We start from the raw sequence: 115343 nt of genomic DNA, 5'->3' as shown, positions 1-115343 counted from the left end.
GGGTGGCCTCGCTAATGATCTGTTTACGGCGGCGGCGCAGGGTGGCGGCGCGCCAGTGCAATTGACTCTCTTTCTGCAGTTGATGCAATTGGAGCAGCGTGGATGGCTCACGCTCATGCTGATGGGCCCTAAGGGAGCAGCGCTGGTGCTGGAGCCGATGGGTCGTCAACTGCAACGCCGCACTCCATTGAAGGAGCCCTTCAAGATTCGGTTCTCACGGTTTATCTGTATCCGCCCCGAACATGGAGAGCTGCAACTGGAGGTTCCGTTCGCAGCTGGACGGGTACAGCTAGTAGAGGCGCGCCTATCGTCTCTGTTGCCTGTCTTGGCAGTTCCATGTTCGACGGAGCAACTACGCGAACAGCTGCCGGACGATCTCCGCGACCAGTGGCAGGATCTGCTCACTCTGCTGCGGACCGCTGGGCTGGTCGGCGTCTGTGATGCGGAAGGTGGAGTGGATGTGGATCAGGAAGCGGAGCGACACCGCTGGAGCTATGAGGACTTAGCCCTGCATCACCGTTCTCGGCTCGGCTGGCATCGCCACGTCGTGGGTGCCAGCTTCCGGGGTGCGGGTGTCTGCATCTCTCCGCCACTGCTACTGGCAGCCGAGCACCTCCCGGCTGTGGTGCTGCCACGACCTGTAAAAGCCGGGTTGGATCCGAGCTTCTTTGACGTGGTGGAACAGCGTCAATCGATCCGCAGTTATGCGGACACTCCGCTGAATTTGGATCAACTGAGTCGTCTGCTTTGGTATACGGCACGTATTCGTCGACGTTTCGGAAGCAATGTCGAATCAGAGCAGGACTATGAGGCTTGCTCACGTCCGGTAGCGGGTGGTGGAGGGCTCCATGAAATCGATCTGTATCTCACGGTGCGTCGCTGCAGTGGCCTTGAGGCCGGTCTATATCGCTACGACCCTCAGGCTCATCAGCTGCTACGCCTAAGTGAACTGAGTGAGGTTTGCAAACAACTTCTACTCGAAGCCGGTCAAGGGGCAGCTCTGACGCAGGAACCAGATATTCTGATCACCCTGGCTGCGCGTTACGGCCGGGTGACCTGGAAATACGAAGGAATGCCCTATGCCCTAATCCTCAAGCACGTTGGTGTGATCTACCAACATCTCTATCTAGTCGCCACCGCTCTCGGCCTGGCCCCCTGCGGGCTGGGTGCCGGCAACTCAGAGACCTTCGCCCAGGCGACAGGGCTCGATCGCTTCGCGCACATTCCCGTGGGTGAATTCATCTTGGGCCGACCAGCCGACATCAAACAAGAAAGCTGTTAATAGCGCAGAAGCTGAAGTTTCTTTTGAAATGGTGCATTACAAGCAACAGTGAACAGAAAAGATGTCGAGAACACCTCGCTGCTTGCCACAGGGGCATGCCTTTCATCTCACGCTGCGCTGCAATAGCCGGCAGTTCTTGATTGCTAAAGCCCTTAGGCGGGATGTGTTGTTGGCAGTACTTAAAAAGGCCCAGCAGAAATTTGCCGTGAAAGTTTATGGGCTCTGCCTGATGGCCAACCACCTCCACTTGCTGCTGCGCCCTGATGATGCAAGTGAGCTGCCCAGGGTGATGAACTGGTTCGCTTGGTATTCAGCCATGGCCTTGAACCGCTTGAGCGGTCGTTATGGGCACTTCTGGGAGGCAAGGTATTTCTCAACGCCGATCCACCCAAAAGATCAGCGGCGAATGCTGAATACCTTGAGGACTATCCATGCCAATCCCAAAGCGGCTGAGGCAAGCAAAGGCTTTTATGACCCCTATAGCAACTATGGCCACTACAGCAGGTTGCAATCAGATGGCATCAGCGAATGGAGCCCTACCTTTTTAAAGCTCTCGACAACGCTTGATGGATGTGCCAAGCGCTATCGCCACAAGGGCAAAGGCGCTCCTAAGTGCCACTGGGCTAGTCGCATGCTCAAACGGTTGGTGAGCAGTGCAAGAACTAGAAGCAAGAAGAAAAGGGTTTCTCCAGGTCAACAACGACTGCCATGCGATTGGGATGTTCGCCTTAATCAAATTCCAGACGAGTGGTATCAAGTTGCTGTGAGATTTAGAACAACAAATGGAATCAGAGATAGCGATCAAAGCCTCAATCTGTGGTGATTAAGTTAGAGAATATAAATAGTTTTAGGGTAAAAGAAGTTGAAGGTGAATTTGTGATGAATACGAAAAACTATTGGTGGTTGGTGCCTGCTGAATAAGACATCAAGGCAACTTTCTGCAAGTCAATGGTGCCAGGTATCGGATGCCGTTTTAAGCGAATATGGAAGTCGTTGAAGAAAGAAAGCCCCCTGAGGGCGTTGAGTATCTAGTCTGCCCCTAGCCTTGACGAGGATTGCCATCAAAAAATTCTAAAGCAAACACACGACGGCAAATCTCCATCTGGCCACGGCCCAGCAGTTACCCCACCAGCAGCTCCGAGATTCTTTTCAGCATCTGACAGCTGAGCTTGAGCTTCCTTTACCTCTTCAGCAGTAATCTCAAAACCTGCCTCTTTAGCAATACTAACGATTGAATCAGCGTCTGTTGCAGCCCTTAGCTTTCTTCAGAGAAGTATCCGCCTGGACTGCTTCCCAAAAGGCTTTGAGTTGTTCTTCTGACATTAAGAGAAGCCTGGCTAATGATTCTTTAGTTCATAATCGCGCTGATATCTGTTTTTACAGGCAAACTGAAACATGAGGTGGAATTAAAAACAGTTCTTTCCTGGTCATCCCATTGAGCCTCATCATCCTCAATCGATGACCAACTAAAGATTGCTGATTGCAATCGAGCTGAACGTTTTGACCAACAATCAATTGAACCCGCCAATCGGCAGGATTTGAAGACACGGCAGGGTCAGAACTGCGAGGCAGCAATCCAGGAAGCTGAATCAGCCAACGTTGCTGATCTTGCGCAGGCAATGGATAAGCCGTCAAATCAAGGCGTGGGATGGCCCCTACCGGTGCTGCTCCTGAAGTCGCTAGAAGGGCTAAAAGCCAAAACAAAGACCTGGTCTGAATGAATACCGCCACGTCAACGTGCACAACAGAATGTCCAGCATGAGCGACTCCAAAACGATTGCCCTGCTCTCAGGCGGACTTGATTCGGCGACTGCCGCAGCCCTGGCCATAGAGGCTGGGCAAAAAGTGATCGGACTTTCCTTTGATTACGGGCAACGACATCGCAAAGAACTGCAAGCCGCTGAAGAGCTCGCGGCCCACATGGGCCTCACTGAACACCATGTAATCAATGTCAACCTAGGAAGTTGGGGAGGCTCTTCCCTCACCGATCTAACGCAAACAGTACCCAGTGAAGGAGTCGTTGACGGAGTGATCCCCAACACTTACGTACCTGGACGCAACACGGTCTTCATTGCAATTGGCCTCAGTCTTGCCGAAGCCCGCAATGCCAATCAGCTGGTATTAGGGGTCAATGCAATGGACTACTCCGGCTACCCAGACTGCAGACCTGACTATCTCAAGGCCTATCAGGCCTTGGCTGATCTGGCCAATAAAGCTGGCCGTGAAGGACATGGGATCAAGCTCTGGGCTCCACTCATGCATTGGCACAAGAAACGGATTGTGCAAGAGGCGCTACGGCTAGGGGTGCCAATCGAAAAAACTTGGAGTTGCTATAGCGGAGGCGATCATGCCTGCGGCATATGCGACAGCTGCCGCATCCGCGATGCAGCTTTGAGCGAGGCTGGCAGATCAGATCTCTGCAGCAAGCCGACACCATGACTGCTCTGGAGCGACGACTTTGCCGCTGGCAAGAACCAGCGAAGTTGGCAAAACAACTCACCAAAACTTGGGGAGAAGCTGGTCTGGTGTGGCTAGATGGAGACGGCAGTGGTCTAGGTCGTTGGGCGACTCTGGCAGTCGATCCCATTAATCAGATTTGTTGCCGAGGCATACCTGGCGAAAAAGACGCCAGCAACCCCTTCGAAGCCCTCCGTGATCTAGAACCAGGGCACTGGACAGGCTGGCTCAGCTATGAGGCAGGAGCCTGGATAGAACCCAAAAATCCATGGAAAGCAGATTCCATGGCAACTCTGTGGATGGCGCAACATGATCCTGTACTGCGATTCGACCTTCAAAAGCATCAGCTCTGGATCGAAGGGTGTCATCCCAAACGACTGCAAGAACTAGCTAACTGGCTAGAAGCCCAGCAATCTGAGAATGCATCTGAAAACAGCAAAGATGAGTCGTTACTTGCAACAACAGACCTCACAATTCCCGTCAATGCATGGGAATGGCTCACCACTAGAGATGACTATGCACGTGATGTGCAACAGATCAGACATTGGATTGCCAGCGGCGATATTTTCCAGGCCAATCTCAGCGCTTGCTGTACCACCACGATCCCTTCAGGAAGCTTCGCCGTTGACCTTTTCCTAAAACTTCGCCACCACAACCCAGCTCCCTTTGCCGGCCTGGTGATAGCTGCAGGCCTTGCAAAAGGTGAAGCCGTGATCTCCGCCTCTCCAGAGCGTTTCCTAAAAGCTCGCCCAACAGGAGCAGTTGAAACGCGACCAATCAAAGGGACCCGACCTCGCCACCACAACCAAAGCCAAGACGCTGATCTGGCAGCTGATCTTGTTTGCAGCAGCAAAGACCGAGCTGAAAACGTGATGATCGTCGATCTATTGCGCAACGATCTTGGGCGAGTCTGTCAACCCGGCTCCATCACAGTGCCTCAATTGGTAGGCCTGGAGAGCTATCCCCATGTGCATCACCTCACCTCAGTCGTGCAAGGACAGCTTCGATCAACCCAATCTTGGGTAGACCTACTACAAGCCTGTTGGCCGGGAGGCTCCATCAGCGGTGCCCCCAAGCTGCGCGCCTGTCAGCGGCTGAACGAACTGGAACCAACAGCACGCGGGCCCTATTGCGGCTCGTTGTTGCATCTCAACTGGGATGGGCAGCTCGACAGCAGCATTCTGATTCGCTCGATGTTGCTCGAGGGCAACACCTTACGAGCCCATGCCGGCTGCGGCATCGTGACCGGTTCCGACCCCTATTGCGAAGCTGATGAGCTGAACTGGAAACTGCTGCCACTACTGGAGGCACTGCAATGAAAAACCAGATTGCCTGGATCGATGGCAACTGGGGTAGCACTGCGGAGCTCGCTCTTCCTCTAAGAGATCGAGGCCTGCAGCTTGCCGATGGCATCTTTGAGACAATTCTGATCCTTGATGGACATCCACAACTCCTCAATGCTCATCTCAGCCGCTGGCAGACCAGCGCATGCCTGCTAGGGATGGCCCCCCCGCCTACAGCGAAATGGTTGACACCTCTGATCAAAGAGGGCCTGAAACAATGCAACTTGGACAATGGCAATGGGGCCCTACGCCTCAACTGGAGCCGTGGCGATAGGTCAAGCCGAGGCATCAGCCTGCCCCAGAGCAACCCGCGTTCAACAACCCATCGCTTCTGGCTAGAGCTGAATGCAGTGGAGCCCTGCTTTACTCCACTTAAGACGATCATCAGTTGCCATGAGCGTCGCAACGCCAATAGTCGCTTGAGTCGTTGCAAAACCTTCGCCTACGGTCAAGCGATACAGGCCCGCCACGAAGCACAGAAAGCGAATTGCGATGAGGCCATACTGCTCAGCACAAGCGGTGAACTTTGTTGTGGCAGTACCGCAAACCTCATCGTGCGACGAAACAATCATTGGCTCACACCACGACTTGCTAGTGGCTGTCTACCAGGTGTCATGCGACAACAGGGCCTCGAACATGGATGGTTGCAAGAAACTCAACTAGAAGCCACACCAGAAAAAGATGATCAATGGCTACTGATTAATAGCCTCAGCTGCCAACCCATCGTGAAGCTCGATGATCATCTGCTCAGAGCATGGTCGGATCCTGAAGGCCTTTGGTACTCCCTCTTAAAAGCCAACAACACTGACACTTCTCCCAGGCATACAGATTAATGCCCCAGCCCTAAACATCTCCATACGCACTCATACACTTAGGAATTGATCCACCACTGCCTGGCTAAGGTCGCTAGTCGGACCACTGGCCACAATGCCACCTCGTTGCATGGCGTAGTAACGATCAGCTTGACGAACAAAGTGCAGATGCTGCTCTACCAAAAGAACGCCAATCCCTGTCTCGGCAATGATGCGTCGAACAGCTCTTTCAATGTCTTGAACAATATTAGGCTGAATACCCTCCGTCGGTTCATCTAGCAGGAGCAATTTCGGCTTACCAAGCAGAGCCCGAGCAATCGCAAGCTGTTGCTGTTGCCCACCGCTGAGATCTCCGCCTTTACGCGGCAAAAACTCCTGCAGAATCGGGAACAACTCATAGACAAGCTTGTCAATGCTGTGGTTACGAGCCAAGCCGCCGGGCAATGCCTCCATCCCCAGCATCAGGTTCTCCTCCACCGTCAGATGGGGAATAATTTCTCGCCCCTGAGGCACATAACCAATGCCCGCACGAGCCCGCTGATGCGGAGGATGGCGATCCAAAACTTCGCCGCTAAACAGAATCTCTCCACTACGAGGACGCAACAGACCGATTAACGATTTCAACAACGTGGTCTTACCTACACCGTTGCGGCCGATCAAGCAGACCATCTCACCAGCTTTCACAGTGAGGTCGACATCCCTAAGGATATGACTCTCTCCATAGTAGGTATTTAAGCCCCGAATCTCGAGTATGGTCATCGGCTTAACCAAATCATGAACGGCATAGGTAGAAATCTCTGCATCAAGCAGCCTCCTCATTGCGACCTAGATACACCTCGATCACGCGTGGATCACACTGAATCTGATCCATCGAGCCCTCGCAGAGAACGTGGCCCTGATGAAGAACAGAAACCTGACTCTCCAGGCGTCGGATGAACTCCATGTCATGGTCAATCACCAAAACAGTGTGATCACCAACGAGAGACTTAAGCAGATCCGCGGTGAGATCAGTTTCCTCATCCGTCAAACCAGCAACTGGTTCATCAACCAATAACAGGTCAGGAGACTGACCCACAAGCATGGCGATCTCCAACCACTGCTTCTGTCCATGAGACAACGATCCAGCAACTTGATGCGCACGCTGCTGTAGAGAAACGATACCCATCAAATGGGCAATGCGATCGCGCTCAACAGCACTAAGACCTGCGCTTAAGAGTGGCCAAGGACGCTTTGGATGACTGACCGCCAAGGCGAGGTTTTCCTCAACAGTGAGGTTTTCGAAGACTCTCGGGCTCTGAAACTTCCTGCCGATCCCAAGCCGCGCAATCCTGTGTTCCGGCTTATTTAAAAGAGATTGGCCCTTAAACAAAACATCACCTGCCGTTGGTCGAAGCTTGCCAGTGATCACGTCAAGGAAGGTGGTCTTGCCTGCACCGTTGGGACCAATCACGGCACGCAATTCTCCTGGCTGCAGGCTGAGATTGAGATCACGCAGTGCCATAAAGCCATCAAAGCTGACACTGATTTGACGCAGCTCAAGCAAAGCAGTTGTCATGACTGCACCTCCTCCTTGCCATCCATTTCCAATCGTGGATAGGTACCGATCCTGCGCGCGACACCCAAGCGAGTAAGCAGGTTTCGTGGCCCACCCGCCTGCCACCAGCCCACAACACCTTCTGGTAGTGCCGTAACGACGAGAATAAACAAGCCTCCCAGGATGAATAGCCAGCCTTCTGGCCAAAACGTGCTGATTTGGCTCCTCGCCAAATTAATGACTAGGGCTCCAAGAATGGCACCAATCAAAGTTCCGCGTCCGCCCACTGCCACCCAAATCACCATGTCGATTGAAAAGGGAACAGTCATGTATTGCGGCGAGACGATACCGGACTGAACGGTGTAAAGAGCACCGCCGATGCCGGCCAAGCCACCAGCCATCGCAAACACGATGGTTTTAAACAAGGTGGGATTGTAACCAGCAAAACGCAAACGCGGCTCATCATCGCGAATGGCGATCAACACTTCACCAAAACGGCCACGCACCACCCAGCGCACAGCCAACCAGGCCAGGATCACCATCACGGCCGTTAACCAGAAGAAGCCTCGCTGCATGAATGCAGAGCCCACCTGCTGGCCAAAGAGCTCTGTGACATCGGTCTTAAGACCGTTGGTGCCATTGATCAGTTTCTGCTGTCCGTTGAAGAAATTAAAGAAAACCAGCAAGGCGGCCTGGGTAAGAATCGAAAAATAAACTCCCTTGATCCGGTTGCGGAACACCAAGTTGCCTAACAGCGCGGCAAGCAGTGCAGGGATCAGCCAGATAGCAATCAGCGTGAACCAAGGCGAATGAAACGGCTGCCAAAATCCAGGCAGTTGATCCACCCCATAAAGGCCGAAGAACTCTGGAATCCCGTTGGGTTGTTCGCTCGAGCTATTGAGCTGAAGGTACATTGCGGCTGCGTAACCACCGAGCGCAAAGAAGATGCCCTGACCCAGGCTCAATAAGCCTGTAAAACCCCAAATCAAATCGATGCCGAGGGCCACGATCGAGAGAGAGAGAAAACGACCGAGCAGGTTGAGCCCAAATACCGACACCACTGCAGGCGCCGCCACAATCGCAGCAATGATCAAGACCCAGACAATCACCAGGGGCCAACGGCGTTGTTGAAACGCTTTCAACATCGATTTAAGCCTCCACCATGCGTCCCCTCTGGGGAAACAGACCAGCAGGTCGGAACTGCAGGAACACCACAATCAGCGCAAACACCATCACCTGGGCCATGCTCGTGGTAGCAAAAAAATCAACCACACTCGCCAAAGGCGCAGGCATCGAAGGCCAGATACTGAGCAAACGTCCAGCACCGATCAGGTCTGTTAGCACCCCAATAGCAAAGGAGGCCAACACAGTGCCGAACAGATTTCCCACACCTCCAAGCACCACCACCATGAAGCAACCAACGATATAAGAAGTGCCGACGTTGGGTCCCACGGATCCCAACAAAGACACCGCTACCCCAGCGATGCCAGCCAAACCGGAGCCGATGCCAAAGGTAAGCACATCCACAGTATCGGTTGAGATGCCAAGGCAATCACTCATGGAACGATTCTGAGTCACTGCCCTGATGCGCATCCCCCACACACTGCGATTCAAGAACCAGGTGATACCGAGTACAGCGAGGATCGTGATCACAATGATCACCAAACGTGGTACAGGGAAGGTCATGCCCGACAGTTCAATCCCCCCACGCATCCACTTAGGTGCCGTGACATCGACATTACGAGAGGTCGCACGAGCGATGCGACTGATCTGAGAGGCCAAACCACCCGCCAGTAACACCCCAGCCAGAGCCGACACAAGCCAGCTTCCAGCACGCACCAGGCGGGCCCGCGGCCCCTGCAAAAGCTTGTCAGGAAGAATGATCGGCAGACTGAAGCCAAGCACTAACGCCAGCACCAAGCCAGCCGCATAAGCCAATGGAAAACTGCGCACAAACTGCTGCAGAATCAGGCTAACGCCCCATGTCGCCAACAATGTCTCCAACGGGTTGCCGTAGAGACGACGAATCACGGTGCGTTCTAGCAAGATACCAACCACACCACTAACGATGAATGCCAGAGGAATCGCCACCAACACATAAGCGTTGTAGAAAGGCTGCAGAGCAGGCAGCTTGAAGATCAGCTGTACCACATAAGTGGTGTAGGCCCCGAGCATGATCAACTCGCCATGGGCGAGGTTAATGACACCCATCAGGCCGAAGACTATCGCCAGTCCGAGGGCAGCAACCAGCAGCACCGAGCCGATGGCCACACCATTGAAAAGACTTTCAAGAAGCAGTTGCACGGGCGAAGATCAGAGACCAGAAAAACGACGAAAGGAGGAGCCCGTTTCCGGACTCCTCCCAAACAATGCCAAAGCGGAAAAACGCCTTGGCGAGGCAATCAAAGCTTGTACTTCTCGCCTTTGTTGGCATCAGTCCAGTCGCAAGCATAGCCCTTAGAACTGGGCTCGAACTGGTTCCAAGCCTGTGGAGCCACAGGGCCATCGGTCTCTTCGAGAATCTCGAACTGACCATCTTTGGTGATCTTGCCGATACGTACGGTCTGGGACAGGTGATGGTTTGGCATCACTTTCACAGGACCCTGAGGCGCATCAAACTCAATTCCGATCAAAGCTTCACGAACCTTGTCGTCATCAAAGCTATTGGCCTTCTCGACCGCAGCTTTCCACAGATACACCATGTTGTAAGCCGACTCCTGAGGGTCAGCAACCTGACGATCATTGCCATATTTGGCCTTGAAGTCAGATGCAAACTTCTTCGAAGCAGGCGTATCAATCGACATCATGTAATTCCAAGCCCCATAGTGTCCCTCAAGAAACTCAGGCCCGATCGTGCTGATCTCTTCTTCCGCGATGGAATAGCTCATCACGTAGTAGCCATTTTCAGGAGTAAGTCCGGCATCCTGAATCTGCTTAAAGAAAGCAACGTTCTGGTCACCATTAAGGGTGTTGATGATCACACCACCATCAGGTAATGCCTTCTTGATCTTGGCAATGATCGGCGCCACTTCAGTGTTGCCGAGGGGCAAATAATCCTCTCCAACCACTTTGCCACCTAGAGCTTTGACCTGCTCCTTAGTGATGGTATTGGAGGTGCGAGGGAAAACGTAATCAGAACCTACAAGGAAGAAGGGCTTGCCAGCAGCGGGCGACTTCTCGAACATGAACTTGGTTGCAGGCTCCGACTGCTGATTCGGAGTCGCACCTGTGTAGAAGATGTTATTGGAACACTCCTGGCCTTCGTACTGAATCGGGTAATAGAGGAATGCATTCTTCGATTCGTAAACCGGCAGCATCGCCTTACGGCTTGCGGAAGTCCAACCACCAAAGACAACAGGAACACTATCTTGATCGATCAACTTCTTGGACTTCTCAGCGAAGGTTGGCCAATCAGAAGCGCCATCTTCAACGATGTAGTCGATCTTGTATTTCTTGCCATCAACTTCAACACCACCGGCAGCGTTGATCTCTTCAATCGCCATTTTCTCTGTGTCCACAAGGGTGGACTCCGAGATGGCCATGGTGCCACTTAAGGAATGGAGGATACCAACCGTGACCGTGTCGTCGAAATCGGTATTAGCGGTTTTATCACTACCACCACCGCAAGCCGTAATGCTGACACCAACGGCGGTTGCGGCGAAGCCAGCCACAAGGCGCTTTGAGAATGAAACGTTCATTGAAACCGTAGATAGGCAGAATATGGAGCACGCCTATTCGGGCGGCCTGGGGAACGTAAAGATCAGCCAGGCATGATTCTGTAGTGAATGATACAAAGCCCTTTGCGCTGATCATTGCTAAGGGCGATTTGGTAGCTGTTGCAACAAAAATTGCAGCACGCTCTCCAAGCCATCGCCGCTCCGCAAGTTGGTGAAGCACCAAGGGCGCTCTCCCCGCATCCGCGTCGTATCGCGCTTCATCACTTCCAAATCGGCCCCGACATGGACAGCGAGATCAATCTTGTTGATCACCAATAAATCCGAGCGTGTAATCCCAGGGCCACCCTTGCGAGGGATCTTGTCGCCAGCCGCCACATCAATCACATAGATGCAAAGGTCCACCAATTCTGGACTAAAGCTGGCGGCAAGATTATCGCCACCACTCTCAACAAGCACAACATCAAGATCTGGAAAATTTCGCTCCAGATCTTCTACGGCCGCGCGATTAATCGAACAATCCTCACGAATAGCAGTATGAGGACAACCGCCTGTTTCCACTCCGCGAATACGCTCTGGCTCAAGAGCTCCAACACGCGTCAAGAACTCTGCATCTTCCTGGGTATAGATGTCATTGGTGACAACTGCCAATTGCAACTGATCTCGTAGACGGCGACACATTGCCTCCACTAGTGCTGTCTTACCCGAACCCACCGGGCCAGCCACACCTAAACGCAGTTTGCTACTCATCAGCTCCGGAATAATCGGGAATACAGCTCAGCATGGGAGAGCTGTGCAATAGCAGAACCCACTCCTCCGCACCAAAGCTGCTTTGGATCCACATCAAGCAAGCTACGGGCCTGCATTTCAATCAGCGGCTGAAGCTGACGCTGCAACCGTTGTGCCTCAGTTGGCCCAAGCGGAACAAGACGCACGGCCGCACTGAGCTGATTAGCCACCCAGCCAAACAAGTAACCCTGCACAACCTCCAAAGGCGTTATCTCCCAAGACAAACCAGCCCAAGCCCACGCCACTGGCCAACCAAAATCCACTCCTCCATCAGGGAGAGGATGACCCAGGTCAGCTAATAACTGCAAAAGAGAGCGGCCCATCTGCTGTTGCTGCGCTCTTACTTCAGCCGCATCTCGCAGTGCAATCAACCATTGAGCCCAATCGCGCACGTCAGTGCCATGGTCAACTTTGCCCTGCTCAGCACTCACCTGCCATTGGCTGAGGGAATGACGCAGCGGGCGCAAAGCAGCAGCTTCGATCATGACCTGCCCGCGACTTAGCTCCGCCTCCAACCAACTTGCCAAAGTTGCTCGATCCTGAAGCTGATCTCGCTGCACCAGCAGTTCCAAACCCTCCGAATAACTGAACGCACCCACCGGCAAAGCCGGGCTAACAAGCTGAAGCAAAGCGAGACTGCTCATCACTGATGACGTTGTTGCTGCCCATCAATGGGCTGGTGATCATGGCTATGGACGCCTTGATAGGCCCCAGGCTCCGGATAAAATGGCTCCATCAGAGACTCCAAAGCCAAGCCACGCACCCGCAGCAGATCGGCTAAGACAGGATCATCTAGCAAACGCAGCTGCTGCGTGCGTAGCTCTAGTGCCACGTGACGATTACCCAAGTGATAAGCCGCCTCAAGCAGAGCCAGTTCTGAAGGAGCCCTAACCACCAACAGTTTCTCAGGAGCAGCGACCACCCTCACCAAAACAGGCCCTTCCGCCGCAGCCAAACTTTCTCCAGGCTGCAATGGGCCCTGCCGCGGCAATTGCAATAAGACGGACTGACCACAAGCCGTGCATCGCAGCCCTCGCAAACGTGTGCGTTCTTCAGCAGTGAGAGGCAATTCCATACAAGCCTCAACCCCAACAGCATCAAGCCTGCGGGTGAGCACCGGAACAGTATCGAGAGAAGGAAAATCGACCAAGCTCATGACCATAAGCCTGCCAAACGGCAACTGCTCCATCCGTGAGTGTTGCTAAAGAGTTAAACCGTGCTCGATCACAGCGTGCTCCGATGACTGGCGATAGACCCTGGCACGGCCAATGTTCCTTGCAACTGATCAGCAAAACTGCGACAGACGATCTTCAATCCCAGCTCACCGTGCATCAGAGCCAATGCACGGCTCCATTCAAGATTCAGCGTGCCAATCTTGATCACGACGGCCGCTGTCAACTGCCCTTACTTCACACCGCAGGGGGTTTGGTCGGAGGAGATCAGCTCAGTGTGAATGTCAAAGCTGGAGCAGACAGCCGCGGCCTGGTCACGAGTGTGGCTGCCCAGAAGGTCTATGGCTCCGTAGGCCGCTCCAAACAACACCCCAAAGGCCGATGGGCAAGTCAAGAGTGTCACTTCGAACTAGAAACCAATGCTGATCTGGAATGGTTACCCCAAGAGCTCGTGGTTTTTCAAGGAGGCCTCTACAAGCAACGGATGCAAGTCGAACTGCAACCAAAAGCCAGTTTTCTCTGCGCCGAAGTGGTGCGCCTAGGTCGCACAGCTGCTGGAGAAACACTGAACGAAGGCGCCTGGAGGTCAAGCCTGGAGATCTGCCGACAAACCCCGATTGGTCGTCAATGGGAACTAGTCGATCAACTCGAGCTCAACAGCGAAGTGCTGCAGAGTTTGCACGGCATGGGGACAGAGCCCGTGTTCGGATCTTTTGTTTGGGCCGCACCGCATCCTCTGACTGCCGACGTGATGGAGATACTTCTGCGGAACTGTCGAACAGATCGCGCAAACCTAGAAGGGTCCATGGCTTGTGGTGGTCTCGATCAAGGCTTAGTGGCCCGATATATAGGGCCATCAAGCCAAGCCGCGCGCCAATGGTTTTCCCGCCTCTGGGCCCGCACACGCCAGCTACGGCGGCTAAGCACTCCTCAACCTCCACGAGAATGGCCCCTGCAAGAAGAGGGAACGTTCTCAAACGAAAGGTTCACAAAGAACCATCAATCGCCTTCTGCCTCGCCACACTGAAATGAAATCCTGGCTTCCATGCACCTCAGCCCCCAGGAAAAAGACAAACTCCTGATCGTCACCGCTGCCCTGCTTGCAGAACGACGCCTCAACCGCGGCCTGCGGCTCAACCACCCCGAAGCCGTGGCCTGGCTCAGCTTCCTTGTCATCGAAGGCGCTCGTGACGGCCAATCCGTCGCGGAGCTGATGGCCGAAGGCAGCACCTGGCTGCGTCGCGATCAGGTAATGGATGGTGTTCCCGAACTGATCCCGGAGGTGCAAATCGAAGCCGTCTTTAAGGACGGCACCAAATTGGTCACCCTCCACGACCCCATCCGCTAAAAAATCCCCATGCCTCCGCTAATCCCCGGTGAACTGATTCCTGAACCGGGCACGCTTGAACTCAACAGCAACCGGCCAACCCTCACCCTGCGCGTGGCCAATAGTGGCGATCGACCGATCCAAGTTGGCTCCCACTTTCACTTTTTCGAGACCAATACAGCTCTGCACTTCGATCGTGATGCTGCACGGGGGCACCGATTGGACATCCCTGCTGGAACAGCGATCCGCTTCGAACCCGGCGACGAACGTGACGTGCGCCTGGTTGCCCTTGCTGGTCACCGCAAGGTTTTTGGTTTCAACGGTCTGGTCAACGGACCACTCGACTGAACTGCTTCTACACCTCGTCCCTTTCGCTGCATTGCTATGGCCTACCGAATGGATCGCCAGGCCTACGCCGAAACCTACGGCCCCACCACAGGTGACCGTATACGCCTAGCAGACACCGAGTTGATCCTGGAGGTGGAACGCGATTTCACCACCTACGGCGAAGAAGTCAAATTCGGTGGAGGAAAAGTGATCCGCGACGGCATGGGGCAATCCCAGCAATCCCGCGCCAATGGTGCTGTTGACACCGTGATCACCAATGCCCTGATCCTCGACTGGTGGGGGATCGTCAAAGCAGATATCGGCCTACGAGACGGACGGATCGTTGCCATCGGCAAGGCTGGCAATCCCGACATCACTGACGGGATTGACATTGTGATCGGCCCAGGCACTGAAGCCATTGCTGGAGAGGGTCACATCGTGACCGCCGGCGCCATCGATAGCCACATCCATTTCATCTGCCCACAGCAAATCGAGACTGCCCTGGCTAGCGGCGTTACCACCATGCTCGGTGGTGGTACAGGTCCGGCAACAGGCACCAATGCCACTACCTGTACACCTGGCGCCTTTCACATCAGCCGCATGCTGCAAGCAGCTGAAGGATTGCCGATAAATCTTGGCTTCTTTGGTAAAGGCAATGCCAGTACAGCTGAAGCTCTCGAGGAGCAAGTGCTAGCTGGAGCCTGCGGCCTCAAACTCCACGAAGACTGGGGTACCACTCCAGCAGCTATTGACTGCTGTCTTTCGGTAGCCGATCGCTTTGATGTCCAGGTCTGCATCCACACAGACACGCTCAATGAAGCAGGTTTTGTAGAAGACACAATCCGAGCCATCGGCGGACGCACCATCCACACCTTCCATACCGAAGGGGCCGGTGGAGGCCATGCACCAGACATCATCCGTATCTGTGGTGAAAGCAACGTGCTGCCCAGCTCCACAAATCCAACCCGGCCTTACACCCGCAACACCCTGGAAGAGCACCTCGACATGCTCATGGTTTGCCACCACCTAGATCCAGCGATTCCTGAAGATGTGGCCTTTGCCGAATCGCGCATCCGTCGTGAAACGATCGCCGCGGAAGATATTCTCCACGACCTCGGTGCCTTCAGCATCATTGCCAGTGATTCCCAAGCGATGGGACGAGTCGGAGAGGTGATTACCAGAACATTCCAGACCGCTCACAAGATGAAAGTTCAGAGAGGCTCTCTGCCAGAAGATGCTGCCAATCCACGTGGCACTCGTAACGACAACAACCGCCTAAAGCGCTACATCGCCAAGGTAACGATCAACCCCGCCATTGCCCACGGCATTGACAACCATGTTGGCTCAGTAGAGGTAGGCAAACTGGCAGACTTGGTGCTCTGGAAGCCAGGTTTCTTCGGCGTGCGGCCAGAACTTGTCATCAAGGGCGGGTCAATCATCTGGGCGCAAATGGGCGATGCTAATGCCTCGATTCCAACACCTGGACCAGTCCATGGCAGACCAATGTTTGCAGCATTCGGCAAAGCCCTTGCCCCCAGCTGCCTCACCTTCCTGAGCCAAGCGGCCATCGAAACAGATCTTCCCAACAAGCTGGGGCTGCAACGTGCCTGCATTCCCGTTCTGAACACCCGCACGATCGGCAAAGCAGAAATGCACAACAACAATTCACTACCAAAAGTAGAGGTAGATCCACAAACTTACGAGGTGTTCGCCGACGGCGATTTACTCACATGCGACCCCGCAGAAGAACTACCAATGGCCCAGCGATATCTTCTACTTTAAACGCTAAATTCAACATCTACCTTTAGGTTGCTAAGTAATAGATCAAGACTTGATCGGCATCACAACCTCAGCCGGCTGAGGAGCACACTCTGCAACCTGTTCATCAACTACTGCACCCACAATCACAATCGACGGCGCTGCAAACCCTTCGCTCTGCACCCTTTGAACCAACTGTTCCAAGGGAGCTTTGAGGTAGCGCTGACCTACGACAGTGCCCTGTTGAATGATTGCTGCGGACGTAGCTGGATCGAGTCCACCGGCAATCAACTCTTCGACGATATAAGCAAGGTTATGCAAACCCATATAAATCACCAGGCTGTCACTTGCGCTAGCAAGATCCTTCCAATTCACAGAAGGGCGCTGTTTGTCGATCTTCTCGTGACCTGTCACAAAGGTGACAGAACTACCACCACAACGATGGGTCAGAGGAATACCCACATAGGCCGGCGCAGCCATCCCCGCTGTAATCCCAGGGACCACCTCCACCGATACCCCATGACTCTGCAAATAGGCGGCCTCCTCACCACCCCGCCCAAACAAAAAAGGATCACCACCTTTTAGGCGTACTACACAGGAATGACTCTGAGCCAATTCAACAAGCAACTCATTTGTCTTGGACTGTGGAACCCAATGACGTTCTCGACGTTTACCAACAAAATGCCGTTCACAAGACTCGGGCACTAACTCGAGTACTTCCTTAGGCACCAGAGCATCGTGAACCAAGGCTCCGCACTGGCGAAGCAGACGATAAGCCTTCAGTGTGAGCAAATCAGGATCACCAGGGCCTGCACCCACCAAATACACAGTGCCAAAGTCCAAAGAGCTCATGGCAATGCAGCCAGCAAATCAATCAAACCCAATCGAAATAACTCAATCTCAAGTAGGGAAGTCATCACCCCAGAATCGCGCAGCGTCTGCGTAATCTGGATTGGCGCCAAGGCAAGAAAAAGAGGCGTGGATGCCTCCTTCGCTGAAGCGACATCAGCATGCCAATCGTCCCAGGAAAGCATGGGCAACGCCAGCCGCTGCTGCAGCAAACTTAAATAGCGATGAGCAACACCCTGGCGAAGGGGATGGTGAACCAAAACAAGAGAGCCATCACGACAATCCTGACGCTGCACCCACTCCTGTAACAATCGCCACCAAGAGGGCCAGGCACCCAAGAAAGGCACCAACCTGGTGTTCACACCCTGTTGCTGAAGTCGCTGACGAATCAACGGCACATCCTCTCGAACATGAGAACCAGGCAGCAACAACAAAGGAACCAGCCAAATAGGATCTGCACTCTGCTCATGGCGATCAGTAGCCGTTAAGGCCTCTACCAGCACAGGTGTGCCTCGACGTTGCGCGACCTGCAGAGCAAAAGAACGCACACAAGAAGGAACATACCCACCAGCACGGCCATGCACGATCAAACGCAAAGCACGCTTACAACCATCCTCCTCATGCTTTCGTAACAACGGCCACGGATCTAAGACATCCGAAACTGGTGAAGTCATGCCAGTCTTAATAGTCGACTGCAACCATGGCATCCCGTCGCTATCGAACACAGTCGCAAACTCGGTTGAGGACGAGTGGTCGCCAAGGCAGACAGGGTGCAACCCGCTCAAAACGCTTTAACAGTGACTTCGAAAGGGATTTAGCTGCCATGAACCGTGTGTGGAAAATGCTCAGACAAGGCACAATCCGCTGGTTGGGAGAGATAGGCCGCCAATACTGAAATCACTTAAAATTTATACACAGCAACCATAAAGAAAGAAACTTGTGCACCTAGATGTATCGATAAACACCAAATTTTGAATTTCACACAAATGCTCAGTTTTGTTCAATCTGATACCACCAATACCCTCTTCCATCAGGCTTAATGACTCCATTGGCAGCGTGACCTGAATCCTCAACACCCCTGGCTCGGTCAAATCAGCCGGGTTCAGAATGTATACAAAGACACCAAATCTTGAATTTCACACAAATGCTCAGTTTTGTTCAATCTGATACCGCCAATACCCTCTTCCATCAGGCTTAATGACTCCATTCGCAGCGTGGCCTGACTCCTTAACACCCCTAGCTCAGCCAACATCAGCCGGGCTCAGAATGTATACAAAGACACCAAATCTTGAATTTCACACAAATGCTCAGTTTTGTTCAATCTGATACCGCCAATGCCCTCTTCCATCAGGCTTAATGACTCCATTCGCAACTTACCCTTACTTCAATAATGGCAGAGTCTAAAAACCATGGGCATCGAATAAGCGAATAAAGTTTAAAAAAACATGATCACTTCTTTTCAAGTTTAATTTCAACAAAATGTCATGGTTATTAGCTCTCCTGCTAAACAATTTCTCCAAGGAAAGAAGCTCAACAAAATTGAGCAAAACAAAGCTTTTAAAGATGGCTTAGATGTTGGTGATGAACTTGAAACCTTTGCTCAGGTTGGTTGGGAACAGGTCGATAAAACAGACCTCGAACTGCGCCTGAAATGGTATGGAATGTTCTGGCGACCCAAAACTCCTGGCAAGTTCATGCTACGGCTAAGGATACCAAATGGTGTTCTCAATAGCCACCAAATAAAAGTAGTGGCCTCAATTGTGGGTCGCTACGGAGAAGACGGCAGTTGCGACATCACAACACGCCAAAACCTACAACTTCGTGGTGTTTTACTGAGTGATCTTCCCGAAATCCTCAGACGTCTTGAAGAGGCAGGTCTCAACACAATCCAATCAGGTTTTGATAACCCACGCAATGTCACAGGAAATCCACTGGCTGGGATTGACCCTCTTGAAATTGTTGATACTCGCCCTTACACAACTGAACTACAAAATTTCCTCACGAATCAAGGAAAAGGAAATCATGAATTCTCCAACCTGCCCCGCAAATGGAATACGGCAGTTGCAGGGGCCCGCGATAATTTCCTGCTCCATAACGACATCATCTTCCATCCAGTGGAACACGATGGGGTGATGGGTTTCGGCGTCTGGCTCGGAGGGATCCTCTCCTCGCAGATGAATGACTATGCGCTGCCTTTAAATGCCTGGGTTAAACCCAATGAAATCTGTCGGCTCACCGGCACTATTCTAACGCTATGGCGAGATAACGGTGAGCGTAACAATCGCCCTAAGGGCAGGTTTCGCATGTACCTCGACAGCGTGGGCATCGAAGCGTTTCGCACCATGGTGGCGGAAAAATTTGGACCGCTAACTCCTGATCCCGGTTCTGTATTTGACGACAAGCCTCGCTCTTTTTACGGAATCCACCCTCAGAAACAAACAGGGCTTCACTACGCCGGCATGCATGTACCCGTTGGACGATTACGCGCAGAAGATCTTCAGGATCTTGCTAGCGCCAGTCTTAACTATGGCAGTGGTGAAATTCGTCTTACTGAAGACCAGAACATCATTTTGGTGGGGCTATCAAATACCAACCTCGACAAATTTCAAGCTGATCCACTGCTACAGCGTTTTCCACTTGAACCCGGTTCCTTTGCCGCCGGCACTGTCTCCTGCACAGGAAATACGTACTGCAGCTTCGCCCTTACAAACACCAAAGATCAGGCCATGGCAATGGCCCATCAACTGGATGCAGAACTCATCCTCCCTGAAGAAATAAAAGTCCATTGGACTGGCTGTCCCAACAGCTGTGGCCAGGCCTACATGGGCGCAATCGGCCTCACAGGAACCAAAGCCCGTGCACCGAACGGGGGCCAAGGCATGGTTGAGGCCTATGACCTCAGCCTTGAAGGCCGGCAAGGGCCGGATGCCCGAATCGGGACACTGCATCGCAAAGGCATTCCTGGCAGCGAACTGAAAGACGTGCTGCGGGAATTACTGATCGAACGCTTCGGTGCTCAACCTCGTAGCCAACCGAAGCAGAACAGCGACCCTTTCTCCAACTTCATGAACTGGTTCAGCAATTTAGGCGAAAACAGCAGCCCATCCCCTTGAGCTGCGATCGCTAAACCACCGTTCTTAAATCAATCACCTATCAAGCCCCACCATGCAATCGACTTCCCAAGCACGTGATCTTTTCTCTCGCTTTGTCAACTGGTTAAGCAACAGCGGTAGCGACAAGCCTGCAATCAATCAAAAAGAAGGTGGCCGAGATGTCTTCTCACGCCTGATGAACACCATCAGTGGCTAAAAATCCTCCTCTCGTTAAACCTACGCATCTACCAACATGAGCGCCACGGCGTCACAAATGGACTACGTCCTACCTAACGAACTTGTCGACGGCATGATTACCGCCGGCGGCAAAAAAGCCACTGTCAGCGTCAAGAACTTGCTGGTGCGTGGCTTCTATTCCGGGGCCATTCTCGGCCTTGCTGTGATCCTTGCACTCACAGTTGGTCTCAAGAGTGGTCAGCCATGGTTGGGATCCCTGCTCTTCCCCTTCGGCTTTGCCAGCATCGTGCTGTTCGGCATGGAACTGGTCACCGGTAACTTCGCTCTGCTGCCTATGGCCACATGGGCCGGCAAGAGCACCTGGGGAGCCACCTTCCGCAACTGGGGTTGGGTCTGGCTCGGCAACTGGATCGGCACTGCTGTGGTTGCCCTACTGATGGCAATCAGCCTGACCAGCGGTGGCACCGTGGATCCCGCCTCCGCTGCCGATGGTGGCGGCATGTGGCAACAGGTAGCAGCGAAGATCATTGCCCTCAACAAAACCAACGTTGTTACCAAATACGAGAACCTTCAATCCCTTGGCTTCTTCTTGGCCTTCCTGCGCGGATTGATCGCGAACTGGTTGGTTTGTCTGGGTGTGACCATGGCCCTAGTTAGTAAGAGCGTACCTGGCAAAATTTTGGCCTGCTGGCTGCCGATCACAGCATTCCAAACCATGGGAATGGAGCACATCGTGGTGAACATGTTCCTGCACACCGCCGGACCCATGCTTGGTTCAGGCGTTTCTTTTGGCCAGGTAATCGTTTGGAACTTCATTCCAGTCACCCTCGGCAACATCATTGGCGGGATGGTGTTTATCGGCATGCTCTTCTACAGCACCCATCGCACCCAAATGAGCAACGTACTGCCTACGGTTCACGATGAGAAGCTGGAACGTGAACTCGCCGCCGAACTAGGGGCACGCTGATCTAGAACATTCATGAGCTTCGATGAAGCCGTTCTCTGGGAACGTCTCAATAAAGTAGGTAAGACTCCTCTAGAACCAGACTGGCTGGGGAATGTTTACTGCCCCAGCCTTTCTGCTGATCTACGTAAAGCCTTAGCCGAAAGACTGGGCTTACTTGGTGATGATGGCTGGGGAATATTAAAAACCCTGCTTAAGCAACATGGTAAGCAGTCAGAACTCATCCATGCAGCTGGCCTCTGCCATCAACCTGAGGCTCGAGACTGGCTCATCCAACAACTTGGTGATCAAGAAGAACTGGAGCTCGAGGTCCTTCAAGCAATGGCCTGCTGGGGAGCAATCGTGCCAACTTTGCTGATAAAAAGGATTTTCAGAGAACCTTCCCAAGCAATGCGCATGGCTGGTCTGGAGTTGTTGAACTTCAAGGCATACCAACTCAGCGATGACGAGCTGCTGAACCTCCTTGACGACCTCCTCAACGACATACGCGATCCGGTGGTGTTAAGCACCATTCGAATTCTGCAACGACGCGATGGTGTCGACATCAGCAACCGCATTGCCGAAGTGGCAAGAAAAGGTTCCGAAGCTACAACACGTGCAGCATTACTAGCCCTGGGCTGCATCGGCACATCCAGCAGTCAATCAAACCTGTTCAAGCTCAGCCAAAGTCTGCCGACTGATCTCCATCGAGACCTAGCCAAAAAACAACTTGCTCAGCAATACAGATCATGGCAATGAATCCATAGCCAACGGATACGCAAATATGGGTTATTGAATCAAAAAGAGGATGATGGCAATAAAGGAAAACTGCAATCCAAGCAAAAGCAATCGTATCTGATGATTCATTTCATTGACACCAATCAACTACTGAAAAGCAGAACTACGGTGCCAAAAAAACTCTTACTCTTAGATGAATCTTCTATGCAAGACGCATGCCGAACCCTTGCAATCAAAAGCCCGCTAATCAAATAAAAAATAGCATAAAACCAGTCTCGACGTTGATCAATACCCCAGCGCAAAAACTTTGAAGATTCGAACATTGCACTTAGAAAATATAACTACGCTGAAATGCAAACAGCCTCGCTTTATCGTTGCAGTGATTCCTAAAGCCCAACGGAGCCAATTAGGCCTGTGCCAAGCAGGCATGTCACAAGGATGTCTTAATCGCTACTCCACGCAGCTACATGACTACAGAAAGATCCAATGAGTTCCGGCAATCAATCGTGACCACATGCCCAGAATCATCCGGCCGTGAACGCTTCAAAGCCCACCTCAGGAAGGTGGGAAGTGGAGAGCAAACCAGTCGTGGCATGAGCCGTGAAGAATCAGCTGATGCCTTGCATCTCATCCTTACAGCCCAAGCCAGCCCTGCTCAAATTGGCGCCTTCCTCATCGCCCATCGCATTCGTCGACCCGAGCCCCAGGAACTCGCCGGCATGCTCGATACATACAGAGTGCTTGGACCCAAACTGAAATCAGCCAATGGCCAGAAACGACCCATTTGCTTTGGGATGCCATTCGACGGCCGCAAGCGAACAGCCCCGATTTATCCGCTCACAGCACTGGTCCTACTCAACGCTGGTCAACCCGTCGTCTTGCAAGGGGGGCAACGTATGCCAATCAAATATGGCGTCACCACAGAAGAGTTATTCAAAGCCTTAGGGCTACAACTCCAAGGCCTATCAATAGCAAACCTAGAAGCTGGCTTTCAACAACATGGTCTGGCACTGATTTACCAGCCAGATCACTTCCCGCTAGCCGAAAGCTTGATCAGTTATCGCGACGACATCGGCAAGCGACCGCCTTTGGCCAGTTTGGAGCTGCTTTGGACAGCACATCAAGGAAAGCATTTACTCGTCAGCGGCTTCGTGCATCCCCCCACCGAAGAGCGTGCCTGGAAAGCCCTTGCGCTAGCAGGTGAAACAAATCTCGTGACTGTGAAAGGGCTCGAAGGAAGCACAGACCTTCCCATCAGTCGAGCTTGCATCACATCACGAGTTCAAAATGGCAAGCCAGAACGACTCATCCTCCACCCCCGTAACCATGGCTGCTTTAGCAAAGACGTTGAGTGGAGCAACCTGACAGAGTGGAGCGAGCAGGCAATGGAAGCTCTGCACAATCGCGGGCCATTAAGTCAGCCCCTCCTCTGGAATGCTGGGACCTACCTATGGTTATCGGGCCTGGTCGACAACCTCGATGAAGGTATCGCTCATGCTGAAAAGTGTCTGCAATCAGGCTTAGCCCAAACCACGCTTGAGCAGCTCATTGCTTGGAGAGAGGCCATCATTTGAAGCGAGCCTGTAGGTTTTTCGCCATGCGATAACGATCGAAACTCACTCCTCCGATCTGAATCACTTCCTTAGCCATTTCAATCCAGCCCCACTTCAACAGCAAAGGGTGACTACACAAACTGGCTTCCGTCACCAAGATTAGCTCTCCTTCCTGCAAGGCTTCAGCTTCCACCTGTTCAAGCAACGCAGTAGCATGACCACAACGAGCAGACCGGCCCCGGCAATACAGCAACGCCAAACGATCAGAAGGATAACGAAGAGCGAAAGCCTCAACCTCGTCGTTCTCAAGACTCAACCACCCTCGTCCTTCAATCAATGGCCGATCAAGAACTCCTGGTAACCAGGCCAAGGCTGCCCATGCACTGATCTGAACAGGGGAATACAAGCCTCCCCCTTGAGATTCAATCGCATCGGCATAAATCTCCCTGACAACAAAATGATCAGTTTTTGTAAGGGGTCTTAAGCGTCGACCAGTCACAAGAGCCTGCCATTTAGATCAATGGCGTCAAGTCTCTATGGGATCGTGACATTCATCCTGACTCATTCCCAATTGCGCCGACCACAGATTCCCATCTTTCTCTGTGCCTTTGTCACTCTGTTGAACGATCGCCTAGGTGAAACCCTCTTACTGCCATTACTTCCATACCTCCCAGGACGCTTCACAGACAGCGGCACAATCCTGGGGCTACTTGGAGGTACTTATGCATTGGCTCAATTCGTCGTGGCTCCCCTAATTGGAGCTCTCAGTGATCGTTTTGGCCGCAAACCAATTTTAACCGCTTGCGTTGCTGGCTCAGTAGTAGGCCTTGGCTTATTCGCTATCACAGTATGGATTGACTGGAACATACTTCCAGCCGCTTGGATCAGCATTGTTCCCCTGATCCTTCTCTTCTCAGCAAGAATCATCGATGGCGTTAGCGGTGGAACAGCAAGTAGCGCCACAGCAGTGCTTGCCGACATCTCAACACCTGAGAGCCGAGCTAAGGCATTCGGCCTGATTGGCGTTGCATTCGGCCTCGGGTTCATCTTGGGCCCTTATATCGGTGGCCGCTTAGCAGAGATCAATATCGCTCTACCCGGGATAGCCGCCACAGCCTTCGCAGTCGCGAACCTGCTTCTTGTGATCTATATCCTTCCCGAAACACACCCGCCAGCAGCTCGCAATTCCCTACCAAGCAAAAGACAACTCAACCCGATCACCCAGCTAGCACAGATCTTTGCCAATCCATTAGTAAGCCGCCTTTGTTTCGCCTTCTTCCTGTTCTTCATGGCATTCAACGGTTTCACAGCTGTGCTGGTGCTTTACCTGAAGCAAGCCTTTTCATGGACAGTCGGTTTAGCAGGCCTGACCTTTGCAGTTGTAGGCGTGATCGCAATGGTGGTTCAAGGGCTGCTCATCGGTCCACTGGTCAAATCCTTCGGCGAATGGCGGCTCACCATTGCTGGCGTTGGCTTCGTCATTGCAGGCTGTCTGCTATTACCCATGGCCAGTCAGCAGAATTCGATTTCTGTTGTATTCACTGCCGTATCGGTACTTGCCCTTGGCACAGGTCTCGTAGTGCCATGCTTGAGAGCCCTCGTCTCCAGACGCCTCGACAACGCAGGCCAAGGGGCAGTACTCGGTAGCCTTCAAGGCCTGCAGAGTCTAGGGACCTTCCTTGGGGCAGCGGCTGCAGGATTCGCCTACGACCAAATAGGCCCTCGCAGTCCCTTCTGGCTGGCCATCCTCGTACTAGCGGGAGTTGTTGCCCTTGTTGCAGGAGGCCTACCTGCAAGCACAAGTAACACAACAATCAAACAATCATGATTGCTACTTTGCCTGGATAGTGGATCAACAAACTGGCATTCAATGAGTAATCCAGCGGTAGCTTCGGAGCACTACATCAACCGAGAGCTCAGCTGGATCTCCTTCAACGAAAGGGTCCTTGCTCAGGCACTTGATACGCGCACCCCGCTGCTGGAACAAGCCAAGTTCAGTGCCATCTTCAGCAACAACCTCGACGAATTCTTCATGGTTCGCGTGGCCTCCCTCAAAGCACAAGTGGAAGCCGGCATTACCAAAACCAGCGCAGACGGTCTAACCCCTCTTCAGCAGCTCCTCACGATCCGAGATCACCTTGTTCCTCTCATCGAGCAACAACAAGATCACTACCGTAAACACCTCAAAAACCAGCTAGTCGAGCATGGTGTTCACCTACTCGACTACGAGCAACTCAATCCAAAAGAACGCCTCTGGATTGACAATTATTTCCAGACAGCCATTTTCCCGGTGCTGACACCACTAGCCGTGGATCAAGCCCATCCCTTCCCTTTCGTTAGCAATCTCAGCCTCAACATTGCGACCCTGATCCTCGATCCGGAAACAGGCCAACAACAATTCGCCCGGGTCAAGATTCCACAAAAAACGATCCCTCGGTTTGTAGAGATACCTCCTGATCTAAGTGGCATCAATCCCAAACCGGTTCACACAGCAGTTCCATTGGAGCAAGTGGTGGCCTTCAACCTCAAATTGCTCTTCCCCGGGATGAAGATTGAAGAGCACTACTTCTTCCGAGTCACCCGCGATGCCGACCTTGAACTCAGGGACCTAGAAGCCGACGATCTCATGAGCGCCATGGAACAAGGCCTGCATAAGCGGCGGATGGGCGGAGAAGTGGTGAGACTCGAAGTAACAAACGAAATGCCCCAGAGAGTCGTTGAGATGCTGATTGAAGGTATGGCTGTTGAAGAAAAAGACCTTTATCGCATCGAGGGACTACTAGGCCTCGATGATCTATTCGGTCTCATGCGTTTACCTCTGGAACAACTCAAAGACCAACCCCACATTGGCCTGACCGCCATAGTTCTCTCCCGCAGCCAGCGCAGAATGCTTGAAGACGAATCAATCAAAGAAGAAGAATTCAAAAGCATCTTCTCGGTGATTCGCCGCAAAGACATTCTCCTTCACCACCCATACGAACTGTTCGCGACCTCTGTAGAGGAATTCATCAATCAGGCAGCAGACGATCCCCTAGTCATGGGAATCAAGATCACGCTCTATCGGACATCTAAGGATTCCCCAATCATTGCGGCCCTGATCCGTGCAGCCGAACACGGAAAGCAGGTCATGGCTCTGGTTGAACTCAAGGCACGCTTCGATGAAGGCAACAATATTCAATGGGCCCGTCAGCTAGAACGATCTGGCGTTCACGTTGTCTATGGCGTTTTAGGACTAAAAACCCACACAAAAACCATCTTGGTCGTTCGCAAAGAAAAAGAGCGCCTACGCAGCTACGTACACATCGGCACAGGGAACTACAACTCGAAGACATCACGTCTCTATACCGATCTTGGCCTGCTCTCTGCAAGACCGGAACTCAGCCAAGATCTAGTCGAGCTATTCAATTATCTCACTGGCTTTTCAAAGCAACAAAGCTTCCGTCGACTGCTGGTGGCACCTGTCACCCTACGCAAGGGAATGGAATCACTAATCCTCCGCGAAATCGAACACGCCCGCGAAGGTAGAGGCGGACACATCCGCGCCAAGATGAATGCTCTGGTGGATCCAGCCATCATTAGCCTGCTCTACGAAGCTTCCCAAGTTGGAGTTCGCATCGAACTGATCATCCGCGGTATGTGCTGTCTCTACCCAGGGCGAAAAGGATTCAGCGAAAACATCAGCGTGATCAGCATCATCGGCCGGTTCCTGGAACACTCCCGTATCTTCTGGTTTGCCAATGACAACAACCCAGAGGTTTATATCGGCAGCGCAGACTTGATGCCTCGAAACCTAGACAGACGCGTGGAAGCCATTACTCCAATTGAAGAACCAGAGCAAAAGGAACACCTAGAGCGACTGCTGAACCTCTACCTAAACGACAACCGCGAAGCATGGGATATGCAGAGCGATGGCAGCTTTTTACAGCGCCAACCCAATCCCAATAGTGAAGAACATCGTGCACAGCAACAGCTGATCAACCTTTGGCAACAAGGCATCCCAGCAGCGTGAAACTCGATGCCTCACGAGACCATAACTGTGAGAAAGTGCTCTTTGCTACCTAAAAAGGAATAATCAGCATGCAAAACAGTTTTTTTACTTAGAAGCAGAAGCGACCAATCAACTGATCACTCGCATGGGCTAACAAAAACTTTTTGCTTCAACCAAGTTTCTAAGCTCTATGAGTGCTACATTCCGCGCAAATCTAAATTAGGAGGCCAGGGTGATGGGGATCCCTCTGGAATCTGCGAAGGGTGCTTCACTCACGCCTTCGTCAGAAGTTGTATTACCGTCTACATCTAAGCAACGTTCAGAATCAGCGAATCGAGCTGGCCGTAACGGGCAGGCATCCCGTAATCAAAATCGCCAAAGTGGTCGTTTGGGTACTGATGCGATCGGGTTCTACCTGAGCAGCATTGGACGCGTGCCTTTGCTGACCGCAGCTGAGGAAATTGAGCTGGCCCACCATGTGCAAGCGATGAAGGAATTGCTGGAGTTACCAGAGCAAGACCAAACGCCACGACAACGCCACAAAATTCGCATGGGCAAACGCGCCCGTGACCGCATGATGTCAGCCAACCTCCGGCTCGTGGTTAGCGTTGCCAAAAAATATCAGAATCAGGGCCTTGAACTCCTTGACCTAGTCCAAGAAGGAGCCATTGGTCTCGAACGTGCTGTCGACAAGTTCGATCCAGCCATGGGTTATAAGTTCTCCACCTACGCCTATTGGTGGATTCGTCAAGGGATGACCAGGGCCATCGACAACAGTGCCCGCACCATCCGTCTACCCATCCACATCAGCGAAAAACTCTCCAAGATGCGACGCATCTCAAGAGAGCTTTCACATCGCTTCGGCCGTCAACCAAATCGATTAGAGTTAGCCCATGCCATGGGCATTCAACCCCAAGACCTTGAGGATCTCATCGCTCAAAGCGCTCCTTGCGCATCCCTCGATGCCCATGCCCGCGGAGAAGAAGACCGCAGCACCCTAGGTGAACTGATCCCCGACCCCGATGGGGCCGAGCCAATGGAAGGCCTAGATCGCAGCATCCAAAAGGAACACCTAGGAGGTTGGCTATCTCAGCTCAATGAACGTGAACAGAAAATCCTGCGCTTGCGCTTCGGTCTAGATGGTGAAGAACCACTGACCCTCGCTGAAATCGGACGGCAAATCAGCGTCTCACGAGAACGCGTACGACAGTTGGAGGCCAAAGCCATTCTCAAGCTACGGATGATGACCAACCATCAACAAGCTGCATGAGATAAGTCTTGGGGTATATCAACTCTCTGGTTGCCATTGCATGCTGGATAGCTTTTGTGCTTTCAGCTGCTGTGGTTTGCAGGGTCCGCTGGCCTAACCAACGAGAACTAAGTCGCAAGATCGTTCACATCGGTACTGGCCCAGTAATCCCTTTGGCCTGGTGGCTCGGGATCCCATCGGATTGGGCGATTCCAATGGCAATTCTCATTACCATTGTGATCCTCATCAACCACCGCTGGCGCTTACTACCAGCTATTGAAGACGTCAATCGACACAGCTACGGCACAGTGGCATACGCTCTAACAATCACCCTGTTGCTGATTTTCTTCTGGCCAGAAAATGCTGCAGCGGTCTGCTCCGGAGTGCTTGTGATGGCTTTCGGCGATGGGTTAGCTGGCCTCATCGGTCGCAAAGTACGCTCACCCAATTGGTTGATATGGGGTCAACGCAAATCAATCGCAGGCACTCTTACCATGGCTGTGATAACCCTAATCATTCTGTTCACTCTAAGCCTGCTCATTGACGCTAGCTTCCATCCCCTACGCATCTTCGCCGTCACAGGCCTTGCCGTTGGACTAGAGCAACTAAGTCGCTGGGGTATCGACAACCTCACTGTGCCGATGGGAGTTGCAGTCGCCTGGTCATGGATGACAGCGATCTAAAGGCTGATCAAGTTATTGGTGACAACGTCACTGAAGCCACTGCAGCCGCCAAATCCTCAAGGAGAGTTGCCGTTGTCTCTATATCGATACAAGCATCCGTAATGCTTTGACCATAGACAAGAGTAGAGAGGTCTTCAGGCAACTTCTGATTGCCCTCGACAAGATGACTTTCCAACATCACACCCATGAGATGGGTTGATCCTTGGCGTACCTGAGTAGCAACAGCCTGAAGCACCTCTGACTGTCGCCGAAAATCTTTCTTCGAATTGTCGTGGCTGCAATCCACCATCAACCGATCAACCAAGCCAGCCTTCACTAATTCTTTTGCAACCCCTTCCACCGCTTCGGGATGGTAATTGGTACAGCCATTACCTCCCCGCAACACGAGATGGCCATCAGGGTTTCCAGTGGTATGCACAATCGAAGCCTGACCCTGCCGATTGATCCCAAGAAAATGATGCGGTCTAGATGCTGCCTGCATCGCATGGATCGCAATCTTGGCACTGCCATCGGTACCGTTTTTGTAACCGACGGGCATTGACAATCCAGAAGCCATCTCCCGATGGGTCTGACTCTCAGTGGTTCTGGCTCCAATCGCCGTCCAACTGATCAAATCAGCGATGTATTGAGGCACAACCGGATCCAGCAATTCAGTGGCCGTCGGCATACCATCGCGAGCAAGGTCGAGCAACAACGACCGCGCACGCCTCAAGCCAGTGTTGATGTCATAGGAACCATCCAGATGGGGATCATTGATGAGACCTTTCCAGCCAACTGTGGTGCGAGGTTTTTCGAAATAGACCCGCAAAACCACCTCCAACTGGGCGGCATATCGCTGTCGCAATGGCTCCAACTGACGGGCATAGTCCCTTGCAGAGGCAATGTCATGAACCGAGCAGGGACCAACAATCACCAGCAAGCGGGGATCCCCACCACGCAGAATTGCCTGGATGCGCTTACGAGTATCTGCAACGGTTTTGAGAGCCACTAGATCGAGGGGCAGCTCCTGATGAAGCAAGAGAGGCGACACCAAGGGCCGCGTATCCACCACATGCAAGTCGGAGGTGGTGGTCATTTCGCCAGAATGCATGACAACCCAGGCTAGGAAACCAGCAAGGTGGCAGCATCCGGTAATTGCATTTCAATATCGATCTCCTGCCAGGAGGGATCGACGGCAAATAACAATAGAAGGGCCATAACCGCTGCCGAGGAATCACCCCAATGCTGAGTGCTTATCGCCAGCTCGCCGCCGAACGTGACGCCCAGGGCATCCCCCCCCTGCCCCTCACTGCCGAGCAAACCCAAGCACTCACCTTACTTTTACAGAATCCACCAGCAGGAGACAGCTCTGAACTGCTTTACCTGCTGCGTGAGCGCATCCCCCCAGGAGTAGATGAAGCTGCCTACGTGAAAGCAACCTGGCTGAGTGCTATCGCCCAGGGAAACAGCAAGAGCCCACTCATTACTCCCTTAGAAGCCACAAAACTGCTAGGCACGATGATTGGGGGGTACAACGTTGCAGCTCTGATTGAGCTGCTTCAACACAATGACCACGAGCTAGCTGAATGCGCCGCTACAGGTCTGAGTCGCACCCTGCTCGTCTACGACGCTGTCCATGACGTTATCGAGTTAGCTGAAACCAATCGCTTCGCCAAACAAGTTGTAGAAAGCTGGGCCGCCGCTGAATGGTTCACCTCAAAACCAGTCTTAGCCAAAGAGATCACAGTCACAGTCTTCAAAGTTGAAGGTGAAACCAATACCGACGATCTATCCCCCGCGACCCATGCCACCACCCGACCAGACATCCCCCTGCATGCTCTGGCCATGCTGGAAACACGGGATCCCAATGCCCTTGCCACGATCATCAGCCTGAAGGCAAAAGGCCATCCCATTGCCTACGTGGGCGATGTAGTGGGTACGGGCAGTTCTCGTAAATCAGCAATCAATTCGGTGCTTTGGCACATAGGAGCCGATATCCCTTACGTACCCAACAAGCGATCCGGCGGCGTCATCCTTGGCGGCAAAATCGCTCCAATTTTCTTCAACACAGCGGAAGACTCCGGCGCCCTACCAATCGAATGTGATGTCAGTCAGCTGCAAAGTGGCGATGTGATCACCATCCGTCCACATGCCGGCACCATCGAACGGGCCTTCGGAGAAGACAAAGCAGGCGAAATCGTGGCTCACTTCAAGCTCAAACCAATCACCATCAGCGACGAAGTGCGCGCGGGTGGGCGTATCTCCCTACTGATCGGCAGAGCACTAACCGACAAAGTGCGTTCTCAATTTGGACTGTCAACATCCGATCTATTCGTCCGCCCAGGAGACACTCCTGAAACGGGCAAGGGGTATACCCAGGCCCAAAAAATCGTTGGTCTTGCTTGTGGTCTCGAAGGAATACGACCTGGGACCAGTTGCGAACCGCTGATGACAACTGTAGGCAGCCAAGACACAACTGGACCAATGACTCGGGACGAAATGAAGGAGCTCGCCTGCCTGGGATTTGCAGCAGATCTGGTCATGCAAAGCTTCTGCCACACCGCTGCCTACCCGAAGCCTGTAGATCTACAAACCCAGAAAGAACTTCCCGATTTCTTCGCACAACGTGGTGGAGTAGCACTTCATCCAGGCGATGGGATCATCCACAGCTGGCTGAACCGCATGCTTCTGCCAGACACAGTGGGAACAGGCGGCGATAGCCACACTCGTTTCCCCTTAGGCATTTCTTTCCCCGGAGGTTCTGGCGTGGTGGCTTTTGCTGCAGCCATCGGTGCCATGCCCCTAGACATGCCGGAATCTGTACTGGTTCATTTCAGCGGCTCACTACAGAGCGGCATCACACTGCGTGACGTCGTCAATGCCATCCCCTTGATCGCGATTCAAGAAGGTCTACTCAGCGTGGAAAAAGCGAAAAAGCTCAATATCTTTAGCGGCAAAATCATGGAAATCGAAGGATTACCTGATCTGAAGCTGGAGCAAGCCTTTGAACTAACCGATGCCACTGCTGAACGTTCCTGCGCTGGCTGCACGATCAAACTGTCTGAATCAACGGTTGCTGAATACCTTCGCAGCAATATTGCATTGCTAAAAAACATGATTGCCCGCGGTTATCAGGATGCTCGCACCCTGGCAAGACGTATCAAAGCCATGGAAGCTTGGCTGGCAAAGCCAGAATTGATTAGCGCTGATCAAAACGCAGAGTATGCCGAAATCATCAATATCAATCTCGACGAACTCAAAGAACCCGTACTGGCCTGTCCCAACGATCCCGACAATGTAAAACTACTCAGTGAGGTTGCAAACAATCCAGTGCAGGAAGTCTTTATCGGCTCCTGTATGACCAACATCGGCCACTACAGAGCTGCGGCAAAAATTCTTGAAGGATCTGGAACCAGCAAAGCTCGCCTATGGGTTTGCCCACCAACAAGAATGGATGAAGCCATGCTTCAAGAAGAGGGTTACTACAAAATCTTCGAAGCGGCAGGGAGCCGAATGGAAATGCCTGGTTGTTCATTATGTATGGGCAATCAAGCACGCGTGGAAGACAACACAACCGTTTTCTCTACAAGCACTCGAAACTTCAACAATCGACTAGGCCAAGGAGCCCAGGTCTATTTAGGCAGTGCTGAGTTGGCAGCAGTATGTGCATTATTAGGCAGAATCCCTACACCAAAAGAATATCTTTCGATCGCAACAGAAAAAATCGATCCCCTCTCATCTGAGCTTTATCGCTATCTAAATTTTAACCAGATTGATGGCTTTGCAGATCAAGGGCGCGTGGTAAATAAAGACATACAAGCAGAAGTTCTTGCAGAGTTTTCACCCACCAATGGCCATGCCGAATGATCTAAACCGGCAACAAAATCTGATCCAGTCCAGTCGCAGCATCCGCAAACTCTTAGAGCAGCGCTGGTTTGTGGTTGTGCTGGCTCTGATGCTTACGGGCCTTGGAGCTGCCCTCACAGGAGTGCTTTTCAAAGCTGGTATCTATAGCCTCGCCAAGTGGCGATTCCAGCTTCTTGAACTTCTTCCGCCATGGATCGTTCTACCAGCCCTTGGTGCCACAGGAGGCTTGGTTTCTGGGTTGCTTGTTTCCCGTCTAGCCCCCTCTGCGAGCGGTTCAGGGGTGAGCCACATCATGGCGTTTTTACGCCATCGATCCGTACCAATGGGCTTGAGGGTTGGGATGGTCAAGCTAGTCGCAGGAGTTATCGCCATCGGCAGTGGTTTTCCACTTGGTCCAGAAGGACCAGCAGTGCAAATGGGAGGCTCTGTCGCTTGGAAATTTGCTCAATGGTTAAAGGCACCAATCGCCTTTCGCCGAGTCATTGTCGCTGCTGGAGGTGGGGCAGGTCTAGCCGCTATTTTCAGTGCGCCAATTGGAGGCTTTGTTTATGTAATTGAAGAGCTACTTCATTCTGCAAAACCTGCAGTCTTGCTGCTGGTGGTTGTCACCACCTTCTGGGCTGATACTTGGGCAGATGTGTTCGGATTTCTAGGACTAAGTCCATCAGCTGGAAGTCTTAGCAAAGGCGTGGGCTTTCAACTGGAACGTGAATACACACCCCTAGTGCACTTTCTACCAATCGACCTGGGCTACCTAATCGCCCTTGGTTTGGTCACTGGAGTCTTGGCGGAGTTTTACTGCCGCTACGTCCTAGCGATGCAACGCAAAGGTAAAACCTGGTTCGGCAATCGACTCGTTTTAAGGATGGTGCTCAGTGGTGGTGTACTCGGAGGGGTTTATGCAGCTCTTCCTGAGAGCTTTAGGAATTTGGACAACCTCCAAGATCTGGTCGGTGGAGGAGAAGCTGGTCCTCTGATGGCTCTCAGCACCTTCGTCGTGCTGTTTTTCACTACCGGGCTAGCAGCTGCCTCAGGAGCACCAGGAGGCTTATTTGTTCCGATGCTGACCCTAGGAGGAGCAATCGGCCTGGCCTGTGGAGACTGGGCACAAATGCTGACTGGCCATGCACCCAGTACCTTCATTTTTGCAGGCATGGGAGCGTTCGTAGCCAGCTGCTCACGCACACCGATCACGGCCATGTTTTTGGCCTTCGCACTAACAAAAGATTTGCTAATCCTCAAACCAATACTAGTGACATGCCTAGCGAGCTTTCTCGTCGCTCGCCTCTTTAATGAACACTCAATTTATGAAAGACAAATCACAATGGAATGCAAAGAGTAACCAATCGAAAGAAGTAATCTACTACTTATAATATCTAAATAAACTGGACAATTTGCAGACAGCCCATATTATTTGAATTCTCATAATCTCCATCATAAGACTCGCAAATATCCGCTCCTGAACTTAGGAGGTCAGTCAATATTGTCATCAAATATCACAATAACCTAGATCCCTAAAAGGCAGGTAGTCATCGAAATTATTATTCCATCAATATAAAGTGAAGCAAGAAATTTGCCAAAGACAGCTGACAGATCAAAACATATAATCAAGCAAGATCAATCAACCCAATGATGAAGCGCTGATTCCTTAACCATTGATTTATTGACGTACATGAAATAATTTCGCACCCGATGCCAATAGGCTCTTCAGGATGAACTGATGTTGCCAAGGTTGACCTCCTGAACAAGGAAACGCTCCTATTCACCCCCACCGTTCCCGAACCTGGAGCGCTCCGAGCCGTGCTGGCGTTCCCAAGCACATACAGCATTGGGATTACCAGCCTGGGATATCAAGTCATCTGGGCCACCCTCGCTAAACGTGAAGACATCGATGTAAGGCGGTTATTTACCGATCAAGGGGACATCCCCCATCGCACATGCGACCTGTTCGGACTCTCCCTGAGCTGGGAACTGGATAGTCCGGTATTACTGGATCTACTTGAGCAACAACGCATCCCGCTATGGAGTCATCAACGCGGAGAAAACAACCCGATTGTTTTTGGTGGTGGTCCTGTACTCACAGCTAACCCCGAACCCCTAGCTCCATTTTTCGATGTGGTTTTGTTGGGAGACGGGGAAGAACTTTTACCAGCCTTCATCGATAGGCTCCAACAAGTGAAACAGTTGCCACGAACTGATCGCCTGCGAGCTCTGGCAAAGATTCCAGGTGTCTATGTACCAAGGTTCTATGAACCCATCTACGACGCTGACGACAGCCTGCTGACAGTAAAGCCCGTCGAATCCGACTTACCCCACTCAATCGCGAAGCAAACCTGGCGCGGCAACACCCTCACTCATTCCACAGTGATCACGCCAGATGCTGCCTGGCCAAACATCCATATGGTTGAGGTGGTCCGCAGCTGCCCAGAACTTTGCCGATTCTGTCTTGCCAGCTATCTCACACTGCCCTTCCGCAGTCCATCCTTAGACGATGGACTCATCCCTGCCATTGAGAAAGGACTCACCGCCACCAAGAGACTTGGACTACTAGGCGCCTCTGTTACCCAACACCCTCAATTTGGTGAGCTACTGCAATGGTTAGACAAAGATCGCTTCAACGACATCCGCCTCAGCGTTAGCTCTGTACGGGCAGCCACAGTAAACTCAGAATTGACCAGGATCCTGAACCGCCGCGGCAGTAAATCACTCACAATTGCCATCGAAAGCGGCAGCGAGCGCATTCGCGCAATGATCAATAAAAAGCTTGCTCAAGAAGAAATTTTTGCGGCTGCCAAATATGCGTTTGAAGGCGGCCTCCGTGGCCTGAAGCTCTACGGCATGGTTGGACTGCCTACCGAAGAAGACTCCGATATAGACGACACGAGCAATCTGTTACTGAACCTCAAAAAAACAACCCCAGGCTTACGCCTCACTCTGGGAGTCAGCACCTTTGTCCCTAAGGCTCATACTCCCTTTCAATGGCACGGGATCAACCGTAAAGCGGAGAAACGACTCAAACAACTAGCAAAACAACTGAAACCAAAAGGCATTGAGGTGCGACCAGAAAGCTTCGGATGGAGCACGATCCAGGCTCTGCTGTCACGCAGTGACCGACGCCTCGCCCCTGTGATTGCATCTGTCCGGGGCTCACACAACAAACTAGGCAGCTGGAAAAAGGCTTACAAAGCAGCACGCGAAGGGGGTCTCAGTACAACGACTGAACAAGCCAGACCACTACCCCGCCCACCAGCCTGGGAAGAAGTGGTGCATGAATCATGGGAGCCATCACGAACACTGCCCTGGACCCATCTAGAAGGGCCCCTCAACCAAAAGCAACTCATTCAACATCATCATCAAGCCCTAAACGAGCATGTTGGAGTGCCTGCTGGGGAAGAATGATGCAACGTAATCCAGCCAAAAGAATCCAGCCGGCAATGTTGAGCCGACTGTCAAAGAAAGGCATATCAGTAGCGTGCATCACCACCAGGATCAAACTTGCCGTCCACCAAGCACGGTCAAAGACCGTGCTACTCAAACCTCGGCTTATCAAGACTCCACCAGTCAACACACCACGTCGCAAGACTGTGATCAAGAGGGCTAAAACAGTCCCCACCACTAGCAGAGCCACGGGTATCCCATGGCTCACAGCAAGTTCAAGAGGAAGGTTATGGGCATGGCCATGCCACTGACCAGTCCGCAGCGGATAGAGCACTGAAAAAGCAGCAGCCCCCCAACCCAGCCAAGGACGAGAATCAATAAACTGAAAAGCCAGCCCCCACTGGCTCATGCGAGTTGACATCAACTCACGATCCTGGATATAGCGCATGTCATTAAGACGCGCCCAAATACCCTCAGGCACAAACGTGCGTGCCCACTGCTGCAAACCTGAAGGACTGCCTGGTAATGCTGCAAGAGTCACTGGTAACAGCGCTAACACCATCAACGGCAACAACCAGGGCCACCTGGCGGGCCCAAAAACAAAGGGAATCGACAACATCAACCCTCCCCAAGCATTTCGTGAGTCGGTAAGAACCAATGCAGCTACAACAGCAATAGCGACCCCCAAAGCCATACTGCGTTGAAAACGACTGAGGGCAGGCTGAAGCAGAGCTGCCAAACAGAATGGCCAAACCAACGCCAACCAGGCTCCGGCAATATTTGCGTAATCAAACAGACCAGATAAACGGCCAGTAGGCTCCCCGCCGGGAGCCATGAACCAGACGATTAAGCCACCGAACAATTGCCATGGCCCCTGCCATCCCCACCAGAGCTGCCCGAGACCTGTAATCACCACAGGCAAAGTGCCAGCGACAAGCCAAAGGGCACAACGTCGTCGGGCTTCATCACTAACTAAATAAGGCTGAAAACCCCAAAAAGCCCAAAAGAAAGGCAACCAATTCCCCAGACCAACCCAAGCACGTCCACCCGAATAGGCCTGAACGCAACCAACCAGCATCAATAGGGCGGCAATCAGCAAAGGCCAATTCCAGGGATCGCGCCAAAACGGTTGCTGTCGCTGACAACTACCAAGCACCAGGGCCGTAAGCAGCAACAGGCCTGCCAACAATGCACTGGAAGGCAATAAAAAAAGCCCCCACTGGAAAACCAACCAACCCATGGAGGTCGCAGCAGCAGGGCGACATCGAGCCATCCAAGCCAACACCGTCATGCAAAAACAGCGGTTCTACCGCGATAGACCATCACCTGGCGACAAAGATGCAATCTCAAGGCCCTTGCCAAAGCGAGACGTTCTGTATCACGTCCTTTACGAATCAAATCTTCCACCTCATCACGATGGTTTACATGCTCGATGGTCTGCTCAATAATCGGCCCGTCATCCAGATCTTCAGTGACGTAATGGGCTGTAGCACCAATCACTTTCACCCCTCGATCCCAGGCCCTGTGATAGGGCTGTGCCCCCTTAAAAGCCGGCAAGAAAGAATGGTGAATATTAATCACGGTGGGGAAACGCTCTAGAAAAGCACCACTAAGGACCTGCATGTACTTGGCCAACACAACCAGCTCAATCCGATGCTCAGCCAACAAATCCAGCATGGTTTGTTCCGCCTCAGGCTTGCTGGCAGGCGTCATAGGAACACACTCAAAACAAACACCAAACTCCCTACATAAAGGCTCCAATTGAGAGTGGTTAGCAATCACAAGCGGCACCTGCATCGGCAACTCCCCACTTCGAGTACGCCAAAGCAGATCCAACAGACAATGACTCTGCTTGCTGGCGAAGATCGCCACCCGAGGGATCTCATCCGAAAAATGCAATTGCGCCTGACCCCCTAGGCGATCTGCCAGAGCATTCACAGCCGGTGCTATCGCCTCTCGAGGCAATCCGAAGCCCTCAATTCCAAATTCGATCCTGCTCAGAAACAGTCCAGCCCCAACATCCGTATGGTGATCAGCATGAAGAATATTGCCTCCATTAACAGCCACCCATCCCGACAACTCACTCACCAAAGCAGGCCGATCTGGACAGATGAGCTGCAGAATCACACGAAGCTTGTAACCGTAAGGATTCCATACAGCACCAAGAGGGGAGCTCACTCAACCTGATTGCAAAAACTCATTCTGTCTTGACGAACGTCAGCACCAAGAACACCTCAAAGTGAGATGCATTGCTCGTCAATATCAAGAATGACTGCTTCCACGGTTGCAATCATTGGCGCCGGTGCGGTTGGCGCTGGCACAGCCTGGTATTTAGCCAAGCATGGCCACCAAGTGATGCTGATTGATCCAAAACTGGATCAACCGATTAACCGATCAGGCGCCCTGCCGGGAACAACTGCTTCGCTAGGGGTACTCATGGGGAATGTTTTCAGGCGCAGCAGTGGACGAGCCTGGCGACTCCGACAACACAGCATGACCCTCTGGCCAGAGTGGGTTGCAGAACTGAGCAGTCAAGAGCATCCGCTCAAGCTCAACACCCCTCTGATTCAACTTGCGAGTAGCGAAGCAGAAGCCACCCTGATGAAGCAACTCGCAGAACAACGGCAACATCTCGGCCTTGAGCTGATCTCACCAAACTCGAATCCATACATCGGCCGATCATGGCCAAACACACAACATGGGGGGCTGATCTCTCATCAAGACGGTTATCTAGACCCGATACTCCTACAAAAATGCCTACGGGCCGCCCTACAAGACCAAGGCGTACAACAAATCCAAGAGCCAGTCATCTCGCTGGAACGAAATTCATCTGTCGAAGAAAAACAGTGGCGCCTTCAACTTGCGGGAGGAACAAATTTGAACCAAGACGCTGTCGTGATCTGTGCAGCACTGGGCAGCAAAGCCCTGCTGGAATCTCTAGGCCACAGTCTTCCCATGGCCCCTGTGCTTGGACAAGTGCTGGATCTAGAGGTGATCTCAGATCAGCACAATTGGAGCGGCTGGCCTGCAGTACTCGTGAGCCATGGCATCAACTTGATCCCCCACGGAACCAATCAGATCTGGATAGGTGCCACTCTCGAGCCAGGCGTTCAACCAATGTCTAGCCACCTCAAGGCCATGCAACACCTCGCGGGAGATGCCCCGGATTGGCTAGAGAGCGCGACTGTGAAAAACCAATGGCATGGATTGCGCGCTCGACCTATCGAACGTCCAGCGCCTCTTTTAGAAAAACTAGAGCCCGGGCTAATCGTGGCTACGGGCCATTACCGAAATGGCGTCTTGCTGGCCCCAGCCAGCGCTGCATGGGTAAAAGAGCAACTCGCTAACGAGACAAGATCATGACTTGACTCTTGATCAATTTTCAATCATCCAACAGCAAGGCATCCGAAGATCACCAGTTTGCTGCGTCAAAGAAATCTCGATGAGCCGGTAGACGCACACTTGGATTGTCTTAATTCCTCGAAAAGCCAGTACCCATCTAAATTGATCAAGCCCCTAAAACGCTATTAAAATTACTCAATGCGTAAGAAGCTGCTGCTTGTATAGATGGTGAGACTCGATGATGTTGAAGAAATAAAGCAAGAAGCGTTAGTTCAGAGTTATCTCTTTGTCTCGGTGCCTGGCATAAAAATGTAACAACAGGCCAACAGGAACTACTGCCAGCAGACAAGCGAAAATGGTTCCAAGGGTTTCCATAAACTTTAGCGAATGGGATTTTCTATCCTGCAAGCTATAACACAGATCACTGCCTATAGACAGTGGATGCAACATTAACACGTTAAAAAGTTCATTAGAAGTTGCCATACAACAGGCTTTACCCAAAAGTCTTTGACTCAGAGCATTCAGATTTACAGCGCTAACTACTCTAAGAGAAAAACATAAGCAATTTAATCTCATCCTAATTTTTAAGACATTGCTGCCTACATCGATAAGAACTCATTATTTAACGAATGAGCCCTAAATCCAATCGTGATGAGGTTGCAAATACTAGAATTTAAGTTTCTAATTTCTGCAATTATATTCTCATAATACTTTGAAAGATTCACAACCTCCTCACGATCTAATGCCAAACATAAAATGATGACTTATTTAAGATTCTCTGATAATCCTCGCACATCAAACGATTCGGAATTCGATTAAAAATAACATTTACCAAAAAGACCTGAGCCTCCTTTGCATCATTAATTCCTAGATCAATAAGCTTTATTTATTGATCGTTATGAGACAAAAGATGAAATCCCAAAGGTTTTAAAGGAATTTAAAATCCTACGGGATCAAGCATGGTCACCTTGCAAAAATTGTGAGTCGTTAGGTGCAAGATAAGAGTAAAGAGTTACTCCACTCTTCAAGCACTGATCACAAGATTCAAATGCTACCAGGCAATCATGGATATGCCAAAGAACAAGCAGCAAAAAAGATTAAATCAATCAAATCTAGCGGCACATGAGTAGAAATATCCTCAGCATTTCATAGAATTATCCTCTTCCTGCCATCAGGCATGTATTTGTCAGAGTATGCATATCTATCATTTTCGTCAAAATAATCGGGTGTCTCAATGTTGATACAGTTAGGCATATTAAGTCAATCAAACAAAAGATCGGTGGGCAGCAGACCTCCAACCTCCAACAAGCTCTTTACGCATAGATCAACTCTTGGATGAAAGCAAAGCAGCTCTCTCAATTGATCATTCAATCCATATGGTCCGTTAAAAAGGCCCTCAATCAAATCGTCTTTTTTACGACTATTGGATTTTCAGTCTCTCCAGAGAATATTTTGTCATGCCAGCCCATCCATAATTAGCATCTGTTGACCAGTGCCAGTCAAGCTACAACCTAAACGAGATCTCCCTATTGTCAAAGGAAGGCTAATGGCTATAAGCAAGACTGCCAAGCATTCGGATTAATTTCAGCAAAGCAGAATCTCTGATCAAAAAAATCCAAGAAATCCCTTATTTCTTCACGCAAACTTGACCAATTAAAGAATAAAAACAATTAAAAATATATGGCATTCAGATGACCATAGAAAATAAATGTTGGCAAGAAGAACTTAAAGCTTCTTGCTAACTATAGGGACACATGTATATCAGTCTTGATGACATCAGCAATCAAACTATCCCATCACTTCGACTCAGTAAATTCAGCGTCAATCACATCATCGCCACTACTGGAATCACCAGCACCAGCCGAGCCAGCATCAGCGCCGGATTCTGCGGCGGCGGCACCCGCCTGTTGATAAACAGAAGCGCCCACGGTATAAAGCTCCTGCTGCAGTTCCTCCAATAGTGACTTCATCGCATCAAAGTCATCTTTCTCAATAGCAGCCTTAAGCTTGACGCGCTTATCTTCCACCTTTGCCTTTGAATCAGCATCAACCTTGTCAGCCAACTCTCCAAGCTGCTTTTCCGCCTGATAAACAAGAGTCTCAGCCTGGTTCTTAATGTCAATGCGCTCACGCTTTTCTTTATCAGCTGAGGCATTGGTCTCAGCATCCTTAACCATCTTCTCAACCTCATTTTCAGAGAGGGTTGAAGCACCAGTAATTGAAATACTTTGCTCCTTACCGCTACCCTTATCCTTGGCATTAACACTAAGAATACCGTTAGCATCGATATCAAAGGTCACCTCAATCTGAGGAACACCACGAGGGGCAGGAGGAATTCCATCAAGACGGAATGTTCCCAAGCTCTTATTATCAGAGGCCATCTCACGTTCACCCTGAAGCACGTGAATCTCCACATTGGTTTGTCCATCAACCGCTGTGGAATAGGTTTCCGACTTCTTAGTAGGAACAGTCGTATTACGCGTAATCATCTTAGTCATCACACCACCAAGAGTCTCCACACCCAAGGAGAGAGGTGTGACGTCAAGCAGCAAGATGTCCTTAACTTCACCAGCCAATACCCCGCCCTGTATGGCAGCGCCTACGGCAACAACCTCATCAGGATTGACAGTCTGATTGGGATCTTTACCCGTAACCCTCTTCACAAGTTCCTGAACTGCTGGCATACGGCTGGAGCCGCCCACCATCACGATTTCGTCAAGTTCACCAGAAGAGAGTTTGGCGTCCTTAAGAGCCTGCTCCACAGGTACACGACAACGATCAATCAGCTTTGAAGCCAATTCCTCAAATTTGGCACGTGTCAGGGTTAGATCGAGATGCTTAGGCCCCTCAGAGGTAGCAGTAATAAATGGCAGGTTGATCTCACTTTGCGTAGCACTGGAAAGCTCGATCTTGGCTTTCTCTGCCGCCTCAGTGAGGCGCTGAAGAGCCTGCTTATCCTGACGCAGATCAATACCTTCATTGGCCTTAAAAGTTGCAGCCAGATGATCAACAATCACTTTATCGAAATCATCTCCGCCTAGATGAGTGTCACCAGAGGTAGATAGAACCTCAAAAACACCATCACCTACCTCGAGCACAGAAACATCAAAGGTTCCACCACCCAGGTCAAACACCAGAATGCGCTCATTGCTCTTCTTATCGAGGCCATACGCCAACGCAGCCGCAGTTGGCTCGTTAATGATGCGTAGCACCTCTAAGCCAGCTATCTTGCCGGCGTCTTTGGTGGCCTGTCTCTGTGAGTCATTAAAATACGCAGGCACTGTGATCACGGCCTGGGTTACGTTCTCACCGAGATACTTACCAGCGTCCTCAGCTAACTTGCGCAACACCTGAGCACTCACTTCCTCAGGAGAAAACTGCTTATCAAGAACCGGGCACTTCAACCTCACATTAGAGCCAGACTTCTCAACCTCATAGCTCACTTCCTTCGACTCTTCGTTCACCTCATCAACCCGACGACCAACGAAGCGCTTGGCAGAATAAAAGGTGTTATCAGTGTTCATCACCGCTTGGCGCTTGGCGATCTGGCCAACCAACTGATCCTGATTTTTGGTATAAGCGACCACAGAGGGAGTTGTTCTAAACCCTTCAGCGTTAGCAATCACGACGGGCTTGCCACCCTCCATTACAGCGACACAACTGTTCGTGGTTCCAAGGTCAATGCCAACAACCTTTCCCATTCGTGCCGACCTCCTAAAGATCTCTGTCTTGAACAGGTGCATCCTCGGCAGTGAGGCCACTTAGAGGCGAGGTGTGGTTCCCGAACAGCTCGCCCGGCAGGCTGGGCATAGAACCGATCAAGCAATGGGAATGATTAGCGGCACAACCTCCCTAATAGGCCTGCTCGGCCAACCAGTGCACCATTCCCTCTCACCGGTGATGCAAAACGCAGCCCTCGCTGCAATGAATCTCGACTGGTGCTACATGGCCATGCCATGCGAAACCAACGATCTGGCCAATGTGCTCTGCGCTCTGCGTTCGATCAACTGCCTTGGCCTGAACATCACCATCCCCCACAAACAAGACGTGGCCCAAACCTGTCGAGAGCTCAGCCCATTAGCAAAACGACTTAAAGCCGTCAACACTCTGATCCCTCATGCAGACGGCGGCTGGACAGGCACCAACACAGACGTGGCCGGTTTTATTGCACCCCTTCAAGAAAGCAAGTGCGAGTGGCATGGGCGTCGTGCAGTCGTGCTCGGTTGCGGTGGTAGCGCCCGAGCAGTCGTTGCAGGTCTGCAAGATTTAAAATTGGCTCAAATCATGGTGGTTGGCCGCCGATCTGATGCGCTGAAGAGATTTCTCGATGATCTCCAGCCCAACCCAGCCAGCTCCGAATCTGATTGCCAAGTGCTCTTGCAAGGAATTCTCCAACAGGACCCTGCTCTGATTGAACAGCTAACCAAAGCCGATCTGGTGGTCAACACCACACCAGTAGGCATGTCCCAAAACCGTGCGGAAACATCAACTCCTAGAGCGCCAATGCCCCTGGGGAAGAAGATTTGGCAAAACCTAAGCCCAAAGACAACTCTCTATGACCTGATTTACACACCAAAACCAACCGCCTGGCTGACCTTAGGCACTGAACATGGCTGCCATTGCATAGATGGTCTCGAAATGCTTGTTCAACAAGGCGCTGCCTCTCTAAGGCTCTGGAGCGGCAACAACCAGGTGCCTGTCGAAGAGATGAGAAAAGCTGCTCTGAGCTGGCTCACGGTTTAGCTTCATAGCAGTAATCTGACCCCCATGCTGATCCCTATCTGGCAACGGTTGCTGGGAGTGCTGATTTACATGCTCCCTTGGAGCGACACCATTCCATTTGGGCGAAGTTTATTTGTGCAATTTCCATTGCTTGAATTGCTTGCACTTCCAGCCCTACCTTTAATAATCCTGGAACAAGGGATCCCGTTCGGAAGTCTTCTAATATTTTTCTTGCTATTTCTTGCCGTTGTAAGGAACCCTAAAGTTCCCTATTTTCTTCGCTTCAACACACTGCAAGCACTACTCATAGACATTGTTGTCGTACTGCTGGGCTATGCCTTCCAAATCCTTCTACAACCTCTTAGTGGTGCTTTCATGCTGCGAACACTAACCAGCACTGTGCTGGTGGCAATGCTTGCCATCGTGATTTTCGCCCTCATCGAATGCCTAAGAGGACGTGAACCAGACCTGCCAGGTATCAGCCAAGCCGTTCGCATGCAGCTCTCCTAAACACTGACCACAAAGAGATAGGCTGGTCGCTCCGTCGCTCACTGCCGTGAGCCTTTAAGTCCCTGTCGGAACACCTGATGAGTCAACAACCTTATTACGAAACCATGTACATCCTCCGGCCGGACATCCCGGAAGAGGAAGTAGAAAACCATGTCACCAAGTACCGCGAGATGGTGACTGAAGCTGGGGCAGAGGTCCTCGACAATCAAATGCGTGGCAAGCGTCGCCTGGCCTATCCAATCTCAAATCACAAGGAAGGCATCTATGTGCAGCTAAGCCACAACGGCAATGGACAACAAGTGGCCGTGCTGGAAAAAGCTATGCGTCTCAGTGAAGACGTAATTCGCTACCTAACTGTGAAGCAGGAAGGTCCTCTACCCGCTCCAAGAATCGTCCCCGGGAGTGAGCCTGAACCAGTACAACAGCAGGAAGCCGCAGCCGTAGAAGCCTGATCAACACCATTGTTGAAAAAGCTGCTTGGCGTTAGCTTTCTGCCATGCGCGCTGCCCATCAGGACCATCAAAGCCCTCTTCCAATTTGGAAGCAACAGGAAACACAACAAGAAAATAAAACAATAACCAGACGTGATGCCATCCAACAATGGCGAAAATCAACAGGCAAGTTGCTGCTAACCAAGGCTGAGATCAGATCCAACTGCAAAGAAAATCCTTATGACCAACAAGATCTACTTAAAAGTCAAATCAAAGACCTTAAGGAGCAAGTCCAGGAATACGAAGCACTCCTAAAGGAACTCCCTGATATTTTCGAACGAAAATTTCAACAACGACTCATCCCCCTACTAGAGCGCTATCGCCTAATCACGCATACTCAAAACTCTGCTATTCAAACAGAGTCAATCATGCTTGAGGAGCCTCACACATTAAGAGTGCCTTCCCTGCTTCGCTCAAGATGGCTTGGAGGCAGAGGACAATCTCCACAAGAAAACTAATCAAAAGATCACAACTTAGCCTCGCCGAGCTGCTGCCCAAAGGCGACTTGGAAGTCCCCAGATGTAGATAAATCCTTCAGCAGCCCTGTGGTCAAAGTTGTCCTCGCTGCCATAGGTAGCCATCTCAGATATATACAAGCTGTTGGTGTCAGAGCTCCGGCCAATCACCATGGCATTGCCTTTATGGAGACGAATCCGCACCAAGCCATTCACATAAATCTGAGTGCGATCCATGAATCCATCCAGAGCATCCTTCAAAGGGGAAAACCAAAGACCCTGATAGACCAGCTCAGCCCATTGCATCTCCAATTGACGCTTCATGCGCAACACATCCGCAGCAAGTGTCAAACTCTCCAATTCCTGATGAGCACGAATCAATAAAAGTAACCCTGGAGTTTCATAAATCTCCCGACTCTTGATACCAACCACCCGATTCTCAATGATGTCAAGGCGACCGAAACCATGCCGTCCAGCAAGACGATTCGCCTCCTTGATCAAACCAACCGAATCAAGTCGCACCCCATCAATAGCCACAGGATTACCAGCTTCAAAACTGATCTCAATGTCCTGAGCCTGAGAGGGTGCAGCGTCAATCGAGGAGGTCATGGCAAAGACCTCCTCGGGCGGAGCCACCATCGGATCTTCAAGAGGACCCGCTTCAATACTTCGACCCAAAAGATTCAGATCAATCGAATAAGGCGATTTCTTACTCACGGGGGCAGGGATCCCACAGCGTTCGCCATAGGCGATCGCCTCCTCTCTGCTCATGCTCCATTCCCGAGCGGGAGTTAGCACCTTGAGATCAGGTGCTAGTGCTGCAATGGCCAAATCAAAACGCACCTGATCGTTGCCTTTACCCGTACAGCCATGAGCAACCGCATCGGCCCCGACCTCCCTGGCAACTTCTACCAACCGACGAGCAATCAGGGGGCGAGCTAAAGCCGTAGACAGTGGATAACGACCTTCATAAAGAGCATTGGCACGAATCGCCAGCAAAGCAAACTCTTCTACAAAAGGCTCTATCAAATCTCCCACCAGAGACTGACTAGCACCAGCATCAAGAGCCTTAAGGCGGATGGGATCAAGCTCATCGCCCTGACCTAAATCGGCAGCAAAGGTGATCACCTCGTCTACCCCCCATTCATGCTTGAGATATGGGATGCAAACGCTGGTATCAACACCACCGGAATAAGCAAGCACCACCTTCTTCGCACGCCCCATCAACTGGACTCCGAATCACAATTCAAAGATTCTCCCTTCCCGTTGACCAAAGACCCGGAATCAGCCGTAGGAAATCCCTCCCGCATGACCCAAATACCGAGGCCAACCGCAGGAGCAAAGAGCAACAACGCCACCAGGAGGGGCCGAATTACAAAAGGCTCAGGATGCAACAGACCCCAAAACCGCAAGCCAAAGCTGAGTAGTAAGGCCAAGCCCCAGGCAAGAACCATCAAGATCAGCTTGGAAGAAAAAAACACCTGATCAAAGGAAGTCAATGAACTATGTTGGCTGATTGGTCTATGTCCTCACAAATGAGCGCCCTCGATACGATCAACCTGAGCGCACTCGACGGCATCAACCCTGCTCTTACGCGCTATAGAAGAACAGAACCTGCCCCAGTTTTGCCCCTACGCGAAGAACCAGATCTGCTGAGTTGGCTCGAAGCAAGTGGAAGGCTAGTCGCCGATGAAGAATCCACCTCACCAGAGGTCAGCACAGTAGAGGAAGAGGAGCTTTCGGCCTTGATGGGAGAGAAAGAAGATTACAAAGCAGACGACGAACAAACAGAAGAAAACTGGGAAGAATAGCCATTTTCTCAAACCGAAGAAGCCTGCTCACTTCATTAAGCACCGCCAATCAAGCCCTGACGTGAGCAACTCTCCGAAGCCATTGGCTGATACGGATACACAAAGGTGGTGGACTAAAGGGACAACGTCCGCAAGCTTGCTCGGGATAGTTATCTTTGCTGCAAGCTTCACATCGGACCGCTTAATAGCCAACAGTCTGCTGAGCTTGCCGTTGATGATTTCAACACTGATTTCAGTGCTGATCGCAAGCTGGGGCATCCCAAAGTTAAGGGCCCTAAAAATGGGGCAAGTGATTCGAGAAGACGGACCACAGACTCATCAGCGCAAATCTGGTACACCAACCATGGGTGGGCTGCTAGTCGTGCCAGTGGGGCTCATCATCGGAAGTTGCGTCAGTGTGAATGGCGAAAGCAGCGAGCAACTACTAGCTCTGTCATGCATCACCCTGGCTTACATGGTGATCGGTGGCTTCGACGACTGGCGCAGTCTCACGCGCGGAACCAACACTGGTCTTACCCCTCGGGGAAAACTTCTACTTCAAACCGCAGCCGCCCTGATCTTTCTCGCTTGGGCGGGCTGGCAACACTGGATCGGCTCCAGCATCGCCCTGCCCCTTGGCATGTCCATCCAGATGGGATTCATGATCTGGCCACTAGCACTGTTCGTCTTCTTAGCGGAAAGCAACGCCACCAATCTCACCGACGGACTCGATGGGCTAGCCAGTGGCTGCGGGGCGCTTGTCTTCACTGGACTAGCCGTGCAACTGATGCTCAGAGGTAATGATGGCAATCCTGTACTTGCAGGCTTCTGCATGGCAATGGCAGGGGCCTGGCTCGGTTTCCTGATGCACAACCGCAACCCAGCCCAGGTGTTCATGGGCGACACAGGCTCACTAGCAATGGGAGCCGCCTTGAGTGGAGTCGCAATCCTCTCCAACAGCCTCTGGCCGCTTTTGATCATGGGTGGTGTGTTCTTGGCTGAATCCCTTTCTGTGATTATTCAGGTATGGGTTTTCAAAGCCACCAAAGGACCTGACGGCGTTGGACGACGAGTATTCCGCATGGCCCCGCTTCACCACCACTATGAAATCGGAGGTGCCGACGAGCAAATGGTGGTGCGAAGATTTTGGTTAAGCACTGGAGGCTTAGTGCTGTTGGGTCTGCTATTACGCCCCACTGCATAAGTGCTGGCATGAGTTACTTCTATAAGAAATAAAGATGCACTTTTAAACTCACTTCTTGCAAGCAACTCGTATCAGTTCCAGAATATCAATACCGAAATGAAGGTCATGAAACTACAGGGCTGGAATATCACTACTTGGGTCGCTGGCATGATCCTTCTGATGCTTACCATCTTTTTCGTTTTGAGCGGATGGAATGCCGAAACGATCATTTCATGCATTGATTACACCGGTAGAAGCTCTCTATTTCTCTTCTCCATTGCCTTTACCGCATCGAGTGTCTATTCACTCTGGAAAACACCTTTTACAACCTAGACTCTTCACAACAGGCGCTACATCGGACTGAGCTTTGCAGCCTCGCACTTCATTCACCTCATCCTAATTGTATTGATCTCTTTGAACTTCCCAAAACCTTTCCTCGAAGATCAGCCGATGGGAAAGTGGATTTTCGGTGGTATTGGTTATCTGTTTATTTTCCTGATGGCCTTGACTTCCACTGATCGAGCTCAGCAATGGATGGGTATGAAAAATTGGAAGAGACTTCATTTGATTGGCAGCAACTGGCTTTGGACCGTCTTTCTGCTCACCTCCGTTGGACACACACGTGAAGATCCAAAGTTCTACATCCCGTTCTTTGTTTACACATTGGCCTTGCTTCCTTTGAGACTTATCAAGCACACCCCCCCGAAGGCACCTCACGGAGCAGCATCCTTAACTCACTAAATCCAAGTCTTATCAAGCAAAATGAGCGTTTTGCTGGTGCAAACAAAGCCAATGGGAGCAAAAGCCAGAAATTCTCAATTGTGCCGTACTTATTGAGGACAGCCTCTCTCCGTCGGGCAGTTTTGTCCGACGAAAATGGTTGAACTTTTCACACAGAGCAACTGCCAACGAGAAAAATCCATACCAGCCCAATAGCAAATGTGGTCTACGTAATCTCGAAGCTTCAAACACCCAGTCCTCATCACCATCAATCTGTTGTATTAAAAAATGAGTTACTTCACTTGGAAAGAGGCTGGTCTCACAAGCGACTGCGCAAGCCTTGAAGCCATGGCTTACCGTTTCGAAGAGGCTGCAAGTCTGATGCGACGCATGGCCCGAGAAGGCTTTCGGCTTGAACAGAACATGAAAAAACAACGCATCACTCATCCTGATCCCGGTGTATTCGAAGCCTGGGGGTTCATCAGCGAAGAACCAGCCTTTCGACAGCTCACGCTGATCCCTGATCTCAAAGTGTAAAGGGATCTCAAATACCACTTTTAAGGCAATTCCCCTAACCAGCCGAGCGCGAAGATCAACTCATCATCAACACCTTCATGATGACTGTCTTACCAAAAACCTTGCTGTTACTTGGCAGCGGAGAACTCGGCAAAGAAATAACAATCGCCGCTCAACGGTTGGGCTGCCATGTCATCGCCTGTGATCGATACTCCGGGGCCCCGGCCATGCAAGTAGCAGACCAAGCAGAGGTTCTGGACATGAACAATTCAGAAGCCCTCACAGCCATCATCAGGCATCACCAACCGGATGTAGTCATTCCAGAGATCGAAGCATTGGCAGTCCATGCACTGGCAGAGCTTGAAAACGAAGGAATCACAGTGATCCCTACGGCCCGAGCCACAGCCGTAACAATGAATCGCGATCGAATCAGAGATCTCGCCAGCGAAGAATTGGCTCTACTGACCCCAAAATTTGCTTACGCCGGCAGTGCCGAAGAACTCAAACATGCAGCTGAGCCCCTGGGCTGGCCAGTGGTGGTCAAACCAGTCATGAGCTCCTCCGGCAAAGGCCAAAGTGTGGTTAGCAATCCTGAAGGCCTTCGGCAAGCCTGGCAAGCGGCTATGGCAGGGTCCCGGGGCAACTCACCGCGAGTCATCGTGGAAGAGTTCCTTCACTTTGATCTAGAAATTACCTTGCTCACAATTCGCCAAGAGGATGGCTCCACCCTCTTCTGCGAACCAATCGGGCATGAACAAATTGGAGGAGATTATCAATGCAGCTGGCAACCAGCAGAACTCTCTACTGAACAACTCAAGCAAGCCCAATCAATGGCTCTGACTATTACCAAAAATCTTGGTGGTGTGGGATTGTTCGGGGTGGAGTTCTTTCTATGTGGCAATGAAGTGATTTTCTCGGAACTATCACCAAGGCCACATGACACCGGACTTGTCACCCTTATCAGCCAAAACCTTAGTGAATTCGAACTACACCTGCGCGCAGTGCTGAAATTACCTATTCCTACTATTCAAACTGCAGATGCAGCAGCAAGCAGGGTAATCCTGGCAAAAGACAATCTCTCATCCATTTCCTACAAAGGAGTGGAGAAAGCCCTCTCAGAAATTGACACCCAGATATTGCTGTTCGGCAAACCCAATGCTCGACCAGGGCGTCGCATGGGGGTTGCTTTAGCCAAAGGCAAGTCTATGGAAGCAGTTCGCTCTAAAGCTGATCGAGCCGCCGCATCCATCCAGGTAATAAAGGGCAAGGGTGTCAGTTAAGACTTTAAGAAAAACCGATAGTGATTTAAGCCATCTAAAAGTCCAAACAAATGCGGGTTGTTAGCAAAAAACACTCGTTGCTGATGTCGCAAACCCTCCAGACAAGGATCATGCTCTGCAAGAACTACTGAAGCAGTCAATCCCCTTACCAATTCAGCATCGCCTTGTTGACTGGCAACAACCAAAATCTGCTCAAGAGGTAGTCCCCAACGAAGAGAGAGATAGCGAATGGCTTCGCTTCGGGAGGCCCGCAAAGGCACCACATCCAAAAACCAATGACAACGCAAATGAGGACGTGCCGCCTGACCCCTTTGCCTTAAACGCTGACGGACGAGTGGCAAAATCGCCTCACCATGCTCTTTCAATAGATAACTCACCTTGTGAGGACCCTGCTCCTGATCGTCCTGAAGGGTCAAATGGTCCTTGAGATCAGCTAAAGCAGACACCACTGCCTGTCGCCGCCAATGAATGTCGATATGGGCCTGCCAAAAGCGATCCGACTGATCCTCCAATCCGTAATGGATTTCAGTACCCGCGCGACTAATCCAAACCCGAGGAGAAGGAAGATGCAGCTCTGCATAACGCTTTTTTGCAGCCTGCACAGAACGACCCGTTAATACTCCCAGACCATGCGCATCGCCAGAGCCAATGGATTCCAATCCCTCCCGCAGCGAAGCCAAACCCTCTTCCTCGGGTTCTTCGAGAGAACTATCAAGATCAAGCAACAACAAACTCCGCCCCAGCGGACTGCCCAGACACTCTTTATCTGTGGCCCAGATTCGTGGCTGAGACAATTCAAGACGTTGCTTCATCAATGCCAAGTAATGGCAAACATGAGCATCCCAACTGAAATGCCGACTGACCGCCTCAATCCCGTTATCACTCCAAAGACGCCACTGATCTGCGTCTGAACCAGCCTGCTCCATTACATCCTGAAGTGCCTCCAGATCAGTAACGTCAACCAACAAGCCGTTGTCACAACGAGCAAGGATGTCGCGTGGACCACCGTCATCAGTGGCCACCATCGGCAAACCACAGGCCGCCGCTTCAAGCAAAGTGAGCCCAAAGGGTTCGGTAAGCGCTGGATTCACAAACAAACCACGATGCAAGGCTGCCCATCGGTAAATCGCTGGGATCTGATCACGACGGTGCTGTTTGGGATAAGCCACCCGGCCATAGAGGTCGTAACGATCCACAAGATCAAAAACCTGCTGGAACACCTCCCGCTGTTGCTTTTCCAACTGACGAGGATCATCCCGACAGCCGAGTACAAGCACAAGATTATGCCGTTGACGCAACACAGGCGAGCGGCCGTAAGCCTCCACCAAAAAAGGAATATTCTTACGACGCACAGCTCTGGAAATGGCCAAAAGAGGAGGTAAAGAAGGTTTCCTCAAAAAGGGCGCGAGCAATCCATCAACAACATCCGTTTCACTAGAAGATTGGAGTGGATGGAAGCGAATGGAATCAACGCCGGGAGGCACCACCTCCGCTTTCTTCGGAACAAAACGCCCATAGCGAGCGTATTGATGATCAATTTCCTGGCGAGTACTCGTAATCACCAAACTGCAATGAGCAAGAGTCAACTCTTCAGCATCAATGCGTTGACCAATGGCATATGTTTGCTCGATCTGTTCATGGTCTCCACCAACTCCCAACAGACGCCGCAACTTTTCCCTGCCCAAGGAATGACCTGTAAACACCAAGGGAACACCCAGCCTGCGACTCACAAGGGCTCCCACATAGCCTGCATCGGCGTAATGAGCATGAATCCAATCAGGAAGATGTTCTTGCTGCTGGAGATGGCTAACGGTCTGATCCGCTAAATCATCCAAATAGGGCCAAAACAACTCCTTGCGCAAATATCGTCTTGGTCCAAAAGGCAGCCTGATGATCTTGGCCCCAGGAGCAATATCCTCAATGGGATTGGCATAGTCAGTAGAAACACGACGATCATGAATTAAGCGGGTAACCACCTCAACCTGCTCAATTTCCGAACGCGCAGCCAGGCCCCTGACAAGCTCGAGCACATAAAGAGCCTGGCCTCCTGTATCAGCATCGCGACCCAATTCCAAGTCGTGAGATCGAAACAGTCCATGAAGATGCAGATGAAGCAATCTCAAACCCATCTGATGCCTCCAAGGCAATCAACGAACCCATCCAAAGGCGGATGGCCATCAAGAAATAATCAAGGAACTTCCATCCTCATAAGCCTAAAGAAAGGATGAGAACCAAACCTCCCAGCTCACTAGAAACGACAACAATATATTCCCTCTATGTGTTTTCTCTTTTAAACACAAAAAATCCTAGACCGAATCGTTGAGACATACAAACCTCAAAGACAGAATAATGAAGCCTCTTGCTCGCAACAAGCCAGGCCAAAAAGCATCAGCGATACAGGTTCAGAGCCGCATCAGTCACATCCACTAAAGGATGCACGGCATCACCCCAACCGCCGCTACTAAAGGTGACAACACCAGGATTTGCAAGCTGTTCATTAATCCAAGCAAGAATGAGAGGCGCCAAAGTGGCCGGCTGAAGCTGATTTGCAGGTGCCATCAAGTTGAAGTGACCACCATCTTGAGCAAGCACCAAGCGATGGCCAAACTCCAAAGCACCACTATCACGCATGGGCATCAGAGCCTCAGGCACCGGAGGCACGACCCAATCACGAGTGCCACTAACCAACAAAACCTTGGCTGTCAAAACTGAAGTTCTACTTGGATCAAATAGAAGACGTAACGGCGGACTCACCGCCACAACTGCCTTGACCCGTGAGTCTTCAACAGAAGACTCATTCATTTTGGAAAGCCAACTGCACTGCAGTATCCAGCTGATATTGCGCTCAGGGTCATCCTGGTTATGACAACGAGCAGAGAGCTTCACATCCGTTGAGCGTGCCCCAGCCAATTGAATCGCCGTAGTCGCCCCCCATGAATGACCAACAACAGCGACCTCATCTGTATTGAGGGAAAGTCTTGACAACAAACCACCTGACTCCACAGCAGAGAGCATCGCAGTCACATCCATCGCACGAAGACGCAACTCTTGAGGTCCCGGCGGAGGTTGATCACCAGCCAACATCGCCTTCTGCTGATCAGCATCACTGCCCTGATGCTCCGGGAGCAAAACCGTATAACCGTTAGCAGAAAGATATTCAGCCCAACCCTGAAGATCTCTCGGAGACTCCCAAAGCCCATGTGAAATGACCACCAAGCGACCATTTGCACGAGACTTCGGTTGTATCACCACCACCCGTATCGGTTTCGAGCGATGGGAAGCCTGAAAATCAACTTGCTGACTTAACCACAACCCGGTAAGCGGCATGCGTAATCCAGTTTTAATCTGAACAGGAGCCTCTTTCTCCACAAGCAGATTTGCTCCTAGCTGATTACGTTGAAGCCGTGAGACATAGCTGGCCAATTTCGACAAGTTGATGGATGCAGCTTGACCAGGGATTTGTCGCAACAAACCAAGCACAGTTGGCTGACCACTCTTGTAAGCACGCGAAAGCGCCTCAAGCAACATCCTTCCACTGGTGTCTTGAGGCAACCCCTCAAGTTGAACCAACTTGGTTACTACGATCAAAGCCTGCTCCAAAAGAGGCTGCCCGACAGACTTCTCAATCACCTTCTCAATCTGCGCTGGCAGGGGAGCATTAAAGACCTGATTGAGAAGTCGCACAAAAGCACCATCCGTAGCCCGATCCAACTCCACAAAATCGGGATTGGCATCAATTAGATCGCCTGCGCTCTGAGCAGCTCCAATCTCAAAATCAATCTGACTTTCCAATACAGGCAGATCAAACACCAAGCGTTCAAGAGCAGGAGCAGAGCTTGGAACAAGTCCAAGCCCCGCTCCAAAACTGATTGCAAACAGCCAAAGACGAGAACGAAAAAACATCATCAAGCTGCAACAGACACAGTCTCAGGAGGATGCTTCGCTAACACCTTCTTGAGATAATGCCCCGTATGGCTAGTGGGATGGGATGCAACCTGTTCTGGAGTCCCCGTGACCAGAAGATCGCCACCACAATCTCCTCCTTCAGGGCCAAGGTCAATAATCCAATCAGAACAACGAATTACATCCAAGTTGTGTTCTATCACGATAATTGAATTGCCTTTATCAACAAGACGCTGCATAACATCCATCAACTTATGCACGTCGTAAAAACTGAGGCCAGTGGTTGGTTCATCAATCAAATAAAGGGTTTTACCAGTAGCGCGCTTTGAGAGCTCGGTAGCAAGCTTCACACGTTGAGCTTCACCACCCGAAAGCGTGGGCGCAGGCTGACCTAACTTCACATATCCCAGTCCCACATCAACCAACGTGCGCAATCGATCAGCGGCCTGGGGAATAGCAGAAAAAACCTCAGCAGCCTGCTCAACTGTCATCTGCAAAACATCTGCAATGGTGTGGCCCTTGTAAGTGACCTGTAAGGTCTCCCGATTAAATCGAGCACCTTTGCAGACATCGCACTGAACATAAACATCTGGCAAAAAGTTCATTTCAATCACATTCACCCCTTGACCACGACAAGCCTCACAGCGACCACCTTTCACATTGAAACTAAACTGACCCACCTGATAACCACGAGCCTTTGCCTCAACGGAAGCAGCAAATACCTGACGAATCGGATCAAACGCACCGGTGTAGGTGGCTGGATTAGAACGCGGTGTACGGCCGATTGGAGACTGGTCAATCACGATCACCTTGTCGATCGCATTGACACCTCGCAACTCGCCCAAGCCTTGAGGGAAAGGCACCTTCAAACCCAAACTGTGATCTAAGGCAGGATGAAGCAACTCATTCACCAAAGTGCTCTTACCACTACCACTGACTCCTGTGACCGCAACAAGGCGCCCTAAAGGAAAATCTACGGTGAGATTTTTAAGATTATTGCGATCACAATCAATCAAACGAAGCCTGCGACTACTTCCTTCTCTCCTCTCTCTAGGTGTAGGAATAGAGCGGCGGCCACTGAGATATGCACCTGTCAAAGATTCTTCAGCCATCAACAGATGATCCAAAGATCCTTCAACAACAATATGACCCCCATGAACCCCTGCCCCTGGACCAATATCGACAAGATGGTCAGCGGCGCGAATGGTGTCCTCATCGTGTTCTACCACCAATAAAGTGTTACCCAGATCCCTTAAACGTCTGAGCGTGGCTAACAGACGATCATTGTCCCGCTGATGCAAACCAATGCTTGGTTCATCAAGCACATAAAGCACACCCGTAAGACCAGCGCCGATCTGTGTCGCCAAACGAATCCTCTGAGCCTCACCGCCAGATAAGGTCATCGCGGGTCGATCCAAACTGAGATATTCGAGCCCAACATCAAGAAGAAAGCGAAGACGCATATGAATCTCACGCAAGACCAAATCACCGATCTGGATCTGACGTGAATTGAGCAAAGGCTCAGATCCATTAGCTGCTCCAACGCCCATCAGCTTTTCGATGCGTTCAAGAGTCAGCGCCACGCTGATAGAAGTGAGTTCAGTAATCCGATAAGGACCCACCTTCACCGCCAGGGCTTCGGGTCGGAGCCGCTGACCGCCACAGGCTTCACAAGGAACCAGCTCGAGGTACTTCTCCAACTTCTGGCGCTGGGCTTCTCCGCTGGCATCACGGAGCTGCCGCTCAAGGATTGGAAGAATGCCCTCAAACGGGCGGGTGTACCCCCCTTTGCCCTTGCGATACCGGCTGTCGACCTGAATCAGAATCGGTTCGCGGCTTCCATTAAGCAGCACATCCCGCTGTTCGTCCGTGAGCTCATTCCATGGGGTCTTGATCTCAAAGCCAAAGGCTTCACCCACTGAATAGAGCAGTGAGAAGTAATAGCTGTTGTCTTTTTCCGCCCAGGGAGCAACAGCGGCATACACCGGCTGGGATGGATCCGGAATCACCCGGTCCACGGTGAATTTGCGCAGATGGCCAATGCCATGGCAAGCCTCACAGGCGCCATAGGGGCTATTGAAGGAAAACAGCCGTGGCGACAGTTCCTCCATCACAGCGCCGTGCACCGGGCAGGCGAAGTTCTCGGAATAGAGACGCTCCCGCTCAACGCCGTCGGGAAGTTCCTCACCCTTCTTGGGCACCACCTCCACCAGCGCCAAACCATCGCCGCGTTTGAGGGCCGTGCGGAGGGAATCAGTCAGCCGTTCCTGGATCCCCTCACGGGCAACAAGACGATCGACCACCACTTCGATGTTGTGGCTGTGGTTCTTGTCCAGCTCAATGTTGTCGGCCAGCTCGCGCACCTCACCGTTGATGCGCACCCGGGCGAAACCCTCTGCTGCCAGGCCACTGATCAGCTTGGTGTGGGTGCCCTTCTTGCCGCGCACCACCGGCGCCAACAACTGATAGCGGGTCCCCTCCGGCAAAAGAAGGATCTGATCGACCATCTCGTCGATGCTCTGCGGCTTAATCGAGCGGCCACATTTGGGGCAGTGGGGTTCGCCAGCGCGACCGAACAGCAAACGGAGGTAATCCTGAATCTCCGTGACGGTGCCCACCGTCGACCGCGGGTTGTGACTGGTGGATTTCTGGTCAATCGAGATCGCCGGCGAGAGACCCTCGATCGCATCGACATCGGGCTTGTCCACCTGCCCCAAGAACTGCCGGGCATAGGCCGACAGACTTTCGACATAGCGGCGTTGTCCCTCCGCAAAGATCGTGTCGAAGGCCAGCGAACTCTTGCCACTGCCACTGACTCCGGTGAACACCACCAGCTTGTTGCGAGGGATGGTCACGTCGACGTTCTTGAGGTTGTGCTGCCTGGCACCCCTCACGCGAATCACGTCATCCTGAGTCGCCAGCCGGCCAGCTGAGTCAGCGATCTTGGCAGCAGCTCGCGCCATCAGGACCCGTTGGAAAGCTCAAGAGCTTAGGAAGAACCGAAGCCTTCAAGCTGTGCGCTGGTCCAGCAGACTCGCTGCATAGGCATCAGCCTGATTGCCACCAGCGAGGTCAGCTAGCTCCTGGCGACGTTCCTGAGTGTCCCGCAGTCGGGACACTCGCGAGTGGGTCACGCCGTCCTGCACATGCTTACTTACCCGGAAATGGTGATCGGCCACGGCCGCCACGAGCGGTTGGTGGGTGACGCAAAACACCTGGCGTTGACGCGCCAGGGTCTGAAGAAGATCCGCCATCGCTCCACTAACGCGTCCACTAACGCCGGCATCAATCTCGTCAAACAACAGCGTGCTGGACCCATCCACTGCGGCAAGAGTGGTCTTGAGCGCCAGCAGAAAACGGGACATCTCACCGCCGGACGCCACCTCCGTCAAAGGTGCCATCGGTTGGCCAGGATTGGCGGAAAACAGAAATTGCACAGCATCCGCACCATGGTCAGCGGGATCACATGGGGTGAGATCCACCTTGAAACGCACGTTGGCCAGGCCCATTGGGGGCAACAGCTCAAGCAACGACGCCTCCAGAGCCTCCGCTGCATTGGAACGCTCGCGATGCAACGCCGCATTGGCTTGATCACGGCTCTGGCATCGGTCGTTCTCGTCCTGATGCAGGCGGGCGAGATCAGCCGCGAATCCTTCAGCACCCAGACGGTGAAGCAGGTCATCGCGACGCAGAATCAAACCGGCCAGATCAAGGCCATAGCGGCGCTGCAGGCGTTTTAGAATAGACAGGCGGTCTTGGATCCGCTCCAGATGATCTGGATGGCTCTCGAGCGCCAGACCGTATTGATCGAGGGAGCGCAGCAAGGCGTCAACACCGGCCCCGAGATCCAGAGCCTGATCCCGCAGCGGCTCCAGGGAACCATCCAGCTGGGCCATGGCCTGAAGCTCCTGGATGGACGCCGAGAAGTGATCCTGCAGAGAGGGCCCCTGATCCGCACCATCGCGGAGACGCCCAAACAACAAGGCCAGACCCTCGAGAAGCCTCACGCCATGAACGAGGCGATCCTGATCCTGCTCCAGCCGCTGCTGCTCGTCTGGATCCTCGAGATCAGCAGCTTGAAGCTGCTCCAACTGCTGCTCCTGTTCAGCCCGCTCCTGTTCGAAACGCTGCTTTTCCTGCTCGAGAGCCATCAGGGCATCTGCAGCAACGCGCCAGTCCGTCCAGGCATCAGCAACCTGTGCCTTGACCTCTGCCAACGAAGAACCACCGAGACGGTCCAGCCATAACCGTTGCTGCCCCGCACGCGACAACAGCTGGATCTGGCCCTGAACAGTGAGATCAATCAGCAGCGGTCTGAGCTCAAGCAACTGCTGACGATTCACCGTGCTGCCGTTCAGCCGGCAGCGACTAGAAAAGCGATCACCCTCCTGCCGTTTCCATTCACGGCTGATCAAGAGCTCCTCTTCAGGGTCAAACTCCGCCTCGATCAACCACTGTTCAAGCACAGGGCTGAGTTGAAACGCAGCTTCGATCCTGGCTCGATCAGAACCAGCGCGTAGCAAACGAACGCCGCTGGCCCCCTGCGCTCCACCCAGCACCGCATCGAGGGCATCGAGAAGGATCGACTTGCCTGCGCCGGTCTCGCCGGTGAGCACCGTAAAGCCGGAACTGAACTCCAGTTCAAGACTCTCGATCAGAGCTATGTTCTGCAGCAGCAGACCGGTGAGCACGTCCAGCCCTGTGATGATTCCGACCGTAGCGGCAGCACGGTTCGTTTAGAAGGGGTGAATGATCACGACCCCACTCAGGATGGAAACAGAACTCGGGGATTTCATCGAGGCGGCAGGCCTACTTGAATACGACCCTGCTGCAATTACCAGAATTTATGCCGGCCATCCACAGCGCCTTTTGCGCCGACTCTGGCAAACACTTCTACCAATTGGTCTCTTCCTGATTGGCTTAGCAGGGGACAAAGTTTTTGGCTTACTGAACGATGCAAATCGTGCTCGTTCCCGAGCACGAGAATTCGCTGAACTCTTAGTAGAGCTTGGCCCTGCTTTCATTAAGGCCGGACAAGCTCTTTCCAGTCGACCAGACCTAGTACCACCAGTTCTACTGGAAGAACTTTCACAACTACAAGACCAATTGCCAGGCTTCGACAGTGTTTTGGCTATGGCCTGCATAGAAGAAGACCTTGAAACACCAATCGAAGAGATCTACGAACAACTCGACAAAGAACCTATCTCTGCCGCCTCTCTAGGACAGGTCCACCGGGGCGTACTCAAAGGAGGTCAACAGGTGGCCGTCAAGGTACAACGACCAGGACTTCGTGAACAAATCACCCTTGATCTTTACATCGTACGGAACATTGCCGCATGGCTAAAAAGCAATGTGAGGTTGATACGTAGTGATCTTGTGGCGCTGATTGATGAGCTAGGCCGAAGAGTATTTGAAGAGATGGATTACCTTAATGAAGCTGCCAATGCAGAGCGTTTCCGCACGCTTCACAGCCATAATCAACGCATCGCTGTACCAATAATCTATCGACAAGCTACTAGCCGTAGAGTACTTACAATGGAATGGATTGATGGAGTAAAACTCACTAATCTAAAGGCAGTGAGAGAGCTAGGAATCGATCCCAATAATATGGTTGAAGTCGGAGTTAACTGCAGCTTGCAACAGTTGTTGGAACACGGTTTTTTCCACGCTGATCCACATCCTGGCAACCTTCTGGCTATGGCCGATGGGCGGCTCTGCTACCTCGATTTCGGAATGATGAGTGAGGTGAGCCGAGAATCACGTACAGGCTTAATTGAAGCAGTAGTACATCTGGTAAACCGTAATTTCAACAACCTTTCACGAGACTTTGTAAAACTCGGTTTTCTAGCAGAAGATGTCAATCTAGAACCAATTGTACCTGCGTTTGAAAGTGTCTTCAGCCAAGCTCTAGAGATGGGTGTAAGTCGCCTTGATTTCAAAAGCGTAACTGATGACCTCTCTGGCGTAATGTACAAGTTCCCTTTCAAGGTACCTCCATACTACGCATTAATTATTCGTTCACTGATAACCCTTGAAGGCATCGCATTAAGCGTAGATTCAGAATTCAAAATTCTTGGTGCCGCTTATCCTTACTTCGCTCGGCGACTCATGGAAGATCCCGACCCTCAATTACGCCAAAGCCTCAAAGAAATGCTATTTGACGGAGAAATCTTCCGCTGGACTCGACTAGAAAACCTGGTAGCAAGTGCTGCAAGCCAAGCCCAGCTCGACTTGGACAGCTTAATTGATCAGGTCATCGATTTCCTCTTCTCAATCAACGGTGGTCTCTTGAGAGAACAACTTGTTGAAGCACTAATCAACCGCCTTGACGCCTTTGGCTGGCAAACATTTCAACGTCTGGGTCGTAACCTACCGCGATCCTTGCAACCTCCACTTATAGCCATTGGTTCGGAGTCTGAAAATTCTGACGATGGCTCACTGCTTGATTTAGAACCAATTCGGCAACTGATCGTTATCTTGCAAAACCTGCCAGGCTTCACTCCTGAACTAGTCCTCAGCCGCCTGCCAAGACTGATCCGCGAACCTGATACCCACAAAATGGGTATAAAAGTTGCGCAGGGTCTCGCCGAACGTGGTGTTGTCCGTCTTGTCAAGGTAGCAGCAGGAGTTTCACCCTAAATTCTGTGACTAAAGGGTTCACTAATGAATCAATCCAAAAAACATTCTTATCGATCTCTGATGGCTCTCTGCCTAGGTTTGGGATTAAGTCTGTTTTCAACGATGCCGAAAGCAGAAGCAGCCAAAGAAGTGGCCTTAGTGAGTGGTGCCTTCCGCCGCTCAATCTCAGTGTCAGATTTGGAATATCTAGCAAAAACAGGAAAAGCCAGAGGCCTGTTAAAAGATGCCCTGAAATTCAGTCGACAAAACCCAGAAACTGTTTCCAAGCTCCTCAATAAAAAACTAGAACTTCCTATAGGGCTTACCAGTCGATTAATGACCACACGCATTGGCAACGTAATCATCAACCGCATATCCAAAATCATCTACCCTCTCAACGTGCCAAACCCTTCGGTAAGCGTTCCAGCATTCAGAGCTGGAGTCATCAATGGCATGCAAATAGGGACGGGCGGTCTTAATGCCATCCACTTTCTAAAAGCTTATCCCAACGAAACAATGACAGTAAACCTACCGGCTCTGTTTGGAATCATGCAAAAAGCTGAGTCAATCGCTGGTCTAGTGAAATTCTTTTCCGATTCGCCACTAGACGGCCTTAAGGAATCTAAGCCGTAAGGCTTAGATTCCTACTAAACACTGCTCTCTTGCTCTCTATTGGTGTCCCTCAGCCAGAACCTCCCTCAAGCTATCTCAACAACCCCTGTAATGCAGGATTGGCCTGGCCTAATAGAAGCGTATAGATCCTGGTTACCGGTAAGCGATACCACACCTGTCGTGACCCTCAAAGAAGGAGCAACGCCATTGATCCCTGTCAGCTCAATAGCTGAACAGATTGGCAGGGGAGTCAAGGTCTACGTGAAATACGACGGCCTCAACCCCACAGGGTCCTTTAAGGACAGAGGCATGACGATGGCGATCAGCAAGGCCAAAGAAGCTAATTGTGAAGGAGTCATATGTGCCAGTACAGGCAACACATCTGCTGCTGCTGCTGCATATGCAAGACGCGCTGGTATGCGAGCTTTTGTATTAATTCCAGACGGTTATGTAGCGCAGGGAAAGTTAGCTCAAGCTTTAGTTTATGGCGCTGAAGTGCTAGCAATTCGAGGCAATTTTGATCGTGCTCTCGACATCGTTCAAGAAATGGCCTTGAAATACCCAGTAACTCTGGTGAATTCCGTTAACCCTTACCGGCTTCAAGGTCAAAAAACTGCAGCCTTTGAAATTGTTGATGCTCTCGGAGAAGCGCCAGAATGGCTATGCATCCCAATGGGTAATGCAGGTAATATCACTGCTTATTGGATGGGTTTTCAAGAATACAAACAAGCCGGAAAATGTCAACTTCTACCACAAATGATGGGATTCCAAGCAAGTGGGTCTGCTCCATTAGTTTTCAACAAGACCGTAAACAATCCAAATACAATTGCAACGGCAATTAGAATAGGCAACCCAGTCAACAAAGAAAAGGCCATTGCCGCAAAGTCAAGCAGCAATGGAGCCTTTCTTGATGTTTCAGATGAAAAAATTCTAGAAGCTTACAAATTGCTTGGTCGCGAGGAAGGCATTTTCTGTGAACCTGCAAGTGCTGCTTCTGTAGCAGGATTATTAAAACGTGCGTCTGAAGTCCCTTCAGGGGCAACAGTTGTATGTGTCCTGACTGGCAACGGTTTAAAAGATCCAGATTGTGCCATCAATAACAACGATGCAACATTTCATGCAGATCTAAATCCAGATCTAACCACTGTGGCTCATGTCATGGGTTTTTAAGGATCAAGCAAACACCAGCATCTCGAATAGACCATCTAGAATCTGACTGTGGAAATCATGCTCAAATTATTATTGAAATTGGGGAAAAGGCCGCAAAACCCAACCATTTAAAAACCTCAGCCTTTTCCCCAATTGATTAAAATGTGGAAAGAACGCCATCTCTCCACATGTCCAACTATCCTTTCCACAAGTCTATAACCATTAGAGTCCAGTCGCCATAAAGGATTTGTACAATTTTCCACGATTTCCTCAAGCCCTACTACTACGGTTCTTTTAATTTCTTTTAATAATTTAATCAGTAAAGCCGAAAGGTTATGAATGAGAATGATCTGCCATTGCACTTCTTGCTGGCTTGTGAAATTCTGGGAGACCTCTTCAGCGTTCTTGTTCTAGTCGTGACATTGATTCAATGAAACTGGTTTGTTCACAGGCTGAACTCAATACAGCACTACAGCTCGTTAGCAGAGCCGTGGCTTCACGACCCACTCATCCAGTGCTAGCCAACGTTCTTCTCACTGCTGATGCTGGCACTGATCGTCTGAGCCTCACGGGTTTTGACCTGAGCCTTGGTATTCAAACGGCATTGACTGCCTCGGTGGAATCGAGTGGTGCGATTACTTTGCCTGCGCGCCTATTAGGGGAAATTGTTTCAAGGCTTTCAAGTGATTCACCTATCACTTTGGCCACTGATGAGGCTGGTGAACAGGTTGAACTCAAAAGTTCAAGCGGGAGTTATCAGATGCGTGGGATGTCTGCTGATGATTTTCCTGAATTACCTCTTGTTGAAAGTGGTAAGGCTGTCAAGGTTAATGCGATGGCTCTTTTAAAAGCTCTTAGAGGAACTCTTTTTGCTAGCAGTTCAGATGAAGCCAAACAGTTACTAACAGGAGTTCATCTGCATTTTGATGGTAAAGCAATGGAAGCAGCGGCAACTGATGGTCACCGCCTTGCCGTTTTAAGCTTGGCAGATGCCTTAGCTGTTGAGACTACGGTCTCATCTGAGATGGATGATGAAGGTGAGAATTTTTCCGTAACGCTTCCTTCTCGCTCTCTGCGGGAAGTAGAGCGTTTGATCGCTGGATGGCGTGGTGATGATCAAGTGAGTTTGTTTTGTGATAAAGGTCAGGTGGTGTTTTTAGCTGCTGATCAAGTCGTAACTAGTCGAACATTAGACGGTACCTATCCTAACTATCGTCAGTTAATTCCTGATGGTTTTGCTCGGAGTTTCGATGTTGATCGACGTGCTTTTATTGCAGCTTTAGAACGAATAGCTGTATTAGCTGATCAACATAACAATGTTGTAAAGGTTAGTGGTGACAATACTTCTGAGCTTCTACAAATTAGTGCTGATGCTCAGGATGTAGGCAGTGGTTCTGAATCGCTATCGGCTGAATTTACTGGGGATGCTGTTCAGATTGCTTTTAATGTTCGTTATGTACTAGATGGTTTGAAGGTGATGGATAGTGACCGTATTGTACTGCGCTGTAATGCTCCAACTACACCTGCAATTATTTCGCCAAAGGATGATGATATTGGTTTTACATATTTGGTGATGCCAGTACAAATTCGTTCTTGAACTTTGAATCTTCCTGATCAGATTTTATTGAGTGATTTGTTGCATCATCGTGTACGTTGTGATCAGGGGTTAGATCACGGCCCTGGTGTAATGCCTTGGATGCATCCTCCTGTTCATCGTTTACTTGGTTGGGTTAGTCGTCCATCAGCACTTCGAGTGTCGAGGGATGTTTGGCGTTTGGATCAGTCGCGTGGGATTAATGAGCAAGAGGTTTTTGTTAAAGGGCAACCGGCTGTTTCTGATCAGATCACGCTTGAGCGTCTTCCGACTTTGTTAGATGCTGATTTGTTGGATCGCGATGGGCACCGCCTCGGTTTGGTGGCTGATTTTGTTTTTATTCCCACAACAGGGAAAATCCTTCATTATTTGGTCTCTCGCAGTGATCCTCGGCTTCCAGGCAGTAGTCGATGGCGATTAACAACTGATCGCATTGTTGATCAGCAACCAGGAATGGTTGCTACTGCTTTGCGTGGTTTAGATGATCTTCCCTTGGTTCATTCCAGTGTTCGTCAGGGTTTAATCAACCGTTCCCGTCATTGGCGCGATCAACTTCACAAGATGGGTGACCGGGCCAGTGGTCGTTTGGAAGGCTGGTTGGAGGATCCTCCCTGGGATGAACCAGTTGAGCGTTCTTGGAAGTCTTCTGATATGGCTGAAATGGATCCCTTAGAAGGTTGGGATGATCAACAGACTGACAATTTTTCCCAATCAACTGAAGAATTACGTCGCCGCGGCCGTCCGGACGGTAGAGGCGATGGTCAGGATGATCCTTGGGTTTGAGCTTTATAAGCAAAACTGGGAAGAGATGAGTTAGATCTCGTGTGTCAGGGCCCCGATTTGAGAGTTGACTATGACGTGGCTGCAGCTTTACGTCATGAAGGTCTTAAACCACATGATTACGACGAGATTTGTCGTCGTCTTCAACGTGCACCTAACCGAGTTGAGCTGGGAATGTTTGGTGTGATGTGGTCTGAACACTGTTGTTATCGCAATTCAAGGCCTTTGCTCAGCAGTTTTCCTACAAGTGGTCATCGGATTTTGGTTGGTCCTGGAGAAAATGCTGGTGTCGTGGATTTAGGAGATGGTCAGAGCTTGGCTTTCAAAATCGAAAGCCATAATCATCCTTCTGCATTGGAACCTTTTCAAGGAGCTGCTACAGGTGTTGGCGGAATCTTGAGAGATATTTTTACTATGGGTGCAAGGCCTATTGCGCTCCTTAATGCTTTACGTTTTGGACCTCTTGAAGATGAACGTAATGTTGGTCTTATGGAGGGGGTCGTTGAAGGTATTGCTCATTACGGCAATTGCGTGGGAGTTCCTACCGTTGGTGGTGAGGTGGCGTTTGATTCCAGTTATTCCGGCAACCCGTTAGTTAATGCAATGGCTCTTGGGCTGATGGAAACAGACGAGATTGTTTGTTCTGGGGCTCATGGTGTTGGTTATCCGGTGATTTATGTCGGTAGTACAACTGGTCGTGATGGTATGGGTGGTGCTAGTTTTGCTAGTGCAGAGCTCACAAAAGCTTCTCTGGATGATCGTCCTGCGGTTCAGGTTGGTGATCCATTTTTGGAAAAAGGTTTAATTGAAGCTTGTCTTGAAGCTTTTAAGAGTGGCGATGTTGTTGCTGCTCAGGACATGGGTGCGGCTGGTCTTACTTGTAGCTGTTCGGAGATGGCTGCTAAGGGTGGTCTTGGTATTGAACTCGATCTTGATCGAGTTCCTGCTCGTGAGCTTGGGATGACTCCATATGAGTTTTTACTTTCGGAATCTCAAGAGAGAATGCTTTTTGTGGTGAAGCCTGGACAAGAGCAATCTTTGATGGAGAGATTTATTCGTTGGGGGTTGCAAGCAGCAATTGTTGGTTGCGTTCTTGAAGAGAAGGTGGTTCGTGTTTTGCAAAAAGGAGAAGTTGTTGCTGAGGTGCCTGCTAATGCATTAGCTGATGACACTCCAATTGATCGACATGAATTAGTGAGTGATCCTCCGCTAGAGATTCAGGCCAAATGGGACTGGCAGGAGAATCTATTACCAGTTGTTGGTTTAAAAGGGATCAATTTAAATTCACAATCTCATTTTGGTAGTAATCTTTCATGGGATGAAATTCTTCTAAAGTTACTTGATGACCCTACGATTGCTTCAAAACGTTGGGTTTATCGTCAATATGACCATCAGGTTCAAGCCAATACAGTTTCAGCCCCAGGAGTTTCTGATGCTGCTGTTGTGAGATTACGTCCACAGCAAGGTAAAGGTTCTGTAGATGAGGTAAATCGGGGAGTTGCGGCAGTTGTTGATTGTCCTAATCGATGGGTTTTTCTTGATCCAGAACGTGGTGCTATGGCCGCTGTAGCAGAAGCGGCCAGAAATCTTAGTTGTGTTGGTGCGGAGCCTTTGGCTGTCACAGATAATCTCAATTTTCCTTCTCCGGAAACGCCTACTGGGTATTGGCAATTGGCTTTAGCTTGTCGTGGTCTTTCTAAGGCTTGCAAGACTTTTTCAACACCAGTAACTGGAGGAAATGTTTCTCTATATAATGAGACTCGCTTAGTTGATGGAAAAATACAACCTATTCACCCAACACCAGTTGTTGGAATGGTTGGTTTAGTTCATAATCTTGTAAATGTGTGTGGTCAGGCTTGGCTTGAGCCTGGTGATTTGATTTGGCTTTTAGGCGTGCCTATCGATACAACAGTTGCGGTTGATCCTCGCGTTAGCCTTGCGGGTAGTAGTTATCTTGAATGTATTCATGGTTTAGTTACGGGTAGGCCTCCGGAGATTGATCTGAAACTTGAGTGCTTAGTTCAATCTTTCCTACGCAATTCTATTACTGAGGGATTTGTTCGCTCTGCTCATGATCTAAGTGATGGAGGTCTTGCAGTTGCAGTTGCTGAGTGTTGTATCGCTGCAAATTTGGGTGCACATATTGATTTACCATACAGCGAAGCTCGATTGGATCGCTTGTTATTTGCTGAAGGTGGTTCACGCATCTTGGTGAGTGTTCCATCCACGCAGGCTGTTGCCTGGCAAAAGGTTTTAAATCAGGCAAAGACCAGATCCCCTGGCTCAGTGTTTGATCAGTACCTTGGTGTTGTTACGGCTGATGAGGAGTTGTTGATCACTCAGGCTGGCAATCGCTTGGTTCAGCTTCCTTTGAATCAGCTGAGGGAGTGCTTTGAGCAGGCAATCCCTCGTCGTATGGGCTTGGATCTCTCTTCAAGCGTCTGAGTTGAGCTTTGGTGCAAAATGTCTTTCTTGGCTTATGCATTTGAGGAGTTGAGCTTCACATGTGTGGCATTGTTGGCATTGTTTCTACTGCGCTGGTCAATCAGCAGATCTATGACAGCTTGCTGCTTCTACAGCACCGGGGTCAGGACTCTACTGGCATAGCCACCATGGATGGCAGTGTTTTTCACTTGCATAAGGCAAGGGGGCAAGTGCGGGAGGCCTATCGCACACGTGATATGCGTTCTTTAATCGGTAATATTGGTCTTGGTCATGTTAGATATGCAACAAAGGGTGCAGCTGAGCGGGAAGAAGAAGCACAACCATTTTATGTGAATGCTCCTTACGGAATCATTCTTATTCATAACGGTAACCTTACTAATACTCGAGAGCTTGATCGCGACTTGTTCAATATTGATCGTCGCCACACAAATTCAAAGAGTGATACGGAGATGTTGCTTAATGTTCTAGCTACTGAATTGCAATTGAAAATTTATGGCAGTGATCTTACTCCAGATCAGGTATTTGATGCTGTTACATCTGTACATCAACGAGTAGAAGGTTCTTATACATCTATTGCTTTGATTGCAGGGCACGGTCTTCTTGCCTTTCGTGATCCGTTTGGGATTAGGCCACTGGTACTTGGTAAACGTAAGTCTTTAGAAGGTGCTGATGAGTGGATTGTCGCTAGCGAGTCATTGGTATTAGAGAATGGTGATTATGAGATTGTTAGGGATGTTGATCCTGGTGAGGCGATTTTCATTACTCAAAATGGCGAGCTTTATTCACGTCAGTGTGCGAAGAATCCGCGTCTTGTGCCATGTTCATTTGAGTATGTTTATCTTGCTCGACCTGATTCAGTGATGAGTGGAATCTCGGTTTACGAAGCTCGATTAAGGATGGGGGATCGACTTGCAGAAACTATTGCAAAGTACACGCCATCTGGAGATATAGATGTTGTGATGCCAATTCCTGACTCTTCACGGCCTGCTGCTATGCAAGTGGCTAGACAGCTGGGGATTGAATATCGTGAGGGCTTTTTTAAAAATCGTTATGTAGGCCGTACATTTATCATGCCTGGACAAGCTCAACGTAAGAAATCTGTTAGACAAAAGTTAAATGCTATGGGAACAGAATTTAAAGGTAAGAATGTTTTAATTGTGGATGATTCAATTGTACGTGGTACGACTTCGAAGGAGATAGTACAAATGGCTCGAGTTGCTGGTGCGAATAAAGTCACGTTTACCTCTGCAGCACCACCAGTGCGGTATTCACATGTTTATGGTATAAATATGCCAAATCGTCATGAGCTGATTGCTTATAATCGCACTATTCCTCAAATCTCTTCTGAACTTTCAACGGATCACATGGTCTATCAAGAGGTTGCTGATCTAGAAGCAGCAATTGTTGAAGGTTCAGGTGTTTCTGAACTTGAGCTTTCTTGTTTTACCGGAGAGTATATTACAGGGACAGTTACTTCTGAATATCTCGATTGGATAGAACGCACACAATTGTCTTAATAAAGGTGATCATTAAGGACTTAAGTGTTAAATGTTTAATCTAAAATATTATTAGTCGTAATTAGTGGCACCAGTTTTTGAATTTCTTCGTTGTCTTTTAATTCCACGATATTTAGACTCGGTTTGATCGGTATGGTCAGTTCCAGCTTTCCAGCTTCAATACGGGCATGGCGACCTTGGCTACTGACTAGGCCGACCAACCTATTGCCATTACAGATGTCAACGACTCGATCTTGATCTTGATCTTGGCTTGAATCTTTTATTGTTAATCCAATTTCCCCTAAATCTCCTCTCTGGCAGACTCTTATCGAAGAGACCAATATTTTGGCGAATTTACCTAGGCGTGTGGCAAGTAATACAGTGCTTTCACAGTTTGGTGGACAAGAAACTGCTCCAACGATCATTTCTTCTGGTAATAGTCGCATTGTCATAGGCCCCTGAGCTAATTTTCCCATCAATGGCATGCTGTCGTTATTAACATTAATTCTGATTACTCTTCCTATGTTACTTGCTAAAATGATATCATCATTTGCTTGGCAAATTAATGCTGATTTTAATACAACACCATCTTTTAATTTAACAATGGTTGCTGCTCTTCCGGAAAGTTCCATCACTTCTTCTAAGGGTAATCGTTTGAAGCGTCCATCGCTGCTCAGTAGACCTAGGCTTAGGTTTTGATCTACGGGCAAGGGGAATATGTTGATCAATGTTTCTTTTTCTAATCCTCCTGGTAGGAAGCGTTGCAGCGACCCGGGTTGTTGCCCTGCAAATTCCCAGCGGACTAGAGCTACTCGACCATTGTTTGTCACCGCAAGTAGACGTGGGGCTGGTTCAATTGGCAAGATCAATCTGGCTGGCGAAGGTCCATCGCTGAGTTTGCAGGCTTCGTTGAGGTGAAGTCGACCGAGGATTTGAGGGCTCATTACCTTGACCTGGCTGTCTTGCTGGATGAGTATTCGGCCATCACTTGGCAGGGCGGATAGTGCTTGTTGTCGCTGAACTTCCGCATTCGGTCTTTGGTTTGCCGCTCGCTCAGCGACCAGATCATCGCCACCCTCCACAAGGCGAGTTCGGCGGGGGTTGTTAAAGCGTTTTTTGAGCTGTCGAAGTTCTTGAATGAGTACTTCCAGCATGCTTTCTCGATTTTCGAGAAGGAATTGAAGTTGTTCTTGTTTTCCTTGTAGTTCTTTGGCTTCTTGCCTCAAACTGCTTTGTTCCAGACTCGTAAGTCGTCTTAGTGGCATTGCCAGAACAGCGTCGGCTTGTTTTTCATTTAGATCTAATTGCACCATCAGACGGGCTCTTGCAGCAGCAGCATCGGCAGCCTCTTGGATCATTGCAATGACAGCTTGTAGTGCGTTCAATGCTGTGATTAATCCTTCCACCACTTCCAGGCGAGCTTTTGTTTTTCCTAGGGCATGGTTGGTTCTTCGGATAACTGTGAGTTCTCGGTATTCGAGAAAAGTTTGTAACAATTTTCTCAGTGAAAGTTGTTGGGGCTGGCCGTTAACAAGAGCCAGAAGAATTGCACCGAAATTGCTTTGTAAGGAGGTGCGTCGATGCAGATCGCCGAGAACATTCTCTGGGTTGGCATCTCGGCGCAGTTCCACCACTATCCTCATTCCTTCTCTGTCGCTTTCGTCGCGAATATCGGCAATGCCACCGATTTTTCCATTGTTAACAAGATCTGCCAGTTTTTCGATCCAACCAGCTTTGCTGAGTTGATAGGGCAATTCAGTGACGACAACAGCACTTCGGCGGTGCCGACCCTTACCAGGTTGTATTTCTTCGACATGGGCCACGCCACGCATTGGGATGCTGCCGCGTCCTTTGAGGTAGGTTTCATGGATGCCAGTGCCCAGCAGGATCTCTCCACCAGTTGGAAAGTCTGGGCCAGGAATTAGACCAAGTAATTTGTCGTCACTGAGATCGGGTTTGCGTATCAGTGCAATCAATCCATCGACCACTTCGCCAAGGTTGTGAGGTGGAATGCTGGTAGCCATACCTACGGCGATTCCCGAACAACCATTTAGTAGCAGGAAGGGAAGTTGGGCTGGCAGTACTGAAGGTTCTTGTTGGGAGCCATCAAAATTCGCAGTAAAATCAACTGTTTCCTCTCCGATTTCATCCAACAACGCCATATGGGCGATTGAAGCCAGACGCGTTTCTGTGTAACGCATGGCCGCAGGCGGATCGTCATCAACGGAGCCGAAGTTGCCGTGTCCATCCAATACTGGGAAACGGCTTGAAAAGTTCTGAACGAGTCGAACGAGTGCGTCGTAAACGGCTTGATCGCCATGAGGGTGATATTTCCCTAGGACATCTCCAACAACACGGGCGCATTTTCTATAGGGACGATCCGGTGTCAGGCCTAGCTCGTGCATTGCAAATAGGATGCGCCGCTGAACTGGCTTGAGGCCATCTCGGGCATCGGGCAATGCTCTTCCTACGATTACGCTCATCGCGTATTCGAGATAGGAGCGTTGCATCTCTTGATGCAATGCGATTGGTTGAAGGCGCTCCTCGGCCATCCAGATTTGGGATTAGAGGGCTTAAAGCGTTCAGCCTACAGATCTACTTAGCGGATACCCGCATTGTTGATCAGTGCCTATTGGTTTGTATCAGCGTTGGCTTCAGCTCGTTCCACAGCTGATCGTAGATTTGGGTTTGTCAGTAAATGACTAGTGGCTTGGCGAAGGCGCTCTCCCCAGAGCTGCTCTTTCTGGTGTCTTAGTAAGACGTAATTTGGATTTTCTGCAAGGGCTTGGTTGGCAAGTGCGAGTGCTTCTGTGCTGCCAGGGTTGATTTGATTCAATGCAGCTGCAAGGGCAAGCATTGGTTCAGCATTGCGTTTGATTTGTAGTACACGCCGCCAGCGGTTGATGGCAGCTTTGATTTTGCCCATTTCAAACAACACGATTCCTTGGTTGTTAACGGCTTCCCAGAATGTTGGCTGCAAGCCGGATGCCTTTTCAAAAGCTTCGAGAGCGATTTGAAGATTGGCTTGCATCACTCTTGCGTTGCCTAGATCAAAGTAAGCACCAGCATTATTTGGGTCGAGTTCTAGACCTTGGATGAGGAGGCTCACGGCGTCTGCAGGCCGGTTATCGCGCAGGGCAAGGGAAGCTTCAGCGAACCAAAGGCCTGCTTTCTTGGGGTTGAGTTGTTTTGCTCGCGCTAGAGAATGGCTTGCAGCATCAAGTTGATTGCTGCGTAGTTGGGCTTCTGCAAAAACTGACCAGAGACGCTCATCTTCTGGTTGCAGTCGGACAGCAAGTGCTGCCAAGAGCGCGGCCTCTTTTGGTTGACCCAGTTGCAGCAATTGGGCGGCTGTGCGTCCAATGCCAATGCTGGCTCCTTTTAATTCAAGAGGACTTGGCTCGTAGACGTAGGGAATGAGGGCATGAGTCGGAGGTGTTGCCACAATTGTGGTGATGAGCCCTAGAACAGCTCCTCTGAGCCAGCCGTTAAGCGGTTTATATCGCAGCTGGTTCAGTTTCATTCCATGGATTTAGTTGTTTTGCAGCGTAGGAGGTTTGTTGGTTTGCGTTGAGGCTGCATTTCGACGCCACATCCATGGTTTGATTCTTTTCAGAGCAGATCCGCGTAATTGTTCACTCCAAGTTGTATCACTCCATGAGAGGGCTTGATTGCGCGTCAGCTTGAGTAACCAATCACGAGGCTGTACATCAGGATCATTGCTATGGGGAAGAGATTGTTGATTCCATGGGCAGACATCTTGACAGATGTCACATCCGGCGACCCAATTCCCCAAGGACCTCACAATGTTTTCTGGTAAGTCAGGGTTGCGGTTTTCGATTGTGTGGTAGGCCAGGCATCGACGTGAATCGATCACAAAAGGTTCGGTGATGGCTTCGGTGGGACACATCTCCAGACAGGATTGGCATTTGCCGCACAGGGACTTGGCGGGTTGGTCTGGGGTGAGTGGTTCGGTGCAAAGAAGATGACCCAGCACCATCCATGAACCTCGCTGGGTATTGATCAGGTTGCTGTGCTTGCCGATCCAACCGAGACCGGCCTCTTCTGCCCAGGCTTTGTCGAGTAATGGAGCGGTATCTACGCAGATTTTCCAGCGGCAGTTAGGTCGCTGTTGTTCAAGCCAGTGACCTACTCTTCGGAGCCTTTGCTTGATCACTCGGTGATAGTCCCGTCCCCATGCATAGCGAGCAACTAATAATTTGCCTGGAGCTCTTTGTACATTTACGAAGTAGTTCAGACCTACCGCCAGCAGGCTTGTCATCCCTTCGAGTAGTTGGTCCGCCTGTTGCCTTTGTGATGAGGCCATCCATGCCATGTCGGCCTGATGACCAGCTTTTAGCCAGCGCTGTAGAGCAGCGGAGCGAAGTTGGAGTCGGTCACTACCAGGGAACCTGGCAATTCCTACAGGATCAAAACCTTGTTTTTTTGCTTGCTCTTTGAGCTCATGGCTGAGTTGATCTTGGTTGGCGCAGATTTTCACAACCATCAACCGTACACTTGATTACCTTTTGGCATCGTGCCTTGCCTGCTTCTGAGTTGGGATCACGTTCAGCCGGTCGTTTAACTCCTTTGATGCGCTGGCTCGGACTCACCCTCGTGATTTTGCTGCTGTTGCAGATGGTTGTCTTGCTTGGTGCAAGCGATTGGGCTTCGGCGGAGTTTCAGCAAGTGATGGTTCAGCGTTTGGTTACGCTTTCTCCGATGGGATTTATAGGTCTGTTGCTGATGTTGATCAGTTCCAGGCTGGATCATCCAGGCAAAGCAAAACTGCCGATTCGCTGGCTGATTTGTGCTTTTTCTAGTCTTTTTGCTATTGCCATAATCGCAGTGATTCCAATGGCGATCTCCGGTAATCAGACCCTCGCTGGTCAGGCAAATCAAACTTTGAAGCAAAGGCGAGATCAGCTTGAGGAAGCCCGTAGACAGGCTCAGAACCCTGAAGCTCTTAAGGTCCTTGGTGATCAGCTTGCACAAGCTGGTCAGTTGCCTGCTACTGCAACCGATGAAGATCAGCAAAAGGCAGCCAATGATTTCGTCACTGGTCAATTGGCTCAGATGGATCAGCAGATCCAGCAAATGGAGCGGCAGCGCAATCTTGCAGTGAATCAGCGTCGTTTTGGTGGCACTCTTAGTGCTGTTGTGCTTGCAGTGGCTTTTGTGTTGCTGGCGCTCACAGCGGTGCTCTAAAAACTCGGCAGAAGTCAGACAGCTGGTTAGGTTGGTTCAATCAAGTCCGCTTTTGGCCTCAGACTTTCCTTGGTGCAGTCCAATCCCAGAACAGATCTGCCGCTGACCTCAAGGCTTCAGCAGGATCTCAAGAACGATCTCATTGCAGGGTTGTTGGTAGTCATACCTTTGGCGACAACGATCTGGCTGGCTACCACTGTCAGCAGATTTGTACTGGCATTTCTTACGTCGATCCCCAAACAGGTCAATCCGTTCATCACCCTTAATCCACTTCTTCAGGATCTGATTAATTTGAGCCTGGGCCTTACGGTGCCGTTGCTTGGCATCCTTTTGATTGGCTTGATGGCTCGCAATATTGTTGGACGTTGGCTGCTTGAGTTTGGAGAGGGAACTCTTTCTCGGATACCTCTTGCTGGTTCGGTTTATAAGACCCTTAAGCAGCTTTTGGAAACTTTCCTAAGAGATAATTCTAAGCGTTTTCGTCGAGTGGTGTTGGTGGAATATCCCCGTGAGGGCCTTTTTAGTGTTGGGTTTGTGACCGGTTTGGTAGGTCCCTCACTACAAGCTGAGCTTGATCAGCCCTTGCTTAGTGTGTTTATTCCCACGGCTCCTAACCCCACCACGGGTTGGTATACCTTGGTGCCGGAGTCTTCTGTTCGCAATTTAAATATTTCCGTGGAGGATGCTTTCCGCACAATTATTTCAGCAGGAATTGTGAACCCTGATGAACAAGAGCCCCCTATGAATCGCAGTTTCTCAAGCTTGATGACTCAATTGCGTTCTAATACTGCCCCGTCTTCTACGACTACGACCCAGGTTTGAGTTCGTCTCCTCCCGTTCTTGTGTCGATCATGCAGTCCAGATCACTTGCTCGAGAACTGGCTCTTTTGGTGCTTGGTCAGATTCCTGAACGTGAAAGTTCTAGGTTGAAAACAATATCTTTGGAGAGTCTTCTTCAGAAGGCTTTTGATACCCTGAGTCAGCATTGGAGAGAGGGTCTTGATACTTGTGCTGTTGAGCTTGAGAATGCTCAACAGCATTTACTCGATAGTGAGTTTCAAGATCTTGATTCGAGCTCTACGAGTCAGGTTCGTGAGCATTTACAGGCTTGTCTGATTGGTGCAGAACAGGTGATTAATGGTGTTTCAACGAGCTTGGAAATTTCCCGTTTGCTGGCGTTAGGAAACCAGGAGCAGATTCGGCTTGGGGCTTTAGAGCGTGTGAGGTTGGTGATAGAAAAACGCAACAGCATTGATGCAAGTATTGATGCTGTTATGGAGGGCTGGCGCTTGAGTCGTTTGCCTCGTATTGATCGGGATATCTTGAGGTTGGCCGTGGTGGACTTAACTGCTCTTCAGACTCCATCTGCTGTGGCTTGCAATGAAGCTGTTGAATTGGCCCATCGCTACAGCGATGAACAAGGTCGTCGCATGATTAATGGTGTCTTGAGACGGTTGCATGATGCCTCCACTATGACGTTGGCCTAATGGTTTACGACTGGTTTAATCGTCAAGCCAGTGACGATGTTTCTACTGAGAAGGTTTTAGAGGAGAAGCCAGAAGGCTCTGAGGTGGTCAGCTCCGATTCGTCTAATAATCAAGAGGAATCTTCTCCAATGAACCAGGAGGAATCCTCTTTGGAGTGGGCGCGCAGTGCTTACGCCCGCTTAAAAGCACAGCAGGCGCAGCAGAAAACGTCACAGCCTTCAGTTGAGATTGACTCTGCTAGCGAAACAGCCCTTGCTGCGAATGTTCAACCTGAATTTAGTGCTCAGTCTTCAAGTTTTGAGGCTGGGGGTTCTTTATTGGAGCAAGCTGCACTCCAGAGGCAGGTTCGTCAACAAGAGCTTGAAGAAAAGGTTGAGGAGGTGTCGCCTCAACTAGCTCAGCAATCTCAGTTTTCGGAAACGTCGCCTGAACCCAGGCTTGGTGAGTTTGACGAAACCTTTGCTTGGTCTGCAGAAGTGCTTGCAGCACAGGGGCGCAAGCCGGAAAAAATTTCTTTAGAGGAGATTGATTGGTTGGGTCGACTCAGGCGTGGTCTTGAAAAGACCCGTCAAGGTTTTGTCAAAGGCCTGTTGGAAAACCTCGGAGATGATCCCCTTACTCCTGAGGTGCTTGATGACCTTGAAACATTACTTTTGAGAGCTGATGCGGGAGTTGAAGCTACGGATCAAGTTCTCGATGCACTTCGTCGTCGAATGAACGAAGAAGTTGTGGATCCTGCTGAAGGACTTCGCTTTCTTAAACAACAACTTTGCAATCTTTTGGAGGCTCCGATTCAGGACACTGGCACTGATCTTTTGGCGCCAGAACGGGGTCGTCTCAATATCTGGTTATTTGTGGGAGTCAATGGGGTTGGCAAGACCACCACTCTTGGCAAGTTGGCAAACTTGGCAGTACGCAGTGGTTATACCGCTTTGATTGCTGCTGCTGACACCTTCCGGGCCGCTGCTGTTGAACAGGTCAAGGTGTGGGGTGCTCGCAGTGGTGTTCCGGTCATAGCCAATTCCACTGCCAATGCTGATCCTGCTGCTGTTGTGTTTGATGCAATTGGTGCGGCCCGATCTAAATCAACGGACCTTGTGCTTGTTGACACAGCTGGTCGTTTGCAGACAAAGCACAATTTGATGGAGGAGCTACAGAAGGTTCGACGCATTATTGATCGTTTAGCACCTGAAGCCAGGGTTGAATCTCTTTTGATACTTGATGCCAGTCAAGGTCAGAACGGATTGCGACAAGCCATGGCTTTTGCCCAGGCGGCCGCTCTTACAGGGGTAGTGATTACCAAGTTGGATGGCACATCTCGTGGTGGCGTGGCCTTAGCGGTGGCTTCAGAAGCGAGGTTGCCGATTCGTTTCATCGGCGCTGGTGAAGGGATCCGTGATTTACGACCGTTCAACAGTTTTGAATTTGTTGAGGCACTTTTGGCTAACTATTGATGTTCTGGCGGCTGACTGAGCAGTTGATCTTGCTAACTTTCTAACCCTGCTGTGCCGTTGCTGTGAGCAGTAAGTCGCCACGGCGACATTCGACGCCTTCTTTTCTTAGCGCTTCTCAGCAGGTGTCAGCCTCTACGTCGTTGCGGCAATTGCTTGATAGCTTGTCGAGGGAGCAGCGCCGCAATCAGGACTTGTTGGTTTCGTTGGGTTTTGCCCTGCGCAGTTTCACCAATCTGCATCGTTTTCTCGAATTGGTCCCTGTGGTGGCCTCCCGTCTGGTGGGCGTACAAGGAGCATTGCTCGTGCCTTTTCAGGTTGATGGTCGTTTGTGGAGGGAGCAGCTTCAGGCAGTTCCATTTGATCAGAGTCAGGAATTAGTGAGGCAGTTGGCTTCATTTGAAGCAGGTTTTGCCACAGGTTTCGGTACTGATGAGGCACAGGTTCTTGCTATGGATCAGCTGGTTCAGCGCCATTTGGCTAGGGCCGGGATGTTTGCCACCTCATTAGTTGCTCGCGGGCAGCAGCGTGGCAGGCTTTATGTTTTTGATCCTCAAGCAGCTCTGATTTGGAGTGATGTTCACCGTCGCCATGTGCAGTTGGTGGCAGACCTGACTGGGGTGGCTATTGAGAATGATCTGATGCTTCAGGAGGCCCGTCTTCACGAGCGGGTGGACCGTCAACTCAGTATCGGGGCAGAGATTCAGGCTCAGCTTTTGCCGGATCGTTGTCCTGTGATTGAAGGTGTCGAGCTTGCGGCTCGTTGCCGTCCCGCCTTTCAGGTTGGCGGCGATTATTACGATTTCATTCCTACCCGTCCAGAACTGATCGGTCGACGCAAGGAACGAGGTCGTTGGGGTCTTGTGATGGGAGATGTGATGGGTAAGGGTGTACCTGCTGGTTTATTAATGACCATGCTCAGGGGCATGTTGCGTGCAGAGGTATTAAGCGGTCTGCCGCCCAATCGGATTCTCCATGATCTCAATCAGCTAGCTCAAGAGGACTTGGCTCAGTCCCATAGGTTTGTGACTCTTTTTTATTCTGACTACGATCCGCGCACGCGTCGTCTTCGCTATGCAAATGCTGCTCATAATCCTCCTCTGATCTGGCGAGCTGAGCAACGCAGTGTGAGCCGGCTTGATGTGCCTGGTTTGTTGATTGGACTTCAGCCAGAGGCGGATTACAGCTGTGGTGAAATTTTGCTCAAGCCTGGTGACGTGATTATTTACTACACAGACGGTGTTACCGAAGCTCCTGGCATCACCGGAGATCGTTTTGATGAAGCTCGCTTGATTCGCGCAATGGAGGGATCTTGTCGAAGTGGTTTAGGCGCACAGGGGATTCTTGATCAGTTATTTGCCCGTTTGGATCGGTTTGTCGGTGTGGACCATCAACTGGAAGATGATGCCTCAATGGTGGTTTTGAAAGTGCCAGAGGAGGTAACGCTGCCGTCTGTGTCCCTGGCCTGACAAGCTGTTGACTCGCTGCTCATGAAGGGATGGCAGGTGGAGTAACCAGTGGTTCTGCAGAAGGCTGGAGCAAAAGGTTTGAAGAGGGATTGCATCCGGTTATTGAGCGGTTCAATGCTTCCATCAGCTTTGACATCACTCTGCTTCAAGAAGATTTGGATGGGTCTATCGCTCATGCACGCATGCTTGGCGAATGTGGAGTGATCAGTCTTGAAGAGGCGGCTCAGCTTGAGGGCGGCCTTGAGAAAATCCGCTCAGAAGCAGCTGCAGGAGAGTTTCAGCCAGGACTTGTTGATGAAGATGTTCATTTCGCTGTTGAAAGGCGGCTGATCGCTGTATTGGGGCCTGTCGGCAAGAAACTTCATACAGGCCGAAGTCGCAATGATCAGGTAGGCACGGATCTGCGCTTGTGGTTACGGCGTCGCTTGGATGATTTGGATTGTGAACTGGAGCGGTTTCAGCATGCTCTTTTGACACAGGCAGAATCCCATCGTCAAACTTTGATTCCCGGCTACACCCACTTACAGCGTGCCCAGCCGCTTTGCTTGGCCCATCATCTTTTGGCTTATATCGAGATGATTCAAAGGGATAGAGATCGGCTTAAAGATGTTCGCGGAAGAGTCAATATTTCGCCGCTTGGCGCGGCTGCCCTTGCAGGAACATCAGTGCCTATTGATCGCCAAAATACAGCAGCAGCACTTGGCTTTGAGTGTATTTACGCGAATAGCCTGGATGCGGTAAGTGATCGCGATTTTGCTGTTGAGTACACAGCAGCGGCTTCGTTGGTCATGGTCCATCTCAGTCGCCTGGCGGAGGAGGTGATTTTCTGGGCGTCTGAGGAATTTGCATTTGTGCGTCTCAGCGACCGTTGTGCCACTGGCAGCAGCTTGATGCCTCAGAAGAAGAATCCTGATGTGCCTGAATTGGTACGAGGCAAATGTGGTCGTGTGTTTGGTCACCTTCAGGGTCTACTGACCATGATTAAGGGATTGCCATTGGCTTACAACAAGGATTTTCAGGAGGATAAGGAAGCTCTTTTTGACACCGTTCGCACTACTAAAGATTGTGTGGAAGCCATGTCGATTTTGATGGAGCAAGGGTTGGAGTTTTGTTCGGAACGCTTGGCAGCTGCCGTTGAATCCGACTTTTCCAATGCCACTGATGTGGCTGACTACTTGGTTGCTAAAGGAGTGCCCTTTCGGGAGGCCTACCAATTGGTGGGTGCGGTTGTGAAGCGTTGTTTAGACGAAGGGATTTTGCTTTGTGATCTAAGCCTTGAACAATGGCAGGAATTTCACTCTGCTATTGCTGAGGATTTGCATGAAGCATTGGCTCCAAAGCGGGTTGTGGCTGTGCGGATTAGTGAAGGTGGCACTGGTTTTGATCGAGTTGAGGAGCAACTGCGTCACTGGCGTAGCCGCCTTGATTCCGTACTGTCATGATCGAAATGCATCGGCGGGTCTACGCTGATAGAGCCAAAGGTGGATTGATTCATTCCCGAATCATGAACTAATGGCTATACCTGGCCAATTGGTCCACTACTTTTTTTACGGTCCACAAGGAAAGTGAGTATTTTCGTCGGCAATCTTCCCTTCCGCGCTGAGCAGGAAGACGTTATTGAATTGTTTGCACCTTTTGGTGAGGTTGCGAATTGTGCTTTGCCCTTGGAACGCGACACAGGACGCAAAAGGGGCTTTGCTTTTGTTGAGATGGCTGATGAGGCAGCTGAGCCTGCGGCTATCGAAGCTCTTCAAGGGGCGGAAATGATGGGTCGCCCTTTGAGGATTAATAAGGCAGAGCCACGTGGCAGTGCACCTCGTCGCGGCGGATATGGCGGCGGTGGCGGTGGATATGGCGGTGGCGGCGGTGGTGGATATGGCGGTGGCGGCGGTGGATATGGCGGTGGCGGCGGTGGTGGATATGGCGGTGGCGGCGGTGGTGGATATGGCGGTGGCGGCGGTGGAGATCGTGGTTCCGGAGCTCGTGGTTGGGAAGATCGCAGTTATGGCGGAGCTTCTCCTGAAACAAGTTCCTATGACGAGGGTCGCACTCGTCGTCGTAGGGGAGGCGCTGCACCTGAGGGTGAAGGCGGTGACAGCTACAGCGGATATGGGGGGGCGGAGGGTTGAGTTAAGTCCCTATAGCCCGGCATCTTCAAGTTGCTGGGCTGCTTTTTGCAGCACTCTTAGATCGGCATCGGCTTTTTGAGCCTTGATGCCAAGGTCTCGCCTCCAGGATTTAGCGCCCGGTACCCCTTCAACGAGTTGTAAAAGATGTCGGCACAGATCCCATAGTCGGCCACCTCGGCTCAGGTGGGTTTCGGCATGAGGGAGTAATCCTCCTATGACTTGAGAAGCATTGATTGAGCGTGGTTGTTCCCCATAGACCAGCTCATCCATGCTCTGCCAGCGGAGCGGATGGGCATAGGCTGCTCGCCCCACCATTGCCCCATCACAGGTTTGCAGCGCTGTTAGGCAGTCGTTTGGGTGCTCTAGTCCTCCATTGATTTCAATAGTGAGCTGCGGGCGTTGTTGCTTGAGATGGGTGACTCGTTGATGTTGAAGTGGTGGAATCGTGCGGTTTTGTTTGGGGTCAAGCCCTTCTAGCCAGGCTTTTCGTGCATGCACAGTAAAGCGAGTGGCTCCTGCTATGGACACTCGGTCGACAAAGGTCATGAGTAGAGCGTCGCTATCGAAATTATCAATTCCTAGACGGTGTTTCACGGTGACTGGAAGAGGGCTCGCCATCGCCATCGCTTCAACACAACGTGCGACTTGATCAGGTTTAGCCATTAGGCAGGCACCGAAGTTGCCTGCTTTTGCTCGTGAGCTGGGACATCCCACGTTGAGGTTGATTTCGTCGTAGCCCCAGGCATCGGCCAGGCGCGCTGCTTCTGCAAGCATTTTTGGATCATCGCCTCCTACTTGTAGAGACAGGGGATGCTCGATGATGTCGAAATCGAGCAGATGATCAAGACGGTTGCTGTGATGCAGAGCTTGGGCCACCAACATTTCCGTGTAAAGCAACGCCCGGCGACTGATTTGTCGCATTAGTACCCTGAAGTGTCGATCTGTGCAGTCGAGCATTGGAGCCACGCTGAACCGATAAGCACCATCAACCTGTGGCGTGAAAGGAGCAATCATTGATTCATGCTGCCTTCATAGCTGTGTTGCGCTTTCCTAGAAAGAAGGTCATTGATTTTGGCTGCGCTTATGCCCATTACTGCTTTGTTATTGAGTCGTCGTTCTCTGCTGATAGCCACTATTGCAGGAGCCTTTGGTGTTTATAGGAGACCTGCAGCAGCCTTTGCTGCTACGAGGGCTGAGGATCTTGCTTGGTCGCTTAGTAATGAGCAGTGGGCAAAGCGTCTTTCCCCTGAGGCTTATCGCGTGCTTCGAGAGGAGGGAACCGAGCGTCCTTTTACGAGTTCTCTTGACAAGGAGAAGCGTGTGGGCATCTATCACTGTGCAGGTTGCGATCTGCCGTTGTTTTCTTCTGCGGCGAAATTCGATAGTGGTACTGGCTGGCCAAGTTTCTGGGAGCCCCTTGCTGGAGCTATTCAAACGAAAGTAGATTTCAAATTGATTATTCCTCGCAGCGAATATCATTGCCGGCGCTGTGGTGGTCATCAGGGACATGTCTTCAATGATGGTCCCAGGCCAACCGGCAAGCGCTATTGCAATAACGGAGTTGCCCTTACTTTCCGACCCGCCAGTTGATTTGATCGTTGTTGGTGGTGGTGCCTCAGGTTTTTTTGGGGCAATCACCGCGGCTGAGGAGGGTTTGGCTTTTGTGCATATGTTGGAGGCCACCTCTGAGCCATTGACGAAGGTGAAGATCAGTGGTGGCGGCCGTTGCAACGTGACCCATGCCTGCTGGGAGCCAGGTGATTTGGTGACCAATTACCCCCGAGGTGGCCGCCCATTGCTGGGCCTCTTTAGTCGGTTTGCTACTGGTGATGCGGTGGCTTGGTTTGCCGATCGGGGCCTGGAGCTTGTGGCAGAGCCGGATGGGCGAATGTTCCCTGTGGCTAATTGTTCCTCTGCAGTGGTGGCGTGTCTGAAGCAGGCAGCAGTGGTGGCTGGAGTCAGCTTGCGCAGTCAGAAGGTTGTACAGAATTTGGAGCGTCGGGGTGCTGCAGGGTTTTTAGTTCGATGTCGGGATGGGTCTTCTTTTCAGGCTCAAAGGGTTTTATTGGCTACGGGTGGGCATCCCAGTGGTCGTCGCTTGGCGGCAGCGATGGGTCATCAGCTTATGCCGTCAGTTCCTTCTCTGTTCAGTCTTGCTCTCGAGGCACCTGCGTTAATCGCCTGTTCTGGTTTGGCTCTCGATGGCGTTCATCTCAGTCTTAAGGCTGGAGGTCAAAACTTTCAGCAGACCGGCAGGGTGTTGATTACTCATTGGGGATTAAGTGGGCCTGCCATTTTGCGGCTTACTGCTTTTGCTGCAAGGGCTTTGCAAGGCGATCACTATCGGGGAAAACTTTTTGTCAATTGGCTTGGCATGAGTAGTCACAATCTGGTGAAGCAGTCACTGCGTGACCTACGTCATCATCAAGGTAGACGCACTCTGGGATCAGCTCGTCCTGTGTCCAACTTGCCCCGTCGTCTTTGGTTGTCCTTGTTGGCTCAAGTGGGTGCTACTCCGGATTTGCGCTGGGCGGATTGTCCTGCCCATTTGGAACGTCTTTTGTTTGAAGCTTTGGTTGCCAGCTGTTACTCAATCGGTGGCAAGGGGCCATTTGGAGAAGAGTTCGTTACGGCTGGGGGAGTGCAGTTGGGCGAGGTGAATCTCGCGACGATGGAGAGTCGGGTTTGTCCAGGTCTTTATTTTGCTGGGGAACTTCTCGATGTGGATGGGCTGACGGGGGGTTTCAACTTCCAGCATTGTTGGACCAGTGGTTGGCTTGCTGGTCAGGCCATTGCAAAGGGTTTGCAGCTCGCTACTGGATCTGATCAAACACGGTGAACATGGGCAGATACATCGCTAGCAGGATGGAGCCCACGATGACACCCACTACAATGATCATCGCGGGTTCAAGCATTGAGGTCAGAGCCTTCACCGAGGTAGAGACCTCATCCTCGTAAAAATCAGCCACCTTGCTGAGCATTTGATCCATCTCTCCGGTTTCCTCGCCAATGGCCAGCATGTTTAAGGCCATGTCTGGAAGCACTTTTTGGCGAATCAAGGCAGCACTAAGGAGCACCCCTTCCTGCACAAGGGTGCGTGATTCAAGAATGGCGTCGGAAATGATCGCATTGCCAGCGGTTTCGCTGGCAATTTCTAGTGACATCAGGATTGGTACGCCTGCTCTGATCAATGAGCTGAAGATTCTGCAGAATAGAGCGGTGGCAGTTTTGATGATCAGATTGCCGAATAGGGGGATTCTCAGCTTCAGTCGATCGATCTGACGGCGTCCTTGGTGAGTGGAGTAGTAGCGGTTAAAAATCCAAGTGCACACCAGTAGGACACCTGTTAATAGCAGGGAAAAGGAGGAACGTAATAATTTGCTTAGGTCCACCATGAACTGGGTGAATATGGGCAGCTCGGCGCCTAAATCTTCAAAGATTTCTGCAAAGGTCGGGATCAAGAAGATTGTCATGCCTAGGAATACGAGGATGGCTATTACCAGCACGGTGACTGGGTAACCAAGGGCTCCTTTGATTTGGTTCTTGAGTCGGGCATTGTCTTCTAATAGCTTGGCGAGTCTCTTTAGAGATTCATCCAAAACACCACCAGCCTCTCCGGCTTCCACCATCGCGATACTGAGTTGGTCGAATACCTTTGGCCACTTGCTCATAGCAGTGCCCATGGCACTGCCTTCATTTACATCAAGACTCACCTTCATCAGTGCACGTTTGAACATAGGCAAGCGCTGCTGACTAGCCATTAGGTCGAGACTGCGCACGATCGGAACGCCTGCATCCACCAGAGTTGCCAATTTGCTTGCGAAAACTGCTTTGTCTTTTACACCTGGGGACTTTTCGAAAGCGGCACTTAGATCGATGGAAAACAGTCCAAAGTTTGATGATTTTGTGTTCTTTTGGCGGTCAATTTTTTTGCTACTTTCTTGTCCTTTATTGTTGAGAGCTGCTTTCAGGTCAGTTGCTCGTATTCCACGACGACGTAGTAACTTTTTTGCGGTTGTTAGGTCGGCCGCTTTGATGGTCATTGTGCGTGTTTGACCACTTGCGGATTCGTAGGTGGCGACGAAGGACGTCATCGCTTAGGCCTGTCTCTTAGCCATCGTTGAGGAGTTGCTCCAGTTCGCTGGGTTTACTGGCTTTGGCGATGGCTTCAGAGCGGCTAATTTCACCCTGTTTAGTCAGATTCGCAAGGGCTTTTTCTAGTGTTTGCATCCCTAGTTCTCCTCCGGTTTGAATTTGGGAGTAGAGCTGTGCGGTTTTGCCTTCTCTGATCAGGTTTGCTGTGGCTGGGGTGTTGATCAAGATTTCTTGAGCCATGACCCGCCCAAATTGTTCTGGTTGTGGGTTTTGGCGACGGCAGAGGGTTTGCGAAAAAATGGCGAGCAGACTTCCTGAGAGTTGAACTCTGACTTGGGTTTGCTGGTTTGGGGGGAAAACATCAACTATGCGATCGACCGTTTGTGCCGCCGAGTTGGTGTGCAAGGTGCCGAATACGAGGTGACCGGTTTCGGCGGCGCTGATGGCCAGTTGAATGGTTTCAAGGTCGCGCATTTCGCCCACGAGGATCACATCTGGATCTTCGCGTAGTGCCGCACGCAGGGCATTGCCAAAACTGCGTGTGTCTTCATTGAGCTGTCGCTGGTGCACAAGGCTGAGATCGCTTTTGTATACGAATTCGATTGGATCTTCGATCGTGAGGATATGTTCGCTTCTGGTGTGATTGATGTGGTCCAGCAGGGAAGCAAGGGTTGTTGTTTTGCCTGATCCGGTTGGTCCTGTTACTAGCACTAATCCCCTTGGTCGTTTGCTGGTTTCTATGACTACTGATGGCAGGTTGAGACTTTCAATACTCGGGATAGTGCTGCCAAGAGCACGTAGACAGGCGGCGTAACTTCCCTTCTGTCGATAGACATTCACACGAAAGCGCGCCACACCCTTTAGCCCATAGGCACAGTCAAGCTCCCAGATTTGTTCAAGAGTCTTTCTTTGACTGTTGTTGAGCATTGAGAAAATCAGCTTGTTGCATGTTTCTTCGGATAGGGGGGTATTGGTCATTGGCCTTAATTCACCGCTGAATCGTCCATACGGGGGCTGGCCGGTAGCAATGTGTAGATCACTGCCGCCACCTTGCACCAGCTGCTCCATCAGGTCCTCGATCATTAGATCCATGACGGGTCCTTCATTGGCGAGCGGTTAGACAGTAGGGACATTCCAGCCAGTCGTCTTGGAGGCCTGCCCCGCAGACGTTGCAGGTGAGAGTGCTAAGGGCTCTGGCGCGGCGCTCTGATTCCAATCCGGAATCGGTGAGGATCATGCGGCCTACTTCCTCAAGGGTGGTGTGGCCTTCTCGCACCAGGTCAAGGCTGTAGCCCAACAGAGTTTTCATACCAGCCTCGAGCGCCAGACGTCTTACTAAATCAGTAGTGGCACCTTTGGCGACGGCTGTAGCGAGCTCTTCGTTCATGCGCAGTACTTCATAGACACCAACTCGGCCCTTGTAGCCGCTGCCTTGACAGTTGGGGCACGGCTGTTTTTCTTGACCGTGATGGTGGGCCTTGAAAAAGGTCACGCCAGTTTCTGTATGGGCCATCAAACCGAATCGCCCCAGTTCTTTTTCAGTTGGGTGATAGGACTTACGGCAAGAACGGCACACTCTTCGTAGAAGTCGTTGAGAGACGATGCCAATCAACGAGGCGCTAACCATGAATGGTTCCACGCCCATCTCGTTGAGGCGGGCGATCGCACTTGATGCGTCATTGCAATGCAGTGTGGTTAGCACCAGATGACCAGTCAGTGCGGCTTCGATGGCGGTTTTTGCGGTTTCTAGGTCACGGGTTTCACCGACCAGCAGAACGTCTGGGTCTTGACGCATGAAGGCTCTCAGTGCAGTACTGAAATCGAAACCTTTTTCCCTGTTCACTTGACATTGGGTAATCCCAGGGAGGGTGTATTCGATGGGATCTTCTACGGTGGAAATGTTGATACCAGGCTCGTTGCGTTCTGCCAGTAGGGAGTAAAGGGTTGTTGACTTGCCTGATCCTGTTGGACCTGTCACAAGGATCATGCCGAAGGGCTTAGAGCCCAAGTTGCGTACGAGAGAGAGAGCACTTGGGTTGCTGATCAGTTTGTCTAGCCCGAGTTGTGGAGCACTGCTGTCAAGGAGTCGCAGACAGATTTTTTCCCCGTAACGGCTTGGCAGGCTATTAACCCTGAAATCGACCATACGATTGCGATATGTGCGACGAATCCGACCGTCCTGAGCCATGCGCCGTTCTGCGATGTCTAGGTCGGCCATGATCTTGAAGCGTGAGGTAACAGCAGGGATCAACCGGCTCGGAAGGGGTTCGATATAGCGCTGCAGGACACCGTCTTGACGGAAGCGGATCTGTAGTCCGTCTTGTTGCGGCTCAACGTGAACGTCGCTGGCTTCTGTTTGCAGTGCCTCTAGCAGTATGCGGTCCACCAGGTTGATGACTGGTGAGCTGTCTGAGTCCATCAAGCTGGACTCCAAATCCTCTACGGAACTAGCAATTCTGGCTTGTTCTTCAGGATCTTCTTCGAGCACGCCTTCGGCACTAAATCCTGCCAGCAGGGAGGTTGGTGTTTGTGCAAGTGGCTTTGTTGCTTTTGACGTGGATGCAGATTCAATGTGCTGCTCAGATCTCATTGGTGCAAGCAGCTGGCTGATGTCGGATGCCAGCGCGAGACGGAATTCTGTGCTGAAGCCTTTGGACTGCAGCACTGAGATTAGTTGATTTTTGGTTTGCTCATTGCATTGGTCCGAGATGGCTACAATCAAATGTTGGTTGTGCATGTTGATTGGCATGGCCTGGAATTGTTGCCACGTTGAGATGTCAAGAGTGGTGTGGTTGGCCATTAGCTCCACTCCGACAAGAAGTTCTTCGTGACTAAGCACACTGACTTGTAGGAGCAGTTCCAGTTCCAGTCGCTGCTGGATGCTGTTGGTTGCTTTGGGGATTGGTCGGCCCTGGGTCACGAACAAGAAATGAAATTGGAGGTGCGGGCTTCCGCCGCTTGTGGGAGGTGTGCTACTCCCATCAACATGTCTAGACGTGAATTTGCAAACGGTCAGCATGAGTGGCGACGCCCCTACCCCATCTCACGATCCTGCTGCTGAGGGTTTAGAGGCTTCCGTGCCTCTGGAATCAGTGGCAGCGATGAATTCCGACGAGGGTCAGCCTTCAGCTCAATCTGCACCATTAGCGGATAATGAGGCTCGCTTACAGCAGTTGGAGCAGGAGCACAGCAGCCTGCGGGAAGAGCACGAAACTCTTCGTAGTCAGTACATGCGGATTGCTGCAGATTTCGATAATTTCCGCAAACGTCAGAGTCGCGATCAGGACGATCTGCGATTACAGCTCATCTGTACTACTTTGAGTGAAATTCTGCCGGTGGTGGATAATTTTGAGCGAGCTCGTCAGCAATTAGAGCCTCAGGGAGAGGAGGCTCAGGCTCTTCATCGCAGTTATCAGGGTCTTTACAAACAGCTTGTTGATGTGCTCAAGCAATTGGGTGTTGCTTCAATGCGGGTTGTTGGACAGGCGTTTGATCCCACCCTCCATGAGGCTGTTTCAAGAGAGCCCAGTGAGGAGCATCCAGAGGATGTAGTCACAGAGGAACTTCAGCGTGGATATCACCTCAACGGCAGGGTGCTTCGCCATGCTCTTGTGAAGGTGTCTATGGGACCAGGCCCGCAGAGTGGCGCCTCTCCTTCTTCACCTCAACCCAATGATGACTCCACTGCAACTTTTCAAGGTGAGGCAGATCCTGCCCAACCAGGGGTCTGATGGCATGCTGTTGCCCTTTAGGGTGAAGGAGTGTTGACGAGCTGATGGCTGATTATTACGACCTGCTAGGGGTCAGCAAAGATGCTGATGGCGATACCCTGAAGCGGGCTTATCGCCGTCTTGCACGTCAGTATCACCCAGATATCAATAAGGATCCTGGTGCAGAGGATCGTTTCAAGGAGATCGGTCGTGCCTATGAGGTGCTTAGCGATCCTCAGACTCGTGGCCGTTATGACCAATTTGGCGAGGCTGGGCTTGGGGGTGCAGCGGGCATGCCCGATGTGGGAGATATGGGTGGCTTCGCTGATCTCTTTGAGACCTTTTTTAGTGGTTTTGGAGGGGCTGGTGGATCTGGTGGCGCTCGTCCACGACGACGGGGACCGCAGCAAGGAGATGATCTTCGCTACGACTTGAAGATTGACTTTGAGCAAGCTGTTTTCGGCCAAGAACGAGAGATCAAAATTCCCCATCTTGAAACTTGCGACACCTGTAACGGCACTGGAGCCAAGGTGGGTAGTGGACCAACGACCTGTTCCACTTGTGGTGGTGTTGGTCAGGTTCGACGAGCGACCAGAACACCTTTCGGGAGCTTCACTCAGGTGGCGGAATGTCCCAGTTGTGAAGGGACTGGACAGGTGATTGCAGATCCTTGCCCTGCATGTGCTGGACAGGGTGTACGTCAGGTTCGCAAGAAATTGCGCATCAATATTCCCGCTGGGGTTGATACAGGAACTCGTCTGAGAGTTGCCGGTGAGGGAAATGCTGGTTTGCGGGGTGGACCTTCTGGAGACCTTTACGTATTTTTGACGGTGAAATCCCATCCCCAATTGCGACGTGATGGGATCACGGTGCTTTCAGAAGTCAACGTGAGTTATCTCCAGGCAATCCTTGGAGACATCATTGAGGTTGATACGGTTGATGGCAACACCAGTCTTGAGATTCCTGCTGGAACTCAGCCCAATGCTGTACTCACCCTTGAAAACAAGGGTATTCCTAAGCTAGGAAACCCAGTAGCAAGAGGTAATCAGCGTATTTCTATCAATGTGAAGTTGCCCATTCGTCTTTCTGATGAGGAGCGGGGCTTGCTTGAAGATCTTGCTGGCCATCATTCCGCTAAAGGCAGGCAGCATCACCATCACAACAGTGGTTTGTTTGCTCGTTTGTTTGGCCAGAAAGGATGACCGCCCAGCTTGTTCCTGATCAGCAGATTGATTTGCGCGGTACTCCTTGCCCAATCAATTTTATTCGCTGTCGCTTGGCTCTTGAGGGTCTTAAGGACAAGGAACGTCTACAGGTGGATCTTGATCGTGGGGAACCTGAGGCGATGGTGGTTCCAGGGTTAGTAGAGGCAGGCCATCGCGTTGAGATTATTGCTCAGGAAAACACTTGGTTGAGGTTGATGGTGACTTGTGGCGGCGGCTGAGGCGCCGCGGCTTGCAGGGATGGTGGTGGCCTTACAAGCCAATTTTCTCGAGGTAGAACTCGAGACTTTTAATCCATCTTCATTGGTGAGCTGGACAGGATCAACGGATGATGAACCATTGCGTTTGCTTTGTACTCGTCGAACGCGCCTGGACCATCGCGGGGCTGCCGTGCATGTGGGGGATCGAGTTTGGGTGGAAGCAATCGATTGGCAGGAGCGTCGAGCTGTGGTTGGTGATGTGGAACCTAGGCAGAGTTGGATCAACCGCCCGCCAGTCGCCAACGTTACGGCTGTTGTTGTTGTCTTGGCAGTCAAGCAGCCTTGCTTTGACGCTGACCAAGCGAGTCGTTTTCTACTGGCCGCTGAGCAGACTGGTGTTGATGTTCACCTCATCCTTACCAAACGCGATCTGATCACTTCGGAGCAGCTCGAGCAGCAGCTTGTGCGGCTAAGGGGTTGGGGGTATCGGCCTATGGCGGTTTCTGTGCAGACCGGAGAGGGGTTAGGTGCCCTAAAAAACAAACTCAGCAGTACACGACTTGCTGTCTTTTGTGGTCCTTCAGGTGTGGGTAAGACCAGTTTGCTCAATCAGCTCTTGCCCCAGCTATCCCTGCGCGTAGGCGCTGTTTCTGGACGGTTGAAACGTGGTAGGCATACCACTCGTCATGTTGAACTCTTTCGACTGTGCGAAGGATCTCTTGTTGCTGATACACCAGGGTTTAATCGACCTGAACTTCCTGCTGATCCGCGCAAGCTTGCGGTGTTGTTCCCTGAATTTGATGGACAGATTGAAGATTATCCCTGCAGATTTAGGGATTGTTTCCATCGTGATGAGCCCGGTTGTGGGGTCGACAAAAGTTGGGAACGATATCCAATCTATAAGCGTTTTTTGGAGGAGATTGAGTGCCTCATTCGCTCATCCCGGGGAGGTTCAGGTTCAGGCCTCCTGTAAGTTCTTCCATTTGCTCTTTCATGGTGGTGGTGGAGTGCTCATAGGCGGATTGAAGAGCGGCCAAGATCGCGGTTTCGCTGGCATCTTGTCCTTCGGCAAGCAGTGAGGGTTCAAGGCGCACACGCAGTGGTTGCTGGTTGCCAGATAGCCAGATACTTGCTCTGCCGTCTGGGCTGCTGCCCTCAATTTCCATGGCATCTAGCTCTTCCTGCAGTTTTTGGGCGTTTTGTTGGATTTGTTGGGCCTTGCGGAAGGCTTCGGTGAGTTGGCCGAAATTGGGAAGTCCGAACCCTGCCATTGCGTTGCTGGAGGAATGGGCAGATTAAGCGGTCGCTTCGAAACCAAGTCGTTTCACTTCAGGATGAAGCATCACTCCATGGGCCATCTGTACCCGTTGCTGAATGAGTGTGATCATTTGATTGATGTCGGCAGCCGTGGCTCCACCAATATTGACGATGAAGTTGGCGTGAATGGGTGAGACTTCAGCTCCTCCAATGCGGTGACCTTTCAGACCCAGCGCTTCGATTAGACGACCAGCTTTGAGGGGTTCTGGGTTGCGAAAGACACTTCCGCAACTAGGCAATTGATAAGGCTGTGTCGTCGTGCGATGAGTGAGGTTTTGCTGTGTGATTTGATTGAGTTCCTTGTGATCATGGCCGGGGTCTAGGCGGAATCTGGCTGAGAGCACGACGAGTGTTTTTTCCTGCAAGAGACTTTGTCGGTAGCCGTAGTCAAGCTCTTGGCGGCTCAGTTCAAAAGGGCCCTCGCCATTGAGGTCGAGGACTTGTACAGATTCCAGCCAGTCGGCTGTGCAGCCGCCCTGGGCTCCAGCATTCATGACGGCTGCACCACCAACTGTTCCAGGAATCCCAACAGCCCATTCCAGGCCATGTAGGCCAGCCTTTGCGGCGCGTTTGGAAAGGTTGGGGATTGGTTCACCGGCTAAGGCTTCGACAATGCCAGTCTTTGGATCTAGGTCGCTCCCTTGGAGTTTGCGCATGCAAAGGCTCAGGCCCGGCAAGCCAGCGTCGTTGATCAGTAGGTTTGATCCTGCTCCGATGACTCGACAGGGCATCTTTTGTTCATAAGCCCAAGCAATCAGTGTCTGTAGTTCCTCCACGCTGCTGGGTGATGCAAACCATTCCGCAGGTCCTCCGACGCGCCAGCTCGTGAAGTTGGCAAGAGAAACCAGTGGTTGGGGCTTGATCCCCTTCACTAGGGTCAGGCTGCCAGGGAGGGTGGGCATCTCTTTGCGTTGTCAAGACATGTCAGTTGTCTCCATAGATTGTTGATATTGCCTGCACCCATGGCGAGGACTAGGTCGCCTTTGAGGCTGTGTTTTTGCACCAATAGGGTTAGCTGATTAAAGTTTTCGGCTACGGCGACTGGCAGGTTGGGGTGTTGGATTCTGATCGCTTTAGCCAGGCTCTCACTCGTTGCTCCCTGAATAGGGTTCTCTCCGGCGCTGTAAACGGGTGCTAGCAGAACAGCATCCGCTTCACCGAGTGCCCTTGCGAAGTCGTAGAGAAATTCGTTTGTACGGCTGTATCGATGAGGCTGGAACACGGCCAAAATGCGTTTGGGTGGGTTCGGTAGTTGGCTACGACCACTAGTTACGATTAGGCGCGCCATTGTGAGTGTGGCGCTGACTTCGCTTGGATGGTGGGCGTAATCATCAACGATTTGGCGACCCTCCCAGGTGCCTCGGAAGTCGAAACGGCGCCCAGGAGGCTGCAGGTCAGCAAGACCTTCTTGCACGTCCTCAAAGGACAGTCCTTCGAGTCTGCAGGCTGCGATAGCTGCCATAGCATTGCTGAGGTTGTGAAGTCCGGGCATTGGCAGTGTGATTTGCCCCATCCGTTTGCCCTGCTCGTAAATGTCCGCAATTGTTTGATCGCCATTGAGGCAAATTGGTAAAGCTGCAAAATCAACACCCGCTGAGGTTTTGACTGACCACCAAGCTGTGGCATCGAAATGCTCCTTGAGGATTGGGCAGTCGAAGTTGGCCAGCAGTCGTCGGCAACCTTGGCCGAACCGCTTCATGGTGTTGATCAGTTCATCAAGATTGGCGTAGTGGTCGGTGTGATCTAACTCCAAGTTGGTGATCACGCCGAGCGTTGCCTGAAACTTGACGAGAGATCCATCAGATTCATCAGCTTCTGCTACTAGCAGTCGTCCTTTGCCCGCATGGCCATTGCTGTCGTAGTAAGGCACGACACCACCAATCACAGCTGTTGGGTCTTGATCGGTTGTGGCCAGCAGTGTGGTGAGCAGGGTGCTGGTGGTGGTTTTGCCATGGCTTCCGGCTACTGCAATAGATGGTTGTGCCTGAATCAAGGCAGCAAGGAGGTCTGAGCGATGCAAGATTTTCAATTGAGACAGCTTGGCTGCCTTGAGCTCAGGATTGCTCTTGGGAATGGCTGTGCTGATCACAACCAAAGGAAGGAGATCTACGTTGCTACAAATGGCATCGATGTTTGCGGCGCTCTGATCGCGGAAGACCCTTACTCCTTGAGCTCTCAGTTGCTCAACGGTAGTGTTTTCTCTTGAGTCGGAGCCGGAGACGATATGACCTCGATTCACCAGAATTAGAGCTAGTGCAGACATGCCGATGCCGCCAACACCTATGAAGTGGATGGGTTGCTGGCGGTTGAGCGTGCTGGTCAATGGGCAAAACCATAGGTTCAAAAGATAAGCCAGTCTTGGGCTAAAAGCCCGTCATTCTTATGCTTTGGAGAGGTCCGGCCGGGGTTGACCTTGTGCCAGGCATGGGCCGCCTCCTCATCCGGAACAGCGGAAAGTGCAACCTATTTCTGTATGATCGGCGGCCACTTCCCTTGCGGTTTCCCCGTTTTTGTTATGACTCTGCGTGTTGCGATCAATGGATTCGGCCGAATCGGTCGCAACTTCATGCGTTGTTGGCTAAGCCGTGGTGCGAATACGGGTATTGATGTGGTTGGCATCAATGTCACTTCTGACCCTAAGACCAATGCTCATCTGCTTAAGTACGATTCAATTCTTGGACAGATCAAGGATGCGGAGATCGGTTATACCGATGACACTTTTGTTATCAACGGCAAAACCATTAAGTGTTTTTCAGATCGCAACCCCTTGAATCTTCCTTGGAAGGAGTGGGGTATCGATCTTGTGATCGAGTCCACCGGGGTTTTCAATACTGATGTGGGGGCTAGTAAACACATCGAGGCTGGTGCGAAGAAAGTGATCCTCACGGCTCCAGGTAAAGGAGATGGTGTTGGCACATATGTCGTGGGCGTCAATGCTGATCAGTACCGTCACGGTGATTTCAATGTTCTCAGTAATGCCAGCTGCACAACAAATTGCCTGGCACCAATTGTGAAGGTGCTTGATCAGACCTTTGGGATCAATAAGGGCCTGATGACGACTATTCATAGCTACACCGGTGATCAGCGGATCCTCGATAACAGCCATCGTGATCTTCGCCGTGCTCGTGCGGCAGCCATGAATATTGTTCCGACCTCAACTGGCGCTGCCAAGGCTGTGGCTTTGGTTTATCCACAGATGAAGGGCAAGCTCACGGGTATTGCCATGCGTGTACCAACCCCAAACGTTTCAGCGGTCGATCTAGTTTTTGAGTCTGGTCGTTCCACGACTGCTCAAGAAGTGAATGCTGCACTCAAATCGGCTTCTCAGGGTGGCATGAAGGGAATCATTAAATATGGTGATCTTCCTTTGGTTTCTAGTGACTACGCCGGTACTAATGAATCCACCATCGTTGACGAGGATCTCACGATGACTATTGGCGACAATTTGGTGAAAGTGGTTGCTTGGTATGACAACGAGTGGGGTTATAGCCAGAGGGTTGTCGATCTCGCTGAGATTGTGGCCAAGAATTGGAAGTGATCTTTCAGAGGATTACTATTTTCTGAGCTTCTAGCTTCTTTTTGAGTTATAAACCCCTCCTATTAGCGAGGGGTTTGTTCTCTTTCTTTATTGGAAATGTTTGAAGCTTGAGAAGTTGCTCACTTCTCCTTTGCCATTCGCCCATTCCACCCGAGGTGGGCCTTGTTCCATGACACCAATGACTTGGCTTGATGGAAGAACTTGCAGCCAAGCGGTGGCCCATATCGGTGGCAGGCTGAGAATAAGTTCAAAGTCTTCTCCGCCGTTTAGGCACCAGCTATCCCAGTGTTGGCCTAGTGGCCAGTCAGGGTCTTTGGGTAGGCCTTTTGGATCAAGAATCGCCCGGCAACCGCTGCTTCTGCAAAGGCCTTGAACCGCTGCCAGAAGTCCGTCACTACTGTCGGTGCCCCCAGCTCGCCATGGAAGTTCTGCAGGCTTACAGGTTTGAAGAGCGTGGAGTGCCTTCAGGCATGGTTGAGGGTGTTGATGAGCTTCTATTGCTTTTTGTTTGAGTTTGTCTGGCAGCAGGGCTGCTTCTATCAGTGGATCTGAGCGAAGTAGGGCCAGGCCAAGGCGGCTGAGGCCATGGGGACCACTGACGACAAGAGAATCTCCAGGTTGGGCTTGGGAGCGGTGCAACCGTACTGGCCCGAGAGTGCCAAAGGCGGTGATTGCGAGTAGTCGTTGATCCCCTCGGGAACAGTCGCCGCCCAGCAAGGTCCCTCCAAACTGTTTCAATGCGGCTTCTATGCCTAAATAAACTTTCTCTACCCAGTCCCAGGGGGTCTCTGGAGGGACTACAAGTCCGACAGTGATACCCAGAATCTGATCAACGCCACTGGCTGCTAGGTCGGAAAGGTTGGCGGTTACGCAACGCCAACCAACATCTTTTGGAGTCGTGGTGTCTTCGCTGAAGTGAATGCCTTCAACCATGACATCGGTGTTAATGAGGAGTTCTCCCTCATTGGTGTGGACTTGCGCTGTGTCGTCGTCAAGTTGGCCAGCAGGAGCAAAGCGGGCTAGTCGATGCAGTAGTTCGTTTTCACCAAGTTGGGCTAGGGTTTCGCCCATACACAAGTCCTCAGGCGTGGGGCTTCAGCCGATCAGCTCCATCGACAACTTTGATGGATAAGATTTGATCACCAACTTCGAGTTTTTTAAGTAACTCGGTACCTTCAACGACATAGCCAAAGGCTGCATTGCGGCCATCCACCAAGTTGAGACCAGCTGGAGTTAATTCTGCATCATAGAGAAATAGAAAGAACTGGGAGGAACCGTCGTCTATAGCTTGGTCGGAATGAGCCCATCCGAGTGTGCCAAGGGCGGCGAATGGAAGGACTGGTGTGGCTTTGTAAAGACCGATGTCTTCAAAGGTTTGGTTGTAAAAAGGAGTTGGTTCCTCTGGAATACGGATTTCCAGAGGCACTTGACGTTCTTTCTTGGTTGTTGGGTCGATGTATCCGCTTTCAGGTCCTGTGGGGTCACCGCTTTGTAGTACGTAATTGTCTTCAGCGCGTGTGAATGGCAATCCGTCATAAAAGCCTTTGAGAGCTAGGTCTACGAAGGCGCCGGCTGTTAGAGGGGCGTTGTAGCCATCAATGACAGCAGTGATGTTCCCTTTTGTGGTTTTGATCGATACAGTTGCTCTTCCAAGAAGCCGGGGTAGTGAGTTGAATTCCTCAGGGATGGTGTAAGGAAAATCATTCACCAATAGTGCTTCTAGATCACCGATCTGTTTGAGACTTTCGCGACGTAGGTCGATGAAGCGATCTACGTTTTGATTACTGGCTGCATCCCCCAGGGCCTGGACCGTTTCTCCCAAGGATTCCAAAAGGGCTTCACCCTTTTCTCGAGATGCTTCTGGGATGGCTGCGAGGATGCTCTTTTTGCGGGTTATTACTAGGAACTGACTAGAAGAAGCAGCTTCGTTTAGCGCAACCCAGCGATTGCCCTTTGAAGACCCAACCACTTTGCTAGTGGCCTCAAGGGTGGCTTGCATTTGGCGGAGATCTTTTTGTTCGATTGGTAGGGCATTTCGCAGGATTGCGGCACCATCCGTCACTGCACTTCCAGCTGGCAGAGCAGCCAGAACAGGATCACCCCAATTCAGCAAAAGTACTGCGAGCACTGTGATCAGGCTGGTCAGTAGAGGAGTATTTGGCATGTGGAACTCTTCTTGTGCTGGGACTTTGGCACAGCCGTATGATCCATCTGATCCGTTCAGCGGGAATGATCTCAAGTAACGACTTCCGCACTGGCACCTCGATTGAATTAGACGGTTCTGTTTGGCGTGTAGTCGAGTTTTTGCATGTGAAACCGGGTAAGGGTTCAGCATTTGTGCGTACCAAGTTGAAGGCGGTGCAGAGCGGCAACGTGGTGGAAAAAACCTTTAGGGCTGGGGAGATGCTTCCGCAGGCCTTGCTTGAGAAGTCGACTCTTCAACACACTTATATGGAGTCCGGTGACTATGTCTTTATGGACATGTCTAGTTATGAGGAAACCAGGCTTACAGCGCAGCAGATTGGTGACAGTCGTAAATACCTCAAGGAAGGGATGGAGGTGAATGTGGTCTCATGGAACGGAAATCCTCTTGAGGTGGAGCTCCCCAATTCTGTGGTGCTTGAAATCACTGAAACTGATCCTGGTGTTAAGGGTGATACCGCTACCGGTGGCACTAAGCCCGCCATCCTTGAGACTGGGGCTCAGGTGATGGTTCCTTTGTTTCTTTCTGTGGGCGAGAAAATTAAAGTCGATACACGTAACGACAGCTACCTCGGTCGCGAGAACTAATGGCTATGCAGCTCGATCATGATCAACTGCACCAGTTGCTTGCAGCCTTGGCGGAAAGCGACATACAGGAATTTCGCCTTGAGGGAGATGATTTTCGTCTAGAGGTCAGGAGGAACATCCCTGCACCAGCAGTGGTGGCTCCGGTGATGCCATTGTCTTCGACCGTTGAGATGCCTTTACCGGCTCCAGAACCGAGAGTTGAGATGGTCGGACCTGGGACTCCGCCTCCAGCGGTACCAGGTTCAAGAACTGATTTCCTGGAGGTAACGGCACCGATGGTCGGCACGTTTTATCGTGCTCCTGGTCCTGGGGAATCCCCATTTGTAGAAGTTGGTAGTCGCATCGGTGTCGGTCAGATCGTGTGCATTTTGGAGGCCATGAAGTTGATGAATGAGTTGGAATCTGAAGTCAGTGGCGAGGTGGTTGAAATCCTTGTAGATAACGGCACGCCAGTTGAGTTCGGTCAGGTTTTGATGCGTGTTAAGCCTGGCTGATCAGCGTGATTCCGTGAGCTCCCAGGCGGCTTTTAGGGCGGCCAACATGCTGTCGGGTCTGGCACATCCCTTTCCGGCAATGTCAAAGGCGGTGCCGTGATCAGGGGAGGTACGCAGAAATGGAAGCCCAAGGGTGGTGTTGACGGCCGAGTCGAAAGCCAGCAGCTTCATTGGGATTAGACCCTGATCGTGGTATAAGGCCAGGATCCCGTCTGGGGTTTGGGCGCAAGGGATGCCATGCCAAGCCTTTGCAGCTGAAAGCCAACATGTGTCGGGAGGTAAAGGACCGTCTAGTTGGATCTCAGGGTGCTCCGTTTTCCATCTGTTCAGCATTGGGATCAACCATTTCAGCTCTTCATGGCCCAGTTGGCCTTGCTCGCCAGCGTGGGGATTGAGGCCTGCGACTGCAATGGATGGAGCGGTTTTGAATCTTTGGCAGAATGCCTTGAGTACGTTGAGCTTCGCTCTAACCAACTCAGGGGTAAGCACTTGTGGGACTGCTGCTAGCGGGATATGGGTTGTTGCTAGCAGAGTGTTGAACCGCCAGCCGTTATGAGGTGAGATCGCGGTGAAGAGCATGGAGGCTTGATCAGCTCCTACCAGTTCTTTAAGTCGTTCGGTTTGACCGGGATAGTGATGGCCTGCTGCATGCCAGGCCTGCTTGGCAATAGGAGCGGTAACAAGGGCGCGGGCTCGACCCTTCAAGAGGAGTTCTGTTGCCTTTGTCAACCATAGAAAGCTTGCGGCTCCACTCTGTGCTGTGGGGTATCCAGGCTGAAGTGTGCTCTGCAGGGGTAGATCTTTGATATCGAGGTTCTTTGGATTGGCTAGGGGAGAGATTCCTTGAGCTTGTAATTGGGCATAGGTCAGTTCTAGGCTTTTTCGACAGCCAACCAGCTGGGGATACAGCTTTGATGGCAAGCTTGGTGAAGCGAGGGCCTTTAGGGTGACCTCCATCCCGATGCCAGCGGGATCGCCGATGGCGATAACGATAAGTTGATTAGCGTCAAAGCCTTCAGAAGGCATAGCCATGATGCGCTGGTTGCTGCTTGGTTTGCTGTTGTTTGGTCTTGGTACCGGGCTGCGGAATGGTTGGTTGGTGGTGCATTGGAGTCAGTTTTTGCGCGATGCCGGGTTGACATTTATCGATCCAGAGAAGCCCTTCAATTGGAACGAGTTCATTCTTGGTGGTCCGGATCGGGAACGTTCAACAACTAAGGAAAATTCGTCTGTGAGACCTTGAAACCTTCTGCCAGATAACAGTCTCTAAGGCCGGATTGATAGTTGGGATGCATCAGGGAATAGCCAAGCTCGCGGCATAAGAGCTGATTGCTGACCCTGCGATTCTCTTGCCAGAAGGAGAGTGCCATGGGATTCATCTGTGCAGCGGCAACTGCAAATGGCTCAATTTCGGGTAGGGACTTTCCAAGTAGTTGGGCGGCGAACCCGAGTACGTCTGTATAAGCTGTTGGCATGTCATCGGTGACGTTGATTACGATGGGTCGCTGTCCATCAGCAGCACATTGGATTAGGTGCAGGATGGCGCCTGCGATGTCATCGACATGAATTCTTGAAAACACCTGGTTGGGCTTATGGATCATTCTGCTTTGACCTGTGTTGACGCTTTTAAGCACTGAGCGGCCTGGTCCGTAGATGCCAGGCAGTCGCAGAATCTGCAGGGGTAATCCCGAAGCTTGCCAGGCCTCTTCACAGGCCAATCTTCGTTTGCTCCGAGCTTGTTGAGGCTGAGGATGATCGATTTCTGTGACCCAGCGTCCTTGGCGATCTCCGTAAACCCCTGTGGTGGAGAGATAGCCAACCCATTGCAATGGCAACGCTTTGAGCCGGTCGCCCAAGCATGTCAGTACTGGATCTTTCCCATCGGCTGCTGGGGGTATGCAGCTGAGTAAATGCGTGACTCCTTCTAGAACTTTCGTGGCTGGCAACAGCTTGGTGGCACTATCAAATGCGATGTCTGCGCCTGGGCTGTTGATGTCTCTGCGGCTGCAGATAGCAGTGCTGCCAAGTGCTCTCGCCAGAGCCACTAGATGCTGGCCACTGAATCCTCCACCGAGAACCAGCAACTTTGAGCCGGTGGGGAGAGGCGGACTCCGCTTGACAAGCTCTGTGAGCATGAGTACAAATGTATTATATTCTGGGTTTGGTCATGGCGAGCTCCTATTTGCGCGCTTCCGCGATTTCAGTGTCCATGCTGCCGCGTCGGGCATGTCCAAGGATCGTTCAAGGTCGGCAGATCAGTTCGGCTTTTCATTTTGTCTTGCCTTTGGCTTTGTTGACAGGTGCGATGCTTCTGGCTCCGGAGCAACCTGAGCAGCAGGCTTCTATTTGCCAAAGACATCATCCTGTGGTGGCCTGTCAGGTCTGGTGAGATTGGCTTAGGCCAGCTGGGGCATCCATTCTTCATCTTCGCTGATAACAGGAGCTTCTCTATGGTTGGGTTGGGTCCATTGAAGCAACCTTAAAGCCAGTCTGAGATCGCCATCCATCCAGGCGCGGATGGCCATTGCGCGTCGCGGATCATAGAAGCGTTGGCGTCTATACCACTCGAAGGCATGGGCATCTGATTTGTGACCGTTACAGGAGAGACAGGCCGGAACGCAGTTTTGAGTAATACTTAAGCCTCCACGACTGCGAGGCAAAATATGGTCAATTGATTCAGAAGTTTTACCGCAATAGATACAACTTTGAGCCGTATAGTTGTGAAGGGATTTTCTCCATCTTCGTACACGTAACTTGGGACAGAGATCTTCGAGGAAAACCGCGTCCCTATTGTGCATCCGAGTTCCTCGGTTTTGTGCAGTTTGCCGCGAATGCTCTTTGAGTCAATGTGTCTAAATATCTATTTTGGCTTGCTTTGCTCTGTTTTTTACAGTGGTTGCTTTCGCTCTTGCTAGTAAGGCAATGGGGCGTAAATTAGGTGTTCATTGAGCAGTGAAGCTCACGCCTAAATCGTCTGCTAGCTGTTATTTGGGTCTGACTGCGGCGGGTTTGGTCAAGGTGGCGTTCCCTTTCGATGCGGTGACTCAGGCTCAGCTTCTCAAAGTGAGGCCTCGTGGAATTTGGCGTGGTGCTCGCCAGGGCTGGGAATTTCCTTTGGTTGCGGCTCAACATTTGCAGAGGCAGTTTGGTTCACGTTTTTTGGTGCAGGACGACTTGGCTCAGTGGCTGAGTTGGTTCGAACAGCCTTTGCCACCGATGCCGCCCCATCGTGATCTCGTGAGCTATGCAGAGTTTGAGGTTGCTTTGACAGATGGTCGTAGACCTCTTCCTCATCAGTGCTCTGGAGCCCGTTGGTTGTTAGCGCGGCGCGGTGCAGTATTGGCTGATGAAATGGGTCTTGGGAAGACTCTTACCTCTCTTTTGGCGGCTCGCGCCATGGTGAGATGTGCTGATGTACGGGTCATGGTGGTGGCGCCTGTGGGTCTTCATGACCACTGGCGCACCGAAGCTGCCAGTCTTGATTTGCAGGTGTCCATCCATAGCTGGGCTCGTCTGCCTAGGGAATTGCCGGCGGCGGGAACGCTTCTGTTGGTGGATGAAGCGCATTTCGGCCAGTCCATCAAGTCAAGACGAACTCAGGCTCTTTTAAGGCTTGCGCGGCATCCGCGTTTAAGGGCTATTTGGTTACTCACCGGGACGCCGATGAAAAATGGTCGTCCTGATCAGCTTTATCCACTGCTGGCTGCCATTGATCATCCTTTGGCTCGAGATCAACGTAAGTTTGAAGAGCGTTTTTGTCAGGGTCACTGGCGAGATCAAGGTGGACAGCGACGCTGGCATGCACGTGGTGCGAGTGATCTCGATGCTCTAGGGAAGCTCACACGGCCATTGGTTCTGCATCGACGCAAGCAGACTTTGCTTGGCTTGCCCCCAAAACGTCGTCAAGAGCATCGGGTTGTCCTTACAGAGCCAGAGTCTCGTGGTTTTGACCATCGTCTAGCTCTTGTCATTGACAACTATCGCCATCGAGTTCAGCAGGGCTTGGTGCGTTCAGATGCGGAATCGCTGGCGGTGCTTACGGCTTTGCGTCAGATCGCAGCGGAGTTCAAGCTGCCAGCAGTGGAGACTGTTGTCGCAGCACTTCTTGCTGAGGGGCAAGCCGTTGTCCTTTTCAGCAGTTTTGTTGGTCCTTTGTTGCTTTTGCAGCAACGCTTAGGGGGTGAGTTGTTAACTGGTCGTCAGCGTCCAGGGCAACGTCAGGAAGCTGTGAATCGTTTTCAATCAGGGAAGAGTTCCCTTTTGTTGGCAACCTATGCAGTAGGCGGGCTTGGTTACACCTTGCATCGCGCTAGGCATGTGGTTTTGCTTGAACGTCACTGGACACCTGGTGATGTGGATCAGGCTGAGGATCGTTGCCATCGATTGGGGATGGATGGCGGACTCACGAGTCACTGGTTCCAACTGGGTTTTGCAGATCAGCTGGTGGATGCTCTGATAGCAAGTAAGGCTGAGCGGATTGAGGTATTGCTTGGTTCTCGTCGTGTTGGACTCAAGCGTCAGCCTTTGCCAGTCATGTTGAGATGTTGCATGCAGGAGTCTTTACGCACGGTTAGTTCGTGACGCACCATCGGATCAGCTGATGCTCCTTGTTGATTCAGAAGCTGTAAGCCTTTGGAGACATCTTGACAAGCCAAATTGGTTTGGCCAAGCAGGGTGTAGATCAGGGACCGGTCGTTGAGTGGTTCAGGGTCATTTTGATGTTGGCTCACTACGCTATTGCAGCGCAGTAGGGCTTGGTCGAGTCCTTTGAGGTCAAGATTTTCCAAGCAAGCTTGGGACGAGATATTCGAGTCAGCAGATGGATTGTTTGGTGCTGAGCGACTGTTGCAGCTCAGACCGGAAAGCAGCAACCCGCTCAGAAATAGTTTGGCAAGGAAACGAAGGAATTTAATAACTGTAGTGCTGCTCATGATCTGTGCTTGAAGGAGTGGTGGTGTTGGTATTGCCAGAGCTATAGGAGTCGATGACAGTCTCATCACCACTTTCTTGATCAGCTACTGATAAAGAGTTTTTGGTATTTCCGAAGAGATCGCCAAGGTATTGACCACAGTTTGGGTAACTGCTGGGTTCGTTGACCACTGCTTCAGTAATTAATACAGCAGCATGATTTGGTGAGGTCTTGAAAAGGCTATTTCCCTGGCGTTTGATCAGGGCATAAGAGGCAGTCCAGCTCACCTCATGGTTATTGCCATGACTACGCATGAAGCAGTAGACCTGGGCTCCTTTGCTTGCGGTGTCAGTTGTTGCTGATTGGGCAGCTGTGGCAGAAAGACTGATTCCCACAAGGCCTAGCAGTGTGAGTGAAAGGGCAACTCGATTTCGATTCATCGTTTGCAAGTCAACACAGTATTGATCAACGTATCGATTGAAACAGTCCTGTCCAGGTTTAATCAGGAATCAATTAGTCCTAATGGGGCCAATAGCTTCACCAGAAGGGGTAGTACCAAAAGTACGGTGATTAATCTCACAGCATGCAGGGTGGCGACTGCAGCACCGACGCCGAATTCCGCACCTACCAGACTCATGCCACTGATGCCTCCTGGGGCAGCGCCGAGGAGTGAAACAACAGGGTCAATACCTAGTAATCGACTGCTCCAAAGACCGATCACGATCCCAGTAAGTACAAGGGTCAGAGTGATCAGTAGGGCTGGTTTCCAGAGGCTTTGCAGCTCCCCTAGGGAGCTTTTGGTTAGGCCAGTACCGATCACCGTGCCGATGGCGATTTCAATCGCTGTGCGTGTGCCTGAGGGCCATTCAGCAACATCAAGGCGACCGCTCATGCTTACGAGCCCTGCACCTAAAAGAGCACCTGCAAGGGGTGCTGCTGGAATACCAGTGCGCAAGGTCAGCAGACCTAATGCTGTTCCTGCCATGAGATAAATCAGTAACGTTGCCAGAGAAGGCATGAGATCGATTTGAAACAGTACAGATACTTTGAGCGCAAATGATTCTCCTCACCATCTGCCTAATGACTTGAGCCTTTATTCCTCATGTGTTGTCATCTGGACAAAGTATTTTTTGTGGCTATGTCCTCGTCAGTTTCTTTTCGAATTACTCGTACTGCAGAAGACCTGGTTCAGACGATCACTGCTTTATCGCAGAGGCTCGTTAAATTGGAGCAGCGTCAGGAGGCTTTGGAGTTTCAGTTGAGACAGCAGAGCGAATCTCAGAGGATTCCCGCAGAGGAAATGGAGATGCTCGATGGGGTTGAGCAGCTCTTAAAAGAGTGCCAGGAAATGCTTGATAGTTCTGATCAAGCTGAGGATCAAGCCCGAGAAGAACCTCAGTCTTGGTCAGGGGAACCAGACACTCTTGCGGCATGAGGGTGGCATCGGGTGCACAATAAAAAGAAAGGCATCCATGGCTTTAACCATTTCTGCCTCTGGCCAAGCTGGGGTTACCAGCTCAGTAATTTCACCGTTAGCGAGATCTTCTATCAGACTTCAGGCCTTCCATGAGGGGGGGCATCAGCTCGAGAAGCTTGAATTTGCATTGGCTGTTGCCGAAACACGTGGTGACAAGACTCGTGCGTCAGTCTTAAGAGCTCAGATCGAAACTATGGGAGGCAACATTGAGGAGCCAGGAACCTGATTTAACCCCCTTATATTTTCTATACATATCAATTGGCTGACTTGGGCAACAACATTTGCTGTTTTGATGCTCGATATTGCTTGTACTAGACAATTCGCGTTAAACTTTCAATCAAGGGGTTCAGCTGAGCAGTCTTGACGTCTACTTTTTTGAAAACAACAGCGGGCATGAATTCCGCTTCTATTCAACGCGAGGTTTACTTGAAGGCCGCGAGTGGTTTTTTTGACCGAGCTTCTGCACAGGCTGAAGCGGGAGATTTTCAGGCTGCTGGCAGTTTGATTCTTAAGGCATTAGATCAGGAGCGTCGTGCAGGAGTGGTTGGCCCACAAGTTCTTCAATTAATCAAGCCCAGATCATGAATTGGCATTGAATAATGAATGCTTTGAAGCCTATTTTTAATTAGATCGGTTTTTGGTTTGTTAACTATGAATGAGTATTCTATGAACTTTGATTAATCCTTTGATAAGCGGGTGACCGGATTCGAACCGGCGACGTTCAGCTTGGGAAGCTGACATTCTACCACTGAATTACACCCGCATTTTATCAGTTTAGATCTGCTTTAGTTCGTTTTGTTGGCGAGCACTGTTATCTCAGAATTGCTGCTGCTGCAGCCAGGCCATCTCCCATGTTGCCTTTATGCAAGCCAAGAGATTGCAAGGTGGATTCGATGGCAGCTATGGCAGTGAGGATATCTCTATCACATATGAATCCAAGATGGCCGATACGGAAGACCTTTCCTTTTAGATGATCCTGTCCTCCTGCTAGCAGGATGTCGAATTTCTCTTTGACAGTTTTGCGCAGTTGCTCTGCATCAACTCCCTCAGGTGCGACTGCGGTGATCGCTGGGCTGCCGTGTCCTTCAGCTGCATACAGGGGCAGGCAGATGGCCTTCATGCCGGCCTGAGCGGCTGCGCGATGGCGTGCATGACGGTCAAAGATGGCTTCTAGGCCTTCTGACTGCATCATTCCCAGCGCAGATTCCAGTGCGAAGTAGAGATTCACAGCAGGGGTGAATGGATTGCTGTCTTGAGCGGCAGTTTTTCGGTAAGGCCCTAGATCGAGATAAAACTTCGGTAGATCCGATTGTTGATGCGCTTGCCAGGCTCGTTCACTCATGGCCACGAAGCTGAGCCCTGGAGGCATCATGTATCCCTTTTGGGAACCGGAGGCAACCACATCTAGACCCCAAGAGTCCATGGGGACATTGCAGGCTCCAAGGCTTGTCACGCAATCAGCGATGGTTAGTGCTTTGCCGTGAGCGCGGACATATTTGCTGATGGTTTCAAGGTCGTTAATGACCCCGGTTGAGGTTTCCGAGTGGGTGAGGATTACGGCTTTGATTGTTTTGCCATTGTCTGCTTCCAGTGCTCTTTTGAAGGCTTCTGGGTCTAACGGTTGTCCCCAGTCTGCTTTTATCACTTGTACGTCCAGGCCGTAGGCCTTAGCCAGCTTTACCCAGCGCTGTCCAAACTTGCCGTTGTCGCCGCAGAGGACCTTGTCGCCGTAGCTGAGGGTATTGATGATTCCTGCTTCCATCGCAGCGGTGCCGCTGCCAGTGATGACTAGAACATCTGCTTTGGTCTGATGTAGCCAGCGCAGCTGCTCGGTGGTATGTCTAACGACGGCTTGAAACTCTCCACTGCGATGGCCGATGGGGTGGCGACCCATGGCTTTGAGTACTGTTTCGGGAACAGGTGTAGGACCCGGGATCATCAGAGTGAGTTTGTCCTGCACGGCCTAAGGCTTAGTAATGAACCATCCTAAAAAATACCTAAGCAAGGGTTGTTATCGATCACGCCGATGCTGATTCAAGGGGGTTGACGCTCCCGGTTTGGGTCGCGGCTGCGGCCCGAGCTGCTACCGAAGCTTTGCTTGGTAGGCCTTTCAGTGGTTTTCAGTTGCTTGAATTGCCTGATCGCGACGAACCTTTTGCTGTGTCAGTGACCTCTGCAGCGGTTTTGGCTGGAGGTGAACAGGCTTTGGCAATCAGCCATTGCGATCCAGGTTCAGGTTTGGATCTCACAAGAGGTTTGGAGATTTGGGTGTGTGTTCAGTGGCAGGAGTTTGTTGATGATGATGAGTTGAATGTTCATCCAGAGGCCTGGCTTAATCTTGTGGCAGGCAAAGGTGTTGGCACGCTGGGGTCCGGTGGAGAGGCGTGTGTGTCTCGATTTGCACGCGAGCTTTTGAGTCGTAATTTGTACCCGCTGGTGCCTTCGGGTCGAGGGCTGCAGTTGGAAGTTGTGTTGCCTAGGGGTAGAGATTTGGCAGCACGTACCAGTAATGCAGCTTTTGGGGTTGTGGATGGCTTGGCCTTGATTGGTACCCAGGCGGATGTGCAGGTCAGCGCCTCTCCTGATCAGTTGCAGCAGACCATTGAGCAACTACGTCGGCAAAGTGCCGCTTCAGATTTTTGTGGAGCAATGACTTTGGTGATTGGTGAGAATGGTCTTGATCTAGCTCGACAGTTGGGGTTGGCTGCTCAGCCGCTCCTCAAGATTGGCAATTGGTTGGGGCCTGTCATTGTGGCCGCGGCAGAGGCTGGGGTGGAGCAATTGTTGTTGTTTGGGTATCACGGCAAGTTGGTGAAGTTGGCAGGGGGGATTTTTCATACTCATCACCATCTGGCAGATGGTCGTTTGGAGGTGCTTGCGGCCATGGCTGTGCGTGAAGGATTGCCGTTGGATCTGATCCGGCAACTTGGCCAGGCTGATTCCATGGAGGCAGCCTTGAAGATGCTGGAAGCTCAAGATCCAGAGCTGGTAAGCAAGCTTTGGTATCGGCTGGCAGCAACAGTGGAGCATCGCAGCGCTGCCTACCTTGCACGTTATGGCTCATGGTCGATAGCTATTGGGGCAGCTCTTTTCGACCGTCAGCGACGGTTGCGCTGGGCTGGTCCCCAAGGGTCTCAACAGTTGGCTGTCTTGGGAGTGACCCCTGAGGATTCACCGATAAGCCTTTCTCTACCCTGAACGTTCTGTTGGTTGACTCCAGAGGAGTTTTTTCGCTGATATGTCCAATTCCCAGTCTGAAGGTCAGAGCCAGCCGGCAATCGTCATTCTCGATTTTGGCTCTCAGTATTCAGAGCTGATTGCCCGTCGGGTGCGAGAAACAGAGGTCTACTCATTGGTGATGAGCTATTGCACCTCAGCGGATGAGCTTCGCCAGCTTGCCCCGAAGGGCATCATTTTGAGTGGCGGACCTAGCTCTGTGTATGCCGAGAGAGCGCCGCTTTGTGATCCGAACATTTGGGATTTGGGTATTCCTGTGCTTGGTGTTTGTTACGGCATGCAGCTAATGGTGCAGCAGCTGGGTGGTCGGGTGGAGGCTGCTATTGGCAAGGCTGAATACGGTAAGGCGCCCTTGCAGGTCGAGGACCCTAGGGACCTTCTCACCAATGTTGAAAGTGGCTCCACGATGTGGATGAGCCATGGTGATGTGGTGAGGGATTTGCCTGAGGGGTTTGTTCGGCTTGCTCATACAGCCAATACTCCTGATGCGGCGGTTGCTGATCACAATCGTCAGTTTTATGGCGTTCAGTTTCACCCTGAGGTGGTGCATTCAAGCCACGGAATTGCTCTGATTCGAAACTTCGTTTACCACATTTGTGGTTGTGAGCCGAATTGGACGACTACTGCATTTATTGAAGAATCGATTGCTCAGGTGCAGGCTCAGGTGGGTCAGAAAAGGGTCTTGCTTGCTTTGTCTGGAGGAGTTGATTCCTCAACACTGGCTTTTCTATTAAAAAAGGCCATTGGAGATCAGCTCACGTGCATGTTTATTGATCAGGGGTTTATGCGTAAAGGTGAGCCTGAGTTTTTGATGAATTTCTTTGATCGTAAGTTTAATATTAATGTTGAATACATCAATGCAAGACAACGGTTTATTTCTAAGTTGAATGGCATTGTTGATCCAGAAGAGAAACGTAAAATTATTGGTACCGAATTCATTCGAGTATTTGAAGAAGAGAGTGCTCGACTTGGTCCATTCGATTACCTCGCCCAGGGGACTCTGTATCCAGATGTGATTGAGAGTGCTGGAACTAACGTTGATCGAAAGACCGGAGAGCGGGTGGCCGTGAAGATTAAGAGCCACCACAATGTAGGCGGTCTTCCCAAAGATTTGCAGTTCAAATTGGTGGAGCCGCTTAGGCGATTGTTTAAGGATGAAGTGCGAAAGGTAGGCCGTGCTTTGGGGCTTCCTGAAGAGATTGTCCGCCGCCATCCTTTTCCTGGGCCAGGCCTGGCGATTCGTATCCTTGATGAAGTTACCGATGAAAAGCTCAATTGCTTACGCGATGCTGATTTAATCGTGCGAGAGGAAATCCGTGATGCGGGTTTATATCACGACATATGGCAGGCCTTTGCTGTGTTGCTGCCCGTGCGCTCTGTAGGGGTAATGGGGGATAAACGCACCTATGCGTGGCCGATTGTGCTGCGATGTGTCTCCAGTGAGGACGGCATGACAGCGGATTGGTCGCGTTTGCCTTATGAACTTTTGGAGCGTATCTCCAATCGAATTGTCAATGAAGTGAGAGGTGTCAACCGTGTTGTGCTTGACATCACCAGCAAGCCTCCTGGAACGATTGAGTGGGAATAGTTTAGGTATTAAATTTCTTTTCTTAACTCTACATTGTGGCTTCACGTTTTATTGGAGGTGATGCGAAATTATATGTTCTGGCGCCAGTTTTAAGAGCCCTGCGATTTTATTTGGATTGAGAATATTATGCATCTTGGCTTTTGATAAGCTTACATTTTTCTTGTCAACTGTCGTTCGAATCAGTTTATTTCATGTCGCCAATGATCAACTTTGGCTTTTGCTTATTTGGTAATTATTGTCGATGTGTTGATGGTGGCAAACATTCACGATCTTTGTAGCGTCGAATCTTCTTCTTCAATGCTCTCTGCTCTGACTTGGCTGCATGAGCTCCAATCGTCTTCGAGAATGCTCTGCATCACTCAATATTTTTGATTCGCACCCTTGAAGTGAAAGTCGATTCTGTTGAGGTGATGAGGGACTGGTGAAGCTCAGAATGACTCGATAGCCTGGGCCACTGGCTTAGAGACTTTTGACCGTCGCCCAACAGCAGGACATACAGCTAGACCGCCGTTTGCAACAGGACAGCATTCAGTTTGCGGGTAAGACCGTTTATATCAACCCTTTCCTGTACTGGCGAAGGTTTGACAGCAACACCGATCGTTGGTTAAGGGAGCCTGGTCAGTTGGGTGAAGACCAGATCAGCCTCAATCGTGGTCGCTTTTACCCTGAGCTTGATTGGGCCCTGTTGGATGAGAGCCAAAGGGATATCAAGGATGCTGCTGTTGAGATGTTCCTTAAAAGTTTGGAGCTGATCGGCACTTTTCACCCTGAACTTACAGCTGGCCAGTTGCTTGAGGTCGAGCGCAAGATGGCGGTCACCAAGAAGCAGTCGTTTGAGCGCTGGGTCGAGAAGTCGTTTCGCAGGCGTTGCAAACAAGAGTCTCGTGAGCGCAAGCGCTTTGCTCGTGAGCGTTTTTGGCGGTCTTGGAGTGAATGGTTCAGCTTGGAGACAACGCATCATGCTGTGGGACCAATGGTGGCGTTATTGGTTTTGGCAGGTTTTGGGGGCTGGTCGATAGGAATGTCTCAAACGTCTTGCCCAACACTTTTGATCCCTTCCGAGCAAACTGTTGTTAGGTAGACCTTTGAGGATTGCATGGCCGACGATTCGTTCGACAGCCTTCGCCTTTCCCTGATGCAGGATGCTCTTCCTGTGGGTTTGGCGATGGTTGATCGGGTCCGTCGTGGTGGAGCGAGAAAAATGGTGGAAGCTTTTACGGGCTCAAGTGATCCCCTCCAGGAGCTTCGTGTTGAAGGAGAAGCTGCTGCTAGATCCGTACGTGATCGATTAGATCAGGTCAGCCCAGGGCTGGGTAATCCTGTGATGGCAGTGAATGTGGCCGTTGATGATGTCGTTGTGAATTCCCCAGACCCTCAGGATCAGCAGATTTTGCTGGAGGTGCTGGCCAGGATTGAGGGAAGGCTTGATGCTCTTCAGCTTCACCTGCAGAAAGATGTTGGCGATTTTTCGCCAACATCAGGCGTGGAAGAAAGCTGACGTTGATGAGTGGATCGCGGCCTTTGGGAGGAGCCAATCAGCGGCACAGTGGTTTAGGCCAGCAGCCCAAGGTCTTTCTTGCTCTGGTGCTTTTGTTTAGTGGTGCCATGGTGGCGCGGTTGATCTGGTTACAGCTTTTGGAAGGGGCTCGATACCGAGAGTTGGCAGATGAAAATCGGATTCGCTTGGTACCCCGCTCACCGATTCGTGGTCGGCTGCTCGATCGTCAAGGCCGTGTACTTGCCTCAAGCAAGCTGAGCTACAACCTTTATTTGCAGCCTCGATTGGTTAGTGATGTTAATTGGCCTGGGCTTCGTGACAGTCTTTCTCAGTTGCTCAATCTTCCTAAGCAGGATTTAGATCAACGCAGGCGACAGGGGGTTGGCACGGATGGCTATCGCATCACTTTGGCAACTGATTTGAAACCTGAGCAGGTGCTGCGTTTTCGAGAGCAGGCTCGCAGTTTTGAAGCGGCCCAGGTCGATGTGGATGTACTACGTCACTACCCGCACGGCACTTTGGCCGCCCATGTCTTGGGTTATACCCAGCCAATTACTGAAAAAGAGTTTAAGACTCTCGCTGATCAGGGTTATGAGATTAGAGATCGCATTGGCCGAATTGGAGTGGAGGCGGCCTATGAGCCTCATTTACGAGGGAAGTGGGGTGGTCAGATGCTTGAAGTCAACGCTATGGGAGAGGTGCAGCGCAGTCTTGGTGACAAGCCTTCACAGGCGGGTAAAGACCTCCTCCTCACACTGGACCTTGATTTGCAGTTGGCTGCTGAAAAGGCTCTTGAAGATAAGCCTGGCGGTGCAGTTGTAGCACTCGATCCTCGTAACGGTGCTATTCGCGCCATGGCTAGTCGCCCTGCCTTTGATCCCAATTTTTTCTCAAAATTGTTCACCACGCAGAAGGAGTACGACAAGCTTTTTGCTTCGTCGAGCACGCCATTGCTCAGTCGGGCTATGAATGCCTATGACCCGGGGAGTACTTGGAAACCTGTTACAAGTATGGCGGGCATGGAGAGTGGCAAGTTTCTGCCTGATGTGCGTTTAAAGACGGCGGCATGCATCACTTATGGGGGGCATTGCTTCCCTGACCACAACGGTGTCGGATTTGGCACGATCGGGTATGAGGATGCGCTGCGCTTTTCCAGCAATACCTTCTTTTATCAGGTGGGTGTGGGTGTGGGTTCTAAGGCGCTTTATGAGGCCGCCATCAAGCTTGGTTTCGATGCCCGCACTGGGATTGAGATTGGCTATGAGGAGAGCAAGGGCTTGGTGGGCCATCAGGCCTGGGCGGCTAAAGGTCGGGGTTGGGCTGAGGCTGGAACGACTCCTTGGATTCCCGAGGACATGGCCAGCGCCTCGATTGGTCAATCTGTGGTTCAGATCACTCCTTTGCAACTTGCTCGTGCTTATGCAGTATTCGCCAATGGGGGTTTTTTGGTCACTCCTCATCTGGCAGATGGTGCGATCGACTGGACTTCATCACAGCGACGCATCAAGGTCGATATCAAGCCATCCACATTGGCGACGATTCGGCGTGGTTTGCGAAAGGTTGTGCAGGATGGGACTGGTTCAGGTCTCAATTTGCCCAACTTTCCGCAAGTGGCTGGCAAGACGGGCACTGCTGAGGACAGTACCGGTGGCTCTGATCACGCATGGTTTGCATGTTTTGCGCCATATCAGTCAGCAGAAATCGTCGTTGTTGCTTTTGCCCAGAACACTCCTGGGGGAGGTTCGGTCCATGCATTGCCTATGGCACGGCAGGTGCTTCAGGCTTGGAATCGCACACGCTCTAGTTGATCACACTGACTCTCAGAACACACTGATGTTTGTTCTCAGGCGGCCAGGTTGAGGGGTTGGCCGAGGATTGTTCTGTAGTAGCTCCGCAGTTGTTGCGTGGCACTGGCCCATCCCCAGCGTTCGGCTTCTTGACGGGCTGCTTTGCGCAGACCTTGACGCTCGAGATCGTTGCCGAGCAGTCGTCGGGTTGCATTGATCAGGCTGGTGGACCCTCCATCCACTCCATCCGGCTCGTAGAGACAGCCGTTGACTCCGTCGGTAATGATGTCTGGAATTCCGCCACGATTGGCTCCTACTACAGGACAACCTGCTGCCATTGCTTCCAGTAAAACGAGCCCAAGGGTTTCGGTGCTTGAGGGGAATAGAAAGGCATCCCCGCTTGCATATGCACTGGCTAGTTCTTCCCCTTCGAGATAGCCCACAAATGTTGTAGCAGTGCCTTCAAATGCTTTTTCCAGTTGCTGGCGGTGAGGTCCATCGCCTACTAGGGCCAATCGTGCCTCGGGTATGCGATCGAGAACAGGTTTGATGCGTTCGATTTGCTTTTCGGCGGAGAGCCGCCCTACGTAGAGAAGCAGGGCACCTTGATCGTCGTTTGTGTTCAAAAGGCGTAAGCGCATGGTTTCGTTGCGCAGTTCCGGTCGAAAGAGTTCGGTATCCACGCCGCGTTGCCACAGGGCGGTGTTTTGGATCCCTTTCTCGCTCAATTCAGCCACCATTGCTGTTGAGGTGCAGAGATTGAGTATTGCTTGATTGTGGGCTGCCTTGAGAAGTTCCCAGAGCAAGGGTTCCAGCATGCCCATGCCGTAATGCTCTAGGTATTTCGGGAGGTGGGTGTGGTAGCTAGCTATTAGCGGGATTCCGTTGGTTTTGGCGAGCCAAATTCCCCCAAGGCCTAGTACAGCTGGATTGACAACGTGTACGAGATCGGGTTCGAAGGTTTCTAGGGCTTCGGCAACGGCTGGTCTGGGCAGGGCAAGCTTCAGTTCCGGATAGAGCGGCAGTGGCATGGCTGGCACTCCTATCAATTCCGCTCCCATGTATTCGCTAGGACAGCCTTCCGGGCAGAACACCATCACTTCATCACCGGCTTCAACCAGGTGCTGCACCGTTTTGG

The 115343-nt window shown here is 51.2% G+C and carries 108 protein-coding genes and 1 tRNA gene (2 of these 109 running past the window's edge); 65 read left to right on the top strand and 44 right to left on the bottom strand.

Going from position 1 to position 115343, the window contains the following annotated elements; all coding sequences use genetic code 11:
• A protein-coding gene (locus SIB80_RS01335; RefSeq protein WP_063420733.1) for a SagB family peptide dehydrogenase crosses the window boundary here: on the top strand, nt 1–1282 show its 3' portion. It extends 146 nt beyond the left edge of the window; only the last 1282 of its 1428 coding nucleotides appear in the window; the start codon falls outside the window, past its left edge; it ends in the stop codon at nt 1280–1282.
• Between the two features lie 61 nt (nt 1283–1343).
• Complete coding sequence (locus tag SIB80_RS01330) at nt 1344–2105, top strand: transposase (protein ID WP_063420734.1); 762 nt, start codon at nt 1344–1346, stop codon at nt 2103–2105.
• A gap of 238 nt (nt 2106–2343) precedes the next feature.
• Here SIB80_RS01330 and SIB80_RS01325 read toward each other — a convergent pair whose 3' ends face one another.
• Together SIB80_RS01325 and SIB80_RS01320 are read right to left on the bottom strand one after the other, a co-directional pair.
• Nucleotides 2344–2514, bottom strand: a complete 171-nt coding sequence (locus SIB80_RS01325; RefSeq protein ID WP_236066206.1) for a hypothetical protein — start codon at nt 2512–2514, stop codon at nt 2344–2346.
• A gap of 145 nt (nt 2515–2659) precedes the next feature.
• Nucleotides 2660–3025 carry an ecotin family protein gene (locus tag SIB80_RS01320; RefSeq protein WP_063420735.1) on the bottom strand — a complete coding sequence of 122 codons (366 nt, stop codon included), beginning with the start codon at nt 3023–3025 and terminating at the stop codon, nt 2660–2662.
• 15 nt (nt 3026–3040) lie between these two features.
• Here SIB80_RS01320 and queC point away from each other — a divergent pair, with 15 nt between their 5' ends.
• From queC to SIB80_RS01305, 3 genes are read left to right on the top strand one after another with little or no spacing between them, the layout of a single operon-like run.
• A complete protein-coding gene (queC, locus tag SIB80_RS01315; protein ID WP_063420871.1) occupies nt 3041–3721 on the top strand; it encodes a 7-cyano-7-deazaguanine synthase QueC in 681 nt (226 codons plus the stop codon).
• Entirely contained in the window at nt 3718–5058 is a 1341-nt protein-coding gene (locus SIB80_RS01310; RefSeq protein WP_063420736.1) for an anthranilate synthase component I family protein, read from the top strand. The genes queC and SIB80_RS01310 overlap by 4 nt, the downstream gene beginning before the upstream one ends.
• On the top strand, nt 5055–5915 hold the full coding sequence (locus tag SIB80_RS01305) for an aminotransferase class IV (protein WP_063420737.1): 861 nt from the start codon (nt 5055–5057) through the stop codon (nt 5913–5915). The genes SIB80_RS01310 and SIB80_RS01305 overlap by 4 nt, the downstream gene beginning before the upstream one ends.
• Nucleotides 5916–5945: 30 nt before the next feature.
• Here SIB80_RS01305 and urtE read toward each other — a convergent pair whose 3' ends face one another.
• The 8 genes from urtE to ureE form a co-directional block, all read right to left on the bottom strand.
• Entirely contained in the window at nt 5946–6653 is a 708-nt protein-coding gene (urtE, locus tag SIB80_RS01300; RefSeq protein ID WP_063420872.1) for an urea ABC transporter ATP-binding subunit UrtE, read from the bottom strand.
• Between the two features lie 43 nt (nt 6654–6696).
• Nucleotides 6697–7449, bottom strand: a complete 753-nt coding sequence (urtD, locus tag SIB80_RS01295; RefSeq protein ID WP_063420738.1) for an urea ABC transporter ATP-binding protein UrtD — start codon at nt 7447–7449, stop codon at nt 6697–6699.
• Nucleotides 7446–8573: an urea ABC transporter permease subunit UrtC gene (gene urtC, locus SIB80_RS01290; RefSeq protein WP_063420739.1), complete on the bottom strand. Its 1128-nt coding sequence runs from the start codon at nt 8571–8573 to the stop codon at nt 7446–7448. Before urtC ends, urtD begins: the two co-directional genes overlap by 4 nt.
• A gap of 4 nt (nt 8574–8577) precedes the next feature.
• A complete protein-coding gene (locus tag SIB80_RS01285; RefSeq protein WP_011131592.1) occupies nt 8578–9732 on the bottom strand; it encodes an ABC transporter permease subunit in 1155 nt (384 codons plus the stop codon).
• Nucleotides 9733–9830: 98 nt separating this feature from the next.
• Nucleotides 9831–11126 carry an urea ABC transporter substrate-binding protein gene (gene urtA / locus SIB80_RS01280; RefSeq protein WP_011131593.1) on the bottom strand — a complete coding sequence of 432 codons (1296 nt, stop codon included), beginning with the start codon at nt 11124–11126 and terminating at the stop codon, nt 9831–9833.
• Nucleotides 11127–11243: 117 nt separating this feature from the next.
• Nucleotides 11244–11852 (bottom strand): urease accessory protein UreG, encoded by a 609-nt coding sequence (gene ureG / locus SIB80_RS01275; protein ID WP_063398605.1) that lies wholly within the window; start codon nt 11850–11852, stop codon nt 11244–11246.
• Nucleotides 11852–12535, bottom strand: a complete 684-nt coding sequence (locus SIB80_RS01270) for an urease accessory protein UreF (protein ID WP_063420740.1) — start codon at nt 12533–12535, stop codon at nt 11852–11854. The genes ureG and SIB80_RS01270 overlap by 1 nt, the downstream gene beginning before the upstream one ends.
• Nucleotides 12535–13047 carry an urease accessory protein UreE gene (gene ureE, locus SIB80_RS01265; protein ID WP_063420873.1) on the bottom strand — a complete coding sequence of 171 codons (513 nt, stop codon included), beginning with the start codon at nt 13045–13047 and terminating at the stop codon, nt 12535–12537. Before ureE ends, SIB80_RS01270 begins: the two co-directional genes overlap by 1 nt.
• A gap of 83 nt (nt 13048–13130) precedes the next feature.
• Here ureE and SIB80_RS01260 point away from each other — a divergent pair, with 83 nt between their 5' ends.
• Genes SIB80_RS01260 through ureC form a run of 4 tightly spaced genes read left to right on the top strand, consistent with a single transcriptional unit; the run spans nt 13131 to nt 16499 of the window.
• Nucleotides 13131–14090 (top strand): urease accessory protein UreD, encoded by a 960-nt coding sequence (locus SIB80_RS01260; protein WP_063420874.1) that lies wholly within the window; start codon nt 13131–13133, stop codon nt 14088–14090.
• A gap of 18 nt (nt 14091–14108) precedes the next feature.
• Nucleotides 14109–14411: an urease subunit gamma gene (locus SIB80_RS01255; RefSeq protein WP_011131598.1), complete on the top strand. Its 303-nt coding sequence runs from the start codon at nt 14109–14111 to the stop codon at nt 14409–14411.
• 9 nt (nt 14412–14420) lie between these two features.
• Nucleotides 14421–14738 carry an urease subunit beta gene (locus tag SIB80_RS01250; protein ID WP_011131599.1) on the top strand — a complete coding sequence of 106 codons (318 nt, stop codon included), beginning with the start codon at nt 14421–14423 and terminating at the stop codon, nt 14736–14738.
• Nucleotides 14739–14774: 36 nt separating this feature from the next.
• Complete coding sequence (gene ureC, locus SIB80_RS01245) at nt 14775–16499, top strand: urease subunit alpha (protein WP_063420741.1); 1725 nt, start codon at nt 14775–14777, stop codon at nt 16497–16499.
• Nucleotides 16500–16541: 42 nt separating this feature from the next.
• On the opposite strand, the gene cobA is transcribed toward ureC, so the two are convergent.
• Both cobA and SIB80_RS01235 read right to left on the bottom strand, forming a co-directional pair.
• Nucleotides 16542–17327: a uroporphyrinogen-III C-methyltransferase gene (cobA, locus tag SIB80_RS01240; RefSeq protein ID WP_011131601.1), complete on the bottom strand. Its 786-nt coding sequence runs from the start codon at nt 17325–17327 to the stop codon at nt 16542–16544.
• A complete protein-coding gene (locus SIB80_RS01235; RefSeq protein WP_413352102.1) occupies nt 17324–18109 on the bottom strand; it encodes a CbiX/SirB N-terminal domain-containing protein in 786 nt (261 codons plus the stop codon). The genes cobA and SIB80_RS01235 overlap by 4 nt, the downstream gene beginning before the upstream one ends.
• A gap of 699 nt (nt 18110–18808) precedes the next feature.
• On the opposite strand from SIB80_RS01235, the gene SIB80_RS01230 reads away from it, so the two are divergent.
• From SIB80_RS01230 to SIB80_RS01210, 5 genes are all read left to right on the top strand, one after another.
• Entirely contained in the window at nt 18809–20437 is a 1629-nt protein-coding gene (locus SIB80_RS01230; protein ID WP_063420743.1) for a ferredoxin--nitrite reductase, read from the top strand.
• A 52-nt stretch (nt 20438–20489) separates the two neighbouring features.
• On the top strand, nt 20490–20633 hold the full coding sequence (locus SIB80_RS01225) for a hypothetical protein (RefSeq protein ID WP_063396578.1): 144 nt from the start codon (nt 20490–20492) through the stop codon (nt 20631–20633).
• Between the two features lie 57 nt (nt 20634–20690).
• The gene (locus tag SIB80_RS01220; RefSeq protein WP_041374994.1) at nt 20691–21581 is read left to right on the top strand and encodes a formate/nitrite transporter family protein; all 891 of its coding nucleotides are present in this window, start codon (nt 20691–20693) and stop codon (nt 21579–21581) included.
• Between the two features lie 12 nt (nt 21582–21593).
• Nucleotides 21594–22316 (top strand): hypothetical protein, encoded by a 723-nt coding sequence (locus SIB80_RS01215; protein ID WP_063420744.1) that lies wholly within the window; start codon nt 21594–21596, stop codon nt 22314–22316.
• A 446-nt stretch (nt 22317–22762) separates the two neighbouring features.
• Complete coding sequence (locus tag SIB80_RS01210) at nt 22763–23869, top strand: anthranilate phosphoribosyltransferase family protein (protein ID WP_063420746.1); 1107 nt, start codon at nt 22763–22765, stop codon at nt 23867–23869.
• Here SIB80_RS01210 and SIB80_RS01205 read toward each other — a convergent pair.
• Nucleotides 23862–24347 carry a GNAT family N-acetyltransferase gene (locus SIB80_RS01205; RefSeq protein WP_063407611.1) on the bottom strand — a complete coding sequence of 162 codons (486 nt, stop codon included), beginning with the start codon at nt 24345–24347 and terminating at the stop codon, nt 23862–23864. The two genes, SIB80_RS01210 and SIB80_RS01205, sit on opposite strands and share 8 nt — an antisense overlap.
• Nucleotides 24348–24368: 21 nt before the next feature.
• Between SIB80_RS01205 and SIB80_RS01200 the strand changes: the two genes are divergently transcribed.
• From SIB80_RS01200 to SIB80_RS01185, 4 genes are all read left to right on the top strand, one after another.
• A complete protein-coding gene (locus SIB80_RS01200) occupies nt 24369–25676 on the top strand; it encodes an MFS transporter (protein WP_063420747.1) in 1308 nt (435 codons plus the stop codon).
• Nucleotides 25677–25718: 42 nt separating this feature from the next.
• Nucleotides 25719–27857 (top strand): polyphosphate kinase 1, encoded by a 2139-nt coding sequence (gene ppk1 / locus SIB80_RS01195; RefSeq protein WP_063420875.1) that lies wholly within the window; start codon nt 25719–25721, stop codon nt 27855–27857.
• A 214-nt stretch (nt 27858–28071) separates the two neighbouring features.
• The gene (locus tag SIB80_RS01190; protein ID WP_063420748.1) at nt 28072–29106 is read left to right on the top strand and encodes an RpoD/SigA family RNA polymerase sigma factor; all 1035 of its coding nucleotides are present in this window, start codon (nt 28072–28074) and stop codon (nt 29104–29106) included.
• Between the two features lie 56 nt (nt 29107–29162).
• Nucleotides 29163–29768 (top strand): diacylglycerol/polyprenol kinase family protein, encoded by a 606-nt coding sequence (locus SIB80_RS01185; RefSeq protein WP_011827564.1) that lies wholly within the window; start codon nt 29163–29165, stop codon nt 29766–29768.
• A gap of 7 nt (nt 29769–29775) precedes the next feature.
• On the opposite strand, the gene SIB80_RS01180 is transcribed toward SIB80_RS01185, so the two are convergent.
• Complete coding sequence (locus SIB80_RS01180) at nt 29776–30843, bottom strand: 3-deoxy-7-phosphoheptulonate synthase (protein ID WP_063420876.1); 1068 nt, start codon at nt 30841–30843, stop codon at nt 29776–29778.
• A gap of 146 nt (nt 30844–30989) precedes the next feature.
• Between SIB80_RS01180 and acnB the strand changes: the two genes are divergently transcribed.
• The 3 genes from acnB to SIB80_RS01165 all read left to right on the top strand — a co-directional run bounded on the left by acnB (nt 30990) and on the right by SIB80_RS01165 (nt 37013).
• Nucleotides 30990–33614, top strand: a complete 2625-nt coding sequence (gene acnB / locus SIB80_RS01175; RefSeq protein ID WP_063420749.1) for a bifunctional aconitate hydratase 2/2-methylisocitrate dehydratase — start codon at nt 30990–30992, stop codon at nt 33612–33614.
• Nucleotides 33598–34956 (top strand): ClC family H(+)/Cl(-) exchange transporter, encoded by a 1359-nt coding sequence (locus SIB80_RS01170; RefSeq protein WP_011131614.1) that lies wholly within the window; start codon nt 33598–33600, stop codon nt 34954–34956. Before acnB ends, SIB80_RS01170 begins: the two co-directional genes overlap by 17 nt.
• Nucleotides 34957–35414: 458 nt before the next feature.
• Nucleotides 35415–37013 (top strand): B12-binding domain-containing radical SAM protein, encoded by a 1599-nt coding sequence (locus tag SIB80_RS01165; protein ID WP_063420750.1) that lies wholly within the window; start codon nt 35415–35417, stop codon nt 37011–37013.
• Here the strand turns inward: SIB80_RS01165 and SIB80_RS01160 are convergent.
• Together SIB80_RS01160 and purU are read right to left on the bottom strand one after the other, a co-directional pair.
• Nucleotides 36952–38265: an O-antigen ligase family protein gene (locus tag SIB80_RS01160; RefSeq protein WP_063420877.1), complete on the bottom strand. Its 1314-nt coding sequence runs from the start codon at nt 38263–38265 to the stop codon at nt 36952–36954. The genes SIB80_RS01165 and SIB80_RS01160 overlap by 62 nt on opposite strands.
• Nucleotides 38266–38279: 14 nt before the next feature.
• Nucleotides 38280–39170, bottom strand: coding sequence for a formyltetrahydrofolate deformylase (purU, locus tag SIB80_RS01155; RefSeq protein ID WP_011827570.1), 891 nt, complete (start codon nt 39168–39170; stop codon nt 38280–38282).
• A gap of 66 nt (nt 39171–39236) precedes the next feature.
• On the opposite strand from purU, the gene SIB80_RS01150 reads away from it, so the two are divergent.
• The gene (locus tag SIB80_RS01150; RefSeq protein ID WP_063420751.1) at nt 39237–40355 is read left to right on the top strand and encodes an NAD(P)/FAD-dependent oxidoreductase; all 1119 of its coding nucleotides are present in this window, start codon (nt 39237–39239) and stop codon (nt 40353–40355) included.
• A gap of 1775 nt (nt 40356–42130) precedes the next feature.
• Here SIB80_RS01150 and dnaK read toward each other — a convergent pair.
• Nucleotides 42131–44035, bottom strand: a complete 1905-nt coding sequence (gene dnaK / locus SIB80_RS01145; protein WP_063420752.1) for a molecular chaperone DnaK — start codon at nt 44033–44035, stop codon at nt 42131–42133.
• A gap of 130 nt (nt 44036–44165) precedes the next feature.
• On the opposite strand from dnaK, the gene SIB80_RS01140 reads away from it, so the two are divergent.
• The 4 genes from SIB80_RS01140 to SIB80_RS01125 all read left to right on the top strand — a co-directional run bounded on the left by SIB80_RS01140 (nt 44166) and on the right by SIB80_RS01125 (nt 46515).
• Nucleotides 44166–45077, top strand: coding sequence for a shikimate dehydrogenase (locus SIB80_RS01140; RefSeq protein WP_063420878.1), 912 nt, complete (start codon nt 44166–44168; stop codon nt 45075–45077).
• Nucleotides 45078–45101: 24 nt separating this feature from the next.
• On the top strand, nt 45102–45566 hold the full coding sequence (locus SIB80_RS01135) for a Tic20 family protein (protein ID WP_063420753.1): 465 nt from the start codon (nt 45102–45104) through the stop codon (nt 45564–45566).
• Between the two features lie 77 nt (nt 45567–45643).
• Nucleotides 45644–46018: a 30S ribosomal protein S6 gene (rpsF, locus tag SIB80_RS01130; RefSeq protein ID WP_063420754.1), complete on the top strand. Its 375-nt coding sequence runs from the start codon at nt 45644–45646 to the stop codon at nt 46016–46018.
• Between the two features lie 44 nt (nt 46019–46062).
• Nucleotides 46063–46515 (top strand): hypothetical protein, encoded by a 453-nt coding sequence (locus SIB80_RS01125; RefSeq protein ID WP_063420755.1) that lies wholly within the window; start codon nt 46063–46065, stop codon nt 46513–46515.
• Nucleotides 46516–46530: 15 nt separating this feature from the next.
• Here the strand turns inward: SIB80_RS01125 and SIB80_RS01120 are convergent, their stop codons facing one another.
• Together SIB80_RS01120 and SIB80_RS01115 are read right to left on the bottom strand one after the other, a co-directional pair.
• Nucleotides 46531–47736 carry an argininosuccinate synthase gene (locus SIB80_RS01120; protein WP_063420756.1) on the bottom strand — a complete coding sequence of 402 codons (1206 nt, stop codon included), beginning with the start codon at nt 47734–47736 and terminating at the stop codon, nt 46531–46533.
• The gene (locus SIB80_RS01115; protein WP_371807581.1) at nt 47736–47993 is read right to left on the bottom strand and encodes a hypothetical protein; all 258 of its coding nucleotides are present in this window, start codon (nt 47991–47993) and stop codon (nt 47736–47738) included. Before SIB80_RS01115 ends, SIB80_RS01120 begins: the two co-directional genes overlap by 1 nt.
• A 54-nt stretch (nt 47994–48047) precedes the next feature.
• Between SIB80_RS01115 and SIB80_RS01110 the strand changes: the two genes are divergently transcribed.
• The 5 genes from SIB80_RS01110 to purT all read left to right on the top strand — a co-directional run bounded on the left by SIB80_RS01110 (nt 48048) and on the right by purT (nt 52001).
• Nucleotides 48048–48323: a DUF3134 domain-containing protein gene (locus SIB80_RS01110; protein ID WP_041374996.1), complete on the top strand. Its 276-nt coding sequence runs from the start codon at nt 48048–48050 to the stop codon at nt 48321–48323.
• Nucleotides 48324–48384: 61 nt separating this feature from the next.
• Nucleotides 48385–49506 carry a phospho-N-acetylmuramoyl-pentapeptide-transferase gene (mraY, locus tag SIB80_RS01105; RefSeq protein WP_063420757.1) on the top strand — a complete coding sequence of 374 codons (1122 nt, stop codon included), beginning with the start codon at nt 48385–48387 and terminating at the stop codon, nt 49504–49506.
• Between the two features lie 333 nt (nt 49507–49839).
• Entirely contained in the window at nt 49840–50226 is a 387-nt protein-coding gene (locus tag SIB80_RS01100; RefSeq protein WP_328585584.1) for a hypothetical protein, read from the top strand.
• A gap of 267 nt (nt 50227–50493) precedes the next feature.
• A complete protein-coding gene (locus SIB80_RS01095) occupies nt 50494–50742 on the top strand; it encodes a hypothetical protein (protein WP_063420758.1) in 249 nt (82 codons plus the stop codon).
• An 80-nt stretch (nt 50743–50822) separates the two neighbouring features.
• Nucleotides 50823–52001, top strand: a complete 1179-nt coding sequence (gene purT / locus SIB80_RS01090; RefSeq protein WP_063420879.1) for a formate-dependent phosphoribosylglycinamide formyltransferase — start codon at nt 50823–50825, stop codon at nt 51999–52001.
• Here purT and SIB80_RS01085 read toward each other — a convergent pair.
• The 4 genes from SIB80_RS01085 to recN all read right to left on the bottom strand — a co-directional run bounded on the left by SIB80_RS01085 (nt 51998) and on the right by recN (nt 60595).
• The gene (locus SIB80_RS01085; protein WP_063420759.1) at nt 51998–54130 is read right to left on the bottom strand and encodes an HAD family hydrolase; all 2133 of its coding nucleotides are present in this window, start codon (nt 54128–54130) and stop codon (nt 51998–52000) included. The genes purT and SIB80_RS01085 overlap by 4 nt on opposite strands.
• Nucleotides 54131–54389: 259 nt before the next feature.
• Nucleotides 54390–55907 carry an alpha/beta hydrolase family protein gene (locus tag SIB80_RS01080; RefSeq protein WP_063420760.1) on the bottom strand — a complete coding sequence of 506 codons (1518 nt, stop codon included), beginning with the start codon at nt 55905–55907 and terminating at the stop codon, nt 54390–54392.
• Nucleotides 55907–58867, bottom strand: a complete 2961-nt coding sequence (gene uvrA, locus SIB80_RS01075) for an excinuclease ABC subunit UvrA (protein WP_063420761.1) — start codon at nt 58865–58867, stop codon at nt 55907–55909. Before uvrA ends, SIB80_RS01080 begins: the two co-directional genes overlap by 1 nt.
• Nucleotides 58868–58912: 45 nt before the next feature.
• Nucleotides 58913–60595: a DNA repair protein RecN gene (recN, locus tag SIB80_RS01070; protein WP_063420762.1), complete on the bottom strand. Its 1683-nt coding sequence runs from the start codon at nt 60593–60595 to the stop codon at nt 58913–58915.
• A 58-nt stretch (nt 60596–60653) separates the two neighbouring features.
• On the opposite strand from recN, the gene SIB80_RS01065 reads away from it, so the two are divergent.
• The 7 genes from SIB80_RS01065 (at nt 60654) to purF (ending at nt 70619) form a co-directional block, all read left to right on the top strand.
• Nucleotides 60654–62543, top strand: a complete 1890-nt coding sequence (locus SIB80_RS01065; RefSeq protein WP_236066195.1) for an ABC1 kinase family protein — start codon at nt 60654–60656, stop codon at nt 62541–62543.
• Nucleotides 62544–62567: 24 nt separating this feature from the next.
• Nucleotides 62568–63155, top strand: coding sequence for an alpha/beta hydrolase (locus tag SIB80_RS01060; protein WP_169189950.1), 588 nt, complete (start codon nt 62568–62570; stop codon nt 63153–63155).
• Nucleotides 63156–63245: 90 nt separating this feature from the next.
• Nucleotides 63246–64304, top strand: a complete 1059-nt coding sequence (gene thrC, locus SIB80_RS01055) for a threonine synthase (RefSeq protein ID WP_063407641.1) — start codon at nt 63246–63248, stop codon at nt 64302–64304.
• Nucleotides 64305–64713: 409 nt separating this feature from the next.
• The gene (gene dnaN, locus SIB80_RS01050; protein WP_063420765.1) at nt 64714–65880 is read left to right on the top strand and encodes a DNA polymerase III subunit beta; all 1167 of its coding nucleotides are present in this window, start codon (nt 64714–64716) and stop codon (nt 65878–65880) included.
• Between the two features lie 3 nt (nt 65881–65883).
• On the top strand, nt 65884–66660 hold the full coding sequence (locus tag SIB80_RS01045; protein ID WP_063420766.1) for a hypothetical protein: 777 nt from the start codon (nt 65884–65886) through the stop codon (nt 66658–66660).
• 57 nt (nt 66661–66717) lie between these two features.
• Nucleotides 66718–69102: a phosphoribosylformylglycinamidine synthase subunit PurL gene (gene purL / locus SIB80_RS01040; RefSeq protein WP_063420767.1), complete on the top strand. Its 2385-nt coding sequence runs from the start codon at nt 66718–66720 to the stop codon at nt 69100–69102.
• Nucleotides 69103–69161: 59 nt separating this feature from the next.
• A complete protein-coding gene (gene purF / locus SIB80_RS01035; RefSeq protein ID WP_063420768.1) occupies nt 69162–70619 on the top strand; it encodes an amidophosphoribosyltransferase in 1458 nt (485 codons plus the stop codon).
• Between the two features lie 35 nt (nt 70620–70654).
• Here purF and SIB80_RS01030 read toward each other — a convergent pair whose 3' ends face one another.
• The 3 genes from SIB80_RS01030 to queG all read right to left on the bottom strand — a co-directional run bounded on the left by SIB80_RS01030 (nt 70655) and on the right by queG (nt 75105).
• Nucleotides 70655–73150: a DNA topoisomerase (ATP-hydrolyzing) subunit A gene (locus SIB80_RS01030; protein WP_063420769.1), complete on the bottom strand. Its 2496-nt coding sequence runs from the start codon at nt 73148–73150 to the stop codon at nt 70655–70657.
• A gap of 77 nt (nt 73151–73227) precedes the next feature.
• Nucleotides 73228–74121: a tetratricopeptide repeat protein gene (locus SIB80_RS01025; RefSeq protein WP_063420770.1), complete on the bottom strand. Its 894-nt coding sequence runs from the start codon at nt 74119–74121 to the stop codon at nt 73228–73230.
• 9 nt (nt 74122–74130) lie between these two features.
• On the bottom strand, nt 74131–75105 hold the full coding sequence (gene queG, locus SIB80_RS01020; RefSeq protein ID WP_063420771.1) for a tRNA epoxyqueuosine(34) reductase QueG: 975 nt from the start codon (nt 75103–75105) through the stop codon (nt 74131–74133).
• 86 nt (nt 75106–75191) lie between these two features.
• Here queG and SIB80_RS01015 point away from each other — a divergent pair, with 86 nt between their 5' ends.
• The 7 genes from SIB80_RS01015 to SIB80_RS00985 all read left to right on the top strand — a co-directional run bounded on the left by SIB80_RS01015 (nt 75192) and on the right by SIB80_RS00985 (nt 82342).
• Nucleotides 75192–75806: an HpsJ family protein gene (locus SIB80_RS01015; protein WP_063420880.1), complete on the top strand. Its 615-nt coding sequence runs from the start codon at nt 75192–75194 to the stop codon at nt 75804–75806.
• Nucleotides 75807–75875: 69 nt separating this feature from the next.
• On the top strand, nt 75876–76628 hold the full coding sequence (locus tag SIB80_RS01010; RefSeq protein ID WP_041374634.1) for a DUF502 domain-containing protein: 753 nt from the start codon (nt 75876–75878) through the stop codon (nt 76626–76628).
• A gap of 29 nt (nt 76629–76657) precedes the next feature.
• Nucleotides 76658–77293: a transcription antitermination factor NusB gene (gene nusB / locus SIB80_RS01005; RefSeq protein WP_063420772.1), complete on the top strand. Its 636-nt coding sequence runs from the start codon at nt 76658–76660 to the stop codon at nt 77291–77293.
• On the top strand, nt 77293–78747 hold the full coding sequence (gene ftsY, locus SIB80_RS01000) for a signal recognition particle-docking protein FtsY (protein ID WP_063420773.1): 1455 nt from the start codon (nt 77293–77295) through the stop codon (nt 78745–78747). Before nusB ends, ftsY begins: the two co-directional genes overlap by 1 nt.
• A 62-nt stretch (nt 78748–78809) precedes the next feature.
• Complete coding sequence (locus SIB80_RS00995; RefSeq protein ID WP_063420774.1) at nt 78810–80213, top strand: PP2C family protein-serine/threonine phosphatase; 1404 nt, start codon at nt 78810–78812, stop codon at nt 80211–80213.
• 29 nt (nt 80214–80242) lie between these two features.
• Nucleotides 80243–81655, top strand: a complete 1413-nt coding sequence (argH, locus tag SIB80_RS00990) for an argininosuccinate lyase (protein WP_063420775.1) — start codon at nt 80243–80245, stop codon at nt 81653–81655.
• Nucleotides 81656–81778: 123 nt separating this feature from the next.
• On the top strand, nt 81779–82342 hold the full coding sequence (locus tag SIB80_RS00985; RefSeq protein ID WP_063420776.1) for an RNA recognition motif domain-containing protein: 564 nt from the start codon (nt 81779–81781) through the stop codon (nt 82340–82342).
• Between the two features lie 9 nt (nt 82343–82351).
• On the opposite strand, the gene dusA is transcribed toward SIB80_RS00985, so the two are convergent.
• Nucleotides 82352–83356 (bottom strand): tRNA dihydrouridine(20/20a) synthase DusA, encoded by a 1005-nt coding sequence (gene dusA / locus SIB80_RS00980; RefSeq protein WP_063420777.1) that lies wholly within the window; start codon nt 83354–83356, stop codon nt 82352–82354.
• A gap of 69 nt (nt 83357–83425) precedes the next feature.
• Between dusA and msrB the strand changes: the two genes are divergently transcribed.
• On the top strand, nt 83426–83932 hold the full coding sequence (msrB, locus tag SIB80_RS00975) for a peptide-methionine (R)-S-oxide reductase MsrB (protein WP_063420778.1): 507 nt from the start codon (nt 83426–83428) through the stop codon (nt 83930–83932).
• Complete coding sequence (locus SIB80_RS00970; protein WP_063420779.1) at nt 83859–85181, top strand: NAD(P)/FAD-dependent oxidoreductase; 1323 nt, start codon at nt 83859–83861, stop codon at nt 85179–85181. Before msrB ends, SIB80_RS00970 begins: the two co-directional genes overlap by 74 nt.
• Here SIB80_RS00970 and SIB80_RS00965 read toward each other — a convergent pair.
• The 3 genes from SIB80_RS00965 to SIB80_RS00955 are packed head-to-tail and all read right to left on the bottom strand — an operon-like array spanning nt 85156 to nt 89456.
• Nucleotides 85156–86436, bottom strand: coding sequence for a type II secretion system F family protein (locus SIB80_RS00965; protein ID WP_063420780.1), 1281 nt, complete (start codon nt 86434–86436; stop codon nt 85156–85158). The genes SIB80_RS00970 and SIB80_RS00965 overlap by 26 nt on opposite strands.
• A 16-nt stretch (nt 86437–86452) precedes the next feature.
• Nucleotides 86453–87529: a type IV pilus twitching motility protein PilT gene (locus tag SIB80_RS00960; RefSeq protein ID WP_063420781.1), complete on the bottom strand. Its 1077-nt coding sequence runs from the start codon at nt 87527–87529 to the stop codon at nt 86453–86455.
• 10 nt (nt 87530–87539) lie between these two features.
• Nucleotides 87540–89456 (bottom strand): GspE/PulE family protein, encoded by a 1917-nt coding sequence (locus SIB80_RS00955; RefSeq protein WP_063420782.1) that lies wholly within the window; start codon nt 89454–89456, stop codon nt 87540–87542.
• On the opposite strand from SIB80_RS00955, the gene grpE reads away from it, so the two are divergent.
• The 4 genes from grpE to rsgA are packed head-to-tail and all read left to right on the top strand — an operon-like array spanning nt 89455 to nt 92543.
• The gene (grpE, locus tag SIB80_RS00950) at nt 89455–90168 is read left to right on the top strand and encodes a nucleotide exchange factor GrpE (protein ID WP_063420783.1); all 714 of its coding nucleotides are present in this window, start codon (nt 89455–89457) and stop codon (nt 90166–90168) included. The genes SIB80_RS00955 and grpE overlap by 2 nt on opposite strands.
• Before the next feature lie 44 nt (nt 90169–90212).
• On the top strand, nt 90213–91349 hold the full coding sequence (gene dnaJ, locus SIB80_RS00945; protein WP_063404335.1) for a molecular chaperone DnaJ: 1137 nt from the start codon (nt 90213–90215) through the stop codon (nt 91347–91349).
• A complete protein-coding gene (locus SIB80_RS00940; RefSeq protein WP_011129402.1) occupies nt 91346–91591 on the top strand; it encodes a sulfurtransferase TusA family protein in 246 nt (81 codons plus the stop codon). Before dnaJ ends, SIB80_RS00940 begins: the two co-directional genes overlap by 4 nt.
• On the top strand, nt 91578–92543 hold the full coding sequence (gene rsgA, locus SIB80_RS00935) for a ribosome small subunit-dependent GTPase A (protein WP_063420784.1): 966 nt from the start codon (nt 91578–91580) through the stop codon (nt 92541–92543). The genes SIB80_RS00940 and rsgA overlap by 14 nt, the downstream gene beginning before the upstream one ends.
• Here rsgA and SIB80_RS00930 read toward each other — a convergent pair.
• Genes SIB80_RS00930 through murC form a run of 3 tightly spaced genes read right to left on the bottom strand, consistent with a single transcriptional unit; the run spans nt 92500 to nt 95231 of the window.
• The gene (locus tag SIB80_RS00930; RefSeq protein ID WP_063420785.1) at nt 92500–92841 is read right to left on the bottom strand and encodes a YbaB/EbfC family nucleoid-associated protein; all 342 of its coding nucleotides are present in this window, start codon (nt 92839–92841) and stop codon (nt 92500–92502) included. The two genes, rsgA and SIB80_RS00930, sit on opposite strands and share 44 nt — an antisense overlap.
• A gap of 24 nt (nt 92842–92865) precedes the next feature.
• Nucleotides 92866–93789, bottom strand: a complete 924-nt coding sequence (gene murB, locus SIB80_RS00925; RefSeq protein ID WP_063420786.1) for a UDP-N-acetylmuramate dehydrogenase — start codon at nt 93787–93789, stop codon at nt 92866–92868.
• Complete coding sequence (gene murC / locus SIB80_RS00920) at nt 93765–95231, bottom strand: UDP-N-acetylmuramate--L-alanine ligase (RefSeq protein ID WP_063420787.1); 1467 nt, start codon at nt 95229–95231, stop codon at nt 93765–93767. The genes murB and murC overlap by 25 nt, the downstream gene beginning before the upstream one ends.
• A 171-nt stretch (nt 95232–95402) precedes the next feature.
• Here murC and gap point away from each other — a divergent pair, with 171 nt between their 5' ends.
• Nucleotides 95403–96425, top strand: a complete 1023-nt coding sequence (gap, locus tag SIB80_RS00915) for a type I glyceraldehyde-3-phosphate dehydrogenase (protein WP_063420881.1) — start codon at nt 95403–95405, stop codon at nt 96423–96425.
• A gap of 87 nt (nt 96426–96512) precedes the next feature.
• On the opposite strand, the gene thiL is transcribed toward gap, so the two are convergent.
• Both thiL and SIB80_RS00905 read right to left on the bottom strand, forming a co-directional pair.
• On the bottom strand, nt 96513–97496 hold the full coding sequence (gene thiL, locus SIB80_RS00910; protein WP_063420788.1) for a thiamine-phosphate kinase: 984 nt from the start codon (nt 97494–97496) through the stop codon (nt 96513–96515).
• 10 nt (nt 97497–97506) lie between these two features.
• On the bottom strand, nt 97507–98589 hold the full coding sequence (locus SIB80_RS00905) for a peptidylprolyl isomerase (protein ID WP_063420789.1): 1083 nt from the start codon (nt 98587–98589) through the stop codon (nt 97507–97509).
• Between the two features lie 65 nt (nt 98590–98654).
• On the opposite strand from SIB80_RS00905, the gene efp reads away from it, so the two are divergent.
• Nucleotides 98655–99215, top strand: coding sequence for an elongation factor P (efp, locus tag SIB80_RS00900; protein WP_011129410.1), 561 nt, complete (start codon nt 98655–98657; stop codon nt 99213–99215).
• On the top strand, nt 99215–99709 hold the full coding sequence (accB, locus tag SIB80_RS00895; RefSeq protein WP_074160170.1) for an acetyl-CoA carboxylase biotin carboxyl carrier protein: 495 nt from the start codon (nt 99215–99217) through the stop codon (nt 99707–99709). Before efp ends, accB begins: the two co-directional genes overlap by 1 nt.
• Here accB and pdxA read toward each other — a convergent pair whose 3' ends face one another.
• Nucleotides 99710–100741 carry a 4-hydroxythreonine-4-phosphate dehydrogenase PdxA gene (gene pdxA / locus SIB80_RS00890; protein ID WP_063420790.1) on the bottom strand — a complete coding sequence of 344 codons (1032 nt, stop codon included), beginning with the start codon at nt 100739–100741 and terminating at the stop codon, nt 99710–99712.
• Here pdxA and SIB80_RS00885 point away from each other — a divergent pair.
• On the top strand, nt 100740–100952 hold the full coding sequence (locus SIB80_RS00885; RefSeq protein ID WP_041384227.1) for a hypothetical protein: 213 nt from the start codon (nt 100740–100742) through the stop codon (nt 100950–100952). The genes pdxA and SIB80_RS00885 overlap by 2 nt on opposite strands.
• On the opposite strand, the gene SIB80_RS00880 is transcribed toward SIB80_RS00885, so the two are convergent.
• Complete coding sequence (locus SIB80_RS00880; protein ID WP_063420791.1) at nt 100924–101844, bottom strand: SDR family oxidoreductase; 921 nt, start codon at nt 101842–101844, stop codon at nt 100924–100926. The genes SIB80_RS00885 and SIB80_RS00880 overlap by 29 nt on opposite strands.
• A gap of 74 nt (nt 101845–101918) precedes the next feature.
• Here SIB80_RS00880 and SIB80_RS00875 point away from each other — a divergent pair, with 74 nt between their 5' ends.
• A complete protein-coding gene (locus SIB80_RS00875) occupies nt 101919–102098 on the top strand; it encodes a serine protease inhibitor (RefSeq protein ID WP_413352119.1) in 180 nt (59 codons plus the stop codon).
• A 7-nt stretch (nt 102099–102105) separates the two neighbouring features.
• Here SIB80_RS00875 and SIB80_RS00870 read toward each other — a convergent pair whose 3' ends face one another.
• Nucleotides 102106–102507: an HNH endonuclease gene (locus tag SIB80_RS00870; protein WP_063420792.1), complete on the bottom strand. Its 402-nt coding sequence runs from the start codon at nt 102505–102507 to the stop codon at nt 102106–102108.
• A gap of 154 nt (nt 102508–102661) precedes the next feature.
• On the opposite strand from SIB80_RS00870, the gene SIB80_RS00865 reads away from it, so the two are divergent.
• Nucleotides 102662–104290 carry a DEAD/DEAH box helicase gene (locus SIB80_RS00865; protein WP_236076916.1) on the top strand — a complete coding sequence of 543 codons (1629 nt, stop codon included), beginning with the start codon at nt 102662–102664 and terminating at the stop codon, nt 104288–104290.
• On the opposite strand, the gene SIB80_RS00860 is transcribed toward SIB80_RS00865, so the two are convergent.
• The 3 genes from SIB80_RS00860 to SIB80_RS00850 form a co-directional block, all read right to left on the bottom strand.
• Nucleotides 104227–104640 (bottom strand): hypothetical protein, encoded by a 414-nt coding sequence (locus SIB80_RS00860; RefSeq protein WP_063420793.1) that lies wholly within the window; start codon nt 104638–104640, stop codon nt 104227–104229. The genes SIB80_RS00865 and SIB80_RS00860 overlap by 64 nt on opposite strands.
• Nucleotides 104618–105058 (bottom strand): DUF6554 family protein, encoded by a 441-nt coding sequence (locus SIB80_RS00855; protein ID WP_063420794.1) that lies wholly within the window; start codon nt 105056–105058, stop codon nt 104618–104620. Before SIB80_RS00855 ends, SIB80_RS00860 begins: the two co-directional genes overlap by 23 nt.
• Before the next feature lie 62 nt (nt 105059–105120).
• Entirely contained in the window at nt 105121–105636 is a 516-nt protein-coding gene (locus SIB80_RS00850) for an AbrB family transcriptional regulator (protein ID WP_011824729.1), read from the bottom strand.
• 120 nt (nt 105637–105756) lie between these two features.
• Here SIB80_RS00850 and SIB80_RS00845 point away from each other — a divergent pair, with 120 nt between their 5' ends.
• The 3 genes from SIB80_RS00845 (at nt 105757) to SIB80_RS00835 (ending at nt 106680) form a co-directional block, all read left to right on the top strand.
• Nucleotides 105757–106053, top strand: a complete 297-nt coding sequence (locus SIB80_RS00845) for a LysR family transcriptional regulator (RefSeq protein WP_063420795.1) — start codon at nt 105757–105759, stop codon at nt 106051–106053.
• A 37-nt stretch (nt 106054–106090) separates the two neighbouring features.
• Nucleotides 106091–106321 carry a hypothetical protein gene (locus SIB80_RS00840; RefSeq protein WP_063420796.1) on the top strand — a complete coding sequence of 77 codons (231 nt, stop codon included), beginning with the start codon at nt 106091–106093 and terminating at the stop codon, nt 106319–106321.
• A 167-nt stretch (nt 106322–106488) separates the two neighbouring features.
• Nucleotides 106489–106680 carry a hypothetical protein gene (locus SIB80_RS00835; protein WP_063420884.1) on the top strand — a complete coding sequence of 64 codons (192 nt, stop codon included), beginning with the start codon at nt 106489–106491 and terminating at the stop codon, nt 106678–106680.
• A gap of 106 nt (nt 106681–106786) precedes the next feature.
• Here SIB80_RS00835 and SIB80_RS00830 read toward each other — a convergent pair.
• Nucleotides 106787–106858 (bottom strand) — tRNA-Gly (locus SIB80_RS00830).
• Nucleotides 106859–106906: 48 nt separating this feature from the next.
• The gene (locus SIB80_RS00825) at nt 106907–108055 is read right to left on the bottom strand and encodes a pyridoxal-phosphate-dependent aminotransferase family protein (RefSeq protein WP_063420797.1); all 1149 of its coding nucleotides are present in this window, start codon (nt 108053–108055) and stop codon (nt 106907–106909) included.
• A gap of 83 nt (nt 108056–108138) precedes the next feature.
• Here SIB80_RS00825 and cbiD point away from each other — a divergent pair, with 83 nt between their 5' ends.
• The 5 genes from cbiD (at nt 108139) to mrdA (ending at nt 114226) form a co-directional block, all read left to right on the top strand.
• Nucleotides 108139–109293, top strand: coding sequence for a cobalt-precorrin-5B (C(1))-methyltransferase CbiD (gene cbiD, locus SIB80_RS00820; RefSeq protein WP_063420798.1), 1155 nt, complete (start codon nt 108139–108141; stop codon nt 109291–109293).
• A 40-nt stretch (nt 109294–109333) separates the two neighbouring features.
• Nucleotides 109334–110920 carry a glutamine-hydrolyzing GMP synthase gene (gene guaA / locus SIB80_RS00815; protein ID WP_063420799.1) on the top strand — a complete coding sequence of 529 codons (1587 nt, stop codon included), beginning with the start codon at nt 109334–109336 and terminating at the stop codon, nt 110918–110920.
• 469 nt (nt 110921–111389) lie between these two features.
• Entirely contained in the window at nt 111390–112001 is a 612-nt protein-coding gene (locus SIB80_RS00810) for a hypothetical protein (RefSeq protein ID WP_063420800.1), read from the top strand.
• A gap of 15 nt (nt 112002–112016) precedes the next feature.
• Complete coding sequence (locus SIB80_RS00805) at nt 112017–112418, top strand: hypothetical protein (protein ID WP_063420801.1); 402 nt, start codon at nt 112017–112019, stop codon at nt 112416–112418.
• Nucleotides 112419–112423: 5 nt separating this feature from the next.
• Nucleotides 112424–114226, top strand: coding sequence for a penicillin-binding protein 2 (mrdA, locus tag SIB80_RS00800; RefSeq protein ID WP_063420802.1), 1803 nt, complete (start codon nt 112424–112426; stop codon nt 114224–114226).
• Nucleotides 114227–114261: 35 nt separating this feature from the next.
• Here mrdA and SIB80_RS00795 read toward each other — a convergent pair whose 3' ends face one another.
• Nucleotides 114262–115343 carry the 3' portion of a glycosyltransferase family 4 protein gene (locus SIB80_RS00795; RefSeq protein ID WP_041384827.1) on the bottom strand. 64 nt of this gene lie beyond the right edge of the window, so only the last 1082 of its 1146 coding nucleotides appear in the window; its start codon lies off the right edge, out of view; the stop codon is at nt 114262–114264.

This window comes from Prochlorococcus sp. MIT 1327 (genome assembly GCF_047304785.1).
GTDB classification, from domain to species: Bacteria; Cyanobacteriota; Cyanobacteriia; order PCC-6307; family Cyanobiaceae; genus Prochlorococcus; species Prochlorococcus marinus_D.
Note: the sequence above shows the minus strand (reverse complement) of the source record. Positions and strands in the feature narration are given on the sequence as shown.

What these genes read in the sequence shown, in the direction of transcription:
- SIB80_RS01330 (WP_063420734.1), top strand. Translation starts at nt 1,344, where the DNA reads ATGTCGAGAACACCTCGCTGCTTGCCACAGGGGCATGCCTTTCATCTC.
- queC (WP_063420871.1), top strand. Translation starts at nt 3,041, where the DNA reads ATGAGCGACTCCAAAACGATTGCCCTGCTCTCAGGCGGACTTGATTCG.
- SIB80_RS01310 (WP_063420736.1), top strand. Translation starts at nt 3,718, where the DNA reads ATGACTGCTCTGGAGCGACGACTTTGCCGCTGGCAAGAACCAGCGAAG.
- SIB80_RS01305 (WP_063420737.1), top strand. Translation starts at nt 5,055, where the DNA reads ATGAAAAACCAGATTGCCTGGATCGATGGCAACTGGGGTAGCACTGCG.
- urtE (WP_063420872.1), bottom strand. Translation starts at nt 6,653, where the DNA reads ATGACCATACTCGAGATTCGGGGCTTAAATACCTACTATGGAGAGAGT.
- urtD (WP_063420738.1), bottom strand. Translation starts at nt 7,449, where the DNA reads ATGACAACTGCTTTGCTTGAGCTGCGTCAAATCAGTGTCAGCTTTGAT.
- urtC (WP_063420739.1), bottom strand. Translation starts at nt 8,573, where the DNA reads ATGTTGAAAGCGTTTCAACAACGCCGTTGGCCCCTGGTGATTGTCTGG.
- urtA (WP_011131593.1), bottom strand. Translation starts at nt 11,126, where the DNA reads ATGAACGTTTCATTCTCAAAGCGCCTTGTGGCTGGCTTCGCCGCAACC.
- ureG (WP_063398605.1), bottom strand. Translation starts at nt 11,852, where the DNA reads ATGAGTAGCAAACTGCGTTTAGGTGTGGCTGGCCCGGTGGGTTCGGGT.
- SIB80_RS01270 (WP_063420740.1), bottom strand. Translation starts at nt 12,535, where the DNA reads ATGAGCAGTCTCGCTTTGCTTCAGCTTGTTAGCCCGGCTTTGCCGGTG.
- ureE (WP_063420873.1), bottom strand. Translation starts at nt 13,047, where the DNA reads ATGAGCTTGGTCGATTTTCCTTCTCTCGATACTGTTCCGGTGCTCACC.
- SIB80_RS01260 (WP_063420874.1), top strand. Translation starts at nt 13,131, where the DNA reads ATGACTGGCGATAGACCCTGGCACGGCCAATGTTCCTTGCAACTGATC.
- SIB80_RS01255 (WP_011131598.1), top strand. Translation starts at nt 14,109, where the DNA reads ATGCACCTCAGCCCCCAGGAAAAAGACAAACTCCTGATCGTCACCGCT.
- SIB80_RS01250 (WP_011131599.1), top strand. Translation starts at nt 14,421, where the DNA reads ATGCCTCCGCTAATCCCCGGTGAACTGATTCCTGAACCGGGCACGCTT.
- ureC (WP_063420741.1), top strand. Translation starts at nt 14,775, where the DNA reads ATGGCCTACCGAATGGATCGCCAGGCCTACGCCGAAACCTACGGCCCC.
- cobA (WP_011131601.1), bottom strand. Translation starts at nt 17,327, where the DNA reads ATGAGCTCTTTGGACTTTGGCACTGTGTATTTGGTGGGTGCAGGCCCT.
- SIB80_RS01230 (WP_063420743.1), top strand. Translation starts at nt 18,809, where the DNA reads ATGGTTATTAGCTCTCCTGCTAAACAATTTCTCCAAGGAAAGAAGCTC.
- SIB80_RS01225 (WP_063396578.1), top strand. Translation starts at nt 20,490, where the DNA reads ATGCAATCGACTTCCCAAGCACGTGATCTTTTCTCTCGCTTTGTCAAC.
- SIB80_RS01220 (WP_041374994.1), top strand. Translation starts at nt 20,691, where the DNA reads ATGGACTACGTCCTACCTAACGAACTTGTCGACGGCATGATTACCGCC.
- SIB80_RS01215 (WP_063420744.1), top strand. Translation starts at nt 21,594, where the DNA reads ATGAGCTTCGATGAAGCCGTTCTCTGGGAACGTCTCAATAAAGTAGGT.
- SIB80_RS01210 (WP_063420746.1), top strand. Translation starts at nt 22,763, where the DNA reads ATGACTACAGAAAGATCCAATGAGTTCCGGCAATCAATCGTGACCACA.
- SIB80_RS01200 (WP_063420747.1), top strand. Translation starts at nt 24,369, where the DNA reads ATGGCGTCAAGTCTCTATGGGATCGTGACATTCATCCTGACTCATTCC.
- ppk1 (WP_063420875.1), top strand. Translation starts at nt 25,719, where the DNA reads ATGAGTAATCCAGCGGTAGCTTCGGAGCACTACATCAACCGAGAGCTC.
- SIB80_RS01190 (WP_063420748.1), top strand. Translation starts at nt 28,072, where the DNA reads ATGGGGATCCCTCTGGAATCTGCGAAGGGTGCTTCACTCACGCCTTCG.
- SIB80_RS01180 (WP_063420876.1), bottom strand. Translation starts at nt 30,843, where the DNA reads ATGACCACCACCTCCGACTTGCATGTGGTGGATACGCGGCCCTTGGTG.
- acnB (WP_063420749.1), top strand. Translation starts at nt 30,990, where the DNA reads ATGCTGAGTGCTTATCGCCAGCTCGCCGCCGAACGTGACGCCCAGGGC.
- SIB80_RS01170 (WP_011131614.1), top strand. Translation starts at nt 33,598, where the DNA reads ATGGCCATGCCGAATGATCTAAACCGGCAACAAAATCTGATCCAGTCC.
- SIB80_RS01160 (WP_063420877.1), bottom strand. Translation starts at nt 38,265, where the DNA reads ATGGCTCGATGTCGCCCTGCTGCTGCGACCTCCATGGGTTGGTTGGTT.
- SIB80_RS01150 (WP_063420751.1), top strand. Translation starts at nt 39,237, where the DNA reads ATGCATTGCTCGTCAATATCAAGAATGACTGCTTCCACGGTTGCAATC.
- dnaK (WP_063420752.1), bottom strand. Translation starts at nt 44,035, where the DNA reads ATGGGAAAGGTTGTTGGCATTGACCTTGGAACCACGAACAGTTGTGTC.
- SIB80_RS01140 (WP_063420878.1), top strand. Translation starts at nt 44,166, where the DNA reads ATGATTAGCGGCACAACCTCCCTAATAGGCCTGCTCGGCCAACCAGTG.
- SIB80_RS01135 (WP_063420753.1), top strand. Translation starts at nt 45,102, where the DNA reads ATGCTGATCCCTATCTGGCAACGGTTGCTGGGAGTGCTGATTTACATG.
- rpsF (WP_063420754.1), top strand. Translation starts at nt 45,644, where the DNA reads ATGAGTCAACAACCTTATTACGAAACCATGTACATCCTCCGGCCGGAC.
- SIB80_RS01125 (WP_063420755.1), top strand. Translation starts at nt 46,063, where the DNA reads ATGCGCGCTGCCCATCAGGACCATCAAAGCCCTCTTCCAATTTGGAAG.
- SIB80_RS01120 (WP_063420756.1), bottom strand. Translation starts at nt 47,736, where the DNA reads ATGGGGCGTGCGAAGAAGGTGGTGCTTGCTTATTCCGGTGGTGTTGAT.
- SIB80_RS01110 (WP_041374996.1), top strand. Translation starts at nt 48,048, where the DNA reads ATGAGCGCCCTCGATACGATCAACCTGAGCGCACTCGACGGCATCAAC.
- SIB80_RS01095 (WP_063420758.1), top strand. Translation starts at nt 50,494, where the DNA reads ATGAGTTACTTCACTTGGAAAGAGGCTGGTCTCACAAGCGACTGCGCA.
- purT (WP_063420879.1), top strand. Translation starts at nt 50,823, where the DNA reads ATGACTGTCTTACCAAAAACCTTGCTGTTACTTGGCAGCGGAGAACTC.
- SIB80_RS01085 (WP_063420759.1), bottom strand. Translation starts at nt 54,130, where the DNA reads ATGGGTTTGAGATTGCTTCATCTGCATCTTCATGGACTGTTTCGATCT.
- SIB80_RS01080 (WP_063420760.1), bottom strand. Translation starts at nt 55,907, where the DNA reads ATGATGTTTTTTCGTTCTCGTCTTTGGCTGTTTGCAATCAGTTTTGGA.
- uvrA (WP_063420761.1), bottom strand. Translation starts at nt 58,867, where the DNA reads ATGGCGCGAGCTGCTGCCAAGATCGCTGACTCAGCTGGCCGGCTGGCG.
- SIB80_RS01065 (WP_236066195.1), top strand. Translation starts at nt 60,654, where the DNA reads ATGATCACGACCCCACTCAGGATGGAAACAGAACTCGGGGATTTCATC.
- SIB80_RS01060 (WP_169189950.1), top strand. Translation starts at nt 62,568, where the DNA reads ATGAATCAATCCAAAAAACATTCTTATCGATCTCTGATGGCTCTCTGC.
- thrC (WP_063407641.1), top strand. Translation starts at nt 63,246, where the DNA reads ATGCAGGATTGGCCTGGCCTAATAGAAGCGTATAGATCCTGGTTACCG.
- dnaN (WP_063420765.1), top strand. Translation starts at nt 64,714, where the DNA reads ATGAAACTGGTTTGTTCACAGGCTGAACTCAATACAGCACTACAGCTC.
- purF (WP_063420768.1), top strand. Translation starts at nt 69,162, where the DNA reads ATGTGTGGCATTGTTGGCATTGTTTCTACTGCGCTGGTCAATCAGCAG.
- SIB80_RS01030 (WP_063420769.1), bottom strand. Translation starts at nt 73,150, where the DNA reads ATGGCCGAGGAGCGCCTTCAACCAATCGCATTGCATCAAGAGATGCAA.
- SIB80_RS01025 (WP_063420770.1), bottom strand. Translation starts at nt 74,121, where the DNA reads ATGAAACTGAACCAGCTGCGATATAAACCGCTTAACGGCTGGCTCAGA.
- queG (WP_063420771.1), bottom strand. Translation starts at nt 75,105, where the DNA reads ATGGTTGTGAAAATCTGCGCCAACCAAGATCAACTCAGCCATGAGCTC.
- SIB80_RS01015 (WP_063420880.1), top strand. Translation starts at nt 75,192, where the DNA reads ATGCGCTGGCTCGGACTCACCCTCGTGATTTTGCTGCTGTTGCAGATG.
- nusB (WP_063420772.1), top strand. Translation starts at nt 76,658, where the DNA reads ATGCAGTCCAGATCACTTGCTCGAGAACTGGCTCTTTTGGTGCTTGGT.
- ftsY (WP_063420773.1), top strand. Translation starts at nt 77,293, where the DNA reads ATGGTTTACGACTGGTTTAATCGTCAAGCCAGTGACGATGTTTCTACT.
- argH (WP_063420775.1), top strand. Translation starts at nt 80,243, where the DNA reads ATGGCAGGTGGAGTAACCAGTGGTTCTGCAGAAGGCTGGAGCAAAAGG.
- dusA (WP_063420777.1), bottom strand. Translation starts at nt 83,356, where the DNA reads ATGATTGCTCCTTTCACGCCACAGGTTGATGGTGCTTATCGGTTCAGC.
- msrB (WP_063420778.1), top strand. Translation starts at nt 83,426, where the DNA reads ATGCCCATTACTGCTTTGTTATTGAGTCGTCGTTCTCTGCTGATAGCC.
- SIB80_RS00970 (WP_063420779.1), top strand. Translation starts at nt 83,859, where the DNA reads ATGATGGTCCCAGGCCAACCGGCAAGCGCTATTGCAATAACGGAGTTG.
- SIB80_RS00965 (WP_063420780.1), bottom strand. Translation starts at nt 86,436, where the DNA reads ATGACGTCCTTCGTCGCCACCTACGAATCCGCAAGTGGTCAAACACGC.
- SIB80_RS00960 (WP_063420781.1), bottom strand. Translation starts at nt 87,529, where the DNA reads ATGGATCTAATGATCGAGGACCTGATGGAGCAGCTGGTGCAAGGTGGC.
- grpE (WP_063420783.1), top strand. Translation starts at nt 89,455, where the DNA reads ATGAGTGGCGACGCCCCTACCCCATCTCACGATCCTGCTGCTGAGGGT.
- SIB80_RS00955 (WP_063420782.1), bottom strand. Translation starts at nt 89,456, where the DNA reads ATGCTGACCGTTTGCAAATTCACGTCTAGACATGTTGATGGGAGTAGC.
- dnaJ (WP_063404335.1), top strand. Translation starts at nt 90,213, where the DNA reads ATGGCTGATTATTACGACCTGCTAGGGGTCAGCAAAGATGCTGATGGC.
- SIB80_RS00940 (WP_011129402.1), top strand. Translation starts at nt 91,346, where the DNA reads ATGACCGCCCAGCTTGTTCCTGATCAGCAGATTGATTTGCGCGGTACT.
- SIB80_RS00930 (WP_063420785.1), bottom strand. Translation starts at nt 92,841, where the DNA reads ATGGCAGGGTTCGGACTTCCCAATTTCGGCCAACTCACCGAAGCCTTC.
- murB (WP_063420786.1), bottom strand. Translation starts at nt 93,789, where the DNA reads ATGCCCACCCTCCCTGGCAGCCTGACCCTAGTGAAGGGGATCAAGCCC.
- gap (WP_063420881.1), top strand. Translation starts at nt 95,403, where the DNA reads ATGACTCTGCGTGTTGCGATCAATGGATTCGGCCGAATCGGTCGCAAC.
- thiL (WP_063420788.1), bottom strand. Translation starts at nt 97,496, where the DNA reads ATGGGCGAAACCCTAGCCCAACTTGGTGAAAACGAACTACTGCATCGA.
- SIB80_RS00905 (WP_063420789.1), bottom strand. Translation starts at nt 98,589, where the DNA reads ATGCCAAATACTCCTCTACTGACCAGCCTGATCACAGTGCTCGCAGTA.
- efp (WP_011129410.1), top strand. Translation starts at nt 98,655, where the DNA reads ATGATCTCAAGTAACGACTTCCGCACTGGCACCTCGATTGAATTAGAC.
- accB (WP_074160170.1), top strand. Translation starts at nt 99,215, where the DNA reads ATGGCTATGCAGCTCGATCATGATCAACTGCACCAGTTGCTTGCAGCC.
- SIB80_RS00885 (WP_041384227.1), top strand. Translation starts at nt 100,740, where the DNA reads ATGATGCGCTGGTTGCTGCTTGGTTTGCTGTTGTTTGGTCTTGGTACC.
- pdxA (WP_063420790.1), bottom strand. Translation starts at nt 100,741, where the DNA reads ATGGCTATGCCTTCTGAAGGCTTTGACGCTAATCAACTTATCGTTATC.
- SIB80_RS00880 (WP_063420791.1), bottom strand. Translation starts at nt 101,844, where the DNA reads ATGCTCACAGAGCTTGTCAAGCGGAGTCCGCCTCTCCCCACCGGCTCA.
- SIB80_RS00875 (WP_413352119.1), top strand. Translation starts at nt 101,919, where the DNA reads ATGCTGCCGCGTCGGGCATGTCCAAGGATCGTTCAAGGTCGGCAGATC.
- SIB80_RS00870 (WP_063420792.1), bottom strand. Translation starts at nt 102,507, where the DNA reads ATGCACAATAGGGACGCGGTTTTCCTCGAAGATCTCTGTCCCAAGTTA.
- SIB80_RS00860 (WP_063420793.1), bottom strand. Translation starts at nt 104,640, where the DNA reads ATGAGCAGCACTACAGTTATTAAATTCCTTCGTTTCCTTGCCAAACTA.
- SIB80_RS00855 (WP_063420794.1), bottom strand. Translation starts at nt 105,058, where the DNA reads ATGAATCGAAATCGAGTTGCCCTTTCACTCACACTGCTAGGCCTTGTG.
- SIB80_RS00850 (WP_011824729.1), bottom strand. Translation starts at nt 105,636, where the DNA reads ATGCCTTCTCTGGCAACGTTACTGATTTATCTCATGGCAGGAACAGCA.
- SIB80_RS00845 (WP_063420795.1), top strand. Translation starts at nt 105,757, where the DNA reads ATGTCCTCGTCAGTTTCTTTTCGAATTACTCGTACTGCAGAAGACCTG.
- SIB80_RS00840 (WP_063420796.1), top strand. Translation starts at nt 106,091, where the DNA reads ATGGCTTTAACCATTTCTGCCTCTGGCCAAGCTGGGGTTACCAGCTCA.
- SIB80_RS00835 (WP_063420884.1), top strand. Translation starts at nt 106,489, where the DNA reads ATGAATTCCGCTTCTATTCAACGCGAGGTTTACTTGAAGGCCGCGAGT.
- guaA (WP_063420799.1), top strand. Translation starts at nt 109,334, where the DNA reads ATGTCCAATTCCCAGTCTGAAGGTCAGAGCCAGCCGGCAATCGTCATT.
- SIB80_RS00805 (WP_063420801.1), top strand. Translation starts at nt 112,017, where the DNA reads ATGGCCGACGATTCGTTCGACAGCCTTCGCCTTTCCCTGATGCAGGAT.
- mrdA (WP_063420802.1), top strand. Translation starts at nt 112,424, where the DNA reads ATGAGTGGATCGCGGCCTTTGGGAGGAGCCAATCAGCGGCACAGTGGT.